The sequence below is a fragment of the Lysobacter sp. CFH 32150 genome (genome assembly GCF_022758295.1).
Classification (GTDB): domain Bacteria; phylum Pseudomonadota; class Gammaproteobacteria; order Xanthomonadales; family Xanthomonadaceae; genus CFH-32150.
In genome coordinates this window covers 1-115,343 of the sequence record NZ_JALDWJ010000002.1, presented here as the reverse complement: position 1 = coordinate 115,343, position 115,343 = coordinate 1, and the positions used below count along the sequence as shown (strand labels likewise).

At 63.6% G+C, this 115,343-nt stretch carries 100 protein-coding genes, 1 other RNA gene and 2 pseudogenes (1 of these 103 running past the window's edge); 54 read left to right on the top strand and 49 right to left on the bottom strand.

The genetic code is table 11. The annotated features are described in order from the left end of the window. Positions 1-550, top strand: the end of a protein-coding gene (fabB, locus tag MO486_RS04005; RefSeq protein WP_242904756.1) for a beta-ketoacyl-ACP synthase I. The gene continues 698 nt to the left of window position 1, outside the view; the window shows 550 of its 1,248 coding nt (coding positions 699-1,248); the start codon falls outside the window, past its left edge; it ends in the stop codon at positions 548-550. Positions 551-635: 85 nt separating this feature from the next. On the opposite strand, the gene MO486_RS04000 is transcribed toward fabB, so the two are convergent. From MO486_RS04000 to MO486_RS03980, 5 genes are read right to left on the bottom strand one after another with little or no spacing between them, the layout of a single operon-like run. Beyond that, positions 636-1,418, bottom strand: a complete 783-nt coding sequence (locus tag MO486_RS04000; RefSeq protein ID WP_242904755.1) for a DNA alkylation repair protein — start codon at positions 1,416-1,418, stop codon at positions 636-638. A gap of 53 nt (positions 1,419-1,471) precedes the next feature. Then, positions 1,472-1,933, bottom strand: coding sequence for a GyrI-like domain-containing protein (locus MO486_RS03995; protein WP_242904754.1), 462 nt, complete (start codon positions 1,931-1,933; stop codon positions 1,472-1,474). 48 nt (positions 1,934-1,981) lie between these two features. Beyond that, positions 1,982-2,410 carry a hypothetical protein gene (locus tag MO486_RS03990; protein WP_242904753.1) on the bottom strand — a complete coding sequence of 143 codons (429 nt, stop codon included), beginning with the start codon at positions 2,408-2,410 and terminating at the stop codon, positions 1,982-1,984. 36 nt (positions 2,411-2,446) lie between these two features. Next, complete coding sequence (locus tag MO486_RS03985) at positions 2,447-2,932, bottom strand: SRPBCC family protein (RefSeq protein WP_242904752.1); 486 nt, start codon at positions 2,930-2,932, stop codon at positions 2,447-2,449. Beyond that, on the bottom strand, positions 2,929-3,303 hold the full coding sequence (locus MO486_RS03980; protein ID WP_242904750.1) for a metalloregulator ArsR/SmtB family transcription factor: 375 nt from the start codon (positions 3,301-3,303) through the stop codon (positions 2,929-2,931). Before MO486_RS03980 ends, MO486_RS03985 begins: the two co-directional genes overlap by 4 nt. A gap of 155 nt (positions 3,304-3,458) precedes the next feature. Between MO486_RS03980 and MO486_RS03975 the strand changes: the two genes are divergently transcribed. Further along, a complete protein-coding gene (locus tag MO486_RS03975; RefSeq protein WP_242904748.1) occupies positions 3,459-4,370 on the top strand; it encodes a 5'-nucleotidase in 912 nt (303 codons plus the stop codon). Positions 4,371-4,401: 31 nt separating this feature from the next. Here the strand turns inward: MO486_RS03975 and MO486_RS03970 are convergent, their stop codons facing one another. The 19 genes from MO486_RS03970 to asnS all read right to left on the bottom strand — a co-directional run bounded on the left by MO486_RS03970 (position 4,402) and on the right by asnS (position 21,744). Continuing rightward, positions 4,402-4,920, bottom strand: a complete 519-nt coding sequence (locus MO486_RS03970; protein WP_242904746.1) for a CHRD domain-containing protein — start codon at positions 4,918-4,920, stop codon at positions 4,402-4,404. A gap of 140 nt (positions 4,921-5,060) precedes the next feature. Next, positions 5,061-5,621 carry a DUF2939 domain-containing protein gene (locus MO486_RS03965; RefSeq protein WP_242904745.1) on the bottom strand — a complete coding sequence of 187 codons (561 nt, stop codon included), beginning with the start codon at positions 5,619-5,621 and terminating at the stop codon, positions 5,061-5,063. A 101-nt stretch (positions 5,622-5,722) separates the two neighbouring features. Further along, entirely contained in the window at positions 5,723-6,898 is a 1,176-nt protein-coding gene (locus tag MO486_RS03960) for a DUF4785 domain-containing protein (RefSeq protein ID WP_242904744.1), read from the bottom strand. A 9-nt stretch (positions 6,899-6,907) separates the two neighbouring features. Continuing rightward, positions 6,908-7,720 carry a hypothetical protein gene (locus MO486_RS03955; protein ID WP_242904743.1) on the bottom strand — a complete coding sequence of 271 codons (813 nt, stop codon included), beginning with the start codon at positions 7,718-7,720 and terminating at the stop codon, positions 6,908-6,910. 300 nt (positions 7,721-8,020) lie between these two features. Continuing rightward, positions 8,021-8,707 (bottom strand): DUF2461 domain-containing protein, encoded by a 687-nt coding sequence (locus MO486_RS03950; protein ID WP_242904742.1) that lies wholly within the window; start codon positions 8,705-8,707, stop codon positions 8,021-8,023. Further along, complete coding sequence (gene sbcB / locus MO486_RS03945; RefSeq protein WP_242904741.1) at positions 8,704-10,146, bottom strand: exodeoxyribonuclease I; 1,443 nt, start codon at positions 10,144-10,146, stop codon at positions 8,704-8,706. Before sbcB ends, MO486_RS03950 begins: the two co-directional genes overlap by 4 nt. Positions 10,147-10,211: 65 nt before the next feature. Continuing rightward, positions 10,212-11,570: an NAD(P)/FAD-dependent oxidoreductase gene (locus MO486_RS03940; RefSeq protein ID WP_242905331.1), complete on the bottom strand. Its 1,359-nt coding sequence runs from the start codon at positions 11,568-11,570 to the stop codon at positions 10,212-10,214. Then, positions 11,561-12,850, bottom strand: a complete 1,290-nt coding sequence (kynU, locus tag MO486_RS03935; RefSeq protein ID WP_242904740.1) for a kynureninase — start codon at positions 12,848-12,850, stop codon at positions 11,561-11,563. Before kynU ends, MO486_RS03940 begins: the two co-directional genes overlap by 10 nt. Before the next feature lie 4 nt (positions 12,851-12,854). Beyond that, positions 12,855-13,865: an amidohydrolase family protein gene (locus tag MO486_RS03930; RefSeq protein WP_242904739.1), complete on the bottom strand. Its 1,011-nt coding sequence runs from the start codon at positions 13,863-13,865 to the stop codon at positions 12,855-12,857. A gap of 4 nt (positions 13,866-13,869) precedes the next feature. Further along, the gene (locus MO486_RS03925) at positions 13,870-14,400 is read right to left on the bottom strand and encodes a 3-hydroxyanthranilate 3,4-dioxygenase (RefSeq protein WP_242904738.1); all 531 of its coding nucleotides are present in this window, start codon (positions 14,398-14,400) and stop codon (positions 13,870-13,872) included. A gap of 5 nt (positions 14,401-14,405) precedes the next feature. Then, positions 14,406-14,831, bottom strand: coding sequence for a RidA family protein (locus MO486_RS03920; RefSeq protein WP_242904737.1), 426 nt, complete (start codon positions 14,829-14,831; stop codon positions 14,406-14,408). Next, positions 14,828-15,493: a carbonate dehydratase gene (can, locus tag MO486_RS03915; protein WP_242904736.1), complete on the bottom strand. Its 666-nt coding sequence runs from the start codon at positions 15,491-15,493 to the stop codon at positions 14,828-14,830. Before can ends, MO486_RS03920 begins: the two co-directional genes overlap by 4 nt. Beyond that, complete coding sequence (locus MO486_RS03910; RefSeq protein ID WP_242904735.1) at positions 15,490-16,842, bottom strand: hypothetical protein; 1,353 nt, start codon at positions 16,840-16,842, stop codon at positions 15,490-15,492. The genes can and MO486_RS03910 overlap by 4 nt, the downstream gene beginning before the upstream one ends. Then, positions 16,839-18,266 carry an aldehyde dehydrogenase gene (locus MO486_RS03905; protein ID WP_242904734.1) on the bottom strand — a complete coding sequence of 476 codons (1,428 nt, stop codon included), beginning with the start codon at positions 18,264-18,266 and terminating at the stop codon, positions 16,839-16,841. The genes MO486_RS03910 and MO486_RS03905 overlap by 4 nt, the downstream gene beginning before the upstream one ends. A 49-nt stretch (positions 18,267-18,315) precedes the next feature. Further along, positions 18,316-19,101 carry an SDR family oxidoreductase gene (locus tag MO486_RS03900; RefSeq protein ID WP_242904733.1) on the bottom strand — a complete coding sequence of 262 codons (786 nt, stop codon included), beginning with the start codon at positions 19,099-19,101 and terminating at the stop codon, positions 18,316-18,318. A 1-nt stretch (position 19,102) separates the two neighbouring features. Then, positions 19,103-19,732 carry an FMN-binding negative transcriptional regulator gene (locus MO486_RS03895; protein ID WP_242904731.1) on the bottom strand — a complete coding sequence of 210 codons (630 nt, stop codon included), beginning with the start codon at positions 19,730-19,732 and terminating at the stop codon, positions 19,103-19,105. A 10-nt stretch (positions 19,733-19,742) separates the two neighbouring features. Further along, positions 19,743-20,045, bottom strand: coding sequence for a hypothetical protein (locus MO486_RS03890; RefSeq protein WP_242904729.1), 303 nt, complete (start codon positions 20,043-20,045; stop codon positions 19,743-19,745). After that, a complete protein-coding gene (locus tag MO486_RS03885) occupies positions 20,042-20,344 on the bottom strand; it encodes a hypothetical protein (protein WP_242904727.1) in 303 nt (100 codons plus the stop codon). Before MO486_RS03885 ends, MO486_RS03890 begins: the two co-directional genes overlap by 4 nt. Continuing rightward, a complete protein-coding gene (gene asnS / locus MO486_RS03880) occupies positions 20,344-21,744 on the bottom strand; it encodes an asparagine--tRNA ligase (RefSeq protein WP_242904725.1) in 1,401 nt (466 codons plus the stop codon). Before asnS ends, MO486_RS03885 begins: the two co-directional genes overlap by 1 nt. 109 nt (positions 21,745-21,853) lie before the next feature. On the opposite strand from asnS, the gene MO486_RS03875 reads away from it, so the two are divergent. The 7 genes from MO486_RS03875 to MO486_RS03845 all read left to right on the top strand — a co-directional run bounded on the left by MO486_RS03875 (position 21,854) and on the right by MO486_RS03845 (position 27,559). Next, a complete protein-coding gene (locus MO486_RS03875) occupies positions 21,854-22,192 on the top strand; it encodes an iron-sulfur cluster assembly accessory protein (protein ID WP_242904724.1) in 339 nt (112 codons plus the stop codon). Positions 22,193-22,272: 80 nt separating this feature from the next. After that, complete coding sequence (locus tag MO486_RS03870; RefSeq protein WP_242904723.1) at positions 22,273-24,048, top strand: DUF885 domain-containing protein; 1,776 nt, start codon at positions 22,273-22,275, stop codon at positions 24,046-24,048. A 165-nt stretch (positions 24,049-24,213) separates the two neighbouring features. Beyond that, positions 24,214-24,636 (top strand): 30S ribosomal protein S6, encoded by a 423-nt coding sequence (gene rpsF / locus MO486_RS03865; RefSeq protein ID WP_242904722.1) that lies wholly within the window; start codon positions 24,214-24,216, stop codon positions 24,634-24,636. A gap of 44 nt (positions 24,637-24,680) precedes the next feature. Continuing rightward, a complete protein-coding gene (gene rpsR, locus MO486_RS03860) occupies positions 24,681-24,911 on the top strand; it encodes a 30S ribosomal protein S18 (protein ID WP_242904721.1) in 231 nt (76 codons plus the stop codon). 80 nt (positions 24,912-24,991) lie between these two features. Further along, positions 24,992-25,444, top strand: a complete 453-nt coding sequence (rplI, locus tag MO486_RS03855; protein ID WP_242904720.1) for a 50S ribosomal protein L9 — start codon at positions 24,992-24,994, stop codon at positions 25,442-25,444. A gap of 220 nt (positions 25,445-25,664) precedes the next feature. Continuing rightward, on the top strand, positions 25,665-27,080 hold the full coding sequence (locus tag MO486_RS03850) for a replicative DNA helicase (RefSeq protein ID WP_242905330.1): 1,416 nt from the start codon (positions 25,665-25,667) through the stop codon (positions 27,078-27,080). A gap of 38 nt (positions 27,081-27,118) precedes the next feature. Beyond that, positions 27,119-27,559, top strand: a complete 441-nt coding sequence (locus tag MO486_RS03845) for an SRPBCC domain-containing protein (protein ID WP_242904719.1) — start codon at positions 27,119-27,121, stop codon at positions 27,557-27,559. 65 nt (positions 27,560-27,624) lie between these two features. Here the strand turns inward: MO486_RS03845 and MO486_RS03840 are convergent, their stop codons facing one another. Next, positions 27,625-29,226: an XVIPCD domain-containing protein gene (locus MO486_RS03840; protein WP_242904718.1), complete on the bottom strand. Its 1,602-nt coding sequence runs from the start codon at positions 29,224-29,226 to the stop codon at positions 27,625-27,627. Positions 29,227-29,241: 15 nt separating this feature from the next. After that, positions 29,242-29,937 (bottom strand): hypothetical protein, encoded by a 696-nt coding sequence (locus MO486_RS03835; protein ID WP_242904717.1) that lies wholly within the window; start codon positions 29,935-29,937, stop codon positions 29,242-29,244. A gap of 105 nt (positions 29,938-30,042) precedes the next feature. Between MO486_RS03835 and alr the strand changes: the two genes are divergently transcribed. Continuing rightward, the gene (gene alr / locus MO486_RS03830; protein ID WP_242904716.1) at positions 30,043-31,119 is read left to right on the top strand and encodes an alanine racemase; all 1,077 of its coding nucleotides are present in this window, start codon (positions 30,043-30,045) and stop codon (positions 31,117-31,119) included. A 6-nt stretch (positions 31,120-31,125) separates the two neighbouring features. Here the strand turns inward: alr and MO486_RS03825 are convergent, their stop codons facing one another. The 3 genes from MO486_RS03825 to MO486_RS03815 all read right to left on the bottom strand — a co-directional run bounded on the left by MO486_RS03825 (position 31,126) and on the right by MO486_RS03815 (position 34,116). After that, entirely contained in the window at positions 31,126-32,649 is a 1,524-nt protein-coding gene (locus MO486_RS03825; protein ID WP_242904715.1) for an alginate export family protein, read from the bottom strand. A gap of 27 nt (positions 32,650-32,676) precedes the next feature. Further along, positions 32,677-33,213 carry a LuxR C-terminal-related transcriptional regulator gene (locus MO486_RS03820; protein WP_242904713.1) on the bottom strand — a complete coding sequence of 179 codons (537 nt, stop codon included), beginning with the start codon at positions 33,211-33,213 and terminating at the stop codon, positions 32,677-32,679. Positions 33,214-33,306: 93 nt separating this feature from the next. Then, positions 33,307-34,116: a fibronectin type III domain-containing protein gene (locus MO486_RS03815; protein ID WP_242904711.1), complete on the bottom strand. Its 810-nt coding sequence runs from the start codon at positions 34,114-34,116 to the stop codon at positions 33,307-33,309. Between the two features lie 364 nt (positions 34,117-34,480). Between MO486_RS03815 and MO486_RS03810 the strand changes: the two genes are divergently transcribed. Both MO486_RS03810 and MO486_RS03805 read left to right on the top strand, forming a co-directional pair. Beyond that, positions 34,481-35,965 carry a wax ester/triacylglycerol synthase family O-acyltransferase gene (locus MO486_RS03810; protein ID WP_242904710.1) on the top strand — a complete coding sequence of 495 codons (1,485 nt, stop codon included), beginning with the start codon at positions 34,481-34,483 and terminating at the stop codon, positions 35,963-35,965. A 142-nt stretch (positions 35,966-36,107) separates the two neighbouring features. Next, positions 36,108-36,782 carry an OmpA family protein gene (locus tag MO486_RS03805; RefSeq protein WP_242904709.1) on the top strand — a complete coding sequence of 225 codons (675 nt, stop codon included), beginning with the start codon at positions 36,108-36,110 and terminating at the stop codon, positions 36,780-36,782. A gap of 75 nt (positions 36,783-36,857) precedes the next feature. On the opposite strand, the gene MO486_RS03800 is transcribed toward MO486_RS03805, so the two are convergent. The 3 genes from MO486_RS03800 to ssrA all read right to left on the bottom strand — a co-directional run bounded on the left by MO486_RS03800 (position 36,858) and on the right by ssrA (position 45,652). Further along, positions 36,858-38,936 carry a M13 family metallopeptidase gene (locus MO486_RS03800; RefSeq protein WP_242904708.1) on the bottom strand — a complete coding sequence of 693 codons (2,079 nt, stop codon included), beginning with the start codon at positions 38,934-38,936 and terminating at the stop codon, positions 36,858-36,860. Between the two features lie 856 nt (positions 38,937-39,792). Further along, entirely contained in the window at positions 39,793-45,081 is a 5,289-nt protein-coding gene (locus MO486_RS03795; RefSeq protein WP_242904707.1) for an RHS repeat-associated core domain-containing protein, read from the bottom strand. A gap of 216 nt (positions 45,082-45,297) precedes the next feature. Beyond that, positions 45,298-45,652: a transfer-messenger RNA gene (ssrA, locus tag MO486_RS03790) on the bottom strand. A gap of 126 nt (positions 45,653-45,778) precedes the next feature. Between ssrA and MO486_RS03785 the strand changes: the two genes are divergently transcribed. Continuing rightward, the gene (locus MO486_RS03785) at positions 45,779-47,647 is read left to right on the top strand and encodes a CHASE domain-containing protein (RefSeq protein ID WP_242904706.1); all 1,869 of its coding nucleotides are present in this window, start codon (positions 45,779-45,781) and stop codon (positions 47,645-47,647) included. A gap of 4 nt (positions 47,648-47,651) precedes the next feature. Here MO486_RS03785 and smpB read toward each other — a convergent pair whose 3' ends face one another. Next, positions 47,652-48,146: an SsrA-binding protein SmpB gene (smpB, locus tag MO486_RS03780; protein WP_242904704.1), complete on the bottom strand. Its 495-nt coding sequence runs from the start codon at positions 48,144-48,146 to the stop codon at positions 47,652-47,654. 221 nt (positions 48,147-48,367) lie between these two features. Here smpB and MO486_RS03775 point away from each other — a divergent pair, with 221 nt between their 5' ends. Beyond that, positions 48,368-48,799 carry a type II toxin-antitoxin system RatA family toxin gene (locus MO486_RS03775; RefSeq protein WP_242904702.1) on the top strand — a complete coding sequence of 144 codons (432 nt, stop codon included), beginning with the start codon at positions 48,368-48,370 and terminating at the stop codon, positions 48,797-48,799. Next, a complete protein-coding gene (locus MO486_RS03770; RefSeq protein ID WP_242904700.1) occupies positions 48,796-49,062 on the top strand; it encodes an RnfH family protein in 267 nt (88 codons plus the stop codon). The genes MO486_RS03775 and MO486_RS03770 overlap by 4 nt, the downstream gene beginning before the upstream one ends. On the opposite strand, the gene bamE is transcribed toward MO486_RS03770, so the two are convergent. Beyond that, complete coding sequence (bamE, locus tag MO486_RS03765; RefSeq protein ID WP_242904698.1) at positions 49,059-49,445, bottom strand: outer membrane protein assembly factor BamE; 387 nt, start codon at positions 49,443-49,445, stop codon at positions 49,059-49,061. The two genes, MO486_RS03770 and bamE, sit on opposite strands and share 4 nt — an antisense overlap. A 139-nt stretch (positions 49,446-49,584) precedes the next feature. On the opposite strand from bamE, the gene fur reads away from it, so the two are divergent. Next, complete coding sequence (gene fur / locus MO486_RS03760) at positions 49,585-49,986, top strand: ferric iron uptake transcriptional regulator (RefSeq protein WP_242904697.1); 402 nt, start codon at positions 49,585-49,587, stop codon at positions 49,984-49,986. A 24-nt stretch (positions 49,987-50,010) separates the two neighbouring features. On the opposite strand, the gene MO486_RS03755 is transcribed toward fur, so the two are convergent. From MO486_RS03755 to recN, 3 genes are read right to left on the bottom strand one after another with little or no spacing between them, the layout of a single operon-like run. Continuing rightward, positions 50,011-50,208, bottom strand: coding sequence for a RidA family protein (locus tag MO486_RS03755; RefSeq protein ID WP_242905329.1), 198 nt, complete (start codon positions 50,206-50,208; stop codon positions 50,011-50,013). A 20-nt stretch (positions 50,209-50,228) separates the two neighbouring features. Further along, complete coding sequence (locus MO486_RS03750; protein ID WP_242904696.1) at positions 50,229-50,396, bottom strand: hypothetical protein; 168 nt, start codon at positions 50,394-50,396, stop codon at positions 50,229-50,231. A 28-nt stretch (positions 50,397-50,424) separates the two neighbouring features. Next, positions 50,425-52,107 (bottom strand): DNA repair protein RecN, encoded by a 1,683-nt coding sequence (gene recN, locus MO486_RS03745; RefSeq protein ID WP_242904695.1) that lies wholly within the window; start codon positions 52,105-52,107, stop codon positions 50,425-50,427. Positions 52,108-52,183: 76 nt separating this feature from the next. Here recN and hrcA point away from each other — a divergent pair, with 76 nt between their 5' ends. From hrcA to MO486_RS03660, 17 genes are all read left to right on the top strand, one after another. Continuing rightward, entirely contained in the window at positions 52,184-53,245 is a 1,062-nt protein-coding gene (gene hrcA / locus MO486_RS03740; RefSeq protein WP_242904694.1) for a heat-inducible transcriptional repressor HrcA, read from the top strand. Positions 53,246-53,317: 72 nt separating this feature from the next. Beyond that, positions 53,318-53,809: a nucleotide exchange factor GrpE gene (grpE, locus tag MO486_RS03735; protein ID WP_242905328.1), complete on the top strand. Its 492-nt coding sequence runs from the start codon at positions 53,318-53,320 to the stop codon at positions 53,807-53,809. A 103-nt stretch (positions 53,810-53,912) separates the two neighbouring features. Continuing rightward, on the top strand, positions 53,913-55,835 hold the full coding sequence (gene dnaK, locus MO486_RS03730) for a molecular chaperone DnaK (RefSeq protein ID WP_242904693.1): 1,923 nt from the start codon (positions 53,913-53,915) through the stop codon (positions 55,833-55,835). 71 nt (positions 55,836-55,906) lie between these two features. Next, positions 55,907-57,031, top strand: coding sequence for a molecular chaperone DnaJ (gene dnaJ, locus MO486_RS03725; protein WP_242904691.1), 1,125 nt, complete (start codon positions 55,907-55,909; stop codon positions 57,029-57,031). Positions 57,032-57,145: 114 nt separating this feature from the next. Further along, positions 57,146-59,299 carry a DUF1631 family protein gene (locus MO486_RS03720; RefSeq protein ID WP_242904689.1) on the top strand — a complete coding sequence of 718 codons (2,154 nt, stop codon included), beginning with the start codon at positions 57,146-57,148 and terminating at the stop codon, positions 59,297-59,299. A gap of 49 nt (positions 59,300-59,348) precedes the next feature. Next, complete coding sequence (dapB, locus tag MO486_RS03715) at positions 59,349-60,059, top strand: 4-hydroxy-tetrahydrodipicolinate reductase (protein ID WP_242904687.1); 711 nt, start codon at positions 59,349-59,351, stop codon at positions 60,057-60,059. Between the two features lie 99 nt (positions 60,060-60,158). After that, entirely contained in the window at positions 60,159-61,103 is a 945-nt protein-coding gene (locus MO486_RS03710) for a zinc metalloprotease (RefSeq protein ID WP_242904685.1), read from the top strand. A gap of 158 nt (positions 61,104-61,261) precedes the next feature. Next, positions 61,262-62,089 (top strand): zinc metalloprotease, encoded by an 828-nt coding sequence (locus MO486_RS03705; RefSeq protein WP_242904683.1) that lies wholly within the window; start codon positions 61,262-61,264, stop codon positions 62,087-62,089. A gap of 298 nt (positions 62,090-62,387) precedes the next feature. Beyond that, a complete protein-coding gene (gene carA / locus MO486_RS03700; RefSeq protein ID WP_242904681.1) occupies positions 62,388-63,509 on the top strand; it encodes a glutamine-hydrolyzing carbamoyl-phosphate synthase small subunit in 1,122 nt (373 codons plus the stop codon). A 1-nt stretch (position 63,510) separates the two neighbouring features. Further along, positions 63,511-66,765 carry a carbamoyl-phosphate synthase large subunit gene (gene carB / locus MO486_RS03695; RefSeq protein ID WP_242904680.1) on the top strand — a complete coding sequence of 1,085 codons (3,255 nt, stop codon included), beginning with the start codon at positions 63,511-63,513 and terminating at the stop codon, positions 66,763-66,765. Between the two features lie 83 nt (positions 66,766-66,848). Next, positions 66,849-67,325 carry a transcription elongation factor GreA gene (gene greA, locus MO486_RS03690; protein WP_242904679.1) on the top strand — a complete coding sequence of 159 codons (477 nt, stop codon included), beginning with the start codon at positions 66,849-66,851 and terminating at the stop codon, positions 67,323-67,325. Beyond that, entirely contained in the window at positions 67,325-68,266 is a 942-nt protein-coding gene (locus MO486_RS03685) for a phosphoglycerate mutase (protein ID WP_242904678.1), read from the top strand. Before greA ends, MO486_RS03685 begins: the two co-directional genes overlap by 1 nt. Next, positions 68,263-69,993 (top strand): single-stranded-DNA-specific exonuclease RecJ, encoded by a 1,731-nt coding sequence (gene recJ / locus MO486_RS03680; RefSeq protein WP_242904677.1) that lies wholly within the window; start codon positions 68,263-68,265, stop codon positions 69,991-69,993. The genes MO486_RS03685 and recJ overlap by 4 nt, the downstream gene beginning before the upstream one ends. A gap of 51 nt (positions 69,994-70,044) precedes the next feature. Further along, positions 70,045-71,173 (top strand): peptide chain release factor 2 gene (prfB, locus tag MO486_RS03675; protein WP_242904676.1). Its coding sequence is split into 2 segments (ribosomal slippage): positions 70,045-70,119 and positions 70,121-71,173, totalling 1,128 coding nucleotides; the frame shifts between segments, so codons are not numbered across the junction. A gap of 95 nt (positions 71,174-71,268) precedes the next feature. Next, on the top strand, positions 71,269-72,786 hold the full coding sequence (gene lysS, locus MO486_RS03670; RefSeq protein ID WP_242904675.1) for a lysine--tRNA ligase: 1,518 nt from the start codon (positions 71,269-71,271) through the stop codon (positions 72,784-72,786). A gap of 75 nt (positions 72,787-72,861) precedes the next feature. Further along, on the top strand, positions 72,862-73,938 hold the full coding sequence (locus MO486_RS03665; protein ID WP_255745772.1) for a two-component system response regulator: 1,077 nt from the start codon (positions 72,862-72,864) through the stop codon (positions 73,936-73,938). Further along, entirely contained in the window at positions 73,938-76,067 is a 2,130-nt protein-coding gene (locus tag MO486_RS03660; protein WP_242904673.1) for an ATP-binding protein, read from the top strand. Before MO486_RS03665 ends, MO486_RS03660 begins: the two co-directional genes overlap by 1 nt. Before the next feature lie 22 nt (positions 76,068-76,089). On the opposite strand, the gene MO486_RS03655 is transcribed toward MO486_RS03660, so the two are convergent. Further along, complete coding sequence (locus MO486_RS03655; RefSeq protein WP_242904671.1) at positions 76,090-77,001, bottom strand: crotonase/enoyl-CoA hydratase family protein; 912 nt, start codon at positions 76,999-77,001, stop codon at positions 76,090-76,092. A 251-nt stretch (positions 77,002-77,252) separates the two neighbouring features. Here MO486_RS03655 and MO486_RS03650 point away from each other — a divergent pair. The 3 genes and pseudogenes from MO486_RS03650 to MO486_RS03640 all read left to right on the top strand — a co-directional run. Next, positions 77,253-77,600 (top strand): annotated as a pseudogene (locus MO486_RS03650) (two-component system response regulator); the annotation flags it as partial. Between the two features lie 197 nt (positions 77,601-77,797). Further along, entirely contained in the window at positions 77,798-79,042 is a 1,245-nt protein-coding gene (locus MO486_RS03645; RefSeq protein ID WP_242904669.1) for a beta-ketoacyl-[acyl-carrier-protein] synthase family protein, read from the top strand. A gap of 42 nt (positions 79,043-79,084) precedes the next feature. Further along, positions 79,085-79,987 (top strand): crotonase/enoyl-CoA hydratase family protein, encoded by a 903-nt coding sequence (locus MO486_RS03640; protein ID WP_242904667.1) that lies wholly within the window; start codon positions 79,085-79,087, stop codon positions 79,985-79,987. A gap of 60 nt (positions 79,988-80,047) precedes the next feature. Here MO486_RS03640 and MO486_RS03635 read toward each other — a convergent pair whose 3' ends face one another. Beyond that, a complete protein-coding gene (locus MO486_RS03635) occupies positions 80,048-82,159 on the bottom strand; it encodes an ATP-binding protein (RefSeq protein ID WP_242904665.1) in 2,112 nt (703 codons plus the stop codon). 200 nt (positions 82,160-82,359) lie between these two features. Between MO486_RS03635 and MO486_RS03630 the strand changes: the two genes are divergently transcribed. After that, positions 82,360-82,611: an acyl carrier protein gene (locus tag MO486_RS03630; RefSeq protein WP_242904663.1), complete on the top strand. Its 252-nt coding sequence runs from the start codon at positions 82,360-82,362 to the stop codon at positions 82,609-82,611. A 71-nt stretch (positions 82,612-82,682) separates the two neighbouring features. On the opposite strand, the gene MO486_RS03625 is transcribed toward MO486_RS03630, so the two are convergent. Next, positions 82,683-84,365, bottom strand: coding sequence for a long-chain fatty acid--CoA ligase (locus MO486_RS03625; RefSeq protein WP_242904661.1), 1,683 nt, complete (start codon positions 84,363-84,365; stop codon positions 82,683-82,685). 150 nt (positions 84,366-84,515) lie between these two features. Between MO486_RS03625 and MO486_RS03620 the strand changes: the two genes are divergently transcribed. After that, positions 84,516-84,953 (top strand): nuclear transport factor 2 family protein, encoded by a 438-nt coding sequence (locus tag MO486_RS03620; protein WP_242904658.1) that lies wholly within the window; start codon positions 84,516-84,518, stop codon positions 84,951-84,953. Between the two features lie 58 nt (positions 84,954-85,011). Here the strand turns inward: MO486_RS03620 and acnA are convergent, their stop codons facing one another. Next, positions 85,012-87,768 carry an aconitate hydratase AcnA gene (gene acnA, locus MO486_RS03615; RefSeq protein ID WP_242904656.1) on the bottom strand — a complete coding sequence of 919 codons (2,757 nt, stop codon included), beginning with the start codon at positions 87,766-87,768 and terminating at the stop codon, positions 85,012-85,014. A gap of 519 nt (positions 87,769-88,287) precedes the next feature. Between acnA and nirB the strand changes: the two genes are divergently transcribed. Genes nirB through cysG form a run of 6 tightly spaced genes read left to right on the top strand, consistent with a single transcriptional unit; the run spans position 88,288 to position 97,760 of the window. Then, positions 88,288-90,744: a nitrite reductase large subunit NirB gene (gene nirB / locus MO486_RS03610; protein ID WP_255745763.1), complete on the top strand. Its 2,457-nt coding sequence runs from the start codon at positions 88,288-88,290 to the stop codon at positions 90,742-90,744. Next, the gene (nirD, locus tag MO486_RS03605) at positions 90,734-91,111 is read left to right on the top strand and encodes a nitrite reductase small subunit NirD (RefSeq protein WP_242904654.1); all 378 of its coding nucleotides are present in this window, start codon (positions 90,734-90,736) and stop codon (positions 91,109-91,111) included. Before nirB ends, nirD begins: the two co-directional genes overlap by 11 nt. Positions 91,112-91,113: 2 nt before the next feature. Further along, positions 91,114-93,918 (top strand): nitrate reductase, encoded by a 2,805-nt coding sequence (locus MO486_RS03600; RefSeq protein WP_242904653.1) that lies wholly within the window; start codon positions 91,114-91,116, stop codon positions 93,916-93,918. Beyond that, complete coding sequence (gene ybiB, locus MO486_RS03595) at positions 93,915-94,922, top strand: DNA-binding protein YbiB (protein WP_242904652.1); 1,008 nt, start codon at positions 93,915-93,917, stop codon at positions 94,920-94,922. Before MO486_RS03600 ends, ybiB begins: the two co-directional genes overlap by 4 nt. Before the next feature lie 42 nt (positions 94,923-94,964). Continuing rightward, positions 94,965-96,356 carry an MFS transporter gene (locus tag MO486_RS03590; RefSeq protein ID WP_242904651.1) on the top strand — a complete coding sequence of 464 codons (1,392 nt, stop codon included), beginning with the start codon at positions 94,965-94,967 and terminating at the stop codon, positions 96,354-96,356. A gap of 6 nt (positions 96,357-96,362) precedes the next feature. Further along, positions 96,363-97,760, top strand: a complete 1,398-nt coding sequence (gene cysG / locus MO486_RS03585; protein ID WP_242904650.1) for a siroheme synthase CysG — start codon at positions 96,363-96,365, stop codon at positions 97,758-97,760. A 21-nt stretch (positions 97,761-97,781) separates the two neighbouring features. Here cysG and hflD read toward each other — a convergent pair whose 3' ends face one another. The 4 genes from hflD to MO486_RS03565 are packed head-to-tail and all read right to left on the bottom strand — an operon-like array spanning position 97,782 to position 100,542. Next, positions 97,782-98,387 (bottom strand): high frequency lysogenization protein HflD, encoded by a 606-nt coding sequence (gene hflD / locus MO486_RS03580; protein WP_242904649.1) that lies wholly within the window; start codon positions 98,385-98,387, stop codon positions 97,782-97,784. Continuing rightward, positions 98,384-99,502: a tRNA 2-thiouridine(34) synthase MnmA gene (gene mnmA / locus MO486_RS03575; RefSeq protein WP_242904648.1), complete on the bottom strand. Its 1,119-nt coding sequence runs from the start codon at positions 99,500-99,502 to the stop codon at positions 98,384-98,386. Before mnmA ends, hflD begins: the two co-directional genes overlap by 4 nt. Positions 99,503-99,512: 10 nt before the next feature. After that, entirely contained in the window at positions 99,513-99,992 is a 480-nt protein-coding gene (locus tag MO486_RS03570) for an NUDIX hydrolase (protein ID WP_242904647.1), read from the bottom strand. A 1-nt stretch (position 99,993) separates the two neighbouring features. Then, on the bottom strand, positions 99,994-100,542 hold the full coding sequence (locus MO486_RS03565) for a hypothetical protein (protein WP_242904645.1): 549 nt from the start codon (positions 100,540-100,542) through the stop codon (positions 99,994-99,996). A 44-nt stretch (positions 100,543-100,586) separates the two neighbouring features. Here MO486_RS03565 and clpS point away from each other — a divergent pair, with 44 nt between their 5' ends. Both clpS and clpA read left to right on the top strand, forming a co-directional pair. Further along, positions 100,587-100,910 (top strand): ATP-dependent Clp protease adapter ClpS, encoded by a 324-nt coding sequence (gene clpS / locus MO486_RS03560; protein WP_242904643.1) that lies wholly within the window; start codon positions 100,587-100,589, stop codon positions 100,908-100,910. Positions 100,911-101,011: 101 nt separating this feature from the next. Further along, positions 101,012-103,291 (top strand): ATP-dependent Clp protease ATP-binding subunit ClpA, encoded by a 2,280-nt coding sequence (gene clpA / locus MO486_RS03555; RefSeq protein ID WP_242904641.1) that lies wholly within the window; start codon positions 101,012-101,014, stop codon positions 103,289-103,291. 65 nt (positions 103,292-103,356) lie between these two features. On the opposite strand, the gene infA is transcribed toward clpA, so the two are convergent. From infA to trxB, 4 genes are all read right to left on the bottom strand, one after another. After that, positions 103,357-103,575 carry a translation initiation factor IF-1 gene (gene infA / locus MO486_RS03550; protein ID WP_242904638.1) on the bottom strand — a complete coding sequence of 73 codons (219 nt, stop codon included), beginning with the start codon at positions 103,573-103,575 and terminating at the stop codon, positions 103,357-103,359. An 89-nt stretch (positions 103,576-103,664) separates the two neighbouring features. Beyond that, positions 103,665-104,411: a leucyl/phenylalanyl-tRNA--protein transferase gene (gene aat / locus MO486_RS03545; RefSeq protein WP_242904636.1), complete on the bottom strand. Its 747-nt coding sequence runs from the start codon at positions 104,409-104,411 to the stop codon at positions 103,665-103,667. Between the two features lie 2 nt (positions 104,412-104,413). After that, entirely contained in the window at positions 104,414-105,541 is a 1,128-nt protein-coding gene (locus MO486_RS03540) for a GNAT family N-acetyltransferase (RefSeq protein WP_242904634.1), read from the bottom strand. Beyond that, complete coding sequence (trxB, locus tag MO486_RS03535; RefSeq protein ID WP_242904633.1) at positions 105,541-106,494, bottom strand: thioredoxin-disulfide reductase; 954 nt, start codon at positions 106,492-106,494, stop codon at positions 105,541-105,543. The genes MO486_RS03540 and trxB overlap by 1 nt, the downstream gene beginning before the upstream one ends. Positions 106,495-106,649: 155 nt before the next feature. Between trxB and MO486_RS03530 the strand changes: the two genes are divergently transcribed. The 8 genes and pseudogenes from MO486_RS03530 to MO486_RS03495 form a co-directional block, all read left to right on the top strand. Further along, positions 106,650-107,717: an alanine dehydrogenase gene (locus MO486_RS03530; protein ID WP_242904632.1), complete on the top strand. Its 1,068-nt coding sequence runs from the start codon at positions 106,650-106,652 to the stop codon at positions 107,715-107,717. A gap of 131 nt (positions 107,718-107,848) precedes the next feature. Then, entirely contained in the window at positions 107,849-110,200 is a 2,352-nt protein-coding gene (locus MO486_RS03525; protein WP_242904631.1) for a DNA translocase FtsK, read from the top strand. Positions 110,201-110,284: 84 nt separating this feature from the next. Continuing rightward, entirely contained in the window at positions 110,285-110,902 is a 618-nt protein-coding gene (gene lolA, locus MO486_RS03520) for an outer membrane lipoprotein chaperone LolA (RefSeq protein WP_242904630.1), read from the top strand. A 41-nt stretch (positions 110,903-110,943) separates the two neighbouring features. Beyond that, the gene (locus MO486_RS03515) at positions 110,944-112,302 is read left to right on the top strand and encodes a replication-associated recombination protein A (protein WP_242904628.1); all 1,359 of its coding nucleotides are present in this window, start codon (positions 110,944-110,946) and stop codon (positions 112,300-112,302) included. A gap of 36 nt (positions 112,303-112,338) precedes the next feature. Next, positions 112,339-112,731 carry a fluoride efflux transporter CrcB gene (crcB, locus tag MO486_RS03510; protein ID WP_242904626.1) on the top strand — a complete coding sequence of 131 codons (393 nt, stop codon included), beginning with the start codon at positions 112,339-112,341 and terminating at the stop codon, positions 112,729-112,731. Then, positions 112,719-113,894 (top strand): MFS transporter, encoded by a 1,176-nt coding sequence (locus tag MO486_RS03505; RefSeq protein ID WP_242904624.1) that lies wholly within the window; start codon positions 112,719-112,721, stop codon positions 113,892-113,894. The genes crcB and MO486_RS03505 overlap by 13 nt, the downstream gene beginning before the upstream one ends. Before the next feature lie 80 nt (positions 113,895-113,974). Beyond that, positions 113,975-114,541: a hypothetical protein gene (locus MO486_RS03500; protein WP_242904622.1), complete on the top strand. Its 567-nt coding sequence runs from the start codon at positions 113,975-113,977 to the stop codon at positions 114,539-114,541. 421 nt (positions 114,542-114,962) lie between these two features. Continuing rightward, positions 114,963-115,343, top strand: a pseudogene (locus tag MO486_RS03495) (peptidase M4 family protein); the annotation flags it as partial.

Here is a 115,343-nt window from a genome sequence, read left to right as displayed (position 1 = left end):
CATTGCCGGCGGTGCTGGCATGCTGGTGCTGGAGGAGTACGAACACGCGAAGGCACGTGGCGCGCACATCCTCGCCGAACTCGTCGGCTATGGCGTGACCTCCGATGGTGTCGACATGGTCGCGCCCTCCGGCGAAGGCGCGGTGCGCTGCATGCAGATGGCGCTGGCCGGCATCGACGGGCAGGGCGGCGGCGTGGGCAAGATCGATTACCTCAATACCCATGGCACTTCGACGCCGCTGGGCGACATCGTCGAGCTGGAATCGGTGCGGACCGTCTTCGGCGATGAAATACCGCCGCTGTCCTCGACCAAGGCGCTCAGCGGCCACTCGCTCGGCGCCGCCAGCGTGCAGGAAGCGATTTATTGCCTGCTGATGCTGCGCGACGGGTTCCTCGCCGGCTCGGCGAATATCGAGACGCTGGATCCGCGCGCCGAAGGCTTCCCGATCCTGCGCGAAAGCGTGCAGCGCGAAGTCGACACGGTGATGTCGAACAGTTTCGGGTTCGGCGGCACCAACGGCACGCTGGTGTTCCGTCGCATCGCTGACTGAAGAGGTCGGATCCTCGTAGGGTGGGCTTTAGCCCACCAGCTTTTTGTTTCTTCCATTCGGTGGGCTAAAGCCCACCCTACAGCCCTCACGTCGCGCGCACAGCGCGAGGTCGCGCCTTCAATCTGCTGGTCACCGACGCGCTGGTGAGTTCGCGCAGCGCGTCCTTGCCAATCCATTGCGCCGAGGCATGCGGTGAGGCGACAAGACGCCGGGCCACCGCCACTGCAGCGGCATTCAGCGCGGCGTTGCGTTTCCCGGTCGCACGCAAGGCCATGTTCACGGATTTCTTGACGAAGTGTCGGTCGTCGGTGGCGGCGCGTTCGATGTAGAGCAGGCCCTGGGCGAACTGTTCGTCGCTGGCGCGCTTGTCATGGACGGTGAGGCCCCACAGCAGCGCGAATGCCGCGCGTTTGACGTACTCGGCGCGCTTGTCGCTCCACTGCGCGACCTTCTGCCAGGCATGCGGCGTGCGGTCGAACAACGCAAAGCACAAGGTGTCGCAGATCGCCCAGTTGTCGAAGTCGCGGCACCAGCGGTCCATCTGTGCGGCCGTGACCTTGTCAGGTTCCTCGACGTACGCGGCCAGCGTGCGGGCTTCGTAGACGTCGGTCTCCCAGAGTGCCGCGGCGAGGGCGTGGTTGCGTCCGAGCTGTTTGGCCAGCTTCTGGATCGTCGACATCGACACGCCCAGTGCCTTGTCTGAAGGGATGGCATAGCGCGCCATGCCATCAAGCGTGGCCTTGGTGGCATTGCGTTTGAGCCACTTCAGCGCTTCTTGCACCTGCTCCTCCACCGGGCGTTCGGGCGCGGTGGAGGTGTTGCGGCTTTGTGTTTGCTTCTTCGTCGCCTTGGTCGCAGTGCTCTTCATCCCAATGGCTTCCATTGCAGAAAGATGGAGTGACGACGCAGAACCGTGCGGGTTCAAGCCAGCGGGCGGTTGAGCTCAGTGCGCCAGTTGGCAGGATCCGGGCTCGACTCCGGACCTGCGACGTAGCATTCCCAAAGGTTCGGCGCCGGCGTGTGTCCATTCTCGGCGATCCAGCCCATGAACTCGCCCCATGCCGAACCTAATCCTTCGTATCCACCGTGGTAGACCGTCCGCGCGACTTTCACGGCGGGCAACTGGCCTGGTTGCACGCGTCCGACAGGGTTCACAGGCGCTGCAATGGGAACGCCGACTTCGAAGTCGAAGGTGTCAGACGGCATCGTCAGATGATGCGAGAACAACGGCCCAGCCGGGGCGATGCCTTGCGCAGCAATGGTGGCCATCAACTCGCCGATCGCCGGACCCATGACATGGGGCATTTCCTCGCGCGGAATGGTGAGGCGGATGATGGCGGCCGATTGCGCCGAGGTCTGGGTGATCTGTGGGGTATCGAGCATGGGATGTCCTCCTTTGTTGATGGCATGTCGTCAGTAAGTGGGTGGACGTCAGCCGGTTCGGCTTTGCTGTCTGCGATGCAGCACGCCACCGAGCCAGACGCAGGGCAGGGCGGTGAGTGCGAGCGCGATCGGATACCAGGCGGGACCGAGGTTCATGGGGATCGTGGCGATGGCACCGGCCGTGCCCATGATCAATCCGATGACGGCCAGGACCAGCACATGGCGCATCGGGTTGCGTGGCGCGAATCGGGCCGTGATGTAACCGCCCATCACGGCGAAGACGCAGCGGTAGGCCAGTGCCGTGAAGTTCTGCACCGGGTCGTACATCGGTTGTCCCCAGGGCGGATAGAACTTGAGGACGTGCAGCAACTGGTCGGTGCCGAGCGAAAGCACGGCGGTCGCTAAAAAGCCCAACAACACAGCGCCGATGCTTCGCAACAGGTTTCCAGGACTCGTGTGTGTTGTTTGGGCGTTCATGCGGTCTCCCTTGCATTGGATGTGTTGCGGAACGAATCAGACGGTTTCCAGCAGTTCTTCCAATCGGTCGTAGCCAGCCGCCATGCCTTCCTTCATGCCGCTGGCGAGCGCGCCGTCGCGGGCTTCCTTCGATGAATAGAGCACCGTGATGTCGACGATGGTGCTGCCGTTGCGTTCGTTGAAGACCACTGTTGCCACCGTTTCGCCACCGGTCCAGTCCTGGTCGAACAATTCGGTGCGGATGAGGCGTTCGGGCTTTTTGATTTCGCGATGGACGCCGCCCATCCCCATCTCGACGCCGTCGTCCTTGCGCCACACGAAGCGGTAAGGGCCGCCAACACGCAGGTCGATTTCGCAGACCGGCATCGTCCAGCCTGGCGGTCCGAGCAACCAGCGCTTGACCAGCTCCGGCTTGGTGAAAGCGTCCCAGACCAATTCGCGCGGCGCATCAAGGGCGCGGGTCATGAGGATCTCGCGATCGCTGGGCGTGGTGACTTGCAGGGTGCGGGCAATGTCGTTCATCGAGGTGCTCCTTGGCGTTTCTTGCGTTGTGGAGGGTTCTGCTTCTTCCCTGCCTTCAACTCATCGAGCAGGGCATCGAGGCGCTGGTAGTTGTGCTCCCAGATCTGGCGATAGCGCTCCAGCCAGCCGTTGGCTTCCTCGAGTGGTGCGGCTTCGATCCGGCAAGGTCGTCGCTGCGCATCGCGGCCACGCGAGATCAGGCCCGCGCGCTCGAGCACCTTCAGGTGTTTCGAGATCGCCGGTTGGCTCATCGCGAACGGCTCGGCCAGCTCCATCACGGTGGCTTCGCCTGTCGAGAGCCGGGCCAGGATCGCGCGGCGCGTAGGGTCGGCGAGGGCCGCGAAGGTGGCGTCGAGATGATGGGATTGCACTTTCTATAACCACAAGGTTAGATAACTTAGTGGATATATACAGGCCAAGGGATGCACCGTCAAGAACCGACGGACAGACAATTGCTGGTGTGCATTGGAGCCAATTCCGTGTGCGCGTCTCACGCCCAGCGACCCGCCTGTCCGATACTGGGCACATGGAATCCGTCACCCAATCCCAACCCCTGATCGTTGCGATCACTTCGCGCGCACTCTTCGATCTCGAGCACAGCCACGATCTGTACGAACGCGAGGGTGTCGAGGCCTTCAGTGCGTTCCAGCGCGAGCACGAAAACGATCCTTTGGCGCCGGGAATCGCCTTCCCGCTGGTCCGCAAGTTACTGGCGTTGAACGCAGGTGCGCCGGCGGATGCGCCACGGGTGGAAGTCATCCTGCTGTCGCGCAATTCTTCCGACACCGGGCTGCGCACCTTCAATTCGATCCAGCATCACGGCCTGGCGATTTCCCGCGCGACCTTCACCTCGGGTGCGCCGACGTGGCCATACATCAAACCGTTCGGGGCGCAGCTGTTCCTGTCGGCGAATCCGGAATCGGTGCGGCGGGCGCTCGAGCATGGCGTTGCGGCGGCGACGATCCTCCCCGCGAAAGCTGCATTGCAACGCCACGATCAGTTGCGCATCGCATTCGACGGCGACGCGGTGATCTTTGGTGACGAAGGCGAACGGGTGGCGCAGGAGCAGGGCATCGCCGCGTTCCACGACCACGAAGTCGCGCGCGATGGCGTGCCGCTTTCGGGCGGGCCGTTCCGCGGCTTCCTCGATGCGCTGCACCGTTTGCAGGAAGCGTTTCCGGCGGGGGACGATGCGCCGATTCGCACGGCGCTCGTCACCGCACGCTCAGCGCCTGCGCACAAGCGCGTGATCCTCACTCTGCGCGAATGGGGCGTGCGGTTGGACGAAGCGCTATTCCTGGGAGGAAGGCCGAAGGGTCCATTCCTTGAAGCCTTCGGTGCCGACATCTTCTTCGACGATTCGTTGCACAACATCGACTCGGCCCGGCAACACGTGGCGGCCGGGCATGTGCCGCATGGCGTGTCGAACAGCCGCTGACAGCCGGCCGTTGACAGAGTTTCGCGGTCCCTCAGTTGTGGCCGCTATGATCGAGTTGACTGCGGATTTCGCCGCCGGGTGAAGTGCTCGTGTGCACGTTGGCATAGGCGAGACCACGTCTCAGGGCAGTCACGAGGGCGTCGAACTCGTTGGGCGAAACGCCTTGTGACACGGGACCTACGACATCGGCTGCAGTGATCACGCCACTGATGTGCGCCGGCGGTGCCGGGCACGCCTGCACGCCCGCTGGCGTCGGCGGGCTGGCTAGGTTGGAACATAGCCACACTGCGACGCCGCCATTCGCACCACCCTGGCCGATATGGATATGCGCCTGGGAGACGCTGCTTTCTAGACCGTCATAGGCCAGCTCGTATTGCAGCGATGTGCCGTCGGGACTGAGCCAGGCGCGGAAGCCGCCGCTGGCTGCGGTCAGAACAGCGGGCACCTCCTGGCTGCCGACGAGCACTCCCTTGAAGGCCGCGTCTTCTGCCTGGGCAGGGGCGAGCGGCAACAGCAGTGCAGCAAGCGACAACATGCCAATGCGTTTCATGACGGATTCCTCGCGCGTCTACTGTCCGGGGACAGCTGTCCCCGGACCAGGTACTGGTATATGTCGAGCTGGGCGCAAGAGGTTCAATCCTGGCAGCAGCCTCTCTCCCGGACAATGCGCTTGGGGAGATTACGAGTCCGTCAATGCGTGTTGCCGTTCATCGGAAGGCGGATGTCGGCCAGTTTCCATTGCAAGCCATTGCGCCGCAGCACGAAGACGATGGGCTTGCCGGAGTCGTCTTGGATGGTGGCGGTGAAGCGCGATAACGATTCGTAACGGTAGCGCGCGTCGTGCAATGGTTCGGGGACAGGAAGCGGCTCGCCGTTCGCGTCGACTTGCGGGCGATTGAAGCTGTCGCGGGTGTTGCGCCACAGGCGGCGGCCTTCCATCACGCCGGCCAGTCCGACGGGAGTCACCATCGCATCGACAGTGCCGTTGATCACGCCCGTGGCCATGCTCAAGGCGAATGCGCCAATCGGGTTGGCCTGCACGTCGGCTCCAGCCTCGCGCACCAGCGCGTCGAGCAGTTGCGCCTTTAGGCTGGCGCGCAGCGCGGGGAAATCGATCTGTTTCGCCAGCGCGGCGGTGTTCTGTTCCTTCACCGCGGTACGGATCGCGCGCACGGTGAGGTAGGGACCAGCGCCGACATACGCGGCGAGCGCGATGATGACGACCAAGAACAACGACAGCCACTTCTTCATCGGAATCGTCCGGTTGCGTCGATGGTGTGAGCTTAGCTTGTTGCAGGCGCGGAAAAAAAAGGCCGGGCGGGGCCCGGCCGAGGGGCACAACGATGCTCAGGTCAGAAGCGAGCGCCACGCTCACGCGTTTCCAGCGGCGCGAGGCGTGCCTGGTCATGCAGTTGTAGTTGCCGGATCTCGAACGGCGCGCCGTAGCCGGACGGAACATGGCTGTGATCGAAATCCAGCACCAGCATCCCGCCGCCGCGTTCAAACCACGCCGCAGCGTGTGCCTGTGCAATCGGTCGCAGCACGCGATCCGGACCGGAAGCGTAGAGCGTGCCGCGGGCTTCGTAACGCCCCGCGGAGCCGGCTTCGATCGGCAGTGCCACGCGCAGTGCCTGCGTATCGAAAGCGTAGTCGCCCTTGAAGCGTGCAGTCGGTGCGGCCACCGCGAATGCGGTGCGTGCATCGCGCGATACACCTTCGCCGTTGGCGAACACCTGCAGTTCCCACAATCCCGGTGTGTTGCCGATCTTCGCGGGAAGCCGCACGCGCGCTGACGCATTGCCGTCGCTGCCCTTGGCCACGGTCACCGGTCGGCTGCTGCCATCGGGTGCGACGAGCAGGGCTTCAGCTTGTGTGGCGATAGCGCGGCCGCCGCGCGTCATGGCGATGTCGACTGCAATGGTTTCGCCGCTTAGCGCGTGGCTGCGGTCCGCGCGGGCACGCAGCACCATGTCGCTATCCGGTTCGAATACGTGCACGACATAGCGCCCTTCGGCGTTGTCCACATGCAACTGATAGCGGCCGCCAGGGTGTTCGGGAGCGAGCTTGACCACCACCGAGCCCGGATCGATGTCCATCCCGGCCGCTTGCAGCTCTGCGTCGCCCGCGGCCTGTTCCAGGCGCACCGCCTTGCCGTTGCCGTGCATGCGGACATCCACGGGTTTGAGTCGCGCCGCGCTGTGACCAGGGCTGACGCGGATGACGGCGCCCGGTGCGGTCAACGTGAGGTCGATCCCGCGAGCCAACTCGGCGCCATCGACGGTTTGCCAGTATTCGCGGCTCTCGGCGACATGCGTTTCTGGTGTCGTTAGCGATGCGAGGGGATCGAGTGCCCATGAAAACGACACCGGCGCATGTTCGAACTGGCCGATCGGAGCAGGAAGCGACACAAGTCGTGTCGGGATCTGGTCGTTGTGACTCGGGGGCAATAGTGGTTGGGCGGCAAGCGCTGCGAACGATGCTGCAGTGATCGAAGCCGCGGCGAGCGCGGTGAAAACGAATGTGCGCATGGCCGGCCCTCAGAGGTTGAGATCGTTGCGGAGGATGGTGTCCAGGCCGAAGCAGGCGCGACGGCTCTGGTTGTGGCTCAGCGGTTCGCTGCCGGCCATGCGGCTCTTGTCCTGGAACCAGACGGTGCCCGCGGCCGATTGGCTGGTGCAGTTGAGGAAACCGTCGGAGCAGCTGGCGAGCCAGTTCTGCGTGGTCTCGAGGCCCACGTTCTCGGCGTAGCCACCGCAGTAGCTATCCGAATCCCAGATCGCCGAGTCGACGTCGGTGCCGACCACGCTGCGGAACGTCCTGGGCAATGCCGGACGGCCACCGGTGCCGTACAGGTAGTTGGCGTTGTAGTAGGCCATCCAGCTGACCTGCTGCTGGCGCACCGCGTCGGACTTGTAGCCGAGCAGCCAGCCCAGTGACGTTTCGAACACATTGCCATTGATCACCGCATCGGCCAGCGGTGTGCCGCCGGAAGAGGGCGCCAACGCGTTGACGCGCACGACCTTGCTGATGATGTTCGGGTAGCGGCTGTCCCAGGTCGGGTTCGACAGGATCCAGCGCATCACGTTGCCGCCGTTGGAATGGGTCAGCACGATCAGGCGGGTGATGCCCTTGCTGCTGATGAAGTCGCTCAGCTGTGTTGCCAGGCAACCGGCAGCGCGGCTGTCCCACATGTACTGGGTGAAATCGCAGTTGATGACGGTGTAGTTCGCCGTATTGGCCAGCCCCTGGCGTACGGAGTCGACCATCTTGGGTTGCCAGTAATCCTGGTAGGCGTTGGTTTGACTGCCGGTGCCGTGTACGAATGCCACACCGGTGACATCGGCTGCCATCGCACAAGGCGCTATGACAGCCAGGGATATGCCTGCAAGAAGCAGGCTGCAAGCCAGATTTCGCACGTTTGTTTCCCCCGACTTCTGCGCGGCTTCACCCTCACGGCGTTGCCGCGGAAAGGTATGCCTGCGTCGTCCATGACCAACGCATCGCCGCGGAGCATACCCATACGTACGGGTATGTCATGCCGCGGTGCGGCATGGAGCCTGTGCCAGGTCACGAAACGGCAATGCCGGTGGACGCATCGAGCTGATCCAGGCCCAGCCCGGGCGCCTGACGCCCGCGAACCTATTGGCGAGTCAGAACTCCAGGTCGAGCGCGGCGCAGAGGTAATCGACGAACGGCGCGAGGCCGGCGAGATCGCTTGCGAGCGACTGCCGCAGCTTCGGGCCAAGCATCACGCTGTCGTCAATGGCGCGGAAGGCCACGAAGTTCTTGCGCTTGAGATCGTCGATGAACTCGAACTCCGCCGGGAACCCGCGCGGGGGCCGCACCAGCTTCTCCTCATCGTCGAGATCGAATCGGCGCCTGAAGGCCGGCGCATGCGCCGCAGCTTTCCAGCTGCCGGGATTATCGAAGATGAACTGCCGCAGCCTGCGCTGCGTCGCCGATTCCGGATGCCACAGCCCGGCGCCGATGAAACAGTTGCCGGCTTGCAGGTGGAGGTAGAACGAGGGGGCTTCGACCTGGCGCCCGCGCTCGTGGAACAGGCGCGCGCCTTGCCACGACTTGTACGGCGTCTTGTCGTTGGCGAAGCGGGTGTCGCGCTGGATGCGGAACATCGAACCGCCGACCGGCTTGGGATCGGCGCGGTAGTGCGTGCTGATTTCCGCAAGGTGCGGCTGCAAGTCGGTCAACAGTCTCTGGAACGGCTGGCGCACGTGCGTGTCGTAGTCGCCCTTGTGCGCGAGGAACCATTCGCGATTGTTATGGCGCGCCAGTCCGCGCAGAAACTTGAAGCTGGCATCGGTGAAGTAGGTAGTCATCGCAGGCTCGCTTCGATGTCGCGGCCCCAGCCTTCGAGCTGGTCGAGCAAGGCCAGTTTGCCGCCATCGCCGGCATGGGTCACGCGCAGTGCGGCCAGCTCGGTACGGAAGCCGTCGAAACTCAGTTCGGACAAACCCGATTCCTGGCCTAGTCGCAACCGGCGGTAGTCGTCCCAGCGCTGGCGTTCAGCGGTGTCCAGCGTGTGCGGCCAATTGCGGGCGCGATAGCGGAACAACAGCTCAGGTAACCGCGCGTCCTGGAAGTGGAATTCGTGCCCGGCGAGCGCGTTTGGCGGGATCGAACGCACCGCGGCGAACTTGCGCTTGTCGCCATCGCCGATGAAGCCATCGTAAAGCGAGGCGTCGACATCGGCTGGTTCGCGCACCCGATCGCTGGCATACACGCGGCGCACTTTCTCGACGAGTGCAGGGCCCGCCTCGCGCAGGCGCACGGCGCGACGCTCCACTGTCGCCGGATCGATCAGCAAACGGGTGAAATCGGCTTCGCGCAGGTGATCCCAGGCCACCAGGGCCGGACATTTGCTGAGATGTACTTCCTTGAGTGGAATCCGCGTCTCGCCTTCGGGCAGGTCGGCGATAGGCGTGTAGAGGCGGTCGGCGATATCTTCGGCGTCGAGGTCGAGCAAGGCATCAGGCTCGCTATCGAGGTCGAATACGATGACCCGGTTGTCGACACGCGGGTGCCGTGCCAACGGCAACACGGCGGCTGCGCACAATCGCGACGCAGGATATCGTTGGGACACGTGCAGTACCGGCGTCATGGCCACCACATCGATCAACTGCGCGGCATAGCGCTTGTCGCGCAGACGCAGTGCGTAGTCCCACAATTTCGGCTGCGCCGCCCTAAGCCTGCGCGCCAGGCCGATCAGTGCGCGCACATCCGACAGCGCTTCGTGCGCGTCGCCTTCGCGAACGCCGTTGGCCTGCGCGAGGTGCTCCAGCTTGAAAGAGGTCGCGCCATCTTCGCGTTGCGGCCATTCGATACCTTCCGGGCGTAGCGCATGCGCCAGCCGCATCACGTCGAGCAGGTCCCAGCGGCTGTTGCCGCCGCGCCACTCGCGTTCGTAGGCATCGTAGAAGTTGCGGAAGAAGCCGTAGCGGGTGAATTCATCGTCGAAACGCAGCGAGTTGTAGCCGAGCGCACAGGTTTCCGGTCGCGCCATCTCGTCGAAGATGCGGGCGAAGGCTTCCGCTTCGTTGATGCCGTCGCGCAGTGCCTGCTGCGGGGAGATGCCGGTGATCAGCGTGGCGACAGGCGAGGGCAGCAGGTCGTCGGCAGGCTGGACGAACAGGCTGATCGGTTCGTCGACCTGGTTCAGTTCGGCGTCGGTGCGGATGGCAGCGAACTGGGCGATGCGCGACGTGCGCGGATCGCTACCGAAGGTTTCCAGGTCGTAGAACAGGAAGCTGGCCGGCATCGTGGCTCACAAGGGGGTGGTGATCGCAGCATGCGCCACGGGCGTCTCGCCAGTTGCGACAGGTCTCAGGCTTCGCTGGCCAGCGGCGACAGGCGCCGCTCGACCTCCGCATCCAGCCATGCCCAGTCGATGCCGTCGAGCGAGTCGCGGCCGCGGGTGGCCTCGACCAGCAATTCCCGTTGCACGCGGCCACGCTCGAAGGCGGTGGCATAGGGCAGGCGGCGGAAGGTCACCATCGCGTAGCGCGGTGCGAAACGGCCAGGATGGCGCTCGGCTAGTTGCCGCTCCAGGGCGCGTTGCAGCAGGAAATCGGCATCGTCGACGCGCGCACGCATCTCCAGGTAGTTCTCGAGTGCCATCGCCTGGATCGCCAACGCGTTCGGTCGACGTTCGGCCTCGAAGGCGGCGAATGCAGTTTCGAGGTCGCCATCGCCGTCGAGGTGGTTGGCCAGTGCGACGCAATCCTCGAACGCGCAGTTCATGCCCTGGCCGTGGAACGGCACCATCGCATGCGCGGCGTCGCCGAGCAGCACCGCGCGGCCATCGAGGTGCCAGCGCTCCAGGTACAACGTCGCGAGCGTGCCGGTCGGATTGTTCTCGAAGTCCGATTCGAGCTCGGGGATCAGCGGCAGCGCATCGGCGAAGTCGCGGGCAAACAGGGCGCGCGCATCGGCGCCGTCCTGGATCGTCTCGAAGCTTGGATCGCCTTCGTTGGGCAGGAACAGCGTGACAGTGAAGGTGCGCTCGTCGTTGGGCAGGGCGATGCACATGTAGCCGCCACGCGGCCAGATGTGCAGGGCGTTCGCCTCGAGTTGGAAATCGCCATCGATGGTGGGCGGGATCTCCAGTTCCTTGTAACCGTGACCGAGGAACTCCGTGCGCTCGCCGAGCGGTGTGCACTTGCCCATTTCGGATCGCAGGGCGGAGCCTGCGCCGTCGGCACCGACCAACGCCGTGAAAGCATGCGGATGCGAGGCGCCGTCACCGAGGAAATGGGCGATACCGCGGTCGAAGTCGACGTGATCGAGGCGTCGGTCGAAGTGCAGGCGGGCGCCGGCAGCTTCGGCTGCGTCGATCAGCGTGAGGTTCAGCTCGCCACGACTGATCGACCAGATGACTTCCGAATCGTCGCGTCCGTAACGTTGCAACTGCTGGCTGCCGTCAAGGAAGTGGACCATGCGACCGCGCATCATCACCGCCTTGTCGAGCACCGCTGCGTCCGCGTCGGCGTTGCGCAACGCGTGCAGGCCGCGTTCGGCCAGGGCCAGGTTGATCGAGCGTCCGCCGGCGTAGCCGAGCACGCGTGGATCGCCGCGGCGTTCGAACACATCGACCTGCCAACCGCGCTTGGCGAGCAGGGTGGCGAGCAGGGCGCCGGCAAGGCCCGCGCCGACGATGGTGAGATGGCGCGAGGTCATGCCGATGCTCCGCGCCAGGCTTCGACCGTGCGCGCGAAGCGCAGCACGTCGGTGTGGGTGTTGTAGAGGGGGGCGGGGGAGATCCGGATCACGTCGGGTTCGCGCCAATCGCCGAGCACGCCCTGCGAGGCCAGGAATTCAAACAGGGCTCGGCCACGCTCGCGTCCACCGATGACGCGCAACGACAACTGCGCGCCGCGGCGTTCCGGTTCGCGTGGGGTCACGATCTGCAACGTATCGGCCAAGCGTTCGCGGATCACTGCCTCGAGATAACCGGTAAGCCGCAGCGATTTTTCGCGCAGCGCCATCATGCCGGCGCGTCCGAACAGATCGAGCGAAGCACGCAGCGGCGCGAGGCCGAGGATCGGGGGGTTGCTGAGCTGCCAGCCGTCGGCGCCCGGCGTCGGTACGAACTCCGGACCCATCCGGAAGCGCGTGGCCTGATCGTGGCCCCACCAGCCGGCGAAACGCGGGCGATCGGTCCGTGCGTGGCGCGCGTGCACGAAACAGCCGCCGACCGCGCCTGGTCCCGAGTTCATGTATTTGTAATGGCACCACACCGCGAAATCGGCATCGCTGTCGTGCAGTTGCAGCGGTAGATTGCCGACGGCATGCGCGAGGTCGAAGCCGACAATGGCGCCGGCGGCGTGTCCCAGGCGCGCGATTTCCTTGAGATCGAAAGCCTGACCGGTGCGGTACTGCACCCCGGGCCATGCGATCAAAGCCAGGCGTTGGCCATGCTTGGCGATCGCGCGCTCGATGGCCTGCATCGAGATCGTGCCATCTGCTTCGTCGGCTTCCAGTTCGATCAGGTCAGTCGCCGGATCGAAGCCGTGGAAGCGCACCTGCGATTCGAGCGCATGGTGGTCGGACGGAAACGCGCCGGCTTCCATCAGGATCGCCGGACGCTCGCGTGTGGGTCGATAGAAACTGACCATCATCAGGTGCAGGTTCGCAGTCAGCGAATTCATCGCCACCACTTCGGATGGCTGCGCACCGACCACGGTCGCCAGCTGCTCGCGCACCAATTCGTGGTACGGCATCCAGGGCGCCGGTTCGAGGAAGTGGCCCTCGACGGCATCGCGTGCCCACTTGTCCAGCACCTCTTCGACCATCGCCCGCGCGCCCTTGGGCTGCAGGCCGAGCGAGTTGCCGCAGAAGTAGGCCTGTTCTTCCGGCATGCCGTGGCCGTCGTGCAACGGAATGTGGAATTCGTTGCGCAACTCGCGCAGCGGATCGGTGGCGTCTTGCGCTTGCGCGTAGGCGTCGCTGAAGAGGTCGGTCATCGGGTCACTGGAAGCGATTGGCGGACAATCCGAGCCATTCCAGCGCGGTGCCGTGATAGAGGCGCGCCTGCTCGGCGGGATTCAATTGCAGCGCGGCGATACCGGCACCGGGCTGCTGTTCACCGAGTGGGAACGGGTAGTCGGTACCGAGCATGACCCGCGACACATCGCACGTGTCGATCAGGTAGCGCAATGCGCGTTCGTCGGCCACCCACGAATCGAAATACAGGCGCGAGAGGTAATCGCGCGGATTGCGGAAATTGTCGGTGGCGACCAGGTCCGGACGCATGTTGAAGCCGTGTTCGATGCGGCCGATGGTGTAGGGGAAGCTGCCGCCACCATGCGCCAGGCACACCTTCAGTTTCGGCAGGCGTTCCAGCACGCCGCCGAAGATCAGGCAACACGCCGCGCGCGACTGCTCCGCCGGCATGCCGACGAGCCACGGCAGCCAATATTTCGGCATCGATTCGGCACCCATCATGTCCCAGGGATGCACCAGGATTGCCGCGCCGAGTTCGCTTGCGGCCTCGAAAAACTCGAACAGCTCCGGCGCATCGAGGTTCCATTCGCCGATGTGCGAACCGATCTGCACGCCCTGCAGGTTGAGCTGGTCCATGCAGCGCTCGAGTTCACGCACGGCCAGCGACGGGGACTGCATCGGAACCGTGCCGATGCCCGCGTAATGCCGTGGGTGCTCGCGACACGTTTCGGCCATGTGATCGTTGAGCGACTGGTGCAACTCCAGCGCGTGGTGCGGCTTGGCCCAGTAACTGAACATCACCGGCACCGTGCTGATCACCTGCACCTGCACGCCGAAGCGCGCGTAGTCGGCGATGCGCTCGTGCGGATCCCAGGTCTTGGGCCAGATCTCGCGGAAGAACTTGCCATCCTTGTAGATGCGATGGCGCCCGTCGTCGCCGTGGTGGATCACCGGGAAGCGGATATCGCCGTACTTCGCGGCGAGATCGGGCCAGTCGCGGGGCAGGTAATGAGCGTGGGTGTCGATCTTGAGCATGCGGTCAGGCTTCCGGCGTCACGTACTTGGCCGGGGCCGGATTGAGATGCCCGCAATGCTTGCACGTGCGGTGTTCGGGCGAAGCGTAGAACCGATCGAACACCGCGAGGAAATCCTTTTCGACATCGACCAGATGGAAGAACTCTTCGTAGAGTTTGGTATTGCAGCGCTCGCAGAACCACAGCAGCCCGTCGTCCTCGTGCGCCAAGCGCTTGCGTTCGATGACCAGGCCGATGGAGTCGGGCATGCGCTGCGGCGAATGCGGCACGCGTGGCGGCAGCAGGAGAGTTTCGCCAGCGCGTATGGGGATATCGCGCACCGCACCGTCCTCTTGGATACGCAGCACCATCTCGCCCTCGAGTTGGTAAAACCATTCAGGGCCTTCATCCCAGTGGTAGTCAGTGCGCTGGTTGGGACCGCCGACCACCATCACGATGAAGTCGCCGTTGAAGACGCACTTGTTGCCGACTGGCGGCTTCAGCAGGTGACGGTGCTCGTCGATCCACGCCTGGAGATTGAATGGGGCGGGTAGCATGGTAGTTACTCCTTCACCACGGCGATGCACTTCAATTCGATCGCGATCGGCGTCGGGAGTGCAGTGATACCGAGAGTGGTGCGACAAGGCGCCGTCGCGGTGTCGGGGAAATGTTCGGCCCAGACTGCGTTGTAGGCCTTGAAGTCACGGGACATGTCGGTGAGATACACAGTCACGTCGACCAGGTCCTCCCATCGCGCGCCGCTGGCTTCGAGCACGGCGCGCACATTGGCGAACACCGCGCGCGCCTGCGCCACGATGTCGTAATGGCGCACGCGGCCATCGGCAAAATATTCATTACCGACGATCGCGTTGGTCGCCGGATCGCGTGGGCCGATGCCGGACAGGAACAGCAATTTGTCGACACGGCGCGCATGTGGGTAGATGCCTACTGGCTTGGGTGCACTCCCGGTCTGGATGGCATCGCTCATACATCAGCTCCCGGGCGTCCACTCAGGCGAGCCAGTGCAGTTTCGTAGGCTCCGGCCAACTGCTCCGGCGACGCGACGTCCATGCCCATGTTGCGCACGCGACCGTCGTGCAGGCTGTAGACCCAGCCGTGCACGGACAGTTGTTGTCCACGTGCCCATGCATCCTGCAGCACCGTCGTCTGGCAGACGTTGACGACCTGTTCGATCGCGTTGAGTTCGCACAGGCGCGCATGCCGCAACGAGTCGAGTTCGACTTCCTCCAGCAACGCCATGTGCTTCTGCGCCACGTCGCCGACATGGCGCAACCAGTTGTCGGCCAGGCCGATGCGGCTTCCGGTCAGGCTGGCGTGAACGCCGCTGCAACCATAGTGTCCGACGACAAGGATGTGCTCGACCTTGAGCAGGTCCACGGCGAACTGGATCACCGACAGGCAGTTGAGGTCCGCGTGCACCACCACGTTGGCGATGTTGCGATGAACGAAAACTTCGCCCGGGTCCAGCCCAAGAATCTGGTTGGCCGGCACGCGCGAGTCCGAGCAGCCGATCCATAGGTACTTCGGCGACTGTTGCTTTGACAGGCGCTTGAAGAAGCCGGGATCCTCCTGCCTGATGCGGTCGGCCCAGTCGCGGTTGTTGCTAAGCAGGTCGTCGAGAGTGCTCATGCAGGCTCAGTGACTCCGTGCCGGGGAACATTATTTTCGCTTGATTGTCCCGACTCTGCAGCACGGGGGCGCGGCGCGACCTCCAGATTGCGGCTGGAAACAGTATTGCCATCATTTCCACGCAGCCTGATCCGGTATTTGCCGGGTGCGAGATACAACGGAGTTTCCAGTTCATCCGCACTGAGCACCACGAACTGATCCGCGGGAACGGCATCGACGGCTTCGGCGGCATACCGTGCCTCGATCAGGCAAGGCAACCGTTGCAAGCATGCCGACGGGCCGACGGCGACGGCTTGGCGTTTGCCTTCGAGGTCGAGCCAGCGTGGGCGGAGGTCATCTGACGGTGTCGGCAGCAGAACGGTGACATCGTGATACGTAGTGCGGAAAGACCAGGCTTTCTGCGTTGCGCGCGACACGAGAACGGTCGGGCTGGTGACAGCGAATTCTCCGAGCAGATGGTGATAAGCGGACGTTGTGTCCGTGGCGCTGCCGTATTCGAGTGTGGTCTGGTCAACGCTCAAGGGAACGATGCCGGTGAGCCTGTTGAACTCGAGCGCCATCGGCCTGGCGTCATCCGGCAACTGTCCTGGGGACTTGTCGATATGCGCATAGCCGGCATGGACGAAAAGCTTGGCGTTCGGATTCGATTTGAAGACTCGCTCGCTCAGATGCGCAGCCTGGCCCGTCTCACGGTCCTGTGCGGTGGTGCCGGCCTCGCTGGCCGGCTCGTAAGGAACGACCACGTAACCCAGTCGCAACGCTTCTCGGATGATTTCCCCATATATCGGCTCGCCGATATAGAAGCCGGTTTTCTCGATTGGATACCCGCGTGTTGCGAGCGCAGCGTCACCGGCGTCCACGGCTTCCGCCGCGAAATGGGTGTAACCGATGGCCCGCATTTTCGGCAGCAATGCCAAGGTCAGCAGGCGCGTCTGCGGACGATGATGCGCCTCGTTCACCATGACGACTTGCCGGGTTGCCGCTTCTTTCAGGATGTAGTCGGCCGCGGATACCGCAATGAAACTGTCCTTGTTAGGCAGCGCATCCAGTGCCATGCGTGACGCCCCGCTAGGGAACAAGCGGCTTGCCTCGTTCGGGCGACCGAGGATGCTCAGTTCGCTGGCGAGCATCTGGTCGACAACGTGCTTGAAGTGTTTTTCCTTGCCTGTCTGAACGTTGCGTGCGTACAGGAATTTCGAAAAATGATCGGGTTTGGCGCTGAAGCGACTGAAGAAGGTGGCGATGCGGATATTGCCCCAAGCCATGGATTGGGAGAGGGCAGGAGGCGTTGCAGAAATTGCAATCGCAATCGCGAGAAAGCACCAAGTCGCGGCAGAGCCCGGAGTCATTGCGACAGGTCCAGGCAAACATTGCGCGGCTCGGTGAAGAAACGCAGCGCCTCCGTCCCACCCTCGCGGCCGAGGCCGGACTGGCCCATGCCGCCGAACGGCGTGCGCAGGTCGCGCATCAGCCAGGTGTTGATCCAGATCACGCCCGCGCGCAGTTCCGCGGCGAAGCGATGGGCGCGATTGAGGTCGCGCGTCCACAGCGATGCGGCGAGTCCGTAGTCGCCGGCATTCGCCAATTGCAGTGCTTCGCCGTCGGAATCGAATGGCTGCAGGGTCACCACCGGGCCGAAAATCTCCTCGCGGTTGCTCGCGCAATCCGGGCCGAGGCCATCGATCACGGTTGGTGCCACGAACCAGCCGGGACGATCCAGCGTATTGCCGCCGCACCACACATACCCGCCTTCTTCGCGTGCGCGGGCAATGGCGGCGACGACTTTGTCATGGTGTGCCTGCGATACCAGCGGACCGAGATGGTTGTCTTCGTCGATCGGGTCGCCGACGCGCAATGCGAGCGCGCGCTCGACCAGCGCGTCGCGAAATGCGTTGTAGATACTGCGTTCGACAAGGATGCGTGAGCCACACAGGCAGATCTGGCCGCTGTTCTGGAATGCCGAACGCACGATGGTGTCGAGGTTCGCTTTCCAGTCGCTATCGGCGAACAAGAGCGTCGGATTCTTGCCGCCGAGTTCCAGCGACAACTTCTTCAGCAGCGGCGCCGCGAGGCCGGCGATGCGGCGACCGACGAGGGTGCTGCCGGTGAACGAAATCGCCTTGACCTTGGGATGGACGACCAGCGGCTCCCCGACTTCAGGCCCGAGTCCATGCACGATGTTGAGCACGCCTTTCGGGAAGCCTATTTCGGCAGCGAGCGCGCCGAGCATCGTTGCGGTGTGCGGCGTCACTTCCGACGGCTTGGCTACGACGGTGTTGCCGGCGGCCAATGCAGGAGCAATCTTCCATGTGAACAGGTAGAGCGGCAGGTTCCAGGGCGAGATCGTGCCAACCACGCCAAGCGGCTGCCGCAGTGTGTAGTTCAGCCCGGCCTGGCCGTGGTGCGATTCGCTGGCGAATTGCGTGGCGGCATGGGCGAAGAAACGCAGGTTGCTGATCGCGCGCGGAATCTCGACTTCGCGTGCGAGTTTGATCGGCTTGCCGCCATCGCGCGATTCGGCGTGGGCGAAATCGTCGAGCCTGGCTTCGAGCGCATCTGCGAGTTTCTCCAGCCAGCGCGCACGTTCGCTGTTGGGTAATGCCGACCAGGCAGGGAAGGCGCGTTCGGCGGCAGCCACCGCGGCATCGACGTCCTGCGCATCGCCATCGGCGACTTGTGCGTAAGCCTGCCCGGTTGCAGGGTCGAAGACATCGCGCCAACGGCCATTGGCCGCTTCGCGTGCTTCGCCATTGATCCAGTGAGTAAGACGCATCCTGCAAGCTTAACGCGCGCGTCACGCCTGCGTCAGCGTATGGAGGGGTTCAGATCGATTGCATTCGCCCGCCATCGATAGCGAGGCTGACGCCATTGACGTAGCCGGCAGCCGGTGAGCACAAAAACGCGATCACGCCGCCGATCTCGGCCGGTTGCGCGAAACGTCCCACCGGTACGGTCTTGCGCATGCCATCGATGATGTCCGCCTCGGACTGGCCCGAGGTCTGTGCGCGGTCGTGGATGATCTGGGTGATGCGACCGGTCTCGGTGTAGCCGGGCAGCACGTTGTTGACGGTGATGCCGAACGGCGCCAGTTCGCGCGACAGGGTCTTGGCCCAGCTCGCGACCGCGCCGCGGATGGTGTTGGACACACCGAGGCCGACGATGGGTTCCTTCACCGACGTCGAGATCACGTTGACGATACGGCCCCAGTTGGCGCCGCGCATGCCCGGCAACACGGCCTGGACGATGGTCTGGTTGGCGAGCAGATGCTTGTTGAACGCATCGAGGAAGGCGGTGGCATCGGCGGTATGTGCCGGCCCGCCGGGTGGACCACCGGTGTTGTTGACGACGACATGCACCGGTTTGCCGGCGGCGAGCGCTTCGACTTGCGCGCGCAGCGCGTCGTGCTGCGACACATCGGCCGCGATCCAGCCGTGCTGCTGTGAGCCGTTGTGGGGTAGGGCGGCAACGACTTCCTGCAAGGCGTCGGCACGGCGCGCGAGTACGGTGACGTCAGCGCCGAGCAGGGCGAGTTCATGGGCGGTGGCGCGGCCGATGCCCTCGGAGGCACCGCAGACCAGGGCGTGCTTGCCGGTGAGATTGAGGTCCATGTCAGTCGGCTCCAGTGGGAAAGCGTTCGCGCATCAGCGCAGCAACAGTGCGGCTGGGTTCGCGATCGGATGCATCGAGTCGTTCGGCCACCGCGACCCGATTGGCGATCGGGTGGTTCTGGCTGAGCTTGAACTTCATGTCGATCCGTTCGACATGGAAGCGGAAACCGATGATGCCGCGCAGCTGGCTGGCGTGGTCGTCGCGCCCAGGCTCGAAATGCCAATCGCTGCCGACCGCAGCTTCATGCTGGTCGCTTAGCGCAGTGACGAGTTCCGCCAGCGAATCGGCGTCGCCGAACGTGCTCAATTCACCATGCAGGTGGGCGACGACATAGTTCCAGGTCGGCACACGTGCTCCTTCTTCCTTGTCGGTGTACCAGGCCGGCGATACATAGGCATGCGGCCCATGCAGGATCGCCAGCGCGGGGCCGGCATGGCGGGCCTGTGGGTTCGGACGCGCCCAATGCCCGCACAGCTCGACCTTCCCCCCGTCGCGCGCGTACAGCACCGGCAGGTGGCTGACGACCGGAGCAGCATCACGCACGGTGATCAGAGTGATGAAGTTGTCGCGGGCAACGAGGCCGTCGAGGGCGCTGAGATCGGACTCGGAGAACGACGGCGGCAGATACATGCAGCGTTGCTCAACCGTTTGGCGGCAGTTTCTGGATCATGCGCTCGCGCAGCCTGCCGTCATCGCCCTGTGGTGGTGCGATCTCGTCGAGGTTGAAGCCGCGATCCAGCGCTTCCTCGGCATCGAGGCCGTCGTAGGCGACGAATTCTGCATCCATCAACGCGGCGCGGGCCGTGTCTTCGCTGTCATAGGCCAGCGTGTTGCCGTCGCTGTCGAAGACTTCAGCGGTGCCGGCCTCGCGCACGCGCAGGCGGGCCCACACGAGCGTGCGGCCGAGCGTGGCCAGCCACCATTCGTAGTGCGCATCGTTCATGGCGCGATCGCCCAGAGCCAAAGGATGCAGGCCATGCCCAGGCCGGCGAGGATGACAATCAACGATATCCGTGCGGGTGTTGCCAGACCGCTCAGTTGCGGATCGCGTGCTTGGTAGTAGCTGCCGCGCAGTAACCAGGACAGCGCCGATGGCTTGAGGAAGGCGCCGGCGCCGAGCTGTTTGGCGACATCCGGATGGCGATCGCGCACGTGTACCAACGCCAGCGGCCAGAAGATCACGAACGCGGTTGCACCGGCGATGGCGAAGGCGACGAAGAGCAGGGCAAAGAACAGCAGCATCAGAACTCCGCTTGCCCCGGCGCACGCGGATAGGGGATCGCGTCACGGATATTGCTCAGTCCGCAGACGTAAACGACCAGGCGCTCGAAGCCGAGGCCGAAGCCCGCATGCGGCACCGTGCCGTAGCGGCGGAAGTCGCGATACCAGCTGTAGTGCACCGGATCGAGGCCGAACTGCGCCATCCGTGCGTCGAGCAGGTCGATGCGTTCTTCGCGCTGGCTGCCGCCGATGATTTCACCGATGCCCGGCGCCAGCACGTCCATCGCGGCGACGGTCTTGCCGTCGTCGTTGAGGCGCATGTAGAAGGCCTTGATGTGTTCCGGATAGTTCAGGACGACGACAGGACGGCCGACGTGTTCCTCGGTGAGCCAACGCTCGTGCTCGGTCTGCAGGTCCAGCCCCCATTCCACCGGGAACTCGAACTTCTTGCCCGATTTCTGCAGCAACGTGATCGCATCGGTGTAGTCGATGCGCTCGAACGGCGCGTTGACGAAACCCTCGATCCGCGTGATCGCATCCGGTTGCACGCGTTCGGCGATGAAGGCGAGGTCGTCGCCGCGTTCGTCGAGCACGGCGCGGAACAGGTACTTCAGGAAATCTTCGGCCAGCTTCGCGTTGGCGGCGAGGTCGTTGAACGCGACCTCCGGTTCGATCATCCAGAACTCGGCGAGATGGCGGGTGGTGTTGCTGTTCTCCGCACGGAAGGTCGGGCCAAAGGTATAGACCTTGCTCAGCGCCAGCGCATAGGCCTCGGCGTTGAGCTGGCCGGAGACGGTGAGGAAGGTCTCCTTGCCGAAGAAGTCGCGCGAGAAATCCACGGCACCGTCGCTGCCACGCGGCAGGTTCATCATGTCCAGCGTGGAGACGCGGAACATCTGGCCGGCGCCTTCGGCGTCGGAGGTGGTGATGATCGGCGTACTGACCCAGTAGAAGCCGTTCTGGTGGAAGAATCGGTGCACCGCCTGCGCCAGCGAGTTGCGGATGCGGGTGACGGCGCCAAACAGGTTGGTGCGTGGACGCAGGTGGGCGACTTCGCGCAGGAATTCGAGCGAATGCGCCTTGGGCTGGATCGGATAGGTCTCCGGATCCTCGACCCAACCGACCACTTCCAGCCTGGAGGCCTGGATTTCGAAACTCTGGCCCTGGCCCTGCGATTGCACCAGCGTGCCGGTGGCGACAACGGCGCAGCCGGCAGTGAGACGCTTCACCTCATCCTCGTAATTGGCCAGGGTATTGGGCGCGACGACTTGGATCGGCGCGAAACAGGAGCCGTCGCTGACATTGACGAAGCTCAGCCCGGCTTTGGAGTCGCGCCGGGTGCGCACCCAGCCGCGGACCGTGACTTCGCCGCCGGCGGGCAACTTGCCCGCGAGCGCATGCTCGACGCTGACCACTGTCATGCCTTGAATCCTTGCCACTGCGGGCACATTTCTGAATCGCGAAGTGTACCGGACCGGTTGCATTACGGCGTCCGGGCTATCATTAAGGTCGTATCCGATTGGAGTCGCCATGGCCGTCACCCTTGCTCCCGCTGCCCTTGCACGCGTTCGCGGCTATCTCGCCGAGACGCCGGGCGCGATCGGCCTGCGTTTTGGCGTCAAACGCACCGGCTGCTCCGGCTGGGGCTACGTGGCCGATCTCGCGAAGGAAGCGCGCGAGGGCGACACCGTGTTCGAGCAGGACGGCGTACGCATCCATGTCGATGCCGACAGCCTGGCGCTGGTCGACGGCACCGAGATCGACTTCCTCAAGCAGGGTTTGAACGAACAATTCGTATTCCGCAACCCGAACGTCGCCGGCGAATGCGGCTGCGGCGAGAGCTTCACCACCCAGGCCGACGCGGCCTGAAGGTTTCGACCAGCCTTTGGCACGGTAGCGGTCCAAGCATCGGACGCTAGACTCGCCCGGTTCGCCCGCCGGAGCCGACCATGATCCGTTCCCTCGTCTTTGCCGCGGCCGCCGTTGCGGCCTTCGCCGTAGCGCCTGCGTACGCGCAGAACACAGATGCCGCGAAGACCCTGCATCAGCTGTTCGACGACGAATGGGAACGCGGCCTGCGCGAAAGCCCTGAAAACGCCAGCTACAACGGCGACAATCGCTACAACGACCGCTGGACCGATCTCACACTGGATGCGATCGCACAACGCGAAGCCGAAGATCGGGCTGCACTGGCAAAGCTGCTCACGATCGACCGCACAGCGTTGTCGCCGGCCGATCAGCTCAACTACGACACCTTCGAGTGGCAGCTGAAGCACAGCGTCGAACGACAGCAGTTCCGCGAGTATCTGCAGCCGATGGGCCACCAGGGTGGCGTGCAGACTGCGGACGGCATCATCGAGGTGCTGCCGTTCGCCAGCGTCCAGGACTACCGCGACTGGCTCAAGCGGTTGGAGGCATTGCCGGTGGTGATCGACCAGACCATCGCGCTGATGCAGGAAGGAACGAAGGCCGGCTACATGCCGCCGCGGGTGCTGATGCAGCGGGTGCCGGCGCAAATCGCCGCACAGATCGTCGATGATCCGACTGAAAGCGCCTTCTATAAGCCTTTCGCGAAATTTGCCGACAGCGTTCCCGTCGGTGAGCGCGCTGCGCTGCAAGTCGAGGCAAGACGGGTGATCGCCGAACGCATTGTCCCGGCCTACCGCAAGCTGCAGGCATTCTTCAACGACGATTACCTACCCAAAACCCGCGCCACGATCGCCGCCACCGACCTGCCGAACGGCAAGGCCTATTACGACTTCCTGGCCGGTTACTTCACCACCACCGACCTTGGCGCCGAGGAGATACACGCCATCGGGCTGAAGGAAGTCGCACGCATTCGGGCGGCGATGGAGAAGATCAAGGATGAGGTCGGTTTCAAGGGCACGCTGGGCGAATTCTTCACCTTCCTGCGCACGGATCAGAAGTTCTTCCACAAGTCGCCGGAGGCCCTGCTTGAGGCCTATCGTGCGATTTCCAAACGCATCGATCCGGAGTTGGTCAAGGCGTTCAGGACGATCCCTCGATTGCCCTACGGCGTGCGCCCGATCCCGGCCAACATCGCGCCCGACACGACCACGGCCTACTACCAGGGCGGCGCCACCGACGGCAGCCGCGCCGGCTATTACTACGTCAACCTGTACAAGCCGGAGGTGCGGCCAACCTGGGAAATGATGGCGCTGTCCCTCCACGAGGCGGTGCCGGGCCATCACTTCCAGTTCGCCCGTGGACTGGAACTGCCGGACGCGCCGATGTTCCGCCGCACCGCATACTTCGTCGCCTATGGCGAGGGCTGGGGCCTCTACGCCGAGCAACTCGGCTACGACATGGGCCTGTACGACGATCCTTATGACCGCATGGGCCAGCTCGCCTACGAGATGTGGCGCGCGGTACGGCTGGTGGTCGACACCGGCATGCACGCCAAGGGCTGGAGCCGTGAGCAGGCGATCGGCTACTTCAAGGACAACGCGCCCAAGACCGACCAGGACATCGTCAACGAAATCGATCGCTACATCGCCTGGCCCGGCCAGGCCCTGGCCTACAAGATCGGTCAGCTGAAGATTTCCGAGCTGCGGGCCCGCGCCAAGCGCGAGCTGGGGGCGAACTTCGACCTGCGTGCCTACAACGACGCGGTACTGGAGACCGGCTCGGTGCCGCTGGACGCGCTGGAAAAGCACATCACGGCCTGGATCACCGCCCAGCAACAGGCCCCCGCCGCCCGCTGACGGCCGGGGAGGGCGGATTTGCACCTAAGCCCTTGAACCTGCCATACTTTCCGGCTCCCGCTCCGGTGGGAGACCCTTGCTCCACCGCGTCCAGTCCGGGTGACGGGGAGCTGCCAGGTCCTGCTTCCGCAAGGAACGCCGGGCCGCATCCACAAGGAAACAACAATGCGTCATTACGAAATCGTGTTCCTGGTCCATCCGGACCAGAGTGAACAGGTCCCGGCGATGATCGAGCGTTACAAGACGCTGATCGAGAACGGCAACGGCAAGATTCACCGTCTCGAAGACTGGGGCCGCCGCCAGTTGGCGTACCCGATCGAGAACCTGGTCAAGGCCCACTACGTGCTGCTCAACATCGAAGCGGGTCAGGACGTGCTCAACGAACTGGTCGACGGCTTCCGCTTCAACGACGCCGTGCTCCGTCACCTGGTGATGAAGCGCGACGACGCGGCGACCGACCAGTCGCTGATCATGAAGAACAAGGACGAGAAGGGCGACAAGCCCGAGCGCGGTGAACGCCGTCGCCGTGATGAAGACGAAGGCGCGATTGGTATCGCCGACGCCGACGACACAGCAGAAGCCGCATGAGCTTCAAACCGTCCAAGTCCAAGACCAAGTCCGGGAAAGCACCCATGTCCAAGTTCTTCCGCCGCCGTAAATTCTGCAAATTCACCGCCGAGGGCGTGAAAGAGATCGACTACAAGGATCTCAACACCCTGCGCCAGTACCTGACCGAGACCGGCAAGATCGTGCCGAGCCGCATCACCGGCACCAAGTCGAAGTACCAGCGCCAGCTGCAGACGGCCGTCAAGCGCGCGCGTTTCCTCGCGCTGATCCCCTACACGGATAACCACAACGCCTAAGCGTTGCGGCTCATCCCACCTGTCATTCGGACAGCCAACAGTTGCGGGCTGCGGCCCGCTAACGAATACGGAGTAATACGATGGAACTGATCCTCCTGCAGAAAGTGACCAACCTCGGCAACCTTGGCGACAAGGTCAACGTCAAGCCGGGCTATGGCCGCAACTTCCTGGTGCCGCAGGGCAAGGCCGTGCCGGCCACCGCTGCCAACCTTGCCGAGTTCGAAGCCAAGCGCGCCGAGTACGAAGCCAAGGCCAAGGCCTCGCTGGAAGGCGCCGAAGGCCGCCAGGCGCGCCTCGAAGGTGCGACCGTCACGATCGCCGCCAACGCTTCGACCGAAGGCAAGCTGTACGGCTCGGTCGGCCCGCGCGATATCGCCGAAGCACTGACCAAGGCCGGCAACCCGGTCGAGAAGTCGGAAGTGGTGATGGGCGAAGGCCCGATCCGCCACATCGGCGAGTTCGACGTCATCGTGCACCTGCACGCCGACATCGAAGCGACGGTCAAAGTGACCGTGGTGGCCGAAGCGGCTTAAGCCTCTACTGCATCGCAACACGAAACGGGCGCCGCGAGGCGCCCGTTTTCGTTGGGCCGTCGCAGCGGGTGAGACGGGTCTCTGGGAAAAGTTATGCACAGGATTTCCCACGACTTGTCTGCAACACCCTGCCAGCGAGGCGACTAGGATGACCGGTCTGCTTCAACAACAACTACAACAGGATCGCATCGACGATCCGGACAGGGGAGTTACATCGCTGATGAGCGCACGCCAGGGATTTCGTGCCGACCCCCACGCTTTGAGTAGCCGTGCGGACAGCCGCATCGAGCAGCTGCGCGTGCCACCGCAATCCATCGAAGCCGAGCAGGCGGTGCTCGGCGGCCTGATGCTGGATCCAAGCGCCTACGATCGCATCGCCGACCAACTCGTCGACGGCGACTTCTATCGCCGCGACCACCAACTGATCTACCGCGCCATCCGCGAACTCGCCGAGAAGAACCGTCCTTACGACGCGGTCACGCTGGGCGAGTGGTTCGAGTCGATGAACCTGGCCGAACAGGTCGCCGGTGGTGCCTACCTAGTCGAGCTCGCCAGTACCACGCCCTCTGCGGCCAACATCGCGGCGTATGCGGAGATCGTCCGCGACAAGGCGGTGCTGCGGCAGTTGATCGAAGTCGGCACCGGTATCGTCAATGATGGCTTCCAGCCTGACGGCCGCGACAGCGGCGAGATCCTGGCCAAGGCCGAGCAGGACGTGTTCGCGATCGCCGAAGCCGGTGCGCGCGGCCGCACCGATTTCACCCCGGTCACCAAGGCGCTGTCGGAAGCATTCGATGTCCTGCAGACGCGCTACGCGAGTGGTGGCAGCGTCACCGGCCTGCCGACCGGCTACACCGAATTCGATGAGATGACCGCCGGCCTACAGCCGACCGACCTGCTGATCCTTGCCGCGCGCCCGGCGATGGGTAAGACCACACTTGCGCTGAACATGGCCGAGTACGCTGCGATCAAGTCGAAGAAGGCCGTTGCGGTGTTCTCTATGGAAATGTCGGCGAGCCAGCTGGCATTGCGCCTGATTTCCTCCAACGGCCGCGTCAACGCAACCCGACTTCGCAATGGCCAGCTTGAAGACGAGGATTGGAGCCGCGTCACCGGCGCCATCCGCATGTTGCGTGATGCCAAGATCTTCATCGACGACACCCCGGCACTGTCGCCAGAAGTGCTGCGCGCCAAGGCGCGCCGGCTCAAGCGCGAGCACGACCTCGGCCTGATCGTGATCGACTACCTGCAGCTGATGGCGGTGCCCGGCAACAGCGAGAACCGCGCCACCGAAATCTCCGAGATTTCGCGCTCGCTCAAGGGCCTGGCCAAGGAGCTCAACGTACCGGTGATTGCGCTGTCGCAGCTCAACCGCTCGCTGGAAACCCGCACCGACAAGCGCCCTGTGATGGCCGACTTGCGCGAGTCCGGCGCGATCGAGCAGGATGCCGACGTCATCGTCTTCATCTATCGCGACGAGTACTACAACAAGGAAAACTCGCCGGATAAGGGCCTGGCCGAAGTCATCATCGGCAAGCAGCGTAACGGCCCAACCGGATCGATCAAGCTCAAGTTCTTCGGCGAATACACCCGTTTCGACAATCTCGCCCACGATTCGGTTGGCAGCTTCGAGTAAGGGGCGTCGGGAACCATCGACAAGGCAGGAGTAGTGCAATGATCGAGCCGATCAAGATCGAGTACGACCTGCCGCTGAGCGCCGTCGATGCGTTCACTTGCTATGCGCTCCGCATCGGTGACTGGTGGCCAGCCGGATTCACCGCGTACGGCGATGACGGGCTCGATACGATCGTGATCGAGCCGCAGGCCGGCGGACGCATCTACGAACGAAGCCATGACGGCAGCATCTACGACTGGGGCATAGTCCGTGCGTTTGTCCACGGCATCGAACTCGTGCACTCGTTCCATCTCGCCCAGGACAAGCAGCACCCGACAGAGGTCGCGGTGCGCTTCAACGACACTCACGGCGGTTGCCGGATGTACTTCGAACACCGCGACTGGAGCCACGAGAACGTCCACGTGCGCGACAAATTCCTGCCCGCTGGTGGCGGCTGGGATGTCGTACTCGGTGCCTTCGTCGAGTTCACCCGCAGCTAGGGCGAGTAACCGCATGGATCGAAGTGAAACGCCGGCCCAGCCATGCTCGATGCCGGGTTCTTCGGTTATCGCGCGATAGCACGCACCGGCGCCGGCTCCTGTGGCGACGGCTGGATCGCTTGCTGCGCCACCTGTCGACCAACCTCGCGCGTCTGTTCTTCATTCAGCGCATTGAGTTGACTGAGGCTGGTGTCGACGGGCGTGTTCGTGGCGGTCTGGGTATCGATCCGGGCCAAGTGCTTGGTCGGCGAGCTCAAGTCGCCTTGGACCGCAAACGCGTAATCGCCTTTCTCGCTAAGTACCACGTGGTCGATGTGCTGCAGGCTGGCTTGCTTGGCCGCAACTGCTGCGCTGGTCGCCAGGCGATCACTGGAGAGGTCAGGCGTTCGATGCAGGCTTGCTTCCAGCCGCCCGACGGCAGCGACGCTCTCGGTCAGGAGTGCGTGGTCGGGATGTCCGGGTTGGGTGGCGTCGGTGCGGATCGGGAGATCGGCGACCCTGGTTTCCGGCGGCACAGGGCCGATAGCGACCTTTGCGTAATCGAAGCGACTTGCCAGCGCTTCATCACGTGGCTCGGCGTTCCTGCAATCGGCGACCACGCGGCACACCTGGCCGGGTGCCAGCGTTTCAACCACGCCTCCCGGATGTTGCCGGTCTACCTTGTTCCATATCCGGTAGAGCAGCATGCCTTCTTCGGAGCGATGCACCACGTTCATGCCTGGTGCGCTCGGTTCAGGCCTTTTCTGCAGGAACGGGGTATCGCTCAGCGTGTTGAGGTAATCCACCATCAGATTGCCGGATCGGATCGCCAATCCGTTACGGTGATAACCGCCGCCGACATCGGAATGTGCGCCACCCACCATCACCGCAAGGAAACGGCCATCTGCAGTCATGCCCTGGTCGATGATGCTGGTGGACTTGAACAGCCCACGGCGCTCGTCTTCGGCGGTGATCTGGAAGCCTGAGATCACCGAAGGTGGTAATCGACGATCGTGATTGCGTGGTTCGCCGGTTCCGACTGGATCGAACAGACCCACAGCTTGTGCAATCTGGCCGGGTGGAACCAACGGTGGTTTGGTGTATTCGATGACGGCCCGATCAGATTCATCGGTCGTTTTCTTGATGCCGGTCCAGTCCTGGATGCCGCGCTCATGCACGAGTCGCGCGAAACCAGCCGCTTGTTCTGCGCCACGGCTGAAGCCGATGTTGGCGAGGTGGATTTCGGCGTTCGGGTCTTCCTTCTTCCAGTCAGCAGCCTGTCTGATGAATTGGTCGTACATTTTTTCAATACGCTCGTCGTAGGTGAAGCCAATGCCACCATCGAGCGTGCGCACGACTACGTTTCGCTGCGTGCCAATTCCTTCGACATATCCGACGTGAATACTTTTGTTGCTGCTATGCTCCAGTGCCTGAAGCTGGTCTTTTACTTCACCCACATTGGTCGCGTGTTCCGGGTTACGGATGGCGTCGTTCCCTGTGCCATCAAAGGCAGCCACAAACAGGCGTTCGTGCGGGTTGCCCGCATGATTCAAAACGGGAACTCGCATGTGCTCCAATGAGCGCTTGGCGGTTTCGAAAGTCGCCATGTCGTGGGCGTTTGCCGGGTAGTAGCCGACTCCGTCCTCGAGGATGCCGTCCTTGCCGGGCTTGTGCTTTTCCTTGCTCATGGCGCCCTCCGTGGCTTAGTAAGTGTGACTCCAGGCCAAGATCACTTCCTGGCGGAAGTCGCTTTTCCTAGTCGCGGTGTCCTTGAGGGCGATCATCGCCTTCATATAGACGTTGATCGTTCGGTCGTTAACCTCGAGGAAGACATCCGGACCACCGATGGTCGCCGCGGTTTCGACTGGAATTTCTTCCTGTGGGACGTTATGCAGGATCAGCTCGTCCTTGAAGATGTTGCCGATATCAACCTGTGCTTCATGCGGCACCCCGTCCTTTGATTTCCACTTGACCACTGCGGGTTCGGGGAAATTATCGATGCCGATATAAAGCGCGCCACCCCAATACTTCTTGTAGTTCTGCATTTTTGGCGGCGATGCAACCTCATCGGGCTCCTGCTTGACGTGATAGAAGTCGTTGTAAAGAACCGAGCAGCCGATCGTGTCGTAGCAATAGGCTTCGAAATTGTGGTCTTTAAACCGCAGCGGGAATTCATTGCGAACGACGTGACCGCCGCTATCGGAATTGGACATAGACATGGCGTGCTGGCATCCGAAGATGGGGAGGCAGAGCAGGGCTGTTAGGAGGGCCTGAGATAGCGGCGACCGATGCGAGCTGGATATCGCGAAGGGCTTGCCCGGCCAGGTTTCGCTCGATGCGGTGAAAAACTTGCGGACCGGCGTAGCGCTTGCCAGACGTCCCAACCCAGCCTTGGTCATGGTTGCATTCCCTCCTTGGAGCGGGCTCCAGACTATGCATGGATCCGGGCTCGTGCAACTCGGGGTCTGCGGCGTTCCGGTTTGCACGCCCGTTACACTATGTCCATGGCCCGCCCAACCTCCGCCACTATCCATACCGACGCGTTGCGTCACAACCTTTCGCAAGTGCGCCAGCGTGCGCCGAATAGCCGGGTCATGGCGGTGGTCAAGGCCGACGGCTATGGCCATGGCCTCGAGCGCGTCGCACGTGCGCTGACGGGTGCCGATGCCTTCGGTGTCGCGGCGTTGAGCGATGCCGAGCGGCTTCGCGCTGCAGGGTTGTCGCAGCCGATCGTGTTGCTCTCCGGCTTCGACGAGCCCGACGACCTGTCACAGCTGCGCCGGCTCAATGTCGAAACCGTCGTCCACCATGTCACCCAGCTGGAGATGTTGGAACAGGCCCCACCGGGGGAGCCGATTCGCTGCTGGCTCAAGCTCGACACCGGCATGCATCGTCTCGGTTTCGCACCCGAGTACGTACGCGAAGCGCACACGCGATTGTGGGCCATGCCGGCGGTGGCCGATGACATCGTGCTGATGAACCACTTCGCCAGTTCCGATGAATTCGACAAGCCACAGACGCGCGAGCAGTTGCATGTGTTCGCGGAAGCGACGGCGGGTTTGCCGGGCGTGCGTTCGCTGGCGAATTCGGCCGCCGTGCTCGGTTGGCCTGCCGCGCATGCCGATTGGGTGCGGCCGGGCGGCGCGCTGTATGGGATTTCGGTGGTTGATGGCACCTCTGGCACCGATTTTGGCCTGCGCCCGGCGATGACGCTGAGCACGCGCCTGATCGCGGTCAACCGCATCCGCAAGGGCGAGCGCATTGGCTATTCCGCGACCTGGGAATGCCCCGAAGACATGCCGGTTGGCGTCGCGGCGATCGGCTACGGCGATGGCTATCCGCGCCATGCACCGGCGGGCACGCCGGTGCTGCTCAATGGTCAGCGCGCCAACATCATCGGCCGCGTGTCGATGGACCTGATGACGATCGATTTGCGCGCACAGCCCGATGCCAAACCTGGCGATCCGGTAGTGCTGTGGGGCGTGGGCCTACCGGTCGAAACCATCGGCGCGGCAGCGGACACCATAGGCTACGAGCTGGTGTGCTCGATCACCCGCCGGGTGCGCTTCGTCGAGGACTGACGGCTCTCAGAAGGCGATCCGAAGGGCGAGGAAACCACCATAGCTCCACGAACCTTCCGCCGATCCGAACGCCGGTCCGGCTCGGAATGCGGCAGCGACGAACTCGAACTCGAAGCGCTCCCATTCCTCCAGTGCCAGCACCGCATCGATACCGCTGCCGAGTTCGCGATGCGTGCCGGTGAGTGCGACATCCAGCCGCGCATCGCGTAGCGACGTCGCAGGCTCAACGAGTCGGTAGCGGTGATGGACCAGGTCAAGCGAGCTTGATTGCAGCAGCGTGAGTCCCGCGCCGAACGTCAACACTTGAAGATTCGACAACTCCGGATCGAGCAGGACGCCATAGTGGCCGTAGCGCTGCACGCCGCCGAAGCCGGCTTCATTGGCATGCAGGCCGGTCTGTCGGAAAGCGTAGTCGGCGCCGTCGTCGGAATTCCGGTCGCCCGTGCCGAACGCGATACCGGCGATCAGTCGTGGCTCCCACGCGAGCGGCAGAATCCAGTTGAGGCCTGCGTCCATCGCCCAGCCACGCACATCTTGCTGGCTGACGCTCGCCACAATGCTTTGTTGCACCGGAAAACTGTTCCAGTCCAGCGTCTCGAATTCGGCGAGGTGCTCCTTGCCGCGCACCTGAGCCGCATCGAGCCAATAGCCGAGCATCCCGTGCGCGCCGAAATCGATCCCGCCCATCAGACGTGCACCAACCCAGGTGAGACGGGCGTCCGATTCGTCCTCGCGATCGAGCTGGACTACCCGCCCAGGGAACTCGCGATGCGAGCGGTCGTCCTGATGCAAGGCAAACAGCTGCAGGACATGATTCCGGCGCCAGCCCCATGAGGCCTCCGCGATCACGCGGTGCACGCGATCATGTTGCGGATCGACGAAGTCGCGATCGGAACGGCTGGGTGCCAGCTCGCGCGCAAATGCCAGCGCGAGATCGAAACGCTCCGCCTCGTACTCCACCCGGATCGCATCGAGTTCCTCGTCCCACCACCAGCGGCGATCGTCCTCGAAGTCGAGGCGGCCGAGATCGAGGCTCAGATTCGAACCAGCGATGTGCTCGCTGTAGAGCCACATCTCGCCGCGTTCCACGAAGCGATTTGAGACCGTAGCGGAGGTGTCCGGGCGCAGCACTTCCTCAATGCCTGTGCGCACCTGCGCGAACAGCGACAGCGGCCTGCCCAGACTGTAGAACGCCTCCACTTCGAGCTCCTGCGCCGATAGTGAGCGGTTGACCCGGCGCGCCGGATCGTCGACGGGAAATCGGCGTAGTGAGTCCTGGACGATCTCGATTTCGCCGCCGACGATTAGCGGCCGCCCTGCAACCTGCACGCTCCACGGTTCAAGTGGGCGCCGCTTGTCCTCGCGTTCGGTCAGTCGCTCGCGTAGCGCATCGTCTTCCGTATCCCCGGGTTCTTCCGATCCGGTGGCGGCGGGTTCCTGGTCCGAGGCCCAGGCTGGTGTCGCCGGCACCAGCGCCAGCACGCCCAGCAGGAGCGGCAACGACGTGATGCGAGCCGCGTTGCGAGACATGTATGCCCCTGCCGGTGGGTTCGTTCGCTACTGCAGGCCTTCGATCGGTGCGAGCAGGTCTTCAAGGAAAAACGCGGATAGCGCGGCACGACCGGTCAGGCCGGCCTTGGCGTAGATCGAACGCGCCTGCTCGCGGACGGTGCGCTCGCTGACGCTGCGGACCTGGGCGACCTCCTTGGTGCTGAGGCCCTTGAGCAGCAGCAGGGCCACCTCGCGCTCCGCCTCGGTCAGGTTCCAGCGCGAGAACTGCGTTTCGATCGCCTGGCCCAGGCCATCTAGGTAGGAGCGGGCTTCCGAGCGCCAACGCTGCCCCTGCACGCGGGCGATCTCGATGTCGTGGATCACCTGTAGGTTTTCCTCCCGCTGGCGCAGCGCCACCCGGAACAGCAACGCGACGCCGACGCTGGTCATCACCACCGGCGCGATCTCGAGCAGGTTCAACACGATGTCCAGCGCGCTCGAGTCCGGCTCTTCGATGAGGTCAATCGCAATCAGCAACACGAGGCCCACGACCACCGCGACCGCGGCCCAGGCGCGGGTTCGGAAATCGATCAGCTCGTTCATGGCGTTGCCTCACGAGTTTGTGGGGATCCCCACCCGGCAGCGGCGCGCCGGATGGGGCAGTGCAGTAGGCTGAAGCGTACTCCCACGCTGTTATTACGGTGCGGTCGAGAACGTGCTTTCGGTGATCGTCTGGTTGTGGCTCTTGGTGACCGCCAGCACCTCGAACTTGTAATCGGTGCCCGGCTGCAGGAATTGGGCCGGCACCTTCACCGCCGTCACCGTGGCCGGCAGGTCCACGCTGAAGATCCGCAACGGCTCCGGCAACTCCACAATCACCTGGTAGCCGCCGATCTTGCCGCCCGGAGGATCGGCCACAGGATCCCAGTCGATGACCGTGTTGTTGTGGTCGGTGATGCCGCCTGCGGTTGGGGTGACGACGTGCGGGCCGGCAGGGATGTCATGGCTCAACACCGTGGTGCCGACCATGCGCTGGCCTTCGACCGTGCGGCCTTCGATCAGATACTTGCCGGCGGGGAACAGTACCAGCAGGTCTTCCAGTGGCAGATCCTGCAGCGACGGCTCTGCGCTCTCGAAGAACAGTTCGGTCACGCCGATCAGACCGACGCTGCTGCTGGCCTCGATCTCCAGCATGGTGCCGCGGCCGTTGGGGCCAATCACTTCCAGTGCCTCCCAGCCCTCGCCGTCGATCAACATCTGGATGCCTGCGTCCTGGGCTGTGTCGTTCAGTTCGATCAGGATCCGCGCCTTCGAGAACTGGATCGGCTTGCCGCCCCCCTGGGGCAGGGCGGCGAACGACGCCAGCAAGGTGACTGCGGCGGCAAGTCCCACGATCGGCTGCGTCCATCGACGGCCGGGCCGGCGACTGTCTGCATCCACGCCGCGTGGCAGCTGTGGGAGGTCGGGTGCTGCAACTGATTTGCGTCTGACAGGAATCGTGATCATGTCGTACTCCTTGATCTGGGGGAGCCGATGGCCGGTCGCGCGTGCGCGACGTCGGTACCGCCGGTTTCCAGCGGACTACGCCGTCGCTGACGGGGCGTCCATTGGCGCTATGACGTAGGTCAAGCGCGAGTGAGGCAGGGCGCGGCGGCAGTCACGGCGGAGGCACGGGATTCCACCCGAAGGCGATCCAATGACACCCACATCACAGCGGGCTCATCGGGTGCGCCTCTTCTGCTTGGCCAGGGTGAATCTAAGAACGGCCCCGTTTTTTCGCGGAGCTGATGTCGGTCGTGCCGATACGGCCTTTCGATTGACGCTGTTCTCGCGCCCGTGATTCACTCGCCGTGAACTCCGGGAGATGTGCATGGCCGCCACTGCACCGCGCAAACGCGTTCGTCGCGAACCGATGTCACGGGTGGACACCGCCTGGTTGCGGATGGAGCAGCCGACCAATCCGATGATGATCACGGCGGTATTGATGTTCGCCGAGACCATGTCGGTGATCGACCTGCGCCGTTTGATCAAGCAACGCTTCCTCGCCTACACGCGTTTCCAGCAGAAGGCGGTGGACACGGCGGCCGGCGCGTCTTGGCAGACTGACGACGACCTCGACCTCGACTGGCACGTGCAACTCACCGCGCTGCCGGGGCGTGGGGGCAAGCGTGCACTTGAACGCCTGGTCAGCCAGCTCGCCTCGACGCCGCTCGATGCCGGGCGGCCGTTGTGGCAATTCCACTTGATCGAGCGATATGACGGTGGGTCTGCACTGGTCATCCGCATCCACCACTGCTACGCCGATGGCATCGCGCTGGTGCAGGTGTTGCTGTCGCTCACCGATACCACGCGCGAACCGACCAAGGGCAAGGACCTGACGCGCGCGTGGCTGAAGCAGGACGGTGCCGAGGTGGCGCGACGGGTCGGCGCGGTCGACAAGTACATGCAGCTTGGCAGCAAGGTGGTCGAGAAGGGCATGGAGATGTACCGCGATCCCAGCCTCGCCGCGGTGTTGGCCAAGGAAGGGGGTGAGATCGCCCGCGAGCTGATTACCGCGCTGTCACTGGCGGATGATCCACCGTCGCTGCTGCGCGGCAAACTCGGCACGAGCAAGCGCGTGGCCTGGGCTGAGCCACTCGATCTGGAAGAAGTGAAAGCCGTTGGTCGCGCCTGCGACTGCACGGTCAACGATGTGCTCATGGCGACGGCTGCCGGCGCCCTGCGCGAATACATGCTCGAGCGTGGCGATCGCGTCGATGGCCTGACCATCCGCGCCACCGTTCCGGTCAACCTGCGCCCGCTGGAGCACGCGAAGAAACTCGGCAATCACTTCGGTCTGGTGTTCCTTGATCTCCCGGTCGGCGAAAGCAATCCGATCCGTCGGGTCGAACGCGTCGCTGCGTGCATGAATAACATTAAAAATTCACGACAAGCTATTGTTACATTTGGTGTTTTGGCTGCTCTTGGAATGGCGCCGCCGGCACTGCAAGGGCTGGCGTTGGAACTCTTCAGCCGCAAGGCGAGCGTGGTGGCGACGAATGTCCCGGGACCCTCGCAGACGTTGTACCTGGCCGGATGCGCATTGCGCGAAATGATGTTCTGGGTGCCGCAGACCGGTTCGATGGGCGTGGGCATTTCCATCTTCAGTTATAACGGTCGCGTGCATTTCGGCATGATCGCCGACGCCAAGTTGATCCCTGATCCGGACGCCGTGATCCGGCGTTTCGGCAGCGAATTCGACAAGCTCTTGTACCTGGCGCTGATGGGAGATTGGGACAAGACGTTCGATTCGTTCGCCGCCGAAGCATTGCTGCCGGAGCAGACGCAGGAAGCGATCGCATTCCTGACCAGTTGATGACTCGACGAGGCATTCCAACCGCAGGCTAAACGCAAGCCTGCGGTCGTCACCCATCACTGACATCTCCGTGCTTACCTTGTCGCGGCCTATTCAGGTCCGTTGACGGATCATTACTATCCCTGCGACAAGGAGATGCACCATGAAAATGCAACTGAAGGTTGGCCTTGCGGCGATGAGCATCTCGCTGCTGGTGTCCAGCTGCGCCACTTATACCGGCCAGACCAATGCGCCGGACGACCCCAACCGCACCCAGCGTGGCGCGATCATCGGTGCCGTCGCCGGTGCCGTCGCCGGCCTGTTGAGCGGCGATGACGCCACCGAGCGTCGCCAGCGCGCACTCGTCGGTGCAGGCGTCGGTGGACTCGCCGGTGGTGCGATCGGCGCCTACCAGGACCGTCAGGAAGCCGCGTTGCGCCAGCGCATGGCCGGCACCGGTGTCGATGTCGTCCGCAACGGCGACAACATCACCCTCAACATGCCGAGCAACATCACGTTCGACTTCGATCGTTCCGATCTGAAGCCGCAGTTCCTGCCCGTGCTCGACAACGTCGCGCGCACGTTGACCGAATACAACCAGACCGTGGTCGAAGTGGCGGGCCACACCGACAGCGTCGGCACCGATGCCTACAACCAGGCCCTGTCCGAGCGCCGTGCCAACTCGGTCGCCGGTTACCTCGGTTCGCACGGCGTGATGAGCCAGCGCATGATCGTGGTCGGTGCCGGCGAGAGCCGTCCGGTCGCCAGCAATGAGACCGAGTCCGGTCGAGCGCAGAATCGCCGCGTCGAAATCACGCTGGTACCCGTACGCAGCTAAGTCTTCAATTCACGGCAAAAAGAGAACGGGCCGCATAAGCGGCCCGTTTTTCTTATTTCGCGGAAGTTCCTGCTGTTACCAGATCTTCACGCGCGCCTCGGGCGCGAGGTAGAGCGCATCGCCCGGCTTGGCGTCGTACGCTTCGTACCAGGCATCGATATTGCGCACCGTCTGGGCGCGGAAGTTGGCCGGAGCGTGGCCGTCGGTAAGCACGCGCTGGCGCAGCGCGGCGTCGCGGATTTTGCTGCGCCAGGCCTGAGCGTAGGCGAGGAAGAAGCGCTGGTCGCCGGTCAGGCCATCGATCACCGGCGCTTCCTTACCGCCGAGCGACTTCCTGTACGCCATGTACGCGATTGCCAAGCCGGAAACGTCGGCGATGTTCTCGCCCGATGTCTGCACGCCATTGAGGTGCAGGCCCGGCAGGGCTTCATACGCGCTGTACTGATCGGCGAGTTTCTTTGTGGACTCCTTGAAGTGCTTGGCGTCTTCGGGCGTCCACCAGTTGGCGAGGCGGCCCTGGGCATCGAACTCCGCGCCGGTGTCGTCGAAGCCGTGGCTAACTTCATGGCCGATCACCGCGCCAATCGCGCCATAGTTCGCGGCCGGATCCGCCTTGGGGTCGAAGAACGGCGCTTCCAGGATCGCCGCCGGGAAGTTCATTGCATTCTGCAGCGGCAACTGCACGGCGTTGACGGTCTGAGGCGTCATCCACCACTCACCACGATCCACCGGCTTGCCCAGCTTGGCCAGTTGGTGTTTGTACTCGTACAGTTCCGCGCGCAGGCGGTTACCGAGCGCGTCATCGGCACGGATCTCCAGCGCCGCGTAGTTGCGCCAGGTGTCCGGGTAGCCGACGCTGACGCGCATCGTCTTTGCCTTCTCCTTGGCCTTGGCCTTGGTCTCGGCGGTCATCCACTCCAGCGAATCCACGCGCTCACCGAACGCTGCGAGGATGTTCTGCACCATCTCCTCGACCTTGGCCTTGGACGAGGCCGGGAAGAACTTCTCCGCATAGAGCTTGCCGACCGCGTCGCCGAGCGCGCCATTGGTGGCGTCGAGCGCACGCTTCCAGCGATCGCGCTGCTTCGGTGTGCCTTGCAGCGTGGTGCCGTAGAAGCCGAAGCGGAGATCGGCATAGGCCTTGGGCAGCAAAGCGGCGCTGTGGTTGATGGCGTGGAAGGTAAGGTAGTCCTTCCAGGCCTGCAGCGGTTCGTTGCCGACCACGCTGGCGATGCCGCTGATCGCGCCCGGTTGCCAAGCCACGATGGTCTGCTGTGAGCCGAGGCCCGCAGCGTCAAAGAACGTGGCCCAGTCGATGCCCGGCGCCTTCGTCGCGAAATCCGCGGTCGCCCATGGATTGTTGGCCTTGTGCACGTTCTGCGAATCGACGACCGGTGCGTGGGCCTTCGCGATCTTGGTTTCGAGCGCGACGATGGCCTTCGCCTTCGCTTCCGCATCGGCGATGCCCGCGGTCTCCAGCAACGTAGCGATGTAAGCCTCGTACTTCTGTCGCGCGTCCGCCATTTCCTTGTCGGACGACAGGTAGTACTCGCGGTCGGGCATGCCTAGGCCGCCTTGCATCAGGGTGGCGACGTAGTGCTCCGGATCTTGGAGGCCTTGCGCAACGAACACGCCGAACAGCTTGTCGGTGTAGAAGTTGGTGGAGTTGAGAGGATCGGTATCGGCACGCACGGTGCTGCCAAGCACGCGGGCAAGGTCGCTCGAGGAGGCGATCGCTTCGATTTTTGCAAGTTCAGGTTGCAGCGGTTGCAGGCCGCGTTGCTCGATACCGGCCTCGTCCATGTACGCGGCGTAGTAATCGGCGATCTTGCGCTCGTCGCTGCCGGCGGCCGGCTTGGCCGCTTCCAGCGATTGGAGCAGTTCGGAGTTCCGTTTTTCCGCCAACTCCACCAGCACCACGAAGCTGCCAGTGCCTGAACGGTCTTCGGGAATGGCGGTCGCCTTACGCCAGCCACCGTTGGCGTAGGCATCGAAGTCGTCGCCCGGTTTCACCGATTTGTCGATGCCGACGAGATCAACGCCGGATTGAATGGGCTGCTCCGTTGCGGCCGCAGGCGTCGCCTGGTCGGGTGGTGGTTCTGCCTTGCAACTGCAGAGGAGGGCGGTGGCAAGGATCCATCCAAGGCGCTGCATAGGGTTGCTCCACGGTGTCGGGGTCGCCAACATAGCCTGAGCCGCGTGAGCGCGGCATGGCCGTTGGTCATGCCACAAAAGAAAACGGGCCGCTTCCGCGGCCCGTTTTCTGGTGATGGTGGAGGTGGGGGCTACTGAATTGTGTGCTGCAACGTACGTTTTGCGCAGATCGCTATCGCGTTGCCTTACCGCGTACCGTCAGAGTTACCGTCAGCGGTGATCGGCTTCAGGTGCCTCTCGCCTTGGAAATCTGAGGCCCGCCTTGCCACAAGACGCGTTACCGGGTGTCGGCATTCTTAGAGGGAGACGCCTTGATTCGACGACATGCGCCTCGATTCGTGAAGTGAGGCGGCGCAGCATCAAACTCGCTGTAACAGCGGTAGCCAACATCGTACTGAACCCTTCGGTACTTAAGCTTATGTGCAGACTGCAGTTTCTGAAGAATACAAGATGCTCTGCTCTCAGGGGCGCCTGAAACGCAACTCTTGGAATACCGATCCAACAGCCGCGTTGCAGTGGCGCTACGCCGCGACCGAAATCCTTCATTCGCATCGAAGAAATAGAACATTAGAAAGGCGGCATCCCATGCCTGCTTCTGCGAAGTTTCTGGTCGCTCCATCAGTACTTCCTGGCACCAATCTCCTCCGCAGAACTCGATTCTCTCCCGAAGGCCTTGTCCCGACGGCCAATAGCGTTTGTCCGCATAGTCCTTCTTAAGCACGGCTTCCGGGTTCATAGCGGGATCTTCGACGCCCTCGGCCTGCACACCTAGGCAGGGACCTAAGGAAGCCAGCACAAAGAGCAGATTTGTCAGACGCATAGGTCCTCCAGAACGACTGGCGCGAAATGGGCAATTTCAGGGCGGGGGGAAACGAAGAGGAACAATCGGGCCATCTCCGAACGGGAGCGCCGGCGGCGGCGGAAGTATTGAGGGCACCCTGTCGCCGGGCGCAGTTGACAGATGCCAGTGATCTGGTGCGTGGCGCATTCCGTTGGTGAAGCCACATCTGGCGGCACAATCCGTGACCGTGCCATTGGGGATTTTGCACAGGGCAGGGTTCGAGTTGCATCCGAAATCGCACGCCTTTCCTGCAGGGTGGTTGCGCCCAGCATGATAGGGCGCACCTTCGCTCCCGCCTGTGATTGTCAACTGCAGACCAAGACAGAGTTGCAGGCACAGGATGTTGCCATGCAATCCAGGGGCGGGAATGATCGTGTTATCGCCTCGCTTGTAGCGGATGTATCCGGCAGGAGCGACATAGACGCTTCGATCCGGGTTATTGGAGTACATCGGACCATAATTCTGCCCGGGACTGGCGCTCCAAAGCCCTTGGGGGTCGACTGTAGCAACCGGATTGCCGTCGGCGTAAGCATAGAGATTTAGTCCGCCTTGGAGGCCGATCGGGTCAGCCTCCAGGTAGCGGCCTAGCCGCGCATCGTAATCGCGAAAATAGTTGTAATGCAGCCCAGTCTCGGCATCGTAGTACTGGCCAGGGAAGCGCAGATTCAGGGCTTGATGGACGCTGTCGCCATCGGGATCATCGTCGATGACTGCAGCACCGAACGGATCGTAGCTCGCCTGCCAGACCACCGTACCGAGCTTGTCGGTCGCCCGCTGCGGTGTGCCGAGGGCATCGGTATGTACATACTTGTAGTCCCGGTCAGTCACATCCTTGTACGCCAGCACATAGCGGATCGCATCCATCTTCAGGCTGAGGTTGTTCCAGCTATTGGCCTGGGTGCTGAGCATAGGATCCCGCGTGCCTGCGACCAGGTGATGGCGGCCCAGCGATACCCATGTGCCTGCCGCAGCGCCGGCACCGACGCATGTCGGGAAGGTGACAAACCGGAATTCATAGCACTGTGAGTCGGATGTCCACGCCCATCGGATGTAGAGGTCGTAGTCACCGGTATAGGGCGGCTCCCAAGGCCATTCCAATTGGAAGCTGGAACCGGTGCGAGGGCAGAGCAGGTAGTTGCCATTGATGGCCTCGGATGCACGCTTGACCGAGCAGGCCGCATCGCTCGCGGGATTGTCGATGGTCTGATCGACGCCGAACGGCGCGGCCGGTGCTGCTGGCGCTCCCAGAAGGGCGATCGGCGCGCCATCGAGGTACACGTACTCCTGAGTCACGCTGCCATCAGGTAACAGTTCCGCCAGTAACTCTCCGGAAGGGCCGTAAACGAACCGTGTGTCGCCGTACGGCGTGCTCTTGAGGGTGCGTTGCCCAAGGGCGTTGTAGCGGTACGCCCCCAAGAGTGTGACCGGGCTCTCCAGATCGGTAACACCCATCAGGCGGTTGTTGGCCGTATAGGTTAGGTCCCAGCCATGGCCGTCGAGTGCTTGCCGTCTGGTTTCGTTGCCATTGGGATCGTGCGTGTAACTCCATTGCGTGTCCGAAAGCAGGCGATTGGATTGTGGTTGGTAGGCATACGACGTCGTCTGGCCATCGGCACTCAAGCTGGTGCGATTGCCGACGGCGTCGTAGCCATAGTCGCGTGTGCCAAACGCACCGGAAGCTGTATCCAGCCGTGCCTGGGCGTCGTACGTCAAAGCCTGCGAGTCGCCGTTGAGCGTGCGCTGGGTTGGGTTGCTGTCGCCGTCATAGCTCCCATAGCTGACCGCAGAGCGTCCGCCGGCGTTGAACGTCACCGGTCGATACTGCAGGTCGTATTGCCGGGTTTCGCTGAGCCCGTTGCCGTAGATCCAGCTCCTGGCAGGACCGAAGGGAAGGTGCGAGATGTTGCGCGCCAGGGCATAAGAATTACCACCATCGATGACCGTTACATTGGTCACCTGGCTGCCCCCGTTGTAGACGTATCGAACCTTGCGCTGCGAGGGGTAAGTGATCTCGGTGATATTGCCTGCGGCATCATGCTGGTAGCTGACGACGCCCGCGTTGGTGGTCTGCTTGGCGGCACGGCCAAGCACGTCATAGTCATATCGAACGAAGTCGCCAATACCGTTGGTTGCGATACAGAGCCGACCTGACCCATTGACACAGGTGTCGAAGGTGTACGACTCGTCGTCAGCAGTACCGACGCGGTCGACGGTCTTAAGGCGGTTGCCTGCATCATAGGTATAGGCCGTCGCTTGCCCCAGCGCATCAGTAGATCCGATGACATTTCCCGCGGCATCGTGCGCGAAGGTGGTAATTCCGGTGTCCGGACTTTCCAGGCGGATGCGATTGCCCAGGTCGTCGTAGAGCAGGGCCGTGGTGGCTTGATTGCCATCGGTGACACTTATAAGCCGATCTTGAGCGTCATACCCATACGAGGTTGCGACCTGCCCTGGCAGCAGTGTCTGCGTGAGGCGCTTGAAATCGTCGTAGGTGTAAGACGTTGTGTTGTTCCGTCCATCGATGCTGCTCGTAAGCGTGCCCTCGGGATGGACAACGTACTGAGACTGATTGTCCGCATTGATCAGGTCCTTGGTGCGCCCGTACGCATCGAAGGTTCGTTGAACCCAGCGACGCTCTGTGCCCGCATAGTCCTCGAGATACGATTCCTTCTTGCGGTTACCAGCCGCGTCCAATGTGTAACTGATTGCGCCCGCGCCCGGAGACCACACTTTCGTTATATCGCCGGCGGCGTTGTATTCAAAGTTGGTTGCGATGTCTGTGTTGATGCCATCACTAAAAGACAGCGCTGTCACCCAGCGTCGGTCGTTGTAGGTCCAGGTGGTTGTGCGTGTGCTGCCTGTTCCAGCCTCCGTTACCGACTTCAGCAAGTCGGTACCCGGGTAATACGTATACGTCAGATGCAGGCCGTTCGGCCGATCTTCAGAGGCAACTTGTCCGGTTGCGGTATACGTGATGTTGTTGCGAAGCTGGATGCCGTTGGGGTCTGTGATCCGCAGCAAGCGCTTGGTGGTGGCGTGATACTCAAGGCGCGTGATATCCGAGACATCAGTGCGCGGCCCATCGATCTGCGAGAGTTGGCCATAGGGACCGTTGTACTGGAGCGTCACACCGCGTGAGATCGGCGTTCCATCTGGCCGGAAGCCAGAGACCGATTCCTGAATCACGTTGCCCGCTGCATCATAAGCACGCTGCGTCACCTTGATCTGGCCTGCTGACACCGAGGGCTGGCTGATCGAGGTGGGCTTGTGGATAAAGCGCGGATCGTAGGTGTAGTCCGAGCGGCGCGCTGTAGACTTCCCTGCGGCCTCGATCATGAAACCGAACTGGCCCTTCGAATCGTAGTTGCCGAACTGTGTCGCGCGCCCGAATGCGGTGCGGAGCGTGACATTCATGTTGAGGTCGCGTTGGATCTCGGAATCGGCGAACCCACAGGTTGAAAAACCAGGGCCAACAACCGCGTCCACGAAGCCCCGCCCGTTGAGCGTTCTGGTCTGGAAAAGGGCCTGATTCGACAAAGCGTCCGTGACGGTGCGCTCTCCAGTGATGTCGTTGTAACTGATGTCGTAGCGCTTCAGTCCACCGGTGAAATAGTTTGAGATTGCACGCCCGTTCGCATCGAATGTCCAAGTAACGTAGCGCTCGCTGGCCTGGGGCGTGGCGTTACGTCCGACACTAATGCCCGTGAGCAGGTATGGGCTGTACGGCGATTCGTAGTGGTAGGTGTGGTAGACCCCGTCCGGATCCTTGAGTTGGGTAAGGTTCGCCCATGCGTTGTAGGTATAGGTCCAGACCCGGCCGCTGTGATCGGTTGCGCTGATGATCTGACCGTAGGTGTTGTACGCGAACGTCAGCGACTCACCGGTATTGGCCGTCACCTTGGTAAGCCAAGGTTTGCTGCTGTACGTAGCTGTTAGCGTGCGTCCCGTGGCATCGGTAATCGTGGTCCATTTGCCTTGCGAGTCGTAGCTTTCCGTCGTGTTGTCTTCCGTGACGTACTGCCAGCCGCTTCCATTGGCCCTGAGGACGCCGTGGAAATATGGTCGCAGGGGCATGTACTGGCCGCCTTGCAGAGTGAACGGGATGACTCGGCCGTCAGGACGTCGCACCCGTGTCGGCTCACCTGCGATCGCGGGCGGTAGCACCGCTCGATCGAAGGTTGTCGTCCAGTAGTTACCCATCAACTTGGACTTGGAGCCGAGCGCATTGTAGGAACGCTCGAACTCCAGAATCGAAAGACCGGTGCGGGCGTAATCGGTTTCCTGCTGGAAGCTGTTCCCTATACCGATGGTGATCGGGTCGGCAACTGAGCAGTCTTCGCCGTTGCCTTCTTCCTTGTCTTTGTTGTCATCGGGCGGCCGTCGAGACACGGCGAACAATATCGCTGGCGTACTCAATGGCGTCGCGTCCTCGGATGTTACGGACACGTTGTACTGGCCAATCTTGTCGCCGGTGCGTAGCCGTGCGCTCGCAGAGCCGCTTGCGCCCGGAGTCACGGCGGACGGATCGGCTAGGGCTCCTGTCGAATTGGTGGGCCCTGCGATGGTGAAAGCAAAGCGGTTGGTAGTGGAGCTGGTTTCGATGGGATATGAAACCGGATTACCCCTGAAGTCAGAAATGGAAATTGTGAGAGGTCCCAGGGCCCACTCAGTTGCGGGGACCGACTGTCCGCTGCCTGAGGCGATTCGAAGTGTGCCGGGCACTACCGTGCCGACGTCATTACTCAAAGGCTCGCTGGGATAGGAATTAATATATCCGCGAAACTTGTAGCTGCCCGCCTTGTGTGGGTAGACCCACCACGATTGCCAGCTTCCCTCGGGCCAGCAGAGCTCATCGCCGGCAAAGGGGCCGTTGTAGTCCAAGTAGTAGTTGGTCGGGTTTTCTGGCGTCGGAGCGGGGCATAAATCGTCATCCAAGTAGAAATTCCTGAATCGATATACGGTCCCATCCAGTTGTGTCCATTCAACGCGGTAGAACGGCGTCACCCCGTCCAGCAAGATGTTGTACCCCATGCCCCAGTCAGTGGTGGCCATTTGGGTATCGGTCATGCAATTGTCCCAAGCCCCAGCCGAGAGGCAGGCCGTGATTTCGCCTGGCTGTGGACTAGCAACCGCTTCGGAATGCAAACTCGATCGAGCGGAGGAGGTCGCGCGCGCCTTGGCTTTAGTGATCGTACCGTCAGCACCAATGATGGTCGTTGACGTGTCAACGATGGTTGGTTTAGAAACCGGCGACGCGGCCAGCGCCTGAGTCGTAATAAACAGACAGGCGCTAACGAGCACCATCCTTGCGCTTCGAATGATTCGAGACATTGGAATTCCCTGACGTCCATATCAGCAACGGGAAACATCGGGTCTCTAGGCCAAGGTGGAAAGCTCACTGGGCGACGATGTTTACCGTCGTATGGCGAAGGCCCGCATCGGGCGGCATCGCAAAAAAAAAGCCGAAACCCCTTTTTTACTAAGGATTCCGGCCTCTATTGACAGCTTTGGAACTTGAAATGGTGGAGGTGGGGGGAATCGAACCCCCGTCCGAAGGCACTCCATCTCCGGCACTACATGCTTAGCTCGCCGTTTGGTCTCGTCCTGCGGCAACACGACGTGCGAGGCACACCGCAGGACACACCCGCTTTATTGGAGCCGTGGTTGACGGGTCGCCGCCACGGCCGATCCTGTGATGATGACCCTACATCCACGAGCACAGGCACAAGTGGGTTCGGGGCTTACGCCTTAAGCGGCGAGAGCGTAGACGTCGTCGTTGGCGTCTGAGGTTTTGCGGCTGGATTAACGAGGAAAGCTGCCCCCTCGGCATGCGCCAGACGATTTCGCAACCCCCGTCGAAGCCAGGTGCACCCCCGGGAATGTCGATGTCGCCGACTCGGTCAGTATAGGGGCCGATCCGGCGCGCACAAGCCGGAGGGCCGTCACGGCCAGCGGCGATTCATGGTGCCGGCTATTCACAGTGCAGGCTATGCTTGGTCGGATGTCGCCGCCTTCGCCCACTATCGAGCGCGAGATGGAGCCGGTCGAACCGGGTCGCGAGCCAGCGCAGGAGGTCGCGCCTCGGCGGCCAGGCAGGACCGGTTTTGTCCTGGCATTGGTCGTGCTGGTGTGTTCGCTGCTGCTCGTGGTGCTGTCGTGGCGCGCTGCGCGCGAGCGCGAGCTGGCGGCGTCGCAAGCGGAATTCGAGGCGGCGACGCGGGAAACCGTTGATTTGCTACAGCAACGGCTGGTGAACTACGAACTCACCGTTCGTGGCGGCGTCGCATTGTTCGCGACGGTGGCGCGGCCGAGTCCTCTGCAATGGCGGGCGTTCGTCGACGGCCTGGAGTTGCCGCAACGATTTCCGGCATTGACCGGGTTGGGGTTCGCCGCATACGTCACGCCGCATGGATTGGAGCGGCTGCAACTGGAAAGCCGCGCCGCTGGCTATGGCCTGTTCAACGTATGGCCGCGCGGCATCCGGGCGCAATACGGCCCGATTCTGTACCTGGAACCGAGGACAGCCGAGAACATCAGTGCACTCGGCTTCGATATGTACAGCGAGCCTGTGCGTCGTGCAGCGATGGACGCCGCACGCGACACTGGTACGTTGCGCATGAGCGGCCGCGTGCGCTTGCTGCAGGACGCCGATCGCGATGTGGCCGGGTTGCTGATCTATGCGCCGGTCTACCGCGCTGGCGATGCGCCAAGCTCGATCAGGGCGCGGCGAATGTCGATGCAGGGCTGGGTCTATGTGCCGTTCCGCGTGAACCGCTACGTCGAAGTCGCATTGCGCCCGATGCGGCGTGAACTGCATTTTCGCTTGTACGACATCACCGAGGCCAAGCCGGAGCTGTTGTATGCCGACCCCGGTTTCGAACAGAACGGCCATCACGCCTTCGCGCATAGCTTGACCACCGAGCACTATGGCCGGCGCTGGCGTTTCGATTTCGTCTCTGGCCCGGAACCTGTGGCGGCGCCGGCCATCGCCGCGTTGCGCAACACGCTGGTGGTCGGTTTGTTCGCGTCGCTGTTGTTGTTCGGCATTGCCTGGTCGATGGCGCTCACGGAGGCGCGCGCGCAACGGATCGCCGCGCGCATGACCGCCGCGCATCGCCGAAGCGAAGCGCACGTGCTCGCGCTCAATCGCAGCCTGGAAGCACGGGTGGCAGTGCGCACGCGCGAGTTGAGTGAAGCCAATCGCGAACTCGAATCCTTCGCCTATAGCGTCTCGCACGACCTGCGCGCGCCGTTGCGCGCAATAGAGGGCTTCAGCGGCGTATTGGGTGAACGTTACGCTGCCATACTCGACGAGACCGGGCGCGATTACCTGGGACGCGTGCGTAACGCCGCCTCGCGGATGGGCGAATTGATCGATGCCCTGCTGAAGTTGTCGCGACTCGGTCGCAGCGAACTCAAATTGGAACCGCTCGACCTGAGCCGGATCGCCACCGAGATCGTTGAAGAATTGCATGCCGGCGAGCCCGGACGGGAGGTCGCGGTCGATATCGGATCCGGTCTGCGGGCGACGGGTGATCCGGTGCTGGTGCGCAGCCTGCTGCAGAACCTGATCGGCAATGCCTGGAAGTTCACCCGCAGCCGCGATGATGCGCAGATCGAATTCGCGGCGAACCTGGCTGGCGAGTTTTTCGTTCGCGACAACGGCGCAGGCTTCAACGAGGCTTATGCCGACAAGCTGTTCCGCCCGTTCCAGCGCCTGCACGACGACACCGGATTCGTCGGCGACGGCATCGGCCTGGCCTCCGTCAAGCGCATCGTCGAGCGCCATGGCGGCACGATCCGCGCGGAGGGCCAGGAAGGCGAGGGTGCGGCCTTCTACTTCAGCTTGCCAGCAGAGAGCGGGGAATAGCGTCTCACGCGTCCTTGTTGTGCCGCCGCAGCAACCGCTGCTTCTCACGGTTCCAGTCGCGTTCCTTGCTGGCGTCGCGCTTGTCGTGCGTCTGTTTGCCCTTGGCCAGCGCCAGCTCGGCTTTGACCTTGTTCGCCTTCCAGTACAGCGCGGTCGGTACCAGGGTGTAGCCATCGCGCTGCACGCGACCGATCAGTTCGTCGATCTCGTGTTTGTGCAGCAGCAGCTTGCGGGTGCGCTGGGCGTCGGCGATGACGTGGGACGAGGCTGAGATCAGCGGGGTGATCTGTGCGCCGAACAGGAACAGTTCGCCGCTTTTCACCACGGCATAGCTCTCACCGATATTGGCGCGGCCCGCGCGGATCGCCTTCAGTTCCCACCCCTGCAGGGCCAGGCCCGCCTCGAATTTCTGCTCGAGGTGGTATTCATGGCGCGCGCGCTTGTTGAGCGCGATCGTTCCACCGCCGTTTCCCTTATCCTTACTGGCCTTCTTGCTCATGCTGTCCATTCTCGCCGAAGCGGACGTGTAGCGATACGAGGGCGTGCCAGCGCATCCCGAGTAGGCCGCGACGTTCCGTCCCCGAAGGGTTGCCCATGCGTGCTCGCCAGGCTGCGTTGCGCGCCTTGGCCGTAGAATAACTACGGCGCTGCGGCGCACGCCTTGCCTGGCGAGCGCGCATGGGCAACGCGACCTACTCGGGATGCGCTGACACACCCACGATGCCCACGATTCGCCGCTCCGCACTGGTCGAACACTCCGCCGCGCGCATGTTCGCGCTGGTCAACGACATCGCCGCCTATCCACGGCGCTTCGACTGGTGCGACTCGGCCGTGGTACTGGAAACCAGCGACGAGCGGGTGGTCGCGCGCCTCGACCTGGGCCTGGGCGCGCTGCGCACTTGGTTCACCACCGAAAACACGCTGTCGCCGCCGCACCACATCGACATGCAGCTCAAGGATGGCCCGTTCAAGCGGCTGTCCGGGCGCTGGCAGTTCCATGCGCTGGACGAATCGGCGTGCAAGGTAACGCTCACCTTGGAGTTTGAACCGAACAATAGGCTCCTGGGGCCGGCGTTCGCGCTCGGTTTCCAGGGGCTGGCGGATCGCATGGTCGATGACTTCGTGCGCGTCGCCGATCGAGGCGTCGAGTGAAAGTCGAAGTCGTGCTGGCGTGGCCGCGGCGATTCAAGGCGGTGCTGCTGGACCTGCCCGAAGGCGCGACTGTCGCTGATGCGCTGGCGCGAAGCGGGCTCTCGTTGCCCGACGGGATCGTCGCCTATGCGATTCACGGCTTGCGCTGCGATACGGCGCAACTGTTGCACGACGGCGATCGGATCGAATTGCTCCGGCCGTTGGTGGCCGATCCCAAAGATGCGCGGCGTTGGCGCGCCGCCGATAGGAAAGCGAGGCCCTAGCGGCCGCCTTTCTTCTTGTCCTTGGGCAGGTTGCCGAACTTGCGCATTTGCTGCGCCAGTTCCTGGTCCTGTTCCGGAAAATACTCGCCTTCCCAGCGGGCGAGAGTTTCGCCTTCGAACCACAACGTCAGGTTCTTCACTTCGGTCTTGCCGGTCCGGCCGGTGCGTTGGCTTGCGGCGTAATCCCAGCGCTCATGGTGGAACGGATCGGCGATCGACGGCGAACCCAGCAGCACCATCACCTGGCGCTTGTCCATGCCTTGCTGCAACTGCTCGACGTTCGCTTTCTCCAACAGGTTGCCCTGGTGGATCGGCTGGCGGTACAGCACGCCGCAACCGGCAGTGACAGCGGCGAGGGCGAGGGTCAGGAGCAGCTTGCGCATCGGTTTCCACACAGGCGGAGAGTGCCGCGATGATACACTGAAGCCCTCGGCCCGCGACGGCGCAGCGCAGCGCGTCCGCCCGGATTTCACCAGGGCGTTAATCCGCTGTTGTCGGGCCCCTGATGTGGCAGGAGCGACGATGGAATCGCAGGATCTACGCAAGGCCGGGCTCAAGGTCACCCATCCACGGATGCGGGTCCTCGAGCTCCTCGAGCAGACCAAGCCGCGGCACATGACGGCCGAGGACATCTATCGTGCGCTGCTGGAGCACGGTGACGAGATTGGCCTGGCCACGGTATACCGGGTGCTGACCCAATTCGAGGCAGCGGGCCTGGTACTCAAGCACAACTTCGAAGGCGGCCATGCGGTGTACGAGCTGGACCGTGGCGACCACCATGACCACATGGTCGACATCGACACCGGCAAGGTGATCGAGTTCCAGAGCAGCGAGATCGAGAAATTGCAGCGCGAGGTCGCCGCCAAGCACGGCTACGAGATCGAGGAGCACGCACTGGTGTTGTACGTACGCAAGAAGCGCTGACGTTGCTCCTTGTTCCGTCAGGCGTCAGGCGGCGGCAACGATTTCGATCTCGACGAGCCAATCCGTCGACAAAGTCTGGACGACGATTGCGGTCGTCGGGATCCGGCGCTCGCCGAGTGCCTGTGTCCGTGCGAGCGCATTGGCTTCTGCAAAAGCGGGATCGCGTAGATAGCTGGTGAGTCGCACGATGTTCTCGGTCGTCATGCCGGCGCTGGAAAGTATGGTGCGGATATTCGACCAGATCAGCTGTAGCTGGTCGTCCAGGTTTTGCCGGCGGCTCCGTGTTCATCCAGGCCCATCGTGCCGCTCACGAACAGCAGACGTTCGGGACTGCGGACCTCCAGAGCGTGGACATAATCGGGTGTCGCCGGATAGATCCCGGCCCTGGGGTTATGCGTGACCGTTTCCATCGCGCTTTTCTCCTGCTGCCTGGGCGTCCTAGGTGACGTCGCTGAGCAAACGCTTCGCCGCCGCGCGGGCTTCGCGCGTCAATTCCACGCCGCCCAGCATCCGCGCCAGTTCTTCCTCGCGTTCCTTGGCGCTCAGCGCATGCACTGCGCTCTGGGTAACGCCATCGTTGGCGGCCTTGCTGACGCGGTAATGCGCGTGGCCCTGCGCCGCGACCTGCGGCAGATGGGTCACGCAAAGCGCTTGGCGTTTGCTGCCGAGTGCACGCAGCTTCTGCCCGACGATCTCGGCGACTGCGCCGCCGATGCCGGAATCGACTTCATCGAAGACCATCGTCGGCACCGCGTCGAGGCCCAATGCAGCGACTTCGATGGCCAGCGAAATGCGGGACAGTTCGCCGCCGGAGGCGACTTTGCGCAACGGTCGCGGTGGTTGCCCAAGGTTCGCAGCGACTAGGAATTCGACGCGCTCGCTGCCTTGCGGGTCCGGGCGATCGCCTTCGTTCGGTTCAAGCGCGACCTCGAAGCGACCGCCGCCCATGCCAAGCTCGGTGATCAGTGTGGTGGTGCTTGCGGAGAGCGAGGCAGCGGCCTTGCGTCGCGCTGTCCCGAGTGCATTGGCGGCCTTGCGCCATGCGGACGTGGCAGTTGCGATCTCGAGGTCGAGCACGTGCACGCGTTCGCCGGCACTGCGCAGGATTTCGAGTTCTGCAGCCAATGCATCGCGCTGCGTGGCCAATGCGTCCGGTGCGACCCGGTGCTTACGGGCGAGGTCGTGGAGGCGGCCGAGGCGATGTTCCAGTTGTTCGAACGCCGAGGGATCGAGGTCGAGGTCGGCACGCACGCGTTCCAGCAAGGCGATGGCTTCATCGAGCTGGATCGCAGCGGCATCGAGCATGGCATCGACTTCACCCAACCGAGGTTCGTGTTCGGCCTGCTTGGCCAGTTCATTGCGGACCTGCTGCAGCTGTCGCGACAGCGACGGCGCTTCGTCGCCACCGAGGCGGGCGAATGCGTCGTCGCAGGCGGCGATCAGTGCGGCGGAATGGCCATGGCGGCGGTGCGTGGCGACGAGGTCGGCGATGGATGCCGGTTCCAGGTCCTCGCGTTCGAGTTCGGCCAACTGGTGTTCGAGCCAGGTGATGCGTTCGGAGACGTCGCCTTGGCGCGATAGCGTGTCGCGTTCGCGCAGCAGGACATTCCAGGCCTGCGCAGCGGTGCGCACTGCGGCCAGTTCGGCTTCGTGACGGCCGTAGGCATCGAGCAGGGCGAGCTGGCTAGCCTTCGACAGCAGGGCCTGGTGCTCGTGCTGGCCATGGATTTCGACCAGGCGCTCGGCGAGGTCACCGAGCTGGCCCAGCGTCACCGGGCGGCCGTTGATCCAGGCCTTGGAGCCGCCATCGGCGCGGATCGTGCGGCGCAGTTGGCAACCCATGCCGTCTTCGAGCGTGCCGTCGTCGAGCTCCTGTTCGCGCAGCCACGCCAGCGCATCCGGAGCGTCGCTCAGGTCGAATAGTGCGATCAGTTCCGCGCGTTCAGCACCATGGCGCACCACGCCACTGTCGGCGCGCGAGCCGGAAAGGAAGCCAAGCGCGTCGACCAGCAGGGACTTGCCGGCACCGGTTTCGCCGGAAATCACGGTCAAACCAGGGCCGAAATCCAGTTCAGCCGCGCGCACGACGGCGAAGTCCTTGATGGCGAGATGGGTCAGCATGCGCAGCGATTGTGCCGTGCCGCGGTGAAACGACCAAGCGCTTGCGTGCGATGCCCCGGGGGCTTATATCCGGTGCATGAGCCGTGTCTTCGCCGACGACAAGCCCTTGGACCCCCGCGCTCGTCAGCTGCTGCGCACGCTGATCGCGCGTTATATCCGCGACGGTGAACCGGTCGGGTCGCAGACATTGGCCAAACATGCAGGCCTCGACGTCAGTCCGGCGACGATCCGCAACATCCTCGCCGACCTCGAAGACGTTGGCCTGCTCAGCTCGCCACATACCTCGGCCGGGCGGATACCCACTGCGCAGGGGTACCGGGTGTTCGTCGATTCCCTGTTGCAGGTGCGGCCACTGCCGGAAGGTGAGCTGGCGCGACTGAAGCACGAGTTGCCGGCGGGGTCCGGTACCCAGGCGTTGCTCGGCAGCGCGTCGGAACTTCTGTCGGCGATGACCCATTTCGTCGGGGTAGTCAGCGTGCCGCGGCGGGAGCAGTTCGCGTTCCGTCATATCGATTTCGTGCCGCTGGACGCACAGCGGGTGCTGGCGATCCTGGTGTTCGCCGACAACGATGTGCAGAACCGGATCATCCAGACCCGCCGCGCCTACGACGCCGGCGAACTCGAGCGAGTCGCCAATTACCTCAACCATCATTTCGCCGGTCTGCCGTTGTCCGAGATCCGCACCACCCTCGTGCGTGAGTTGCAGGCAGCGCGTAGCGAGATGGAAATCCTGCTGGCGCATACGGTCGAGCTGGCCGAGCAAGCCCTGGCCCCCGCCGGCGACGACATGGTGCTGGCCGGGCAGACCCGACTGATGGGGGTGCAGGAGCTGTCCGATCTCGACCGCCTCCGCGAACTGTTCGAAGCCTTCGCCCGTAAACGCGAGATCCTGCAGTTGCTGGAACGCACCCTGCGCGCGCCCGGCGTGCGCATTTTCATTGGCGAAGAGACCGGGCTGGCGCCGCTCGAAGGCGTTTCACTGGTGACGGCCCCATACATGGCCGGCGGCCAGGTGCTGGGCGTGTTGGGCGTGATCGGGCCGACCCGCATGGCCTACGACAGGATCATCCCGGTGGTACAGGCGGCGGCGGATGTCCTCGGGGCGGCCCTGAAGGCGCCGGCCTTGAAAGACGGGTAGCAGGCCCTAATACCAGTCCCCAGGGCGGCACGGTGGCCGCGGATGGATGCTGGAAGAATGACCAACGAACCCATGCAGGATGCCGACGCCACGTTGGCCGGCGACAACCCACTGATCGAACAGATCGAAGCCCTCAAGGGCGAACTCGAACAACTACGCGCCGAGGCGCTGCGCGAACGCGCCGACCTCGACAACCAGCGCAAGCGCCTGGCGCGCGAGATCGATACCGCGCGCAAATTCGCCAACGAACGCCTGCTCAGCGAGCTGCTGCCGCTGTTCGACAGCCTCGAAGCCGGCCTCGCGGTCGCGCCGCAAGCCGACCCGCTGCGCGAGGGCATGGAGCTCACCCTGCGCCAACTGCATCGCATCGCGGAGAGCAACGGCTTGGTCGAAGTGGTGCCGGCGCCCGGCGACAGTTTCGACCCCGAGCGCCATCAAGCCATGAGCATGATCGAGGCGGATGGCTTGCCGCCGGGCTCGGTCGCGCAGGTGTTCCAGAAGGGCTACGTGCTGAACGAACGATTGCTGCGCCCCGCGTTGGTGGTCGTCGCCAGGCACGACTAAGCCTTGAACCACCGGGCATGAGCCCCAGATAACGCACATCGGCGCCAGGCTCTAGTCAGTTTGGCGCGCCACCAGACAAAAGATTTGGAGAGGGAGCAACACCATGGCAAAGATCATCGGCATCGACCTCGGCACGACCAACTCGTGCGTAGCGATCATGGAAGGCGGCAAGACCCGCGTCATCGAGAACAGCGAGGGCGACCGCACCACGCCTTCGATCGTCGCCTACACCAAGGACGGCGAAGTCCTGGTTGGCGCCTCGGCCAAGCGCCAGGCCGTCACCAACCCGAAGAACACCTTCTACGCGGTGAAGCGCCTGATCGGCCGCAAGTTCACCGATGCGGAGGTGAAGAAGGACCTCGGCCTGGTGCCGTACGCGATCGTCGAGCACGACAATGGCGATGCCTGGGTCGCGACCAGCGACGGCCGCAAGATGGCCGCGCAGGAAATCTCCGCCAAGGTGCTGGAGAAGATGAAGAAGACCGCCGAGGCGTATCTCGGCGAGACCGTCACCGAAGCAGTGATCACGGTGCCGGCGTACTTCAACGACAGCCAGCGCCAGGCGACCAAGGACGCCGGCCGCATCGCCGGCCTCGACGTCAAGCGCATCATCAATGAGCCGACTGCGGCCGCGCTTGCCTATGGCATGGACAAGGCCGGCGGCGACCGCAAGATCGCGGTGTACGACCTCGGCGGCGGTACCTTCGACATCTCGATCATCGAGATCGCCAATGTCGATGGCGAGAAGCAGTTCGAAGTGCTGGCCACCAATGGCGACACCTTCCTCGGCGGCGAAGACTTCGACAAGCGCGTCATCGACTACCTCGTCGACGAATTCAACAAGGACCAGGGCATCGACCTGCGCAAGGACCCGCTCGCGCTGCAGCGCCTGAAGGACGCGGCCGAGCGCGCCAAGATCGAACTGTCGTCCTCGCAGCAGACCGAAGTGAACCTGCCATACGTGACGGCGGATGCTTCTGGTCCGAAGCACCTCAACATCAAGCTGACCCGCGCCAAGCTCGAATCGCTGGTCGAAGACCTGGTGAAGAAGACGATCGAGCCGTGCCGCATCGCGCTCAACGATGCCGGCCTGCGCGCCAGCGACATCGCCGAGGTGATCCTCGTCGGTGGCCAGACCCGCATGCCGAAAGTAGGGCAGGCGGTCGCCGAGTTCTTCGGCAAGGAACCGCGCAAGGACGTCAACCCGGACGAAGCCGTTGCTGTGGGCGCCGCGATCCAGGGCGGCGTGCTCGCCGGCGACGTCAAGGACGTACTGCTGCTCGACGTGACCCCGCTAAGCCTCGGCATCGAGACCCTCGGCGGCGTGTTCACCAAAATCATCGAGAAGAACACCACCATTCCGACCAAGGCCGCGCAGACCTTCTCCACCGCCGAGGACAACCAGTCCGCGGTGACGGTGCATGTGCTGCAAGGCGAGCGCGAACAGGCCCGCTACAACAAGTCGCTGGCCAAGTTCGACTTGTCTGGCATCGAGCCGGCGCCTCGCGGCATGCCGCAGGTCGAGGTGTCGTTCGACATCGACGCCAACGGCATCCTGCACGTCCATGCCAAGGACAAGAAGACCGGCAAGGAACAGAAGGTCGAAATCAAGGCCGGTTCGGGCCTATCGGACGAAGAAATCCAGCGGATGGTGCAGGACGCCGAAGTGCACCGTGAGGAAGACAAGAAGTTCCATGACCTGGTGCAGGCGCGCAACCACGCCGACGCGCTCATCCACGCCACCCGCAGCGCCATCACCGAACACGGCAGCAAGGTTCCGGGCGATGTGATCGGCAATGTCGAAGCTGCATTGGCCGATCTCGAGACCGCGATGAAGGGCGACGACAAGGGTCAGATCGAGGCCAAGTCGAAGGCGTTGGAAGAAGCAGGGCAGTCGCTGTACGCGGCCGCTGCTGCTGCAGCCCAACCGGGAGCCGAATCCGCCACGGCTGGCCAGGGTGCGCCGCGCAACGACGATGTCGTCGATGCCGAGTTCACGGAAGTCAAAGACGACAAGCAGGCCTGATCGACTAAGGTAGTGACAGCTCGGGCAGGCCAACGCGCCTGCCCGTTGTTTTGGGGAGTGGTACGAGGTCCATGAGCAAGCGCGATTACTACGAAGTCCTTGGCGTCCAACGCAACGCATCCGACGAGGACCTGAAGAAGGCATATCGCCGCTGTGCGATGAAGTACCACCCTGACCGCAATCCGGGCGACCACTCCGCCGAAGCTTCGTTCAAGGAATGCAAGGAAGCCTACGAAGTGCTGTCCGACGCCACCAAGCGCCGGCAGTACGACACGCACGGGCACGCCGCATTCGAGCACGGCATGGGTGGCGGTGGTGGGGGGCCGGGTTATGCCGATGTCAACGACATCTTCGGCGACATCTTCGGCAACATCTTTGGCGGTGGCGCGCGCGGCGGCCCGCGTCGCGGCGCCGATGTCGGCTACGTGATGGAGCTCGACCTCGAGGAAGCCGTCGCCGGCATTGAGAAGCGCATCGAAATCCCCACGCTGGTCTCATGCCAGCACTGCAACGGCAGCGGTTCCGAAGACGGCCAGCTCGACACCTGCGGCACCTGCCACGGCCGTGGGCAGGTACGGATGCAGCGCGGCATCTTCCAGATGCAACAGACCTGTCCGCATTGCGGCGGCCGCGGGAAGATCATCAAGAACCCGTGCAAGCCGTGCATGGGCGCAGGGCGGCTCGAGGAAGAAAAGATCCTGTCGGTGAAGATTCCCGCCGGCGTCGACAACGGCGACCGCATCCGCCTGACGGGCGAGGGCGAAGCTGGACCCGCCGGCACGCCGCCAGGCGACCTCTACGTCGAAGTCCGCGTGCGCCCGCACGAGATCTTCGAACGCGATGGCGACGACCTGCATTGCGAAGTGCCGATCCGCATTTCGCAGGCGGCGCTCGGCGACACCATCCGCGTGCCGACGCTGGACGGCGAAGTCGAACTACGCATTCCGTTCGAGACCCAAAGCGGCAAGGTCTTCCGCCTGCGCGACAAGGGCGTCAAGTCGGTGCGCAGCCGTGCCCCGGGGGATCTCTATTGCAAAGTCGTGGTGGAAACCCCGATCAACCTCACCGTGGAACAGCGCGAGTTGCTGGAAAAATTCGAGGCCACCTTCGTCGGCGAAGGCGCCCGGAAGCATTCGCCCAAGTCCAGCACTTTCCTCGACGGAGTGAAGGGTTTCTGGGACCGCATGGTCTCCTGAGCGGTCGCCCAGGCTGTGACAAGAACTGTCTCTTCATATTCTTGACGGGCGTCAAGCAACGGGAGCAGTCTGGTCATAGGATCGTCCCGGATACCGGGGTACGCTGGTCACAGGATGATGACCACAAACGAACCAGCTTCGCTTGGCGTGCGCGATCCGGGCCTCCTGATCGGCGCCATGCAGCGCGCGGCGGTGGAAGGGCTCGGCAAGGCGCTGGAAACGACCCTGCGCCAGGCGGACGATTACCTGTTCGATGGCACTGATCATGAACTGACCGCCTTGCGCGACCTGCGCCGGGCCCGCACGCAGATCGCAGAGCGCTTCGAGCAAACCCTGATCAATGGCTTCCGCCGTTTGAGCGGCATGGCGCCATCGGTCAAGACGGACAACGTCACGCTCAGTCTGCTTGCCGATGATGCGCTGGAAGAACAGCTGGCCAACGAGCAGCTGGCCGACAACCTCACGCGCCTGCACGCGCCGGCGCTGGAGTTGATCGAAAAGCGACTCGCAGTGCTCGTCAATCGCCCGGAACTGGCTGCGGACGAGAATCCCGCCGGTCCGGTGTGCCTTGCCGAAGTCATGCGTACCGCACTGCATGCAGTCGAACTTTCGACCAGCGTGCGCATCATTCTGTACAAGTTCCTCGAACGCGAGCTGGGCACGGCGCTGACGGCTCTCTACGAGCGCATGAACGCGACTCTGGTCGGAGCCGGCATCCTGCCGCAGCTCAAGTCGACCAAGCGTGCCGAGGCGCCGCCGCAACCGGCTCCAGTTCCAGCCACCGCTGCCACTGCAGCCGTGGCGAACGCCATCGCCTCGGATTTCGCGATGAGCGGACCCGGGGACCAGGCGCTGTTCTCCAACCTGATCGGCCTGCTGCAATCGTGGCGGCAGAACGTGGCCACGTCGCTGCCGGGACAGTACACGGAAGCCGGCAAGAGCCTGCAGACGCGCGAAATGATGTCGGTGCTGTCGTTGATGCAGCCCGACCCGCCGCCCAGCCTGCAACTGGCCCTCGGCGACGACAAGCTGTCGCTGGCCGAGCAGTTGCGTCGCGAAGTGCTGGCTGGTGCGCGTCGCCTCGGCATGGGCGGCGACAACCTCAACCTGTCGAACACTGACGAGGATGCCGTCGACCTGGTCGGCATGCTGTTCGACGTGCTGCTCGATGAACGCCATTTCGAACCCGACGTGCGTCGCAAGATCGGCCGCATGCTGGTGCCGTACGTCAAGGTGGCGGTCAAGGACCGTCGCATGTTCCTGTACAAGGGCCACCCGGCGCGACGCCTGCTCAACGTGGTCGCGGAAGCCTGCGAAGGCAACCATGGCGAAGGGCCCCAGGAACGCGAACTGCTCGATCGGGTCGACACGACCATCGATCGCCTTGTCGCCGACTTCAACGAGGATCTTGCGATCTTCGAAACGCTGGAGCACGAGCTGCGTGCCTTCATGGAGCAGCACAGCAAGCGCATCGAGCTGGCCGAACGCCGTGCCGCCGAAACGCAGCGTGGCCGCGAGCGCCTGGAGCAAGCGCGTGAGAGCGTGTCGGTCGATCTGGCCGTCTACCGCGATTCACGCACGTTGCCGCCGGTGCTGGACGAGTTCGTCACTCGTTACACCCATCACCACCTGACCCAGGTGGTCTTGCGCGAGGGCAGTGATTCGCCACGTTACAGCGAAGCGATGCATGCGTTGCGGGATGTGTTGTTCGTCTTCGATCACGCCGAGCTCGGTACGCCGCCTGAACTCCTGCCCGCACTCAAGCGCGAACCGCTGCTGGAGATCTTCGCCAGTTCCGGTTGCGCTGGCCCTGCCGCCGACGATGCGCTGGCGACGATCCAGCGTACGCTGGCGCAAGTGGCGGCAGGCGAGGAGATGGCCGCACATGCCGCACACCTGCCTGAGCAGTTTGTACAGCCTGCGGCGCCTGCGCCCGAACCGGGCATCATCGTGGTCGCCGACAAGAGCGAACTCGACTTCGATCACGAGATGGCCGAGCGCATGCGAGCGCTCGAGATCGGCACCTGGCTGATGCTGACCAGTGAGAGCGGCCGGGTCGAACCGGCGAAAGTGTCGTGGGTCAGCCCGATTTCTTCACGCCTGTTGTTCGTCAACCGCCGCGGCATCCGCGTGCTGGTCGCCTCGGCGGAAGAACTGGCTGCCATGGCCAAGCTTGGAAAGGTGCAGCTACGCGGTGCCGACAACGCATTCGAGGATGCGTTGCACCAGGTGGTTGGGCGGCTGCAGTCGAGTGTTGTGCCGGCCTAGGAGTGCTTCGCGCTTGTTTGGGACTGGCGACTACCGCTAGCCTGCACGGATGACGACTCCCATTCGCGTGTTGATCCACGGTGCCACTGGCCGCATGGGCCAGGCCCTGTTGCGGCTGTGCGCAGAGCAACCTGACTGCATCGTTGTCGGCGCGATCTCGCGCAAGGTCGGGCAACGGGTGATCGACGGCGTGCCGCAATTCGCCGCCAGCGAACTGCACGGCGTACCAGCATTCGATGTTGCCATCGATTTCAGCCTACCAGAGGGCTTCGACGGCATCCTGGCGCTCTGCGTCGAGCGCGGCGTAGCGCTGGTATCGGGCACCACGGGGCTCAGTGACGCGCAGCGGCTTGCGCTCGAGGCTGCTGCTGCACGTATCCCCGTATTGTGGGCCTCCAATTTCAGCCTGGGCGTGGCGGTGCTGACCGAGCTGGTCGAACGCGTCGCGCGAGCGCTGCCGGGTTGGGACTGCGACATCGTCGAAGCGCACCACACCCAGAAGCAGGACGCGCCTTCGGGCACTGCGCTGAGCCTCGGCGCGGCGGTGGAGCAGAGCGGGGCCAAGCCGCATTACGCCAGCCTGCGCGCCGGCGATATCGTCGGCGAGCACACTGTCCAGTTCACTGGCATGGGTGAGCGCATCGAGCTGGTGCACCGCGCCACCAATCGCGACATCTTCGCGCGCGGCGCCTTGCATGCGGCTGCCAGGCTGATAGGCCGTTCCCCGGGGTTGTACCGACTCCGCGACCTGCTGGCCTGAATACCCCTTGATGTACTGCCGCGTGCACACGCGGCTAACCAGCGCAGCGCAATGCTGCCTTTCCGCCGCCCACCTTCGGCGGCGTCAAGGAGGCTGTCCATGCATAGCTCATTGACCCTCGCGCTCAGCGCGATCCTTGCAGCAGCGGTGTTTCCCGCTGCAACTGCGCAGTTCAATAGCGACCCGGTGATCCGTGAACCGAGCGCGCCCAACATCAAGATCCGCGATGACGACGGCAGCCTGCGTGCCGGCCTGCGCTGTGGCGTCAAGCAGCGGACGCCGCTGCAGCGTGATGTCCTCGAACGCAACCTGCGTGAATTCAGAAAGCAAAGCCCGTTTGCTGCGTTAGCTGAATCACACGGGTCGATCACGATTCCGGTGTGGTTCCACATCGTCACCAAGACCTCCAAAGGCAAGAACCCCACTTTGGTCGGCAACGTCACCGATGCCCAGATCGCCGATCAGCTAGCGGTCTTGAACGACGCCTATGCCGGCCGCGGCTTCTCCTTCACGCACGGCGGCACCACGCGCACCAACAACGGACGCTGGTTCGACGGTTGCGCCCGTTACAGCACGGAAACCACGATGAAAGCGGCGTTGGCGGTCGATCCGGCCCACAACCTCAATTTCTACAGCTGCAAACCAGGCGACTACCTGGGATATGCCTATTACCCGGATTCGTTCGACGAAAACGACACCCGCCATGGTGTGGTGGTGCTGCATTCCTCGTTCCCGGACGGCGCCACCACCAATTACAACGAAGGCGACACGGGCAACCACGAGGTTGGCCATTATCTCGGTCTCGCGCATACCTTCGAGGGCGGCTGCGCCGAACCCGGCGATTCCGTCGCCGACACCCCGGCGGAAGAGAGCCCCGCATTCGGTTGCCCGGTCGGCCGGGATACCTGCCCAAGCGCGGGCGTCGACCCGATCTACAACTTCATGGACTACACCTACGACTCCTGCATGAACACCTTTACGAGCGGCCAGGACGCTCGCATGGAGGAGATCGTGGCCCTGTACAAGCCCTCGCTTGGGCATTGAACCCTAGTACTCCTTTCACGCCCGGCTCCGGCCGGGCGTTTTTGTGGGCAAAGCCCTGGCACTACGCTTTTTGATGCACTGCGACGTGTACCCCGGGCCCCGGCCTGCGATTCTTGCCCCGCCGCACTTCCTGCGGCTTTTTTTTGGGGGTTCCTCCAATGCACAAACGCCTGACCCTGGCGCTCAGCGCCGTGCTCGCCGTAGCCGCGTTTCCCGCCGCAACCCAACAACCCGCCGATCCGATCATCCGCGAGTCGGCTACGCCCAACATCAAGATCCGCAACGAAGACGGCTCCGTGCGCGGCGGCCTGCGCTGCGGCGTCAAGGATCCGTCGCAGGCGGAACGCGATGCCGTCGACCGCGGCCTGCGGCAGTTCCGCAAGGAAACCAATTTCGGCGCGCTGGCGGCGTCCGCGGTCGGCCCGATCACCATTCCAGTCTGGTTCCATATCGTCACCAAGAGCAAGAACGGCGTCGTGACCGGCAACGTCACCAATGCCCAGATCGCCGACCAGATGCAGGTATTGAATGATGCCTACGCTGGCCGTGGCTTCTCCTTCACCCTCGGCGGCACTACCCGCACTAGCAACAGTCGCTGGTTCGACGGTTGCGGTCGCAGCGGCGTCGAGAGCGCGATGAAGTCTGCGCTCGCCGTCGACCCGGCACATAACCTCAACATCTACAGTTGCAAACCGGGCGATCTTCTGGGCTTCGCCTATTTCCCCAATTCATTTGCCGAAACCGACACCCGCCACGGCGTGGTGATGCTGCATTCCTCATTCCCGGGCGGCTCCACCGCCAATTACAACGAGGGCGACACCGCCACCCACGAAGTTGGCCACTACCTCGGCCTGTACCACACCTTCCAGGGCGGTTGCGCTGCACCTGGCGATTCCGTCGCCGACACCCCGCCGGAGCCAGCGCTGCATTCGGTTGCCCGGTGGGTCGCGATACCTGCGCCGGCGGTGGCGTCGATCCGATCCTGAATTTCATGGATTACACCTACGACTCCTGCATGAACACCTTCACGACGGATCAGAGCATCCGCGCGCAGGACATGACAGCGACCTACCGGCCTTCACTGGGCCACTAAGTTAAATAAAGCTAGGTGATTTGGCGCCCGGCTCCGGCCGGGCGTTTTTTTTCGGGCCGCGCCCCGGTACAATTCCCGCTCGCCTGAACCCCGCCCGTCGGACCGGTCCCGTACCGCGTCCGCGGTTTCTTGCAACCCGGTTTTTACCCGGGCGGCGGTGTCAGCACCCCCCGGCAGCCAAGGCGACCCCCGTGACCCAACCCGCAATCCTTGCGCTCGAAGACGGCACGATCTTCGAGGGCATTTCCGCAGGCGCGCCCGGCCTTTCGGTCGGCGAAGTGGTGTTCAACACCGCGATCACCGGCTACCAGGAAATCCTGACCGACCCGTCCTACGCCCGACAACTGGTCACGCTGACCTATCCGCACGTCGGCAACACCGGCTGCACGGTGCAGGACGACGAGGCCCGTCAGGTCTGGGCCAGTGGCCTGATCGTGCGCGACGTGCCGCGTCGTCCCAGCAACTGGCGCAGCGAGGTTTCGCTGCCGGAATGGTTGCAGAAGCGTGGCATCGTCGCGATTTCCGACATCGATACCCGCAAGCTCACCCGCCTGCTGCGCGACACCGGCGCGCAGAACGGCGCGCTGATGGCCGGGACCATCGACGCCAGCAAGGCCGTCGAAGCCGCGCGCAAGTTTCCAGGCCTCAAGGGCATGGACCTGGCCAAGGAAGTCAGCACGCGCAGCACCTATGAATGGCGCGACGGCCAGCTCGACCTCGACCGCAACGTCTTCGTCCACGCCGAGGCCAAGCACCACGTCGTCGCCTACGACTTCGGCGTCAAGCACAACATCCTGCGCATGCTGGCCGAGCGCGGCTGCCGCGTGACCGTGGTCCCGGCGCAGACGTCCGCCGCCGACGTGTACGCGTTGAATCCCGACGGGGTGTTCCTCTCCAATGGCCCGGGCGATCCGGAACCCTGCGATTACGCCATCAACGCGATCCGCGAGTTCATCGCAAAGAAGACACCCACCTTCGGCATCTGCCTCGGCCACCAGTTGCTCGGCCTCGCCGCGGGCGCGAAGACGCTGAAGATGAAGTTCGGCCACCACGGCGCCAACCACCCTGTGCAGGACCTGGCCAGCGGCCGCGTGATGATCACTTCGCAGAACCACGGCTTCGCCGTCGATGAAACGACGCTGCCGGCCAATGTGCGCGTGACCCAGCGCAGTCTGTTCGATGGGTCCAATCAAGGCATCGAGCTGACCGACGCACCTGCGTTCTCATTCCAGGGACACCCCGAAGCCAGCCCGGGCCCGCACGACGTCGCCCCTCTCTTCGATCGATTTATTGCGTCGATGGAGGCGCGCTGACATGCCAAAGCGCACCGACCTCAAGACCATCCTGATCATCGGCGCCGGCCCGATCGTGATCGGCCAAGCCTGCGAGTTCGACTATTCCGGCGCGCAAGCCTGCAAGGCGCTGCGCGACGAGGGTTACCGCGTGGTGCTGGTCAACAGCAATCCCGCGACGATCATGACCGACCCGGAGATGGCCGATGCCGTCTACATCGAGCCGATCAACTGGCAGATGGTCGAGAAGATCATCGCCAAGGAAAGGCCCGACGCGCTCCTGCCGACGATGGGCGGACAGACCGCGCTCAACTGCGCGCTCGATCTCGCCGACCATGGTGTGCTCGAAAAGTACAACGTCGAATTGATCGGTGCCTCGCGCGAAGCCATCCGTATGGCCGAAGACCGCGAGTTGTTCCGCGTGGCGATGGCGGAGATCGGGCTGGAATGCCCGAAGGCCGAGGTCGCCAGGACGTTCGAACAGGCGATCGAGATCCAGACCAAGGTCGGCTATCCGACCATCATCCGCCCGTCGTTCACGCTCGGCGGCAGTGGTGGCGGTATCGCCTACAACAAGGAAGAGTTCGAGGACATCGTCAAGCGCGGCCTCGAGTTGTCGCCGGTCGGCGAAGTGCTGGTCGAAGAATCCGTGCTCGGCTGGAAGGAATTTGAGATGGAAGTCGTCCGCGACACCGCGGACAACTGCATCATCGTCTGCTCGATCGAGAACTTCGACGCAATGGGCGTGCATACGGGCGACTCGATCACCGTCGCACCGGCGCAGACGCTCACCGACAAGGAATACCAGCGCCTGCGCGACGCTTCGATCGCCGTGCTGCGCAAGATCGGTGTCGACACCGGCGGGTCCAACGTGCAGTTCGGCATCAATGCGCAGAATGGCCGTGTCGTCGTGATCGAAATGAATCCGCGCGTGTCGCGTTCGTCGGCGCTGGCGTCGAAAGCCACTGGTTTCCCGATCGCCAAGGTCGCGGCCAAGCTCGCCGTCGGCTACACGCTGGACGAACTGCGCAACGAGATCACCGGCGGCGCGACGCCGGCGTCGTTCGAACCGACCATCGACTACGTCGTCACCAAAATTCCGCGCTTCGCCTTTGAGAAATTCCCCCAGGCCGACGCACGCCTGACGACGCAGATGAAGTCGGTGGGCGAGGTGATGGCGATGGGCCGCACGTTCCAGGAATCGCTGCAGAAGGCGCTGCGCGGACTGGAAACCGGCAAGGTCGGCCTCGATCCGACCGGCCTGGACCTCGGCAACGAAGACGATATCGCCAAGCTCAAGCGCGAACTCAAGGAACCGGGTCCGGAGCGCATGTTCCACATCGGCGACGCGTTCCGTGCCGGCATGAGCGTGGAAGACGTGCATGCGCTGTCCTTCGTCGACCCCTGGTTCCTCGATCAGATCGAAGAACTGATCGCGACCGAGCGCGAAGTCGCTGCCGGCGGGCTTGCTGCGCTGGACAAACGCCGCATGCGCGCGCTTAAGCGCATGGGGTTCTCCGATGCGCGCCTGGCCCAGATCGTCGGTACCGACGAGACCGCGCTGCGCACCCTGCGTCGCACGCTGGGCGTGCGCCCGGTCTACAAACGCGTCGATTCCTGTGCGGCCGAATTTGCGACGAGCACGGCGTACCTGTATTCGACCTACGAGGACGAGTGCGAGGCAAAGCCGAGCAATCGCGACAAGATCATCGTGCTCGGCGGCGGCCCAAACCGCATCGGGCAGGGCATCGAGTTCGATTACTGCTGCGTGCACGCCGCCCTCGCGCTGCGCGAGGATGGGTTCGAGACCATCATGGTCAACTGCAATCCGGAAACCGTGTCGACCGACTACGACACCTCCGATCGCCTGTACTTCGAGCCACTGACGCTGGAAGACGTGCTCGAGATCGTCGATCTGGAGAAGCCCAAGGGCGTGATCGTGCAGTACGGCGGGCAGACGCCGCTGAAGCTGGCGCAGGCGCTTGAGGACAACGGCGTGCCAATCATCGGCACGTCCCCGGATTCGATCGATCTGGCCGAAGATCGCGAGCGTTTTCAGCAGTTGGTGGAAAAACTTGGCCTGGCACAGCCGCCCAATCGCACCGCGCGTAACGCCGAGCAGGCAATCGCGCTGGCAAATGAGATCGGCTATCCATTGGTCGTTCGGCCGAGCTATGTGCTCGGTGGTCGTGCGATGGAGATCGTGTATTCCGACGTCGACCTGTCGCGCTACATCCGCGACGCGGTGAAGGTGTCGAATGACTCACCGGTGCTGCTTGATCGCTTCCTCGACAACGCGGTCGAGGTCGATGTGGACATCATTGCGGACAAGGAAGGCAACGTACTGATCGGCGGCGTGATGGAGCACATCGAGGAGGCCGGCGTGCATTCCGGCGACTCCTCGTGTTCGCTGCCGCCGTACTCGCTGTCGGCCAAGACCCAGGCGCGGTTGCGCGAACAGGTCGTTGCGCTGGCGAAGGCGTTGAACGTGGTCGGCCTGATGAACACCCAGTTCGCGATCCAGACCAACGACGACGGCGACGACATCATCTACCTGCTGGAAGTGAACCCGCGCGCCTCGCGCACGGTGCCGTTCGTGTCCAAGGCCACCGGCATGCCGCTGGCGAAGATCGCAGCACGCTGCATGGCGGGCAAGACGCTGGCCGAGCAGGGGGCGACCAAGGAAATCATTCCGGACTATTACTCGGTGAAGGAAGCGATCTTCCCGTTCGCCAAGTTCCAGGGCGTCGATCCGATCCTCGGGCCGGAGATGCGCTCGACCGGCGAGGTGATGGGCGTTGGCCGCAACTTCCCCGCCGCGTTCGCGCGTGCGCAGGAAGCCGGTGGCATCAAGGCGTTGCCGCCGACCGGCAAGGCCTTTATCTCCGTGCGCGACCCCGACAAACAGCGCGTGCTGTCCGTGGCGCAGGAATTGATCCGTCGCGGCTACAAGCTCGTCGCCACCGGGGGCACCGCTGCGTTCCTGCGCGAGCAGGGCGTGGAATGCGAGCAGATCAACAAGGTCACCGAAGGCCGACCGCACATCGTCGACCTGATCAAGAACGGCGAAATCGTCTACATCGTCAATACGACCGAAGGCCGGCAGGCGATCGCCGACTCGTTCTCGATCCGCCGCGAAGCGCTCCAGCAACGGGTGACGTACTCGACCACGGTCGCCGGTGCGCGCGCGTTGGTGAATTCGCTCGACCACCGTGGCACCGGGCCGGTATGGTCCCTGCAGGAACTGCATGCCGAGGTCAACGGCGCGACGGCATGAGTCGCGCCGAGCGGTCCGCTCCGGCACAATCGGTCATCAGAATTGATTAGTAGTCGGCCACGTGCCGACGCGAGGAACAAGCAATGAGAGCACCGCTTACGGTGAAAGGCGCACAGCGTTTGCGCGCCGAGTTGGAAGAACTGAAGTCGGTCAAGCGCCCCGCGGTGATCGCCGCAATCGCCGAGGCGCGTGCGCATGGCGATCTCAAGGAAAATGCCGAATATCACGCGGCGCGCGAGCAGCAGGGCTTCATCGAAGGCCGCATCAAGCAGCTCGAAGCCGAGCTGTCGCATGCCCAGGTCATCGATATCGCTGCGCTAAATGCCGGCTCGCGTGTCGTGTTCGGCGCTACCGTCGAATTGGCTGACGCGGATAGCGGCGAAGAAAAGAAGTATCAGATCGTCGGCGACCTCGAAGCCGACATCAAACAAGGGCTGATCGCGATCTCCTCACCGGTCGCGCGGGCATTGATCGGCAAGCACGAAGGTGACGTCATCACCATCGACGCGCCTGCTGGACAACGCGAATACGAAATCGTCGGCGTTCGCTACGAAGGCTGATGGCAACGGCCACGCTGCTGCTGCCACCTCGCGTCCGCCTCGCCGGACAACCGCTCCCTGAACCAGTCGCGCGCGCCCTTGGCCGCGCCGATCGCGCGCCCGTGGGCGAAGCCGGCGTCCGCCCGCAACTGCTGCGACACTTCACGCTCCTGCCGCGCAGTTGGCCGATGGCCGCCTTGACCCGTCAGCAGGATGTCGGTGACGCGACGCCTTCGGCATGGTTGCGCGCCGATCCGGCCTATGTGCGTCCCGACATCAACGGCGCGCGATTGCTCGCCTACGGCGACGCGCTGCAACTGACGCAGGCGGATGCCGATGCCCTGCTGCCGCCATTGCGGCCGTTGTTCGGCGATACCGGTTTCCCGATCGACGCGCCGACGCCATCGCGCTGGTATCTGCGCCTGCCGCGCGAAGCAAAGCTGCCGACGTTTATCGAGCCCGCCGAGGCACTCGGCGCCGACCTGTTCGAGCACCTGCCTGAAGGTCCCGATAGCCGGCGCTGGCGTGCTTTGTTGAGCGAAGCGCAGGTCGTGCTGCATAACCATCCGCACAACGCTGCGCGGATCGCCGCTGGCAAGCCGCCGGTCAATTCGCTGTGGTTCTGGGGTGGCGGCATCCTGCCGGACCACGTCACTACGACGCACGCACTGATCCAGTCCGACGACGCCACCGTGCTGGCCCTGGCTGCAGCCGCGAAAGTACCGACTGCTGCGTTGCCATCGCGCTATGCATTGACAACGGTGGATGCCTTGCTTGATCTCCGAGCTGCGCGCGACGTGCAGTTGTTGGCGAACGACTGGCTCTCACCGGCGATGGGTGCGGTGCGTCGTGGCGAACTCGAACGCCTGCAGTTGGATTGCGAAGACGGCAGCGGCTTCGTACTGGAACGCCGCCAGCATTGGCGTTTCTGGCGCAAGCCACTGGCCCGTTTCGACAAATGATCGCTGCAAGAACGATCCGCCGTCGCGACATCGGCGCCAACGGGAACTGGCCCGCGACAGTGCCGTCACTGCTGCAACGCATCTATGCAGCCCGCGGTGCGCTCAATCTCGAACAGGCACAGCCGCGGCTGGCGCAATTGTTGCCACCGGACACGTTGGGCGGACTCGAAGCGGCGACGCGCTTGCTCACAGCAGCGATCGCGCAGGATCGCCACATCGTCGTAGTGGGCGATTTCGACTGCGATGGCGCCACTGCCTGCGCGGTCGGCGTGCGTGGGCTGCGGATGCTCGGCGCGCGTCGGGTCTCGCACGCGGTGCCGAATCGCGTCATCCACGGTTACGGCTTGTCCCCGGGGTTGGTCGATGATCTCGCTGCCCTGCAGCCGCACCTGCTGGTCACCGTCGACCACGGCATTGCCTGTCACGCCGGGATCACCGCGGCCAAGGCGCGCGGCTGGCAGGTGCTAGTCACCGATCACCATTTGCCGGGCGCAACGCTGCCACCCGCGGATGCGATCGTCGACCCGAACCTGCCCGGCGATGCTTTCCCGAGCAAGATGCTGGCCGGTGTCGGCGTGATGTTCTACGTGCTGCTGGCGTTGCGGCGACACCTGCGCGACGGTGGTGCGTTCACGGATGGCGGGCCGGATCTGTCGACGCTGCTCGACCTGGTTGCCGTCGGCACGGTCGCCGATCTGGTGCCGCTCGACGCCAACAATCGCGCCCTGGTCGCCGCCGGCTTGCGTCGGCTACGTGCCGGGCAGGGCTGCGCTGGCCTGCGTGCATTGATCGAAGTCTCGGGTCGCGATCCGCGCACGCTGACCGCCACCGATATCGGCTTCGGCCTGGCACCGCGCATCAATGCCGCCGGCCGGCTCGAGGACATGGCGGTCGGTATCGAATGCCTGCTCAGCGACGACTTCACCCATGCCCGCGACATCGCCGCCACGCTCAACGAGATCAACAGCGAACGCCGCGCGGTGCAGCAGCAGATGACCGACGAGGCCGAGTTGGCGCTGGCAAGAGTCGCGCTCGACGGCAGCGCGCTGGCACCGGCCTTGTGCCTGTTCGATGCCGAATGGCACCCCGGCGTGGTCGGCCTGGTCGCCTCGAAGATCAAGGAACGCGTGCATCGTCCGGTCATTGCCTTCGCCCCGGCCGAACCGGGCAGCGAGCTGTTACGTGGCTCCGCGCGATCCATCCCCGGTCTGCATATCCGCGATGCGTTGGCAGCCGTGGATGCCGCGCACCCCGGACTGATCGGCAAATTCGGCGGGCATGCCATGGCCGCGGGACTGAGCCTGTCGTTGCCGGCGCTGCCGCAGTTCGAACTGGCGCTGCGTGAGCAAGTCGAACGCATGCTCGATCCGGCACTGCTGCAGGCCGAGATCGTCAGCGATGGCGAACTCGAGGGCGGCGAGTTCACCCGCATGAGCGCCGAGGCGTTGCGGGATGGCGGGCCATGGGGGCAGGGCTACCCGGAACCGTTGTTCGACGGCGAGTTCGAGGTGCTGAACTCGCGCGTCGTCGGTGAGCGCCACCTCAGGCTGGAACTTGCCCCTTTGCAGCCTCTGGATGGCGGACAGCGCCTCAACGCGATCGAGTTCGGCGGCTGGAATGGCGAAACGCCGCCAACCCGCATCCGCATCGCCTATCGGCTGGAGCCGGACGATTACCGCGGCGGCCAGGCCGTGCAATTGGTGATCGTCCATCGCGAGCCTGTGTAAGGCCGCCGGCACTGCTAGAATTCCCGGCCGTTTGCCAATGATTTCCGCAACATGATCGAGCTGAATCCCATCCGCCAGCGCATCGCCGACCTCACGGGCCGGCTGCATGCGCTGAGGGGGTATCTTTGACTACGACGCCAAGGTAGAGCGTCTGGAAGAAGTCAACCGGGAACTTGAGAATCCCGATATCTGGAACGACTCCGCACGCGCCCAGGCGCTAGGCCGCGAGCGTTCGCTGCTGGGCAAGACCGTCCACGGCATCCGCGAGCTGATGGAGGGCCTTGAAGGCTCCAATGAGCTGCTGGACCTGGTCGAGATGGAAGACGACCAGGACACCGCCAACGCGATCGTCGTCGACGTCGAGCGCTATGCCCGCGGCGTCGAGCAACTCGAATTCACCCGGATGTTCTCCGGCAAGATGGATTCGCATTCGGCCTTCGTCGACATCCAGGCCGGCGCCGGCGGCACCGAGGCGCAGGACTGGGCCGAGATGCTGCTGCGCATGTACCTGCGCTGGGCCGAGTCGCGCGGCTGGAAGACCGAACTGCTGGAAGTCAGCGGCGGCGACGTTGCCGGCATCAAGTCGGCGACGTTCCGGGTGGAAGGCGATTACGCCTACGGCTGGCTCAAGACCGAGATCGGCGTGCACCGGCTGGTGCGCAAGTCGCCGTTCGACTCCGACAACCGCCGGCATACGTCGTTTACTTCGGTGTTCGTGTCGCCGGAAGTCGACGACGACATCGATATCGATATCAATCCAGCCGATCTCAGGACCGATGTGTACCGATCCTCGGGCGCTGGTGGCCAGCACGTCAACAAGACCGAGTCGGCGGTGCGTATTACGCACATTCCCACCAACACGGTCGTCGCGTGCCAGACCGAACGTTCGCAGCATGCCAACCGCGACCGAGCGATGAAGATGCTGGCCGGCAAGCTGTACGAGCTCGAAGTGCAGAAGCGCAACGCCGAGAAGGATGCGCTGGAAGCGACCAAGTCCGACATCGGCTGGGGCAGCCAGATCCGCAACTATGTGCTCGACCAGTCGCGGATCAAGGATTTGCGCACCGGCATCGAGCGCACCGATACGCAGAAGGTGCTCGATGGCGACCTTGACGAGTTCATCGAGGCCAGCCTGAAATCGGGGCTCGAGGCAGGGTCGAAACGCAGCGATGCAGCGTAATCTCCGTCTGGGAGCGGCGTAAGTCGCGACTGGGGCCGACTAGCATCGCGGCTTACGCCGCTCCCACAAAAAGCCATCCACCCTTGCCAGCAGCCATGACCGACGAAACGACAACGCCGCACATCGACGAGAACCACCTGATCGCCGAGCGTCGCGCCAAACTCACGGCGCTGCGCGCGCAGGGCGTGGCGTTTCCGAACGATTTCCGTCGCGCCGATTACGCCGGTGACCTGCAGGCGCAGTACGCCGATGCCGAACGCTGGACCGGCGAAGCGCTGGAAGGCGAGGGCACGCGCGTAGCGCTGGCCGGGCGCCTGCTGGCGAAACGAGTCATGGGCAAGGCCGCCTTCGCACAGATCCAGGACGTGTCCGGCCGGATCCAGCTGTTCCTGCAATCGACCGTGCTCGGCGACAGCTACGACGCGTTCAAGGGGTGGGACGTCGGCGACATCATCGCTGCCGAAGGCACGCTGATGCGTACCAAGACCGGCGAGCTGTCGGTCAAGGCCGACGTGCTGCGGCTGCTGACCAAGTCGCTACGGCCACTGCCCGACAAGTGGCATGGTCTGAGCGATGTCGAACAACGCTATCGCCAGCGGTACGTCGATCTGATCGTGACGCCGGAAGCGCGCGACGTTTTCGTCAAGCGCTCGCAAGTCATCGCCGCAATCCGGCGCTGGCTCGATGCGCGTCGCTTCCTCGAAGTCGAGACCCCGATGATGCATTACATCGTCGGCGGCGCGACCGCGAAGCCGTTCGTCACCCACCACAACGCGCTCGATCTCGACCTGTACCTGCGGGTGGCGCCGGAGTTGTATCTCAAGCGCCTGGTAGTCGGCGGCTTCGAGCGGGTGTACGAGATCAATCGCAATTTCCGCAACGAAGGCGTCAGTACCCGCCACAACCCCGAGTTCACCATGCTCGAGTTGTACGAGGCCTATGCCACTTACGACGAAGTCATGGACCTGACCGAGGCCATGATCCGCGACGTCGCGATCGAGGCTATCGGTACGACGGCGCTGCAGTGGGAAGGCAATGCGATCGATGTCGGACCGAAGTTCCGCCGCTGGAAACTCGAAGAGGCGGTCCGCGAGTTGAACCCCAACATCAGCGCCGCCGACTGCCGCGACCGCGACGCGCTCGTACGCCACTGCGAGCGCCTCGGCATCCACGTCAAAGCCCAGCATGGGTGGGGCAAGCTGCTGCTGGAGATTTTCGAGAAGACGGTCGAGGCCGGCCTGGTCCAGCCGACCTTCATCACCCACTATCCCGTGGAAGTCAGCCCACTGGCGCGTGAATCGGACAGCGAGCCCGGCATCACCGACCGCTTCGAACTGTTCGTCGGGGGCAAGGAACTGGCCAACGGGTTCTCGGAATTGAACGACCCCGAGGACCAGGCCGCACGCTTCCGCGCCCAGGTCGACGCGAAGGAGGGGGGCGACGACGAGGCCATGCATTACGACGCCGACTACATCCGTGCCCTCGAAGTCGGCCTGCCGCCGACCGGTGGCCTCGGCGTCGGCATCGACCGCTTGGTCATGCTGCTTACCGACTCGGCCTCGATCCGTGACGTGCTGCTGTTCCCGTACATGCGACCGGAAACGCACGGCTAACCGGTCCACCGGGCAAAAATAACCGCGGCGGAGTATGCTCGGCCCGTCCGCCAGCCAAGGACGACGGCCAACTCTATGCGGGTTAATGATGTGAATGTCGTCATCGTCGACGATCAAACTTCGGCGCGCAGCATGTTGCGCCACATCCTCGAGGACATCGGTCCCGAGTTAGCCGTGCACGATTTCGGCGACCCGACCGTCGCGCTCGGCTGGTGCGAACAGAACCGTCCCGACCTGCTCCTGCTCGATTACCGCATGCCGGGAATGGACGGCCTTGAGTTCGCGCGGCGCTTCCGCCGGCCGCCAGTGCACCGCGATGTGCCGATCGTGCTGGTCACCGTGGTCGGCGACGAGCCGATACGTCAGGCTGCGCTGGACGCCGGCGTCATCGACTTCCTGGTCAAACCGGTCCGGCCACGCGAATTGCGTGCACGTTGCCGCAACCTGCTGCAGCTGCGCCAGCAATCGGAGAACGTGAAGCAACGGGCGTTGTCGTTGGAGCAACGACTGCTGTCGAGCATGAACGAGGTCGAGGAGCGCGAGCGCGAGACCCTGTCGCGGCTCGCACGCGCGATCGAATATCGCGATGCCGGCACCAGCGCCTACCTGGAGCGCATGTCCCATGTGGCGGGGTTGATCGCCGAAGGCCTTGGCATGTCCGAGGATGAAGCGCGTGTCATCGAGATGGCCGCACCGCTGCACGACATGGGCAAGATCGCGATCCCGGATGCGATCCTGATGAAGCCGGGTCCGCTCACCGAGAGCGAGATCATAGTGATGCGCAAGCATCCGCAGCTGGGGCACGAACTGCTCAGTGGCAGCCAGAACCGGTTCATCCAGACCGGCGCCATGATCGCGCTGCGCCATCACGAGCGCTACGACGGCAGTGGCTATCCAGACGGCCTGGCCGGCGACGCCATTCCACTGGAAGCGCGCATCGTGGCGGTCGCGGACGTGTTCGACGCACTGATCTCGCCACGCCCGTACAAGCAGCCGTGGAGTGTCGATTCCGCACTGGCTTATATCTACGCCCAGCGCGGACGCCTGTTCGATCCACGCTGCGCCGATGTACTCATACGCAACCGTGCCCGGCTGGAGGACATCTGCCAGCGCTACTCCGCGGTCAACCCGCGGCCGTGGTCGGAGCGCTGATGTCGGCGCTGCTGTCCAGGGTAAAGCGCCAGTTTGCTGGCCGACCGGACAGCGAGCATCAGCAGGCGCTGGTTCGCCTGGTCATGCTGGTGGTCGTGTTGATCTATGTGTTGCTGGTGGCCAACCTGCGTCCGGAAGTGGCGGAAGCTTCACAGCTGTCGCTGCGTTTCCTGGGGTTGGCGTTCGCGGTCAGCTTGATCATCATCGGCTGGATCACGGCGCGGCCGGCGGCCTCGCACCCGCGTCGTCTCCTAGGGATGTGCGTCGATTACAGCCTGATGGGCGTCGGCATGTACCTGCTGGGGCAGTTGCTGGCGCCGATGTACGTCATCATCCTCTGGGTCACGATCGGCAACGGCCTACGCTACGGGCCGCGTTATCTGTATCTGGCGATCGGTTTCGCCTGCACCACCTTCCTCACGGTGATCCTGACCACGCCGTACTGGCAGGCCAATCCCTGGATAGGTTGGGGCTTGCTGGTCGGATTGATCGCCGTGCCTTTGTACTTGAGTTCGTTGCTGAAGGCGCTGGTGCGGGCGACCGAAATGGCCAAGGCGGCGAGCGCGGCCAAGAGCCGCTTCGTGGCCAACATGAGCCACGAATTCCGCACCCCGCTTAACGGCATCGTTGGCATGGCGGAACTGCTGGCCACCTCGTCGCTGACGCCGGACCAGCGCGATAGCGCCGAAGTCATTCGCGCCTCGGCACGCTCGCTGCAAGCCCTGGTCGAGGATGTGCTCGACATCTCCGCGATCGAAGCCGGCAAGCTCAAGCGCAACGACACCGATTTCAGCCTGCGTGCGCTGATCGACAACATCAAGATGATGCTGCAACCGAGCGCGCACGCGAAGGGTCTGGCGTTCGACATCCTGCTGCCACCTGACGTGCCTGATGCACTGAATGGCGATAGCGGTCATCTGCAGCAGATCCTGGTCAATCTGTTGACGAACGCGATCAAATTCACCGAGACCGGCAAGGTCGAACTCGAGGTGTCGGTGCTCGAGCGCAGCTCGGAAGCGGGGCAGTTCTGCTTCTCGGTGCGCGATACCGGCATCGGCATCACGCCGGAGGCGCTGAAGCGCATCTTCCACGCCTTCGAACAGGCGGACAGCGGACGCGACCGCCGCTATGGCGGTACCGGCCTCGGCACTACCATCGCGCTGGCCCTGACCGAGATCCTCGGCGGTCACCTCAGTGTCGAAAGCGAGGAGGGCGTCGGCTCGCATTTCTGGATCGACGTGCCGTTCCGGCTGCAAGCCGCGAAGCCGGCCGCGACTGCCACCAGCAACGTCATCGCTTTCAGCGATCCGTTCGTGCGCCATCGCGCGCGGGTCCGGCCGCTACGTGTGCTGGTCGCCGACGATCAACCCGCGAATGTGATGGTGATGCAACGCCTGCTGGAGCGCGCCGGACATCGCCTGCAACTGGTCGAAGACGGCGAAGCGGTGCTGAACGCACTTGAGGCGCAGCAGTTCGATGTGGTGATCACCGACCTGCACATGCCCGGCCTCAGCGGCTTGGAAACGATCAAACAAGCCCGCTTCATGCAGGCCGGACACAAACGGACGCCGTTCATCGTGCTCACCGCCGATGCCACGCCGGAAGCACAAATGGAATGTGAGCGCGCCGGCGCTTACGCATTCCTGTCCAAGCCGATCGTTGTCGAAAAGCTGCTCGACAAGCTCGCCGAGATCGGCGACGGCATCGTCGCCAGGTCGGACGAGCAGGCTGCACCGCGACCCGTGGTTGTCAGCGATGGCGCGATCTCGCGGCAGATACTGGACGAGCTGCGGCAGATGGATCTGGGCGAAGCCTTCGTACAGCGTTTCCTGATCGAATGCGCACGCGATGCGCGCAAGGCCATCGACGAATTGGAGACGACTGGTACAGCGGCGCGCTGGGACGCCTACCGGGATGCCTGCCATGCGCTCAAGGGCGCGGCCGGGAACATGGGTGCAGTAGTGCTGGCCGAAAATGCGTCGGCCGCCATGCGGATGGGCAATATCCAGCTGCAGGGCGACTGGCGCGCGATATTGGCGCGACTGCGGCTACAGCTGGAACAAGCGCTGACTACACTGCGCCAGCGCGGCGACCTGCCGCGCGCCGAAGCCGACGGCGATCGCGGCTAACCCAAAAATCCGTTGCCCCGGTTCAGCTCGCTACGTTGATGCTGGCTTCCTCTGTCGTCGTTTCCGGACGCCGCAACTGTGCGCGCACCAGCCGTTCCATCATCCGCAGCTGCTTGTCCCCGAGTTGCAGCGCGGTGTCCACCCAGATTTCGGTGATGCGGGTCAGTTCGTCCAGGCTGAGCGGATGCACATGGTCGCGAACACGATGCAAGGCCAAGCGCGCGGCGGCGATGCGGCGGTTCTGTCGGATCAGCTCATGTACTGCGCGCACGCCTTCGCCCTTGGGCACCAGAACATCAACGATGCCCATGCGATGCAGCTCGTCGCTGCTATACATCACGCCGTTGAGCATCATCTCTTCGGCTAGCTTCGGGCTGACCCGGCGCGACAGCAGCGAATAGGCACCCATGCCCGGGAACAGGCCAAACAGTACCTCCGGGAAACCCATCTGCACGCCGCTTTCGGCAACGACGGTCTGGCAGGCAAGGGCGAGTTCAAGGCCGCCGCCGAGCGCGTCGCCTTCGATCAGGCCGATCGTGTGGGCGTTGGGATGCAGCCGGCTGTGCAGCAAATGCACGCTATCGACACATTCACGTGCATAACGCAGCAGGCCCCCGCGGTCACGCGTGCGGATCAGCTGCGCGAACAGATCGAGGTCGCCACCCAGGTTGAAGACGTGCGTGTCGGATGCAAGCACGATGTGTGCCAAGTGCGTTTCCGAGAGGGTGGATTGTTGCGCGATCGAATCGATGGTCTGTTGCGCGAACAGCCGCAACTCACGCAACAACTTCGGCGAGAAGCAGGCTCGATACGCCGGGTCGGCGAATGCCTGCTGCGCGTGCATGAAGCACCAGTGCGAATCGTTGTTGGGATCGTGCTGGATGCGGATGGTGGATAAAGTGGTATCGCGATGTAGTGGCTCGACGTTGCGCATGGGAGTTTTCCCCTGAATTGGGGCCGCCAACGATCGGGCTCGGAGGATGGCGGCCATTTGGAAGGCACAGCACGCCCGATTGCCGACCTCTATGCACCCTCCAAGGGTAAACCGCAAGTGAATTGTCAGGGCGGCCGGATAGGCGGATTGACTGGGCGGTCCGCCCGGAATGGCTCAGGGGCGGGGGGCGAGTCGGGTAGGTTCTTGCGCAGAGTCTTGCCGACGTTGCCCTTTGGGCTGCTCGGTGCGGAATTCGAAGAACTTGGGCAGCCGGAGACGCTGGCGTTATCGACTTTCCGGTCAAACCGGTACGGCCGCGCGAACTACACGCACTCCGCAACCTGCCATGAACGAGGCGAGGAACGCGAGCGTGAAACCCTGACACGTCTGGCACACGCGGCCGGTATCAGTGCTGCCTACCATGAGCGCATGTCACACGTCACCGGGCTGATCGCGGAACATCAGGCATATTCGAAGACGGGGTTTGGTTGATCGAATTGGCCGCGCTGTTGCATGACATCGGCAGATTGCGATCCGACACCGTGCCGTTGCTGAAGCCCGCGCCGCTGACAGAAGAAGAGACGGCGATCATCCGTCGCAGATCAGCCATGAGCTGTGGCAGCGCATAGAGCCTTTTGCAAACGAACGAGCGTTTGAAATTGAAAGGCAAGCGTGCGCGGGCTCACGACTCGGCACGATTATCCGAGCCGATGGCTGGCCCCGTTCAGCTGCCCGGCGTCGCGGCGTATCGTTCGGGGAAGGCGGCATACACTCTCCTTTGGAGATAGGGGGGCATATGAGCAGAAGGGCAGTAGCCATTACCGGATTGGGGGTGTTGTCACCCATCGGGCTGGATGTGACCCAGGTCACGGCCTCGCTTTCCAGCACCCGCTCCGGTATCTCCCTGATCGAAGCGGCGCCCTTGAAGAAAGCTTTTCCCGCAGGAGTCATCAGACGCTCCTTCGAAGATGAGTTTGCGAAACTGGAACAGCCGTTCCTTGACCGTTGCCAGCACTTGGCGATTCTGGCGGCCCGTCAGGCCATCCTGGATGCCGGCTTCAACGATTTTTCCGACTATGGAATGCGCGCCGGGCTCTATTACGGCAATGTCAACGGTGGCGGTGCTACCGCGCAAGCTTGGTATCAGCAATTGCTCGTCGAGGGGAAGCAAGCCGCGCGGCCGTTTACGGCGATGGCGATCATGGGCAACGGCGGCGGGGCGCAGATCGCGATCCGGCACCAGATTCGGGGCCCCGTCGTCACCCACGCCAGCGCGTGCGGATCGTCGGGGGTCGCCATCGGCGAAGCAGCCCGCGCGATCGCCGACGGCTACTTGGACGTTGCGATCGCCGGCGGTGCGGAAGCGCCCTTGATGGCCATTCCCTTCAGCGTTTTCGATGGCACCCGCGCACTTGCGCCTCCCGACCCGTCCGATGTTGCACGCAGCTGTAAGCCGTTTGCGACTGACCGCGCCGGGCTGGTGCTTGGCGAAGGCTCTGCTTTCCTCGTGCTTGAATCGGAATCGCACGCCAGAGCGCGCAACGCTCGGTGCTATGGGTACGTGACGGGCTACGGCATATCGAGTGATGCTCACCACATCGGCATGCCGGAGGCGACGGGGCAGGCGGCAGCGTTGCGTGCTGCGCTGGCGGATGCAGGCATTGAACCTGGCGAACTCGATTATCTGAACGCGCACGCCACAGCCACCCATGGCGGCGATGTCATCGAGGCGAACGCCATCCGCTCCGTATTCGGCGACTCCGCCGAATCGGTGCCGGTGAGTTCCACGAAGTCTGTGCATGGACATCTGCTCGGCGCAACCAGCGCGCTCGAGTTACTGATCACGGTGATCGCCATGAACGAATCGTTGCTCCCAGCGACGGCCCACCTCGAAGAGATCGACCCACGCTGCGGATTGAATCACGTGGCTTGCCAGTCCATTGCAAACCGGCCCATTAAGCGAGCGCTGTCATTTTCTTGCGGCTTCGGTGGCACCAACGTGGCATTAGTCGTTGCGTGTGAACCGAAGGCGCCATCGTAGCGGCGATTTTTCAGAGGTGCCCCACAGCAGGAGAGCAAAGCAATGAACGCGGTCGAACTTTCTACATCGATAACGGAATCCCTATCGGCGAGTCGCATTTCCACAGACATGACGCGATCCAAGGTGAATACCTTGTGGATAACACTGAACCAGGACCCTAACGGAGGCCCCCAGAATTTCACACCGGCGTTGCTGGCTGAATTTCACGCCATGATGCAGACCTTGAAGGCGAGTGGCGGTCACTGGTCGCACGACGGGCAGCAGCTGCCCTTCCATTACGCCGTCATGCAATCCAATCATCCCGAATACTTCAGCCTGGGCGGTGACCTGAGCCACTTCCGCACTTGCATCAACGAGCGAAACAAGGCGGCGCTGTACGGGTATTCGAGGCGCTGCCTGGAGCTACTACATGACTGGTCGACCTTGCTCAAGGACACGGTGACGTCGATCACCCTGGTGCAAGGCCGGGCGCTGGGCGGAGGTTTTGAAATCGCGTTGAGTACCGATTTCCTGATCGCCGAGGAACAAAGCACCTTCGGGTTCCCCGAAATCATGTTCGGGCTGTTTCCATGCACGGGTGGTATGGGTTTGCTGGCCCGACGCGTGGGCGTCCATCAAGCCGAGCGCATGATGACCAACAAGCGAATCTATTCGGCACCGGAACTGCTCGAGATGGGCGTGATCGACGAAATCTGCCCGACCGGCCGTGGCCAGCAGGCCGTAGAACAGTTCATCGCGACGCATGCCTCCCGCCGGAAGGCCCGCATGATGCTACAGCGTAGCCGGCACCGTCTCGCACCGCTCGACTACCAGGAATGCGCCCAGGTAGTAGACGAATGGGTCGAGACGGCCTTGCAGCTGAGCGCTGAAGAACTGCGCGCGCTGGATATGCTGATCATGTTGCAGCAGGGACAACAGGCGGAACCTCGACGTTTGGCGGCGTGAACGGCGGGCACGGTTCGAAAATTCACGAGTGGGTCGGGGGTGGCCGAGGGCTGCTCCCCATCACGTGGATCGGCTGCGGCGATCAGGCCGTCGTGGCGTCAGGACATCGCGCAGGCCGGCGATGCTGCACCTGATCGCCTCTTCGATATCCGCCCGCCACTGTTGCTTGGTGTGCCGTAGCTCTCCTGCAGAAACCGTCATCAGCCGATTGGCGAGCGTGGCGAGGCGTACCGCTCCCAGATTGAGGCTGACCCCCTTCAGGGCGTGGGCGTGAAAGCGCACCGCCTCGATGTCGACGTTTTCCAGCGAGGGCATCAGTTCTGCGCTCAGCCGCTCCATGTCCGCGATGCCAGCCGAGAGCATCTTGGTCAGGAACTCTGGTGCTTCGCTGACTTCGCGCAGGACATCGAGTACCTGCAAATCGATATACGCGACCGGCACGGCCTTCAACAGCGCCGATGGGTGCTGGGACACCTGCAACTGCGAATCGGGACCTGGTTCGTTCTGGAACTGGCCGGCCAAGGCCGCGCGCAGTTTTTCGAACGTGATCGGCTTGTGCAAGAGTCCTGCCGCACCCAGATCGAGCAGCCGTCGCGTGGTGGCCGCAGTGGTATCGGCGGTGATGAAGAAAGTGGGTGCCGTGTGCACCTTCCCGAAGCGATACAACTCGAATACTTCGGCGCCATCCATGTCCGCCATATGGAAATCGAGAAAGACCGCGTCGAACGACATCGTATTGAGGCATTCAAGTGCCTCCGCACCGGATTGGGCGGTCGCGACAATGTGCCGGTCCTTCTTGAGCATTTCCTTCACCAGCATCAGGTTCGTTGCATGGTCGTCGGCGACCAGGATGTGCTTGGCGTCGACGGCATGGGCCGGCGCTTCCTCGGGGACCTCAGCGGACACTGAGGTGGCCTTGACCATGCGCAACTCGAACCAGAACAGGCTGCCTCGGTGCGGCACGCTCTTCACGTGTAACGTGCCTCCCATCAGGGTGACAAGCTCCTTCGCAATGGTGGTGCCCAGCCCGGTTCCTCCATATCGTCGGGCGGCGCCGGTGGATACTTGATAGAACGGCTCGAAGATCTTTTCCTGGAGTTCCGGCGGTATGCCGATGCCGGTGTCCTGCACACTGAATCGCAGCAAATACTCATCGGCCAGGTCTTCGATCACCTCCACAGAAACGTCCGCCCGTCCCTTTTCGGTGAACTTGATGGCATTACCGGCCAGGTTCATCAGCACACTGCTCAGTTCATGCGCGTTGCCTATCACGGCTTGTTGCACCCGCTCGTCCACCTGGACCGCGAACTCGATGTTTCGGACGGCAGCGATCGGCCTCAGCGTGAGCTGCAGGTGCTGCAATACGCTCGCCAGATCGAACGCGGCCGATTCCGGCCTGATCTGCTTGGCTTGATGCTTGGCCAAGTCCAGCAGTTGATTGATTTCCGTATTCAGTGCCGATGACAGCTTCAGAATAGCGGCGGCACGCTCGGAGATGAGCGGATCGCGCGTTTCGGCTTCGATCAGTTGCGCTGAAGAGACTATGCCGGTCAGCGGTGTGCGCAACTCATGACTGACGTTCGCCAGCAGCTGGGACTTGGCCTGGCTCTCACGTTCGGCATGTTCGCGAGCGGCATGCAATTTTCGGAGCAGCATCGAGGCATACAACGGGACCACGATCAGTAGCACGATGTGGGATAGCGAGATCAACGGCTGTCCCCGCCATACCGGCGAAACCCAGACCACGATCAAGAATCCGGCCAGCGTCACGCACTGGCAGATCCGCATCGGCACGACACCGACACGGAAACCGTGGCCGAGTATCGTGAACAGGTAGAAGCCCACGAAGACAAGGGCTGGCGGGCCCATCAGCGCCAGCCAGCCCGACAGCATGATGGGGTCGAGGATCGCCGTAACGACCACGACCTCCCAGGCCGAGAACGGCCGCAGGCGGGTGGCAAAGTGCAGCGCCACGAAATTGTAGGCGGCATGGATCGCGAGCCAGGCACCGATCTGCGTCCAGCCGATCGCGGGCGACGACGGCCCCCAGAACCAGATCGCAAGCACCATCAGCGCCAGGATCGGAAAACCCAGCTTCAGTCGAAGCAGGGCCTGGGCCTTCACACTGAATTCGATGTCGTGGTCAGATGCTAAGTGGCTTGCTGTTTTCATCTTGATCAGCGCCCCACCGCATTTTCGTGTGACCGGCAGCCCCCTTACGCCAGCCGGGATCGCTTCCTGCGGAGCATCGTAGTCCGACCGCAGCCAAACCGCTACTTACGCCAGCTACCAGGATTGGCGCCGTGATCGGGGCGGGCAGAATTACGTATGCTGCATATCCGTGCAGGAATCGATTTCCAGGGAGACGGTCTATGGACAAAGAGCAGGTTTTGGCGAAGCTGAAAGAGATGCTTCATGAGCGCTTTTCAATCGATATGAGCCAGCTGCGCGGTGATACGCGGCGGGCGGATATCGGAATCGACTCCATCCTGATGGTCGACCTGATGCTCGACATCGAAACCGAACTGGACTTCACTTTTGACATGATGGACATGCCGTCGAATCCATCCTTGGACGAAGTCAGCGAGCTGATCCTCAGGAACTTGAACAAGTCGGCGACCTGATCTGATACCCGAGTAGCCGCTGATCGCGTGATCAGCAGCTGCAACAGCCTCACGAGCCTATTGGGTGTTTTTCAGGACGCCTTGGCAGCTGAGTCGCGCAACTCGCGGCGCAGGATCTTGCCGACGTTGGTCTTGGGCAGTTCGGTGCGGAACTCGACGTACTTGGGCTGCTTGTAGCCAGTCATGTTCTGGCGAGCGTGTTCCTTGACCTGCTCGGCGGTCAAAGTCGGATCCTTCTTCACGATCACCACCTTGATCGCTTCGCCCGACTTCTCGTCCGGTACGCCCACCGCGGCGACTTCAAGCACGCCTGGCATCATCGCAACCACGTCCTCGATCTCGTTCGGGTACACGTTGAAACCGGACACCAGGATCATGTCCTTCTTGCGGTCGACGATGTAGAAGAATCCCTTCTCGTCCATCCGCGCCATGTCGCCGGTGTGCAACCACCCATCGGCGTCGATCTGTTTGGCGGTTTCCGCCGGGCGCTGCCAGTAGCCCTTCATCACCTGTGGGCCCTTGATGCACAGTTCACCGACTTCGCCGACCGGCAGCATGTTGCCATCCTCGTCCTTGACGCAGGCATCCGTCGATGGGATCGGCAAGCCGATTGAGCCGTTGTAGTCCTTCAGGTTCCATGGGTTGATGCACGCAGCGGGTGAGGTTTCGGTCAGGCCGTAAGCCTCGATGAGCGGGCAACCGGTGACTTGCTTCCAGCGTTCCGCCACTGCGCGTTGCACCGCCATGCCGCCGCCCAGCGTCAAGCGCAGGTGCGAGAAGTCGACCTTGTCGAAACCAGGCGTGTTGAGCAGGCCGTTGAACAACGTATTGACGCCGGTAATGGCCGTGAACGGAATCTTCGACAGCTCCTTGACGAATCCGGCCATGTCGCGCGGATTGGTGATCAGGTAGTTCAGCGCGCCGAGGTTCATGAAGACCAGGCTGTTCGCGGTCAACGCGAAGATGTGGTACAGCGGCAATGCAGTAACGATGAGTTCCTCACCGGGTTTCATGCTGCCGGCGATCCAAGCCGAGGCCTGCAGCATGTTGGTGACGAGGTTGCGGTGCGTGAGCATCGCCCCCTTGGCCACGCCGGTGGTGCCGCCGGTGTATTGCAGGAACGCGATGTCGTCGGGAGCGATCGCGACTTCGGGCAGCGCCCGCATCTGGCCGAGGGTGAGGGTGTCCTTGAAGCGAATGGCACCGGGAATGTCGTAATCGGGCACCATCTTCTTCACGTGCTTGAGCATGAAGTTGACGATCGCGCCCTTGGGGAAGCCCAGCATGTCGCCCAGGCCAGTGGTGATCACCTGTTGCACCGGCGAGTCCGCGACGACTTCCTGGACGGTCTGGCCGAAATTGTCGAGCACCAGGATCGCGCTGGCGCCCGAGTCGACCAACTGGTGCTTCAGCTCGCGTGGTGTATACATCGGATTGACGTTCACCACCGTCAGCCCGGCGCGCAGGATGCCGAAGATCGCGATCGGATACTGCAGGCAGTTCGGCAGCATGATCGCGACGCGATCGCCTTTCTTCAGCTTCAACTCGCCGAGCAGGTAGGCCGCGAATTGTTGGCTGAGCCGGTCGATGTCGCCATAAGTCAGCACCTTGCCAAGGTTGGCGTAAGCCGGACGATCGCGGAATTTGTCGATCGCGTTCTGCAACACCGCGACGATCGACGGGAATGCATCGATGTCGATCTGTTCGGGAACGTCGGACGGATAGCTGGACAGCCAAGGACGTTCGAAACTCATTGCGATCTCCCCCGAAATAACCGCTGGACGTCGGCAAATGCGGCGCCGTATGGGTGTTTTGAATGATTGGAGCACAGGCCCTAGGGGCTGGCAAGGTCAGTCCGGCCGCGCTTACGCTAGGCCCGATCACGTTTCCGGAATGGACCCAACATGGCTAGCCGATTTGGATCTATCGCCTGCATCCTGGCGTTGTGGGTCGGGACTGCCGGCTGCGCCCGCACCCCACCGGAGCAAGCACTGCGCGAGACCGTCGCCGAACTGGAGGCAGCGGTAGGGGAACGGGATGCGGCCGCCGTGGAAGCGCAACTGGCGGAGGATTTCATCGGCCCGGATGGGCTCGATAAGACAGGCGCGCGACGCCTGGCACAGGCGCTGTTTTTCCGCTATCGCTCTACTGGAGCAACGTTGGGCCCGCTGGAGATTGCACTGCAGGACCGTCACGCGACTGTCCGCTTCACGGCCGCACTGACAGCCGGCGCAGGCGGACTCTTGCCGGAATCCGGACAGGTGTATGAGGTCGAAACAGGCTGGCGCCTGGAAGACGATGAGTGGCGACTGGTTAGTGCGCAGTGGAAAGAGCGGCTGTGACAGCCAGATAAACGAAAAAGGCGGCCGCAGCCGCCTCTTTCTTTACGACGCGTAGCGCTTACGCCGCTTTCTTTGCCGCCAGCTGGCGCAGCACGTAGTGCAGCAAACCGCCATGCCTGAAGTATTCGACTTCCTTCGGCGTCAGCAGCAATACTTTGGCTTCAAAGCGGGTCTCATCGCCGCCTGGTTTCTTCGCGATCAACGTGGCGAGCTTCGCCGCACCGTCGTTGAGACCGACGATATCGATCGTTTCCGAACCATCCAGCCCTAGCGACTTCGCATTCTCGCCATCCTTGAACTGCAGCGGCAGGACGCCCATGCCGACCAGGTTGGAGCGATGGATACGCTCGAAGCTCTCGGCGACGACCGCTTTCACGCCCAGCAGGTTGGTGCCCTTGGCCGCCCAGTCGCGCGAGGAGCCGGTGCCGTATTCCTTGCCTGCGAAGACCACTAAAGGCACGCCGTCGGCCTTGTACTTCATCGCCGCGTCGTAGATGGCCAGCTTCTCACCGGCACCGCCGTTCTTCGGGAAGTACAACGTGTTGCCGCCTTCCTCGCCACCGAACATCAGGTTCTTGATGCGGATGTTGGCGAACGTGCCGCGCACCATCACGTCGTCGTTGCCGCGGCGCGAGCCGTAGCTGTTGAAGTCGGCCGGCTGCACGCCCTTGGATTGCAGGAAGCGACCCGCCGGCGAATCCTTTTTGATGTTGCCTGCAGGCGAGATGTGGTCGGTGGTGATCGAGTCGCCGAACAGGCCGAGCACGCGCGCGCCATGCACGTCGTTGATGTGGCCGACAGCCATGGTCATGCCGTCGAAGTAGGGCGGGTTCTTGATGTAGGTCGAGGACTCGTCCCACTTGAACGACTCGCCATCCGGCGACGCGATCTGGTTCCAGCGGCTGTCGCCCTTGAACACGTCGGCGTAGTTCTGCGCGAACAGTTCCGGACCGACCGTGGCGGCGATGGTGTCGCCGATTTCCTTGTTCGACGGCCAGATATCGCGCAGGAATACGTCCTTGCCGTCCGGGGTATGGCCAACGGGCTCGGTGTTCAGGTCGATGTCGACGGTGCCGGCGAGCGCATAGGCGACGACCAGCGGCGGCGACGCCAGATAGTTCATCTTCACTTCGGGATGCACGCGGCCTTCGAAATTGCGGTTGCCGGAAAGCACCGACGCGACGACGAGTTCGTTCTCGGCGATGCCCTTCGACACTTCATCCGGCAGTGGGCCGGAGTTGCCGATACAGGTGGTGCAGCCGTAGCCGACCACATAGAAGCCAAGCTTCTCCAGATCGTCGAGTACACCGGCTTTCTTGAGATAGTCGGTCACGACCAGCGAACCCGGGCCGAGCGAGGTTTTCACCCATGGCTTGGCCTTCAGCCCGAGCTTGACCGCATTGCGCGCAAGCAGGCCGGCGCCCAGCATCACCGCCGGGTTGGACGTATTGGTGCAGGACGTGATGGCCGCGATGACCACGGAACCATCGGCCAGGTCGCAATCCTGATCGTGGATGCGGATCTTCGATTTCGGCTTGGCAGCGAGGTGTTCGGCCTGTGGCTGGGCGCCGCCTTCGGCCTCCAGCCGCGCCACACCATTCTTGGCCTGGCGATTGACGGTCAGGCCCTCGAGATTGGCGTGGAAGTTGTCCTTGACCTTCTCCAGCAGCACGCGGTCCTGCGGGCGCTTGGGGCCGGCCAGCGAGGGCCTGACGTCGTTGAGGTCGAGCTCGAGCGTGGCGGAGTAGGTCGCGTGCGGCGAATTGGCGTCGTGCCAAAGCCCCTGCGCCTTGGCGTAGGACTCGACCAGCGCGATCTGCGCTTCGCTGCGGCCGGACAGGCGCAGGTAGGTCACGGCTTCGGCGTCGATCGGGAAGATGCCGCACGTCGCGCCGTACTCCGGCGCCATGTTGGCGATCGTCGCGCGATCGGCCAGCGGCAGGTGCTGCAGGCCGTCGCCGTAGAACTCGACGAACTTGCCGACCACGCCCAGCGCACGCAGCATCTGGGTGACGGTCAGCACCAGGTCGGTGGCGGTGGTGCCTTCCGGCAACTTGCCGGTGAGCTTGAAGCCGACGACCTGCGGAATCAGCATCGACGATGGCTGCCCGAGCATTGCGGCTTCGGCCTCGATGCCACCGACGCCCCAGCCGAGCACGCCGATGCCGTTGATCATGGTGGTGTGCGAGTCGGTACCGAACACGGTATCCGGGAACGCCTGCAGTTCGCCGTTGACTTCACGGCCCATCACCACGCGGGCGAGGTTCTCCAGGTTCACCTGGTGGACGATGCCGGTGTTCGGCGGCACGACCTTGAAGTTCTCTAACGACTTCTGGCCCCAGCGCAGGAAGCTGTAGCGCTCCTGGTTGCGTTCGAATTCGATCTTCCCGTTGAGCTCCAGTGCATCCGGGCGGCCGAACACGTCGACCTGTACCGAGTGGTCGATCACCAATTCGGACGGGATCAGCGGATTGATCTGGCTGGCGTTGCCGCCGAGTTTGCCGACCGCATCGCGCATCGCCGCCAGGTCGACCACGCAGGGCACGCCGGTGAAGTCCTGCAGCACCACGCGCGCCGGCATGAAGGCGATCTCGGTGTCAGGCTCGGCCTTGGCGTCCCATTGGGCCACGGCTTCGATGTGCTCCTTGGTGACCGTGACGCCATCCTCGTGGCGCAGCAGGTTCTCGAGCAGGATCTTCATCGAATAAGGCAGCTTGGCCAGATCGAAGCGCTCGCCGAGTTTCGGCAGGCTGGAATAGGTGTAGGACTTGCCGTTGACGTCGAGTTGCGCGCGAGTGGCGAAGGAGTCGGCCATTGGGGCTCCGGGTGCAGCGAGTAAGGGGGAGGCGGGGAGAAAACACGCCGAGATTCAGCCCCGTAATTATGCCGCAAACGACCACCCATGGAACGGAGGCTCATTGCATCCGGACGCTCTCGAGCGAAGCGTCAGCGTCCAACGAGCGACACAAGGCGAGCGCAATTTGCGGTGTGACGGGTGTGCGGAGGCCCTGCTCTGGCGTTGTCCACGCAGCGAAACGACATCCGTCGCGTGATGACGACCGCGCGCCCGCTTGTTGCGTCGCACCAAGCCGGGGCTGTCTGCACCGTACTGGTGCGTATTATCAGTTTCAACTGAAATCTTTCGTAATAAAAACAATAAGTTGCGACGAATTTGTACTGGCATGACACTTGCTTGGCCCTACCTGTTCCCTAGGAGGGCGTCCATGTTTCCAGAGCACAGGCCACCGCTCATCGACGAACCCGGCGTCGCCTTCGACTTGGTGGACACCGCACATCGCGCCTTGCTGTTGGGCCCCGTCAGGGGAACGACGCAATGAAAAAACCCAGGCTCGTCCTGATCGGCAATGGCATGGCCGGCGTACGCACGCTGGAAGAGTTGCTGAAACTCGCGCCGGACCTTTACGACATCACCGTCTTCGGCGCCGAGCCGCATCCCAACTACAACCGCATCCTGCTGTCACCGGTACTGGCCGGCGAACAGACGCTGGAGGAGATCGTCCTCAACGACTGGTCGTGGTACCGAGAACACGGCATTACGTTGCATGCAGGCAAGAAAGTCGCACGCATCGATCGTGCATCGCGCCGGGTGATCGCGGAAGACGGTACCGAGGCCGCATACGACCGCCTGCTGCTCGCCACTGGTTCGACGCCTTTCATCCTGCCGATCCCGGGGCGCGAGCTCGAGGGCGTGCTGGCTTACCGCGACATCGCCGATACCGAAGCGATGATCGCGGCCGCAGCGCGGCATCGAAGTGCGGTGGTGATCGGCGGCGGTCTGCTCGGGCTGGAAGCGGCCAACGGGCTCAAACGTCGCGGCATGGACGTGACCGTGATCCACCTGCTGGACAGCCTGATGGAGCGGCAACTCGATCCGACCGCGGCCAACCTGCTGAAGATTTCGCTGGAACAACGCGGGATCGCTTTCGCCATGTCGCGCAAAACCGAGGCCTTGCTAGGCGACGAGCAGGGCCGGGTGCGTGCCGTGCGTTTTGCCGATGGCGCAGAGATTCTCGCCGAGCTGGTGGTGATGGCCATCGGCATCCGCCCGAATGCCGAACTGGCCGAGCAGTCCGGCCTGCATTGCAACCGCGGCATCGTGGTCGACGACACCATGATGACGTACGACCCGCGCGTATATGCCATCGGCGAATGCGCCAGCCATCGCGGTGTTGCCTATGGCCTGGTGGCACCGTTGTTCGAGCAGGCCAAGGTCTGCGCCAATCACCTGGCACGCTTTGGCATCGGTCGCTATGCGGGATCGATCACGTCGACCAAGCTCAAGGTCACCGGCATCGATCTGTTTTCCGCCGGCGATTTCATGGGCGGAGAGGGCACCGAGGAAATCATCCTGTCCGATCCGATCGGCGGCGTTTACAAGAAACTCGTGCTGAAGGACGACAAGCTGGTCGGCGCCTGCCTTTATGGCGATACCGCCGACAGCTCGTGGTATTTCAAGCTGCTTAGGGACGGCCGCAACGTGGCTGACATCCGCGATGCGCTGATGTTCGGCGAGAGCAATCTCGGGGACACCGGCCACGGCGGCGCCGACAAGGCGATGGCGATGGCCGACGACGCCGAAGTCTGCGGCTGCAACGGTGTGTGCAAGGGCGCGATCGTATCGGCGGTCAAAAGCAAGGGGCTGTTCACCGTCGAAGAAGTGCGCAAGCACACCAAGGCATCGAGTTCCTGTGGCTCGTGCACCGGCCTGGTCGAACAGATCCTTGCCAGCACGCTGGGTGGCGATTATTCGGCCACGCCGAAAAAGAAACCGCTGTGCCCATGCACCGAGCACAGCCATGAAGAAGTGCGCACGGCCATCCGCGAAGAGCATCTGGTCGAGATGGCGAGCGCGATGCGGTACCTGGGCTGGAAGACGCCCGACGGCTGCGCCAGCTGCCGGCCGGCGCTCAATTACTACCTGCTCAGCACCTGGCCGCATGAAGCGCGCGACCAGCCGCAGTCGCGCTTCATCAACGAGCGCGCCCACGCCAACATCCAGAAGGACGGCACCTATTCGGTCGTGCCGCGCATGTGGGGTGGTGTCACCAACGCAAGCGAGCTGCGCCGCATCGCCGACGTGGTCGACAAGTACCGGATCCCTACGGTCAAGGTCACCGGGGGCCAGCGCATCGACCTGCTTGGCGTCAGGAAAGAGGATCTGCAGGGTGTTTGGCGCGACCTCGACATGCCCAGTGGCCATGCCTACGCCAAGGCGTTGCGCACGGTGAAGACCTGCGTGGGTTCGGAGTGGTGCCGTTTCGGCACGCAGGACTCCACGCGCATGGGTATCGAGCTCGAACAGGCGCTGTGGCGCATGTACGCGCCGCACAAGGTCAAGCTGGCGGTGTCGGGATGTCCGCGCAACTGCGCCGAATCCGGCATCAAGGATGTCGGCGTGATCGGCGTGGACTCGGGCTGGGAGATCTACGTCGGCGGCAACGGCGGCATCAAGACCGAAGTCGCCCAGTTTTTCTGCAAGCTGAAGACGCACGAGGAGGTGCTCGAGTACGCCGGCGCCTTCCTGCAGCTCTATCGCGAGGAAGGTTTTTACCTCGAACGCACCGTGCATTACATCGGCCGCGTCGGCCTGGATTACTGCAAGCAACGCGTGCTCGAAGACGTCGAAGGCCGTCGTGCGTTGTATGCGCGCCTGCAGGATGCGTTGCGCGATGAACCTGATCCTTGGCACGAGCCGGAGAAGGCGAAAGTCGATCTGCGCCAGTTCAAGCCCATTCCGATCACCGTCAAGGATCCGGCCTATGCGGAATGACAATGACCGCAACATCTGGCTGCGCGTATGCGCGCGCGACGAGATCCCGGTGCTCGGTGCACGCGTCATCCGGCGCGAAGGCGGCGACGACGTCGCCCTGTTTCGCACCCAGGACGACCACGTGTTCGCCGTGATCGATCGCTGCCCGCATCGCGGCGGCCCGTTGTCGCAGGGCATCGTGCACGGCCGCAGCGTGACCTGTCCCCTGCACGGCTGGAACATCGGCCTCGACGACGGCCACGCCGTCGCACCGGACGTGGGTTGCGCCCAAGTGTTCCAGGTGCGCGAACTGGACGGCAATGTGTATTTGCGGCGCGACGAACTGTTCGCTGCCGATTCGCCCGTCGCGCTGTCGTGTAGCTCCTGACCATGCACGTCGCGGCCGTCCACGCTCCATCGCCGCGACGCGAAACGCGCTCGACCTGCTGCTACTGCGGTGTCGGTTGCGGCGTGGTGATCGAAAGCGAAACCGGTACCGATGGCTTTGAGCGCATCGTCGGCGTGCGCGGTGACGAAACGCATCCGGCCAACTTCGGACGGCTGTGTTCCAAGGGCTCGACGCTGCATCTCACCGCCGCGCGCGAAGCCTACGCACAAGTGCGTGCACTGCAGCCGGAATACCGCCGCGACCGCAGCCAGTCCCGCAGGGCGGCCAGTTGGGACGACACGCTCGACTACGTCGCCGCGCGGCTGGGTGACATTGCCCAGGCGCATGGGCCGGACGCGCTCGGTTTCTACATTTCAGGCCAGCTGCTGACCGAGGACTACTACGTCTTCAACAAGCTTGCGAAAGGACTGATCGGCACCAACAACATCGATACCAACTCGCGGCTGTGCATGAGTTCGGCCGTGGCCGGCTACAAACGCACGCTGGGTGCAGATGCGCCACCGTGCAGTTATGAGGACCTGGATCAGGCGCGCACGGTGTTCGTCGCCGGCGCGAATCCAGCGTTCGCGCATCCGATCCTGTTCCGTCGGCTTGAGGATGCACGCGCGCGCAATCCGAAGTTGCGAGTGATCGTCGCCGACCCACGCCGGACCGACACCGCCGAAAGTGCGGACCTGTACCTACCATTGGCGCCCGGTAGCGATGTGGCTTTGTTCCTGGCCATGCTGCACGTGCTGATCGGCGCATCGCGGATCGATCGCCCCTATATCGCCGCGCATACCAGCGGTTTTGCCGAGCTGGAAGCGCTGGCACGCGAATGGACGCCGGCGCGCGCGGCTTCGGTGTGCGCGCTGCCGGAAGCCGACATCGTCACGGCTGCGCATTGGTTTGCCGATGGCCCGACCCTGTCGCTGTATTGCCAGGGTCTGAACCAGTCGACTTCCGGCACCGACAAGAATGCGGCGCTGATCCACCTGCACCTGGCGACCGGACAGATCGGCAAACCCGGCGCCGGTCCGTTCTCGCTGACCGGCCAACCCAATGCGATGGGGGGACGCGAAGTCGGTGGCATGGCCAATCTGCTTGGCGGTCACCGCGATCTCGCCAATCCGGAGCATCGCGCCGAAGTCGCCGCGCTATGGGGCGTGCCGTCCGTGCCGGCCACCCCGGGCAAGACTGCGGTGGAAATGTTCGAGGCGGCGGCCGACGGCGCGATCCGCGCGCTGTGGATCGCCTGCACCAACCCGGCGCAGTCGCTGCCCGACCAGCGCATGGTGCGGCGCGCGCTGGAACGCGCCGAATTCGTCGTGCTGCAGGATGCCTATGCCAATACCGCCACCGCGCCTTACGCGGACGTCCTGCTGCCGGCGAGTACGTGGGGCGAAAAGGAAGGCACGGTGACGAATTCGGAGCGGCGCATCTCGCGCGTGCGCGCGGCAGTGCCGGCGTATGCGCAGGCGCGCGCGGACTGGCGCATCGCATGCGACGTGGCGCGACGATTGGAGCCAAGGCTGCGCCCAGGTTTGCCGCGGCTGTTCCCCTACGAAACAACCGAGGAAGTCTGGAACGAACACCGCGAAAGCACCCGCGGTCGCGATCTGGATATCACCGGCCTGTCCTACGCCATGCTGGAGGCGAAAGGGCCGCAACAATGGCCATTGCCGCAGGGTGCGGCTGTGGGCCAGACACGTTTGTACGGCGACGGCGTCTTCGCCACGCCGGATGGCCGCGCGCGCATTGTCGCCGCCGCACCGCGCGAGGTCGCCGAGCCGGTCGACCACCGTTACCCCTTCGCGCTGACCAGCGGCCGCCTGCGCGACCAATGGCACGGCATGAGCCGCACCGGAGCGGTCGCGCAATTGTTCGGGCATGCGCCCGAGCCGGCGATCGATGTGAATCCGGACGACGCAGCGCGTATCGGCGTCGCCGAGCACGATTTCGTCTACGTCACCTCGCGTCGCGCCAGCCAGGTCATGCGCGTGCGGCTGGACGACAGCCTGCAACCGGGTTGCACCTTCATCGCCATGCATTGGGGTGAGGAGTGGGTCGGCGGTCGCGCCGGTCGTGCATCGGCGCTGGGCATCAATGGATTGACCACGCCGGCGTTCGATCCGGTATCGAAGCAACCGGAACTCAAGCACGCGGCCGTGAAGTTGCTCAAGGCCGACCTGCCATGGCAATGGATCGTGGCGGGGTATCTCGCCGACGGCGATTGGCTGACACTGCAGCAACAGCTGCGTCTCGGCTTTGCGGACTATGCCTATGCCAGTTGCGTGCCGTTCGGGCGCGAACGCAACGGGTTGCTGTGGCGCGTGGCTGCGCACGAACCGGCGAGCGCCGCACAGGTGTCGGCGGTGGAACGCCTGTTCGGTCTCGACGATCGCGCGCACGTGCTCAGCTACAACGATGCGCGCCGAGGCTCAATGCGCCGCTTGCGTATCGATGACAGTCGTTTGACCGGCATGTCCATCGCCGGCGACGTGTCGGCTTACGGTTGGTTGCGCGATTACCTGGAAAATGGCGAACCGATTTCGGCGCTGGGCCGCCTCCTGCTGCTGCCGTCGCGTTCGCCACCGGCTGCGCACAAGCCGCGTGGGCGCACGGTGTGCAACTGCATCGGCGTCGGTGAGCAGGCCATCGGCGACTGGTTGCGCGCTTATCGCGGCCTCGCCGCGAACGCTTTTCCGGGGCTGCAAGCAGCGTTGCGCTGCGGCACGCAATGCGGCTCCTGCGTTCCGGAACTCAAACGCCTGATCCGCGAACACGTTGCGGAGCCGACGCCATGACGCAGCCTGTCGCCCTCGACATCACGTCGCTGCTGCGCGAACTCGGTCGCGGCGCACGCACCGCGCGCTCGTTGTCGCGCGAGCAGGCACGCGGCCTGTTCGCCGCGATGCTGGCCGGCGATATCGACGAGTTGCGCCTCGGCGCCTTGTTGATCGCGTATCGCATCAAGGGCGAGACCGCCGCAGAACTGGCCGGCATGCTCGACGCCGCGCAGGCAACGTTGACGCCGCTGCCGTTGCCGACCATGTCCAGCGCACCGGTTGTGATCGCCAGCTACAACGGCGCGCGCCGGATGCCGAACCTGGTACCACTGCTGGCCTTGTCGCTGGCCGCACGAGGCGTGCCGGTACTGGTGCACGGCGATGCGGCCGATGGCCATGGCCGCATCAGCAGTGCATCGGTGTTCGCCGAACTTGGCGTCAGGGCCTGCACATCATTGCCAATGGCAGCAGCGGCGCTCGAGGCCGAGAGGTTCGCCTTCGTGCCGATCGACGTGCTGTCGCCTGCGTTGCTGCGACTGCTGGCCTTGCGCGAACGCGTCGCCTTGCGCAATTCGGCGCACACCGTGGCCAAGCTGCTCAATCCATTCGCTGCGCCGGTGCTGCGAATGGTCAATTACACGCATCCGCCATACCGCGACACTCTGTTCGAGTTGTTCAACACGCAGGCGCCACCGTCCGCCCCGGGCGTGTTGCTGGCGCGCGGCACGGAAGGCGAAGCCACGGCCGACCCGCGGCGCCAGGTAGCGGTCGAATGGCTGGCCGATGGCGTCGCACGCACCGTGATCGAAGCCGCATACGGCGATGCGGATGCCGCCGTGCCGCTGCCAGAAACGGATGCCGCAAGCACCGCGCGCTGGATCGAACGCGCGCTCGCAGGCGGCGTTGCGATACCGACGACGTTGCAGCAACAGATCGACACCATTGCCGCGTTGTGCGCGGCAGAGCGTAGGCAAGGCAGAACTTTGGAAAACGGAGGCGCTTCGCGGCGGTTGTCGCCGTGAAGCATCGGCAATGGCTGGCATTTCACAGGTGAGGATCGGGACATGAAAAACGTGCTTGGCCATTTGCGCAGCGGCAACTGGAAATCGTTGCTCGCCTGTTTCCTGTATTTCGATACCGGTTTCACCGTGTGGGTAATGTACGGCCCGTTGGCGCAATCGATCAGCGGTGACCTCGGGCTGACGCCTTCGCAGAAAGCGTTCATGACCGCGGTGCCGGTGCTCTCGGCGGCGTTGCTGAGGGTGACATTCGGCAATCTGTATCAGGCGATGGACGGCCGCAGGCTCGCCCTGATGGGCATCATCCTGTCGTCGATTCCACCGGCTGTGCTGTTGCTGATGCCGGGTGTGCCGTCGCTCACGTTGCTGCTGGTGCTGGGCGTGCTGCTGGGCATGGGCGGCGCCAGTTTCGCCGTGGCCTTGCCGATGGCGGGTAGCGGCTATCCGCCAAAAGTGCAGGGCCTGGTGCTGGGCCTGGCGGCGGCTGGCAATATCGGGGCGGTGGTCGATGGTTTCCTGTTTCCGACGCTGGCCGAGCACGTCGGCTGGCAGTATTCGATGGCGGCGGCATTGCCGTTGCTGGCGCTGTCGGCGGTCGCGTTGCTGTTGTGGGCGAAAGACAGTTCGCCGAAATCCGGCAGCGTGCCGCGCGCGGCGACCGGGTTCGCCACCAGCATGGTGGTGTTGATCGGGTTGGTGTTGATCGTCAATGCGGGCCTGTTCGGACTGGGCGGCAAGCTCGGCATGCTGTTGCTGCCGGTGATCGGCTCGCTGCTGGTGGTGGCGGTGCTGCCGGGGCGTTACCGCGCGGTGTTCGCCGAGCGCGACACGTGGTCGATGATGCTGATCTATTCGATCACTTTCGGCGGCTTCGTCGGCATGTCGTCGTACGTCAGTCCGCTGCTGATCGATCTGTACGGCATCTCGCAGGTGCACGCCGGATTGTGGATGGCGGCGCTGGCGTTCACCGGCGCGATGCTGCGGCCGCTTGGCGGCTGGCTCGCCGACAGGGTTTCGGGCGTACGCGCCTTGCTGGTGCTGCTGGCCGCGATCGCCGTGTGCGATCTGGCCTTCGCCGTATTGCAACCGGGCGTGCAGGGCGGCATCGCGTTGCTGGTGGCCTTGTACGTCTGCTTCGGTCTTGGCAACGGGGCGACCTTCCAACTGGTGTCGCAGCGCTGGGTCGGCAAGGCCGGGCTCATGTCGGGCGTGATCGGCGCTGCGGGCGGCATCGGCGGTTTCTATTTGCCGATGGCGCTGGGCACCGCGCGCGAAACGCTGGGCAGCTATTGGGTCGGCTTCGCAGTCTTCGGCGGCCTTGCCGCGGCTTCGTGGTTGATGCTGGTCGCACTACGCAGCGAGTGGCTGGTGTGGGCGCTGCCCGAGCCGGAAGAAGACGCAGCCCTGCCGCTGGATGGTGCGACCGAAACGGTCTGATGCCAGATGAACCTGTTTCCGCTCTTCGTCGACTTGCGCAGTCGACCGGTCCTCCTGGTCGGCGGTGGCACCGTGGCCGAGCGCAAGGCGCGATTGTTGCTCGAAGCCGGCGCGCACCTCAGCGTGGGTGCACCGACGCTCACGCCGACGCTGGAGGGATGGCGGGATGCAGGGCGAATCGTGCATCTGCCTGGCGACTTTCAAGCGCACTGGCTACAGGGGCAGCGCCTGGTGATCGCGGCAACGGATGACATCGCCGTCAACCAGGAAGTCGCCGCTGCCGCCGAAACGCACAACGTGTTCGTCAACGTGGTCGACGATGCCGAGCTTTCCAGTTTCCAGGTACCTGCAATCGTCGATCGATCGCCATTGGTGATCGCGATTTCCTCCGGTGGCGCAGCGCCGATGCTGGCGCGGAAAGTGCGCGAACGGCTGGAAGCGACGCTGGAGCATTCGCTGGGCCCGCTGGCCCGGTTGCTCGAAGGTTTTCGCGGGCGGATTCGTGCACGTTTTCCCGACCTGGCCCAGCGGCGGCGCTTCTATGACGAACTCTGGCGCGGCGAGGTCGCGCGCCTGGTCGAACAGGCGCAGCCGGAAGACGCCAGCCAAGCCCTGAGCGCTGCGCTCGAACAACCCGATGGCGCCACTGCAGGCAGCGTGACGTTGGTCGGAGCCGGACCTGGCAATCCGGAACTACTGACGTTGGCGGCGCTGCGCGCGCTGAGCACGGCCGACGTGATCCTGTTCGATCGGTTGGTCCAAGCCGACATTCTCGCCATGGCGCGCCGCGATGCCGTGTTCATCGACGTGGGCAAGGAGGGCGGTGGCACGCACGTGCCGCAGGAACGTACGCACGAACTATTGCTGGAATACGCCCGCACAGGCGCGCACGTGGTGCGGCTGAAGGGGGGAGACCCGTTCGTGTTCGGTCGCGGTGGCGAGGAAATCGAGTTCCTGCACGCGCATGGGGTGCCGTACCGCGTGATCCCGGGCATCACTGCCGCACTGGCCTGCGCCGCCTACACCGGTGTGCCGCTGACCCATCGCAATCATGCGCAGTCGCTGCGGCTGCTCACCGCGCATTGCAATACCGATTTCGGCGACGAGGACTGGGCGGCGCTTGCCGTTGGCCGGCAAACCCTGGCGGTCTACATGGGCGTGCGCGCTTTGCCGGTGCTGCGGGAAAAACTGCTCACCCACGGCGCACAGCCGGACACACCTTTCGTTCTGGTCGAAAACGCCAGCCTGCCACAGCAACGCACGGTCTGCGGCACGCTTGCGGAACTGGTCGAACTCGCCACGCAACACGCTGTGCAATCGCCGGCACTGCTGATCCTTGGCCCGACGGCGCAGTACGCCCAGCAGTTGCACTGGTACGGCGCGCCGCCGCTCACCAACGCATGAGCGACAGTCGCACCGCGGTTGTTACAAGCGCGCCTGCACCGCTGCCGCTACTTCGCGCCGGCGCAGCAGGAAATCCCACAAGCTGCCCCCGAGTTGCCGCCATAGCACCGCCGAACGCAAGGCGGCCAGCAGCACCGCGCGAATCTCGGCGACGACGCCGGCCTGACCAAGGTAGTGGGGGTTGCCCTGTACCATCACGCGCGGACGCAGGTGGCTGACGGTATCGGCATACAGGCTGCCGAGCGCCGCAAGGATGTCGGGATGGGTGCTGCCCAGGCGCTGCATCGATGGTGCCAACGCGATGATGCCGTCATGGACCTGTTCGGCGGTGGCGGTCTCGTGCACGAAGCGGCGTTCGAGCTGGATGACCGCAAGCGCAAGGCGCGGCAGCAATTCATCACGCGCGGCGTTGCCGAAATAGTCACGCAGCAGCCTCAGGCCCGGCTCCACGGCCTGCGCATCACCGTACACGGCCTCGGGTGACGCGGCATCGATACGGAACACGCTATCGAGCGCCGTGCTGACCACGGCGTGGTCGGCCTGGCCGGTTTCGGCGATCTGCCGCACCTGCTGCAGTGCCTGCACCAGGCCAGCCAGGGCCAGTACGCGTTCTTCCATGTCGCTCATGCCGCCTGCTCCCGCAATCGTTGTTCCAAAGGTGCATCCGTAGCGGCGATCACGGCACCACCCAGGCAGACGTCACCGGAGTACAGCACCAGCGATTGCCCCGGGGTCACCGCACGTTGCGGACGCGCGAACCGCACTTGCAGGCCGCCGTCATCGCCTACCGCAATCTCGCAGGCTTCCTCCTGCTGCCGATACCGGGTCTGGGCCATGCATTGGAACCGTGCTGCAGGCGGCGCCCCGGCGATCCAGTGCGCCGGCCCGGACCACAGGGCCTGCGAGAGCAGGTACTGGCTCTCGCTCCCCTGGTCGACAACCAGTACGTTGTGCACCACGTCTTTGCCGACGACATACCACGGCGCAGGATCGCGTCCGCGCACGCCGCCGAGCTGCAGGCCTTCGCGCTGGCCGAGGGTGAAATAGAACACGCCCGGGTGCTCGCCCAGCACGTGGCCTTGCGGGTCGCGGATCTCGCCGGTTTTCGCCGGCAGATAGCGCGACAGGAATTCGCGGAAATCGCGCTCGCCGATAAAGCAGATGCCGGTCGAATCCTTCTTGGCGTGCGTCGGCAGACCGGCCTCGCGCGCGATCGCGCGCACGTCGGTCTTGATCGAATCGCCCAGCGGGAATTTCGTCGCTGCGAGCTGTGCCTGGCCGAGCTGATGCAGGAAGTAGCTCTGGTCCTTGCCACGATCGGCGGCACGGAGCAGGCAATGCCGGTCGCCGACACGTTCGACCCGTGCGTAATGCCCGGTCGCGATGGCCTCGGCACCGAGCTCACGCGCGGCATCGAGGAAATACTTGAACTTGATCTCGCGGTTGCACAGCACGTCCGGGTTCGGCGTGCGACCGGCGGCGTATTCGGCCAGGAAATGCGCGAACACACCATCCCAGTATTCCCGTGAAAAATCGCGGAAATGGATCGGCATGCCGAGCCGGCCGCAGACCGCAACCGCATCGCGGCGATCGTCCTCTGCGCGGCAGTCGCCGCTACCGTCGTCGGCCCAGTTCTGCATGAACAAGCCAGCGATGTCTTCGCCCGCCTGCTTGAGCAACAGCGCGGCGACGGACGAATCCACGCCGCCGGACATGCCGACGATGGTGCGCGCTGCAGTCATCGAAATGCCGTCATGCCAGATGCTGCATCAGGTCGAGCGGATGCCGGCGCCCGGCCAGGAAATCCGTCACCGCGCGCCACACCAGCGGGCTGCGGTGGCGCGCCTGCTGCGCCTGCAACTCATCGGGTGTCAGCCACAGGGTCTGGACGATCCCCTCATCGAGCCTGCGCGATGGATCGTGCGTGACGGGTTCCGCCGCGAACGCGAAGCGCAGGTAATGCCGGCCACCACTGCCATCCCCTTGCAACGGTGATTTCCACTGGTAGGCACCAACGAATCCGGTCAGGCGTACGTCCCAACCGGTTTCCTCGCGGGTTTCCCGCAACGCGGCCTCGACCAGGCTTTCGTCCGGTTCGAGGTGGCCGGCCGGCTGGTTGATCACCAGCGCGCCGTTGACCCGTTCCTCCACGCACAACAGCCGCCCGTCGCGCACCACGACCGTGGCCACGGTGACGTCCGGTTGCCAGAAGCGGCCCTCGCGGTAACTCACGTCAGAGATCGTCCTTGCCTGGGGTCAGCTCGGCTTCCATCTCGTCGGCGCTGCGGACTGCGGCGTCGATGGCATCGTCGAGTTCCTTGGTGCTGGCATCGGCACGCAACTTGACCACAAACACCGCGTATTCGTCCTGTTTGGCCCAGGCACCTAGTTTGCTGACGTTGGTGGCTACGAGCAGCCGGTTGGCGACTTCGGCCGGAAAATCCTTGTCCTTGGACTTGTAGCCGGGCGACCAGATCTCGCGCACCGTGTGCTCACCGAAGGTTTGCACCGGGGAGCGCACGAACACCAGCTGGCTGCGCTTGTCCTTGCCTTCGACCGCGAAAGTCAGTTGGTAGTCGCCGTCCGAGTCGACCTTGTACTCGTATTCGAGTTCCTCGAGTTGCGTCTTGATTCGCGGATCGGGCTCATTGGCCGGCTTGGCCGGTTCGGCGGCGATGGCGGCTGTGGACAGCAGTGCAGCGAACAGGATCGAGATGCGGCGCATCGGACTTCCCCAGTGGTGGTTGCCGGCATTTTTGCAGGCGCGGAGAGGGGCGTCCATGACAGGGTGCCTATTGGGCCGGGAGCGCTTCGTATAATGAGCCCATGACGACCCGCAAGACCGAACACGAACGCGACCATGGAGTCCTGGTCGAAACCAGCAAGCCGGAAACCGCCCGCCCACCGCTGTATTCCGTCCTGTTGCTGAACGACGATTACACACCGATGGATTTCGTGGTCGACGTGCTGATGCGTTTTTTCGCCATGGACCTGGAGAAAGCAACTCAGGTCATGCTCCACGTCCACACCCGTGGCCGCGGCGTATGCGGGGTATTCACCCGTGATGTGGCCGAATCCAAGGTGGCGCAAGTGAATGAATATTCAAGACTCAACCAGCACCCCTTGCTGTGCACGATGGAAAAGGCGTAAACACAGGTCGTCGGTTGCGCGCTGACCCGCAACCCGAGGCACTGGAAAAGGCCGACCGACACCCCAATCTGCGTGGGTAGTAGTCAGGAGGCCATCGCTTCATGTTTAGCAAAGATCTCGAGCAGACCATCGGCCAGTGTTACAAGCGGGCCCGCGAAGCGCGTCATGAATTCATGACCGTCGAACACCTGTTGCTGGCCCTGCTCGACAACCCGTCCGCCGAAGCCGTGCTCAAGGCCATTGGCGCCGATTTCCCGCGCCTGCGGCAGGAGTTGGAGCAGGCGATCGAAACCTCGGTCGCCAAGCTCGCCGACGACGACGGCCGCGACACCCAGCCTACGCTCGGATTCCAGCGCGTGTTGCAGCGCGCGGTCTACCACGTGCAGTCCTCCGGCAAGAAGGAAGTCTCCGGCGCCAATGTGCTGGTGGCGATCTACGGCGAAAAGGACTCGCACGCGGTCTACTTCCTCAACCAGCAGGACGTGAACCGGCTGGACGTCGTCAATTACCTCTCCCACGGCATCGCCAAGCAGGGCGATGGCGAGGAGTCGCAATCGCAGGATGAAAGCAGCAAGTCCGGCGAGGGGGGCGAGGGCGAGCACAAGGGCGACGCGCTGGCGGAATTCGCCAGCAACCTCAACGAACTGGCGCTGGCTGGCAAGATCGATCCGCTGGTCGGCCGCGCCGACGAAGTCGAACGCACCATCCAGGTGCTATGCCGCCGCCGCAAGAACAACCCGCTCTACGTCGGCGAAGCCGGCGTCGGCAAGACGGCGTTGGCCGAAGGGTTGGCCAAGCGCATCGTCGAAGGTGATGTGCCGGAAGTGCTGGCCGACGCCGTGATCTACGCACTGGACCTCGGCGCGCTGGTCGCCGGCACCAAGTACCGCGGCGATTTCGAGAAGCGCCTGAAGGCGGTGCTGGCACAGCTGAAGAAGCACCCGGGCGCGATCTTGTTCATCGACGAGATCCACACCATCATCGGTGCCGGTTCCGCCTCGGGCGGCACCATGGATGCGTCGAACCTGATCAAGCCCGCACTGGCCACGGGCGACCTGCGTTGCATCGGCTCGACCACATTCCAGGAATACCGCGGGATCTTCGAGAAGGACCGCGCCCTGGCGCGGCGCTTCCAGAAGATCGACATCGTGGAGCCGACCGTCGGCGAGACCGTCGAGATCCTGCATGGCCTCAAGCCCAAGTACGAAGCACACCACGGCGTGACCTACGCTAACGAGGCGCTGCAGGCCGCGGTCGATTTGTCGGTCAAGCACATCGGCGACCGCTTGCTGCCGGACAAGGCCATCGACGTGATCGACGAGGCGGGCGCGCGCCAGCGGCTACTGCCGGAAGGCACTCGCAAGGTGCTGATCGACGTCGAGGAGATCGAAACCATCGTCGCCAAGATGGCGCGCATCCCGACCAAGCAGGTCAGCGCCTCCGACAAGGATGTGCTCAAGAACCTCGAGCGCAACCTGAAGATGGTGATCTTCGGCCAGGATCAGGCGATCGACACGCTGACCTCGGCAATCAAGCTCGCGCGATCGGGCCTGGCCAATCCAGACAAGCCGATCGGCAACTTCCTGTTCGCCGGCCCGACCGGCGTCGGCAAGACTGAGGTCACCAAGCAGCTCGCGCTGCAGCTCGGCATCGAGCTGGTGCGCTTCGACATGTCCGAATACATGGAATCGCACTCCGTCAGTCGCCTGATTGGTGCGCCTCCGGGTTATGTCGGTTTCGACCAGGGTGGTCTGCTGACCGAGAAGATCGTCAAGACGCCGCACTGCGTGCTGCTGCTCGATGAGGTCGAGAAGGCGCACCCGGACATCTTCAACATCCTGTTGCAGGTCATGGACCGCGGCATCCTCACCGATACCAACGGGCGCGAAGCCAACTTCAAGAACGTGGTCCTGGTGATGACGACCAACGCCGGTGCCGCACAGGCGGCGCGCCGGACGATCGGCTTTACCCAACAGGACCACAGCACCGACGCGATGGAAGTGATCCGCCGCAGCTTTACGCCGGAATTCCGCAACCGCCTCGACGCGGTGGTGCAGTTCCAGGCGCTGGGCATGGACCACATCCTGCGCGTGGTCGACAAGTTCCTGATCGAGCTGGAAATGCAGCTGCATGAGAAGAACGTCTCGCTGTCGGCGACGCCACCTGCGCGGGATTGGCTGGCGCAGCACGGTTTCGATCCGCTGATGGGTGCGCGACCGATGGCCCGGTTGATCCAGGACAAGATCAAGCGCGCGCTGGCGGACGAGTTGCTGTTCGGCAAGCTGGCCAACGGCGGCCGTGTCAGCATCGACGTGCGCGATGGCGAACTGGTGGTCGACACGCAGCCGGAGCCAGAAAAGCTGCTGCCGGTCACCGTCTGACTGGCTGATCCGCACCAGCAAAAAGGCGGCCAATGGCCGCCTTTTCATTCAATTGGTTACCGCAATTATTTCATGCGATAGGTAATTCGACCCTTGGTCAGGTCGTATGGGGTCATTTCGACCTTGACCTTGTCACCTGTGAGGATGCGGATGTAGTTCTTCCGCATGCGCCCGGAGATGTGCGCGATGATTTCGTGGCCGTTCTCGAGCTTCACCCGGAACATCGTGTTCGGGAGCGTCTCGGTGACCGAGCCTTCGAATTCAATGACATCGTCTTTGGCCATGCGTTTCCTGGATGGTGGCGGGGCGGCGATGGGCCGCCCGCAAAGTCGAGCATTCTGACACGCGCCCGGTCGTGCTGGCAAAACGCCGGCTAAGTCGCAGCAAGCAGACGGGCGGGCAGGAGGCCGAAACGTGCGCTCCAGCTGCCCTGTGGCTCGGATTGGGAGGCGAGGGCAGTGGCTTGCTGCAGGAATTGCGCGCGGGGCCACGATTCCGCGCCGAGGCTGACCAGATGCTCGTTCTCGACCTGTGCATCGATCAGGGGCCAGTCCCAATCGCGCAGGCGCTGGGCGAGGGCGGCAAGCGCCACCTTGGAGCCACCCGATGCGGCGCTGAACATGCTTTCGCCGAAGAACATCCGTCCGACCGCCACGCCGTAGATGCCGCCGACCAGGCGCGCGCCGTCGAACACCTCCACGCTATGGGCGTGTCCGAGTCGATGTAGTTCCACGTAGGCGGCCTGCATGTCGCGCGTGATCCAGGTTCCACGCTGCCCCCGGCGCGGTATGCGCGCGCAGGCGCCAATCACGTCGGCGAAGGCGGTATCCGCACGGATCAGCCAATCGCTTCTCCGTAGCTCGCGGCGAAAACGCGACGGTAAGCGCACACCATCCGTGCGAAACACCATGCGCGGGTCCGGGCACCACCACAGGATCGGCTGGCCGTTGGAATACCACGGAAAGATGCCATGGCGATAAGCGTTGAGCAGGCGGGCAGGGGAGAGGTCGCCGCCCATCGCCAGCAGGCCGTCGGGCTCGCGCAAGGCTGACGACACCGGCGGGAATGGCGCCTCGGAATTGGCATCCAGTACCTGCACATGAAGAGCCGGTAGCCGCATCGTCAGTGGTCCGCGCGGAACGGCGAGTGCATCGCCAGCGTCGTTGCATAGCGCTGCACGGAGGCGGTTTCTTCAGCGCACCAGCGTCCGACGGCCATGGCGAACTCAGGGTCGGCGATCCAGTGCCGGCTGCGCACGAGCGTCGGCAAGAAACCCCGCGCCAGTTTGTGTTCTCCCTGCGCACCGGGTTCGAACACGCGTAAGCCCTCGCGCAAGCAGTACTCGATACCCTGGTAGTAACAGGTTTCGAAGTGCAACCCTGGCAGTGGCTCGCTTGCGCCCCAGTAGCGTCCGAACAAGGTGTCGCCACCGCGCAGGCAAAGGGCGCCGGCAATGGTTTCGCGACCACGTTCGGCGAAGAACAGCACCAACTGCCGTGGCATCGCGCGTGCAAGGTGCCGGAAGAAATCCAGCGTAAGGGCCGGGGTGTTGCCGTAATCGCGGAAAGTGCGCAGGTAGTAGCCGTGCATCGTGGCGAGATCCCCCTCGCTCGCCTCGTCGCCATGCACAGTGCGGAATGCGATGCCCGCGCGCTCGACCTTGGTCCGTTCCTGGCGAATGTTCTTGCGATGCTTGTGATCCATTGCCGCGAGAAACTCGCCGAAATCGTGCCAGCCGGCGTTGTTGCGCCAGTGGTACTGCACGTCGATACGTGGCAGCCACGTCCGGTCGAAAGCCGCATCGTCTTCCGCTGTGTGGAAATTCACGTGCGCCGACGACAGCGCTTCGTTCGTGCATGCATCTGTGAGCGCCTGCACCAGCGCATGTCTTTGCGCATCCGTGTGCGCGAGCAGTCGCGACCCCGTCACGGGCGTGTATGGCACTGCACACAACAACTTCGGGAAATAGTCCTGGCCGTGCTGCGCGTAGGCATGCGCCCATGCGTGGTCGAACACGAATTCGCCATGCGAATTGGTCTTGCGATAACCGGGAGCGGCGGCGAGAAGCAGGTCGCCATCCCACAGGCCCAGATGCTGCGGCGTCCAGCCGTAATGCGGGCGCAGGCAGCCGTGCTGTTCCAGCCCGGCGAGGAAAGCATGGGTGACGAAGGGGTTGCGCCCGTCGTGGAGCGCATCCCACTGCAGCGCAGGGATTTCGGACAGCGCGCCGATGACGCGCGCCGTCAGCATTACGCGTCCTTGTCGAGGAACTTCTCGGCGTCGAGCGCGGCCATGCAACCGAAGCCGGCCGAAGTGACGGCCTGGCGATAGACCTGGTCGGCGACATCGCCCGCGGCAAACACGCCAGCCACCGAAGTCTGCGTCGCGCAACCGCTAAGGCCGGAGCGGATTTCGAGATAGCCGTTGTGCATCGCCAGCTGGCCTTCGAACAGCGACGTGTTCGGGGTGTGGCCGATGGCCACGAACAGGCCATGGATATCGATGTCGCGAACGCTGTCGTCCAGCGTCGACTTGACTCGCAAGCCGGTCACGCCGGCATCGTTGCCGAGCACTTCGTCTACGACGTGGTGCCACACCGGCTCGATCTTGCCGGACTGGATCTTGGCCTGCAGCTTGTCCTGCATGATCTTCTCGGCGCGCAGCGTGTCGCGGCGGTGCACGATGTAGACCTTGCGCGCGATGTTGGCCAGGTACAACGCTTCCTCGACCGCGGTGTTGCCGCCGCCGATCACCGCCACGTCCATGTCCTTGAAGAAGAAGCCGTCGCAGGTCGCGCAGGCTGAGACACCGCGGCCCATAAACTTCTGTTCCGATTCCAACCCCAGGTACTTTGCCGTCGCGCCAGTGGCGATGATCAGCGCATCGGCGGTGTATTCGCCGTTGTCGCCCTTGAGCTTGAACGGGCGCTGCGACAGGTCGGCGGTATGGATGTGATCGAAGATCACTTCGGTGTCGAAACGTTCGGCGTGCCCCTGCATGCGGGCCATCAGGTCAGGTCCCATCAAGCCATGCGCATCGCCTGGCCAGTTGTCGACTTCGGTAGTGGTCATCAACTGGCCGCCCTGCTGCAGGCCGGTGACGACCACTGGTTTCAGGTTGGCGCGGGCGGCGTAAACCGCTGCCGTCCAGCCTGCGGGACCGGAGCCGAGGATCAACAGGCGGCAGTGCTTCGAAGTGGTCATGGTTATAATTTGCAGGATTAGGAGTGTGCTGGCGCATAGCTTGGCGGCGCAGTCCTGGCAAAACAAGGCACAACCCGGCGACGCTTTGTTGCGACCGGGCACAAATGCAACCCAGCGCCGCGCACGCGGCGTTTCCTCTTCTCAGGAGCGACGTAATGCGTATCGGTGTACCAAAGGAAACCAAGACCCTCGAAGGGCGCGTTGCGCTCGTCCCCGCCGCCGCGGGCGACCTGGTCAAGCGTGGTCATGAGGTGTGGCTCGAGCAGGGCGCAGGCCTCAAGAGCGGTTTCAAGGACGAGGCTTACACCAAGCTCGGGGTGAAGATCGCACCAGACGCTGCCGCACTGTATGAGAAAGGCGAGCTCATCGTGAAGGTCAAGGAGCCGATCGAAGGCGACCTGGCACTGCTGCGCAAAGACCACTTGCTGTTCTGCTACTTGCACCTCGCGCCGCTGCCCACGCTCACCAAGCGCTTGCTCGACATCGGCCTGACTGGCATCGCCTTCGAAACCGTCGAGCTCGATGACGGTTCGCTGCCGCTGCTTGCGCCGATGTCGGTCATCGCTGGCAAGATCGGCGTGCAAGTGGGCACGCATTTGTTGCACCAGCCGGAAGGCGGCAAGGGCAAGCTGCTCGGCGGCCTGCCGTCGACCGAGCGCGGCAAGGTCGTCGTGTTCGGCGCAGGCCAGGCCGGTGGCAATTCCGCGGCGCTGGCGGCAGCCGGCGGCGCGAACGTGGTCGTGTTCGAGAAGCGCCAGGACCGCATGGAGGAAATGATGCGCCTCGGCAACAACGTCACTGCGCTGTATCCGTACGACGAAGTGGTGGCACGCGAAGTCGCTACCGCCGACCTCGTGATCGGCGCCGTCCTGGTCACCGGCGCCGTCGCGCCGCACGTGCTGACCCGCGAAATGCTCAAATCGATGGAAGATGGCAGCGTCGTCGTCGACATCTCGATCGATCAGGGTGGCTGTTTCGAGACCTCGCGTCCGACCACCTGGAAAGAACCCACCTATGTCGAGGAAGGCGTGATCCACTTCGCCGTCACCAACATGCCCGGTGCCGTGCCGCAGACCTCGTCGCAGGCGATCTGCGCCGCGATCCTGCCGTGGGTCAACAAGCTGGCCTCGGGCAACTGGCGCGACAGCAAGCCGTTGACGCGCGGGATCAACATCGAAGGCGGGAAGCTGGTACACCCGGCGTTGATGGGGATGAAGCTGTAACGTGTCGTCTGGAAGGTCTTCCCGCGGAAAGCGGGAAGACCTCCGAGATTGGACCGGATCGACCTGTCTTTATTCCGGGTTTAGCCGTATATTCAATAACTAACGGAACGTAGCTAAGGCAGAACATAACGGTGGCGCAAGCGTCCCCAGCAGCACGCAAACGGGCAGCGGCCGACAAGGCCGCGAAGGCGCCGCCGTCGCCACGCCGCCAACGGCTGATGCGCGACATCGCGTTGATCCTGATCACGCCGTTACTGCTGTACCTGTTTGCCAGCCTGTACACGTTTTCGCCGAGCGATCCTGGTTGGTCGCATTCCGGTAGCGTTACCGCGCCGATCCAGAACTATGGCGGTCGCGTCGGCGCGTGGGTTGCCGACGTGTTGCTGTATCTGACGGGCTACGTCGCCTTCCTGCTGCCACTGATGCTGGGACTGATCGCGTGGATCGCGCTCTTCGGCATGGACAGCGATGGCGATGGCGACGCCGACCTCGGTCCGGCCTTGCGCCTGGTCGGCATCGTCGGCTTCCTGGTTTCCGCTGCGGGCTTCCTGCATCTACGCGTCAGCGCTGCGCCGGATTTCTCCGCGGGCAGCGGCGGCATCCTTGGCCAGCTGGTAGGACGTTCGTTGTTCCGAGGTTTCGGCGCACTCGGCGCCAATCTGTTTACCGTCGCATTGCTGCTGATCTCGACCACGCTCGCCACCGGGATTTCGTGGCTGACGGTGATGGACAAGATCGGCCAGTGGGTGCTTGCGCTCGGGCCGCTGTTCCGGCGCGGCAGCCAGCAGGCCGCCGAGTGGCAACAGGCACGCGCGTTCCGCGAGGAGCGCGAGGAAACCCGCAAGATCGAAACCGAACTACGTGCGAAGCGCGCGCCAGTTCGGATCGAACCGCCACCGGCACCCATCGTCGAAAAAAGCGATCGCGCCAAGCGCGAGCAGCAGATTCCGTTGTTCCATGTCGGCGACGGCTCGGGCATCCCGCCACTGGCGCTGCTCGATGATCCCAAGCCGCAACAGAAGAGCTACAGCGAAGAGACGCTGGAGACACTGTCGCGGCAGATCGAGTTCAAGCTCAAGGATTTCCGCATCGAGGCGCAGGTGGTCGGTGCGTATCCGGGACCGGTGATCACGCGCTTCGAACTGGAACCCGCGCCCGGCGTCAAAGTCAGCTCGATCAGCTCGCTCGACAAGGACATCGCCCGTGGCCTGAGCGTGAAGTCGGTGCGCGTGGTCGATGTGATTCCGGGCAAGTCGGTGGTCGGCCTGGAAACGCCCAACAGCCACCGCGAGATGATCTATCTCAGCGAATTGTTGCGCTCGAAGGAGTACGACAAGTCGCCCAGTCCATTGACGCTTGCCTTGGGCAAGGACATCGCCGGCCGCCCGACGGTGGCCGACCTTGCGCGCATGCCGCATCTGCTGGTCGCCGGCACCACCGGCTCGGGCAAGTCGGTCGCGGTCAATGCGATGGTGCTGTCGCTGTTGTACAAGGCCAGCCCGGCCGACGTGCGCATCCTCATGATCGACCCGAAGATGCTGGAACTCAGCGTCTACCAGGGCATCCCGCACCTGCTGGCACCTGTCGTCACCGACATGAAGGAAGCGGCGAACGGCCTGCGCTGGTGCGTTGCCGAGATGGAGCGGCGCTACAAATTGATGAGTGCGGTCGGCGTGCGCAACCTTGCCGGCTTCAACAAGAAGGTGAAGGACGCGCAGGACGCCGGCCAGCCGTTGATGGATCCGTTGTTCAAGCCGAACGCAGAACTCGGCGAAGCACCGCGCCCGTTGGAATCGATGCCGTACATCGTCGTGTTCATCGACGAATTCGCCGACATGATGATGATCGTCGGCAAGAAGGTCGAAGAACTCATCGCACGCCTGGCGCAGAAGGCGCGTGCGGCCGGCATCCACTTGATCCTCGCCACGCAGCGACCGTCGGTGGATGTGATCACCGGCTTGATCAAGGCGAACATCCCCACACGCATCGCGTTCCAGGTCAGTTCGAAGATGGATTCGCGCGTGATCCTCGACCAGAGCGGTGCCGAGACGCTGCTTGGCCACGGCGACATGCTCTACCTACCGCCCGGCACCGCGATGCCGGAGCGCGTCCACGGCGCGTTCGTTTCCGACGATGAAGTGCACCGCGTGGTCGAGCATCTCAAACAGATCGGCGGTACACCCGACTACATCGAAGGCGTGCTCGACGAAGTGCAGACCCTCGGCGACGGCAGCGTCGTTGGCGCTACCGGCCTGCCGGAAAGCGGTGGCGGGGGAGGGGACGAATCCGATCCGCTCTACGACGAAGCCGTCCGTATCGTCACCGAGACGCGTCGCGCTTCCATCTCCGGCGTGCAGCGTCGTTTGAAGATCGGCTACAACCGCGCCGCACGCCTGATCGAGGCGATGGAAGCCGCCGGCATCGTCACGCCACCCGAGCACAACGGCGATCGCAGCGTGATCGCACCGCCACCGCCGAAATAGTTCATCTCCGGTTGCGGGTTTCGTCGGAGCGTATTCAGCATCGAGGCTTCACACTCGCTACCAATGATCCGTTGGAGTTCCAGCATGCGTGGTATCCACATCTTCGGCCTGGTTGTCGCCCTCGTTGCCAGCAACGCCATCGCTGGCGCCCGCGACGACCTCAATGCGTTCACCAAGGGGCTGAAAGGCCTCGACGGCCAGTTCACCCAGCAGGTGTTCGATGCCAACGGCAAGCGCAAGGAAACCTCGAGCGGGCGCGTCGCGTTGTCGGCGCCGCGACTGTTCCGCTGGGAATACGTCAAGCCATTTCCGCAATTGATCGTCGCCGATGGCAAGACCGTCTGGGTTTACGACCCCGACCTGCAGCAGGTGACCAAGCGGCCGCAGGGCACCGAGGAACAGAACAGCCCGCTTGCAGCGCTGATCGATCCGTCCAAGCTGGACAAGGACTTCGTGATCAAGGACACCGGTAACAAGGACGGCCTCGCGTGGCTGCTGTTGACTCCGCGCAACCCCAATGAGGCGAGTTTCCAGTCCGCACGCCTTGGTTTCGGCAAGGACGGGCTGGCGCTGATGCAGGTGGTCGACGCGCTGGGCCAACGCACCGAGATCGCCTTCAGTGGCTGGAAGCGCAATCCGTCGTTCGCCAAGTCCGCGTTCCGCTATACGCCTCCGAAAGGCGTGGATGTCGTCGGCGAGTAAGGCGTCTCAGCAGCCGCGACCGTGCAGGCTAGAATCGCGGTGTGGCCAAGTCTCGTAATGCATTGCCCGAAGGCGACCTGCTGAGCGTCGATCGCGACGCACTGCGGCCGCTCGCCGAGCGCGTGCGGCCGCGCACCCTCGATGAAATGGTCGGACAACGCCGGCTGCTCGCACCGGGTTCGGCCCTGCGCCGCTCCGTCGAATCCGGCCATGTGCATTCGATGATCCTGTGGGGTCCTCCGGGTTGCGGCAAGACCACATTGGCATTGCTGCTGGCCAAGTACGCCAATGCCGAATTCCGCGCAATTTCGGCGGTACTCGCGGGCCTGCCTGAAGTACGACAGGTATTGGCCGAAGCGGGCCATCGTTTCGCCGAGGGCCGGCGCACGGTGCTTTTCGTCGACGAAGTGCACCGGTTCAACAAGGCGCAGCAGGATGCGTTCCTGCCGCATATCGAACGCGGCACCATCCTGTTCGTCGGCGCGACCACTGAAAACCCTTCGTTCGAATTGAACTCGGCGCTGCTGTCGCGTTGCCGCGTGCACGTGATGGAAGCCGTGTCTGCGGATGACATTGCCATCACCCTCAAGCGCGCGCTCGATGATGCGGAACACGGCCTCGGTGAGCGCGGCTTGCAGGTGACCGACGAGCTGCTCGCATTGATCGCCCGAGCGGCCGACGGCGACGTGCGCCGCGGGCTGACGTTCCTCGAAATCGCCAGCGATCTGGTCGGCGAGGGCGGCACAGTCACCGAAGCCGTGCTCGAACAGGTGCTGGCCGATCGCACGCGCCGCTTCGACAAGGGCGGCGACCAGTTCTACGACCAGATCTCCGCGCTGCATAAGTCGGTACGCAGCACCAACCCGGATGCTGCGTTGTACTGGTTCACCCGCATGCTCGATGGCGGCTGCGATCCGGGCTACCTCGCACGTCGGCTCACACGCATGGCAGTGGAGGACGTGGGCCTCGCGGATCCGCGCGCCTGGCAGATGGCGATCGAGGCCTGGGATACCTACGATCGCCTAGGCAGTCCCGAGGGCGACCTCGCCCTGGCGCAGCTCACGATTTATCTTGCCAGTACTGCGAAATCCAACGCGGGCTACGTTGCCTTCAATGCAGCGAAAGCTGACGTGCACGAATACGGCACGCAGGAAGTACCGCTGCATATCCGCAACGCGCCGACCAAACTGATGAAGCAACTCGGCTACGGCAAGGGCTACCAGTACGATCACGACGCCGAAGGTGGGATCGCGCTGGATCAGACCGGCTTCCCGGACACGATGGGCGAGCGCGTGTATTACCAACCGGTCGAGCGCGGACTGGAGATCAAATTGAAGGCGAAACTGGATGCTTTGCGTGCAGCCCGGGAACGAGCGAGAGAAGGAAAAGCCTCGGATTGAATTGACTTCAATAACAATTCATAACTAATTGAATCAATGACTATTTGGTGGCAGCAGTTGTGGCTAGTGATGCTCGGTGGTGCCCTCGGCGCCGCCGGACGCTACTGGCTGGGCGGGGTGCTGTTGCGCCATCTCGGTGACGGTTTCCCGTGGGGCACGTTCGCGGTGAACTTGATTGGTGCCTTCGCTGGCGGCTTTCTCGCAGTGTGGCTGGAAGGCCGGGGCCAGGCGGCGTTGTACTGGCGCGCGTTCCTGATCGTTGGTTTGCTCGGCGGCTTGACTACGTATTCCGCGCTGATGATCGAGTGGCTGCTATACACGCGCTCATCGCGCGGCGAGTTGGCCTTGCTGTACCTCGTGCTGACGTTGGCGCTCGGATTGCTGCTGGTCTGGGGTGGTGCACGGATGGCACATGCATGGCGACCCTGACCACCGGCCTGCGCGCGCTGCCGCGCAGCGTGTGGCTGCTCGGCACGATCAGCCTGTTGAACGACAGCGCCAGCGAGATGATCTATCCGCTGCTGCCGTTGTTCCTCGCCGGCACGTTGGGCGCCGGGCCGCGTGTGCTGGGTCTGATCGAGGGAGTTGCTGAAGCAGTCAGCAGTCTGTTGAAACTGGTTGCCGGCGCCTGGTCGGATCGCATGCAACGCGCGAAACCATTCGTGGTCTCCGGCTATGGCATTGCGGGCGTGGCACGGACATTGATCGCGGCCGCGACTGGCTGGTGGATGGTGCTGCTGTGCCGGCTCGCCGATCGCGTCGGCAAGGGACTACGCAGTTCTCCACGCGACGCCATGCTCGGCCGCAGCATCACCTCGGATCAGCGTGGACTCGCGTACGGGTTGCATCGGGCCATGGACAACGCGGGAGCGGTGATCGGTCCATTGGTCGCTGCCGGGCTGTTGGCGCTTGGATTCGAATTACGCACGGTGTTCTGGTGCGCAGGCGTGCCCGCCGTAGTCGTACTTCTACTGACATTGCGCCTGCGCGAACCGGAAGCCGCGGCGGTGATCGAACCCACGCGCTTCAGCTGGCGCATGCAGGAGTTCCCGCCCGCCTTCAAGCGCTACCTGCTGGTGCTCGGGCTTTTCATGCTCGGCAATTCCTCAAACCTGTTCCTGCTGCTGCGGGTGCGCGAACTCGGTTTTGCGCAATCGCAGATCCCGCTGCTGTGGGCATTGATGTCGCTGGTGGCGGCGGTCTTCCTCACGCCGCTGTCGTCCTTGTCCGATCGCATCGGCCGACGTCAGCTCATCATTGCCGGCTGGATCGCCTACGCCGTGATCTATCTGCTGCTGGGGTGGGGCGGCTTGCCGGCTTGGAGCGTCTGGGGGCTGTTCGCGGCCTACGGGTTGTTCATCGCGGCGACCGAGGGCGCGGAGAAAGCCTTGGTCGCCGATTTGGTACCACGAGAACAACTCGGTACCGCATTCGGTTGGTACCACCTGACCCTGGGCATCACGTTGCTGCCGGCGTCGTTGCTCTTCGGCTGGTTGTGGCAGAGCGTTTCGGCGTTCACTGCATTTGCCTTCGGCGCGGGCTGCGCTTTGCTGGCGGCTGCGCTGCTGGCGATCTGGCTGCGAAAGACCTGAGTCGGAGCCACTGGCAGCCGGGTACGGCTCGGCGCATCCTTGCCCGCGCGGCGAGGGGCCGCCTGTTGCGGAGACATTTCATGCGAATACTGATTGCGGGAATTATCGGCGGCATCCTGATGTTCATCTGGAATTCCGTGGCGCACATGGCGCTGCCGCTTGGCGAAATGGGCTTCAAGGTGGCCGCCGAACAGGACACGGCCATCCCTGCCGTGCAAGCGACCGCCACTTCGGGCGAAGGCATCTACATGCTGCCTGGCATGTCGCCCGAACAGTGGAGCGACGAGGCGGCGCGAACGGCCTTCGTCGAGAAGTACAAGTCCAGCCCGTATGCGTTCGTCGTGTATGCCCCGGGTAATCCGGCTCTCGCGGACATGGTCCCGAACCTGATCAAGCAATTCGTTACCGACACGCTGGCCGCAATCGTTGTGGCATGGGTACTGTCGCTGGGCGCGTTCGGCTTCGGCAAGCGCGTGGCGATCGCCGGTGCATTCGCGGTGTTCGCCTGGCTGGTGATCAGCGTGCCGTATTGGAACTGGTATTTGTTCCCCGCAGCATTCACCGCCAGCACATTGATCACCCAACTCGTCGGGTGGCTACTGGCCGGCGCGGGCATGGCGTGGTGGCTGGGCCGCAAGGGCGGCTGAGCTCGAAACGCGATGGTATTTTCGGGGTCGGCGAGCTTTCGCCGACCCTTTCATTTGTAGGCTCTTCGTCCAGTCAGGGCCTAGCCCGATCTGGTTCAGCCCGGTTGTCCAAAACAGTCAGTCCTCGACCATCCCCGCGCCCGCGCCCGGTCCGCCAATCCGGGTTCGCCGATCGTCTCAGCCGGGCAGGCCAACCCGCGGGCAAGTTTCGATTGCTACCCCGGCAGCGTGATCCGAACCGCCGAAGTCGTGACTGTCATCACTTTTTCTGCAAAAAATGAGAAAAAAGTGATCTCTCATAAGAGGCTCGCACAGCGGCACACCGACTAAATCGTTCGGATGCCGGCCCTCCGGCGCAGGCACGGACGCCAAAAATCCGTTCCGGCTGTGGCCGGCTTCCAAATATCTCGGGGGTTTACGAATGAACTTGCAGTCCCATTTGCTTAGCGTCGCGGTGGTTGCCGCGCTTGCAGTTGCCGCACCCGCTTTTGCCGCCAAGGTCGACCATCCGGCCGCCGGCCGCGCCCTCGGCCTGATCGATGGCAACAAGGCGGCGGCGCATCGTGCCGATGCCGACGCCTTCTCGGTCAAGGACGTGATCGTCGACCGTGACGGCACCGAGCACGTCCGCGTCGAACGGACCTACCGTGGCCTGCCGGTGATCGGCGGCGACATGGTCGTGCATTCGCGCAATGGCCAGCTCAAGAGCACCAGCCTGACGCTGAAGTCGAGCGCCCGCCCGGACATCCATGGCGGCAAGCTCAGTGGCGACGACGCCACCCTCGCTGCCGGTGTCGACTTC

What these genes read in the sequence shown, in the direction of transcription:
- MO486_RS04000 (WP_242904755.1), bottom strand. Translation starts at nt 1,418, where the DNA reads ATGAAGAGCACTGCGACCAAGGCGACGAAGAAGCAAACACAAAGCCGC.
- MO486_RS03995 (WP_242904754.1), bottom strand. Translation starts at nt 1,933, where the DNA reads ATGCTCGATACCCCACAGATCACCCAGACCTCGGCGCAATCGGCCGCC.
- MO486_RS03990 (WP_242904753.1), bottom strand. Translation starts at nt 2,410, where the DNA reads ATGAACGCCCAAACAACACACACGAGTCCTGGAAACCTGTTGCGAAGC.
- MO486_RS03985 (WP_242904752.1), bottom strand. Translation starts at nt 2,932, where the DNA reads ATGAACGACATTGCCCGCACCCTGCAAGTCACCACGCCCAGCGATCGC.
- MO486_RS03975 (WP_242904748.1), top strand. Translation starts at nt 3,459, where the DNA reads ATGGAATCCGTCACCCAATCCCAACCCCTGATCGTTGCGATCACTTCG.
- MO486_RS03970 (WP_242904746.1), bottom strand. Translation starts at nt 4,920, where the DNA reads ATGAAACGCATTGGCATGTTGTCGCTTGCTGCACTGCTGTTGCCGCTC.
- MO486_RS03965 (WP_242904745.1), bottom strand. Translation starts at nt 5,621, where the DNA reads ATGAAGAAGTGGCTGTCGTTGTTCTTGGTCGTCATCATCGCGCTCGCC.
- MO486_RS03960 (WP_242904744.1), bottom strand. Translation starts at nt 6,898, where the DNA reads ATGCGCACATTCGTTTTCACCGCGCTCGCCGCGGCTTCGATCACTGCA.
- MO486_RS03955 (WP_242904743.1), bottom strand. Translation starts at nt 7,720, where the DNA reads ATGGCAGCCGATGTCACCGGTGTGGCATTCGTACACGGCACCGGCAGT.
- MO486_RS03950 (WP_242904742.1), bottom strand. Translation starts at nt 8,707, where the DNA reads ATGACTACCTACTTCACCGATGCCAGCTTCAAGTTTCTGCGCGGACTG.
- sbcB (WP_242904741.1), bottom strand. Translation starts at nt 10,146, where the DNA reads ATGCCGGCCAGCTTCCTGTTCTACGACCTGGAAACCTTCGGTAGCGAT.
- kynU (WP_242904740.1), bottom strand. Translation starts at nt 12,850, where the DNA reads ATGACCGACCTCTTCAGCGACGCCTACGCGCAAGCGCAAGACGCCACC.
- MO486_RS03930 (WP_242904739.1), bottom strand. Translation starts at nt 13,865, where the DNA reads ATGCTCAAGATCGACACCCACGCTCATTACCTGCCCCGCGACTGGCCC.
- MO486_RS03925 (WP_242904738.1), bottom strand. Translation starts at nt 14,400, where the DNA reads ATGCTACCCGCCCCATTCAATCTCCAGGCGTGGATCGACGAGCACCGT.
- MO486_RS03920 (WP_242904737.1), bottom strand. Translation starts at nt 14,831, where the DNA reads ATGAGCGATGCCATCCAGACCGGGAGTGCACCCAAGCCAGTAGGCATC.
- can (WP_242904736.1), bottom strand. Translation starts at nt 15,493, where the DNA reads ATGAGCACTCTCGACGACCTGCTTAGCAACAACCGCGACTGGGCCGAC.
- MO486_RS03910 (WP_242904735.1), bottom strand. Translation starts at nt 16,842, where the DNA reads ATGACTCCGGGCTCTGCCGCGACTTGGTGCTTTCTCGCGATTGCGATT.
- MO486_RS03905 (WP_242904734.1), bottom strand. Translation starts at nt 18,266, where the DNA reads ATGCGTCTTACTCACTGGATCAATGGCGAAGCACGCGAAGCGGCCAAT.
- MO486_RS03900 (WP_242904733.1), bottom strand. Translation starts at nt 19,101, where the DNA reads ATGGACCTCAATCTCACCGGCAAGCACGCCCTGGTCTGCGGTGCCTCC.
- MO486_RS03895 (WP_242904731.1), bottom strand. Translation starts at nt 19,732, where the DNA reads ATGTATCTGCCGCCGTCGTTCTCCGAGTCCGATCTCAGCGCCCTCGAC.
- MO486_RS03890 (WP_242904729.1), bottom strand. Translation starts at nt 20,045, where the DNA reads ATGAACGATGCGCACTACGAATGGTGGCTGGCCACGCTCGGCCGCACG.
- MO486_RS03885 (WP_242904727.1), bottom strand. Translation starts at nt 20,344, where the DNA reads ATGCTGCTGTTCTTTGCCCTGCTCTTCGTCGCCTTCGCCATCGCCGGT.
- asnS (WP_242904725.1), bottom strand. Translation starts at nt 21,744, where the DNA reads ATGACAGTGGTCAGCGTCGAGCATGCGCTCGCGGGCAAGTTGCCCGCC.
- MO486_RS03875 (WP_242904724.1), top strand. Translation starts at nt 21,854, where the DNA reads ATGGCCGTCACCCTTGCTCCCGCTGCCCTTGCACGCGTTCGCGGCTAT.
- MO486_RS03870 (WP_242904723.1), top strand. Translation starts at nt 22,273, where the DNA reads ATGATCCGTTCCCTCGTCTTTGCCGCGGCCGCCGTTGCGGCCTTCGCC.
- rpsF (WP_242904722.1), top strand. Translation starts at nt 24,214, where the DNA reads ATGCGTCATTACGAAATCGTGTTCCTGGTCCATCCGGACCAGAGTGAA.
- rpsR (WP_242904721.1), top strand. Translation starts at nt 24,681, where the DNA reads ATGTCCAAGTTCTTCCGCCGCCGTAAATTCTGCAAATTCACCGCCGAG.
- rplI (WP_242904720.1), top strand. Translation starts at nt 24,992, where the DNA reads ATGGAACTGATCCTCCTGCAGAAAGTGACCAACCTCGGCAACCTTGGC.
- MO486_RS03850 (WP_242905330.1), top strand. Translation starts at nt 25,665, where the DNA reads ATGAGCGCACGCCAGGGATTTCGTGCCGACCCCCACGCTTTGAGTAGC.
- MO486_RS03845 (WP_242904719.1), top strand. Translation starts at nt 27,119, where the DNA reads ATGATCGAGCCGATCAAGATCGAGTACGACCTGCCGCTGAGCGCCGTC.
- MO486_RS03840 (WP_242904718.1), bottom strand. Translation starts at nt 29,226, where the DNA reads ATGAGCAAGGAAAAGCACAAGCCCGGCAAGGACGGCATCCTCGAGGAC.
- MO486_RS03835 (WP_242904717.1), bottom strand. Translation starts at nt 29,937, where the DNA reads ATGACCAAGGCTGGGTTGGGACGTCTGGCAAGCGCTACGCCGGTCCGC.
- alr (WP_242904716.1), top strand. Translation starts at nt 30,043, where the DNA reads ATGGCCCGCCCAACCTCCGCCACTATCCATACCGACGCGTTGCGTCAC.
- MO486_RS03825 (WP_242904715.1), bottom strand. Translation starts at nt 32,649, where the DNA reads ATGTCTCGCAACGCGGCTCGCATCACGTCGTTGCCGCTCCTGCTGGGC.
- MO486_RS03820 (WP_242904713.1), bottom strand. Translation starts at nt 33,213, where the DNA reads ATGAACGAGCTGATCGATTTCCGAACCCGCGCCTGGGCCGCGGTCGCG.
- MO486_RS03815 (WP_242904711.1), bottom strand. Translation starts at nt 34,116, where the DNA reads ATGATCACGATTCCTGTCAGACGCAAATCAGTTGCAGCACCCGACCTC.
- MO486_RS03810 (WP_242904710.1), top strand. Translation starts at nt 34,481, where the DNA reads ATGGCCGCCACTGCACCGCGCAAACGCGTTCGTCGCGAACCGATGTCA.
- MO486_RS03805 (WP_242904709.1), top strand. Translation starts at nt 36,108, where the DNA reads ATGAAAATGCAACTGAAGGTTGGCCTTGCGGCGATGAGCATCTCGCTG.
- MO486_RS03800 (WP_242904708.1), bottom strand. Translation starts at nt 38,936, where the DNA reads ATGCAGCGCCTTGGATGGATCCTTGCCACCGCCCTCCTCTGCAGTTGC.
- MO486_RS03795 (WP_242904707.1), bottom strand. Translation starts at nt 45,081, where the DNA reads ATGGTGCTCGTTAGCGCCTGTCTGTTTATTACGACTCAGGCGCTGGCC.
- MO486_RS03785 (WP_242904706.1), top strand. Translation starts at nt 45,779, where the DNA reads ATGTCGCCGCCTTCGCCCACTATCGAGCGCGAGATGGAGCCGGTCGAA.
- smpB (WP_242904704.1), bottom strand. Translation starts at nt 48,146, where the DNA reads ATGAGCAAGAAGGCCAGTAAGGATAAGGGAAACGGCGGTGGAACGATC.
- MO486_RS03775 (WP_242904702.1), top strand. Translation starts at nt 48,368, where the DNA reads ATGCCCACGATTCGCCGCTCCGCACTGGTCGAACACTCCGCCGCGCGC.
- bamE (WP_242904698.1), bottom strand. Translation starts at nt 49,445, where the DNA reads ATGCGCAAGCTGCTCCTGACCCTCGCCCTCGCCGCTGTCACTGCCGGT.
- fur (WP_242904697.1), top strand. Translation starts at nt 49,585, where the DNA reads ATGGAATCGCAGGATCTACGCAAGGCCGGGCTCAAGGTCACCCATCCA.
- MO486_RS03750 (WP_242904696.1), bottom strand. Translation starts at nt 50,396, where the DNA reads ATGGAAACGGTCACGCATAACCCCAGGGCCGGGATCTATCCGGCGACA.
- recN (WP_242904695.1), bottom strand. Translation starts at nt 52,107, where the DNA reads ATGCTGACCCATCTCGCCATCAAGGACTTCGCCGTCGTGCGCGCGGCT.
- hrcA (WP_242904694.1), top strand. Translation starts at nt 52,184, where the DNA reads ATGAGCCGTGTCTTCGCCGACGACAAGCCCTTGGACCCCCGCGCTCGT.
- grpE (WP_242905328.1), top strand. Translation starts at nt 53,318, where the DNA reads ATGCAGGATGCCGACGCCACGTTGGCCGGCGACAACCCACTGATCGAA.
- dnaK (WP_242904693.1), top strand. Translation starts at nt 53,913, where the DNA reads ATGGCAAAGATCATCGGCATCGACCTCGGCACGACCAACTCGTGCGTA.
- dnaJ (WP_242904691.1), top strand. Translation starts at nt 55,907, where the DNA reads ATGAGCAAGCGCGATTACTACGAAGTCCTTGGCGTCCAACGCAACGCA.
- MO486_RS03720 (WP_242904689.1), top strand. Translation starts at nt 57,146, where the DNA reads ATGATGACCACAAACGAACCAGCTTCGCTTGGCGTGCGCGATCCGGGC.
- dapB (WP_242904687.1), top strand. Translation starts at nt 59,349, where the DNA reads ATGACGACTCCCATTCGCGTGTTGATCCACGGTGCCACTGGCCGCATG.
- MO486_RS03710 (WP_242904685.1), top strand. Translation starts at nt 60,159, where the DNA reads ATGCATAGCTCATTGACCCTCGCGCTCAGCGCGATCCTTGCAGCAGCG.
- MO486_RS03705 (WP_242904683.1), top strand. Translation starts at nt 61,262, where the DNA reads ATGCACAAACGCCTGACCCTGGCGCTCAGCGCCGTGCTCGCCGTAGCC.
- carB (WP_242904680.1), top strand. Translation starts at nt 63,511, where the DNA reads ATGCCAAAGCGCACCGACCTCAAGACCATCCTGATCATCGGCGCCGGC.
- greA (WP_242904679.1), top strand. Translation starts at nt 66,849, where the DNA reads ATGAGAGCACCGCTTACGGTGAAAGGCGCACAGCGTTTGCGCGCCGAG.
- MO486_RS03685 (WP_242904678.1), top strand. Translation starts at nt 67,325, where the DNA reads ATGGCAACGGCCACGCTGCTGCTGCCACCTCGCGTCCGCCTCGCCGGA.
- recJ (WP_242904677.1), top strand. Translation starts at nt 68,263, where the DNA reads ATGATCGCTGCAAGAACGATCCGCCGTCGCGACATCGGCGCCAACGGG.
- lysS (WP_242904675.1), top strand. Translation starts at nt 71,269, where the DNA reads ATGACCGACGAAACGACAACGCCGCACATCGACGAGAACCACCTGATC.
- MO486_RS03665 (WP_255745772.1), top strand. Translation starts at nt 72,862, where the DNA reads ATGCGGGTTAATGATGTGAATGTCGTCATCGTCGACGATCAAACTTCG.
- MO486_RS03660 (WP_242904673.1), top strand. Translation starts at nt 73,938, where the DNA reads ATGTCGGCGCTGCTGTCCAGGGTAAAGCGCCAGTTTGCTGGCCGACCG.
- MO486_RS03655 (WP_242904671.1), bottom strand. Translation starts at nt 77,001, where the DNA reads ATGCGCAACGTCGAGCCACTACATCGCGATACCACTTTATCCACCATC.
- MO486_RS03645 (WP_242904669.1), top strand. Translation starts at nt 77,798, where the DNA reads ATGAGCAGAAGGGCAGTAGCCATTACCGGATTGGGGGTGTTGTCACCC.
- MO486_RS03640 (WP_242904667.1), top strand. Translation starts at nt 79,085, where the DNA reads ATGAACGCGGTCGAACTTTCTACATCGATAACGGAATCCCTATCGGCG.
- MO486_RS03635 (WP_242904665.1), bottom strand. Translation starts at nt 82,159, where the DNA reads ATGAAAACAGCAAGCCACTTAGCATCTGACCACGACATCGAATTCAGT.
- MO486_RS03630 (WP_242904663.1), top strand. Translation starts at nt 82,360, where the DNA reads ATGGACAAAGAGCAGGTTTTGGCGAAGCTGAAAGAGATGCTTCATGAG.
- MO486_RS03625 (WP_242904661.1), bottom strand. Translation starts at nt 84,365, where the DNA reads ATGAGTTTCGAACGTCCTTGGCTGTCCAGCTATCCGTCCGACGTTCCC.
- MO486_RS03620 (WP_242904658.1), top strand. Translation starts at nt 84,516, where the DNA reads ATGGCTAGCCGATTTGGATCTATCGCCTGCATCCTGGCGTTGTGGGTC.
- acnA (WP_242904656.1), bottom strand. Translation starts at nt 87,768, where the DNA reads ATGGCCGACTCCTTCGCCACTCGCGCGCAACTCGACGTCAACGGCAAG.
- nirB (WP_255745763.1), top strand. Translation starts at nt 88,288, where the DNA reads ATGAAAAAACCCAGGCTCGTCCTGATCGGCAATGGCATGGCCGGCGTA.
- nirD (WP_242904654.1), top strand. Translation starts at nt 90,734, where the DNA reads ATGCGGAATGACAATGACCGCAACATCTGGCTGCGCGTATGCGCGCGC.
- MO486_RS03600 (WP_242904653.1), top strand. Translation starts at nt 91,114, where the DNA reads ATGCACGTCGCGGCCGTCCACGCTCCATCGCCGCGACGCGAAACGCGC.
- ybiB (WP_242904652.1), top strand. Translation starts at nt 93,915, where the DNA reads ATGACGCAGCCTGTCGCCCTCGACATCACGTCGCTGCTGCGCGAACTC.
- MO486_RS03590 (WP_242904651.1), top strand. Translation starts at nt 94,965, where the DNA reads ATGAAAAACGTGCTTGGCCATTTGCGCAGCGGCAACTGGAAATCGTTG.
- cysG (WP_242904650.1), top strand. Translation starts at nt 96,363, where the DNA reads ATGAACCTGTTTCCGCTCTTCGTCGACTTGCGCAGTCGACCGGTCCTC.
- hflD (WP_242904649.1), bottom strand. Translation starts at nt 98,387, where the DNA reads ATGAGCGACATGGAAGAACGCGTACTGGCCCTGGCTGGCCTGGTGCAG.
- mnmA (WP_242904648.1), bottom strand. Translation starts at nt 99,502, where the DNA reads ATGACTGCAGCGCGCACCATCGTCGGCATGTCCGGCGGCGTGGATTCG.
- MO486_RS03565 (WP_242904645.1), bottom strand. Translation starts at nt 100,542, where the DNA reads ATGGACGCCCCTCTCCGCGCCTGCAAAAATGCCGGCAACCACCACTGG.
- clpS (WP_242904643.1), top strand. Translation starts at nt 100,587, where the DNA reads ATGACGACCCGCAAGACCGAACACGAACGCGACCATGGAGTCCTGGTC.
- clpA (WP_242904641.1), top strand. Translation starts at nt 101,012, where the DNA reads ATGTTTAGCAAAGATCTCGAGCAGACCATCGGCCAGTGTTACAAGCGG.
- infA (WP_242904638.1), bottom strand. Translation starts at nt 103,575, where the DNA reads ATGGCCAAAGACGATGTCATTGAATTCGAAGGCTCGGTCACCGAGACG.
- aat (WP_242904636.1), bottom strand. Translation starts at nt 104,411, where the DNA reads ATGCGGCTACCGGCTCTTCATGTGCAGGTACTGGATGCCAATTCCGAG.
- MO486_RS03540 (WP_242904634.1), bottom strand. Translation starts at nt 105,541, where the DNA reads ATGCTGACGGCGCGCGTCATCGGCGCGCTGTCCGAAATCCCTGCGCTG.
- trxB (WP_242904633.1), bottom strand. Translation starts at nt 106,494, where the DNA reads ATGACCACTTCGAAGCACTGCCGCCTGTTGATCCTCGGCTCCGGTCCC.
- MO486_RS03530 (WP_242904632.1), top strand. Translation starts at nt 106,650, where the DNA reads ATGCGTATCGGTGTACCAAAGGAAACCAAGACCCTCGAAGGGCGCGTT.
- lolA (WP_242904630.1), top strand. Translation starts at nt 110,285, where the DNA reads ATGCGTGGTATCCACATCTTCGGCCTGGTTGTCGCCCTCGTTGCCAGC.
- crcB (WP_242904626.1), top strand. Translation starts at nt 112,339, where the DNA reads ATGACTATTTGGTGGCAGCAGTTGTGGCTAGTGATGCTCGGTGGTGCC.
- MO486_RS03505 (WP_242904624.1), top strand. Translation starts at nt 112,719, where the DNA reads ATGGCGACCCTGACCACCGGCCTGCGCGCGCTGCCGCGCAGCGTGTGG.
- MO486_RS03500 (WP_242904622.1), top strand. Translation starts at nt 113,975, where the DNA reads ATGCGAATACTGATTGCGGGAATTATCGGCGGCATCCTGATGTTCATC.